The following is an 88,690-nucleotide window of genomic DNA, read 5'->3' as shown; positions in this document are numbered from 1 at the left end:
GGGAAATTCCTTCGCTTTGCCACCATGGATCACTTCCCCTGGATGACGAAACATCCAGCGTCCAGGTGTCGGAATCTCGGGGGTCACTCCAAACGGCATGAGCGCTTTCAGCCACACCCAGGCCCCTGGGTCTCCCGATCGTACGAAGGACCGGAACCAACCCGCCAGCAAGGTAAGGAGCGTTTTCAGCGTTGACGCTCCAAGGTGAGGGCGGCGGCGATTGACGTCATTCGATTCGGGCTGCACCGGGATCTGCGGAAGATGCGCCACGACTTCAGCCGTGCAATGCCGCGCTCGACCGGTGCCCGTGCCGCCGACAGCACACTGTTGACGGTCTGTCGGGTGGGTGTGAGGTCTCGGCCGGGCGGGCGTCTGCGGGCTGTCGTCACCCATGGGCCGGCGCCCATGTAGGCACGGTCGGCGAGGACCGGGACGCCCTGCCCGTGCACGGCTCACTGGAGGACGCGCCACCGGTGGTCGGGGTCAGCCAGAGCAGGCCGGCACGGGAGACACCTCGTACATGTACTTACGAGCACATCAGAATCCGAGATGTCTGCTCCAGAGCGGCCCTGGACTGCATTTGACACCCAGAATGCCCGGATTTGCCGCACGGGCGGCAGACAGAAACGACAATACCTACACCCTAGATTCGACCCGGATTCGACCCGGAGGGTTTATTCAGTGAGTAAACATTGCATCTGACCTGCGGAAATGCGGAGCGGCAGACGAGCCGGGCCGTACGCCGGGTTCTGTGTCCGGGAGGACCTCACGGTCCTCCCGGCGACGGCCATCCATCTAGGACCGGTGTTGCCACCGGCCTCGTGCGGTCTACCCGCGGACTCGGGCGGGCAGCCCTCGAACGTCCGCGCAGGAGCGCCTCGTATCCCAGAGGCGTTCCCTTTTGACCTTGCTCCGGGTGGGGTTTACCTAGCTGCCCAGGTCGCCCTGGGCACTGGTGGTCTCTTACACCACCGTTTCACCCTTACCCGGTGCCGAAGCACCGGGCGGTCTGTTTTCTGTGGCACTGTCCCGCGGGTCACCCCGGGTGGCCGTTAGCCATCACCCTGCCCTGTGGAGCCCGGACGTTCCTCGGGGAGTTCCCACTAGGGGCACTCCACGCGGCCGTCCGCCCGGCTCGTCTGCCGTGTCGACCATGGTACCGGGCGGGCGCCACCCCTCCGACCTACGCCCGATCCCCCCGACCCCGACCTCGATCCCGGCGTCGCCGTAGCCAGCACCGACCCCGCCAGAATCAGCGTGAAGGCCACCCCTGTCCCCACCGTCAGCCTCTCCCCCAGGAACAACGCCCCCGCCGCCACCGCCACCGCCGGGTTGACGTACGTGATCACCGTCGACCGAGTCGGGCCGACCTCCTTGATCAGCTCCAGGAAGGCCACGAACGCCACCGCCGTGCAGATCACTCCCAGGCCCGCGAGGGACGCCAGGACCTCGGGGGACGGGACCGAAGAGGGCAACGTCAGCGCCGCCGCCGGGGCGTACACCAGCGCCGCCAACGCCAGGCACGGCGCCGTCAGTTGCAGGGTCGGGACGTCCTTCAGGTAGCGGGCCGCGATCAGCGGAGCCGTCGCGTAGCCCAGTACCGTCAGCAGTACCTCCGCCAGTGAGCGCGCGTCGCCGCCCGTCAGGTGCGGGACCGTGAGGACCGTGACCCCGGCGAGGCCCAGGGCGAGGCCCACCGTCCGGCGGGCGCCCAGTTGTTCGGCCGAGCCGAAGAACCTCGCCATCAGCACGCCGACTATCGGTACGCCCGCGATCAGCAGCCCGGCGGTCGAGCTGGACAGGTGGCGTTCCGCGTCCGTGAGCGTGAACCACGGGCCGATGATCTCTATGCACGCGAAGGCCAGCATCGGGCGCCAGTGCGTCCGGACCGTGCGGGTCAGGCCGCCTTGTCGCAGGGCGAAGGGCAGCAGGAGTACGGCGCCCAGGGCACAGCGCGTGAAGACGACCACGGACGGGGAGAGCGGGGCGTCCACCGCCACTTTGATCATCAGGTAGGGGATACCCCACACCACTCCCATCAGGGAGAACAGGAACCAGCCGCGTGCAGTCATACGGCGAGTCTGTGCCGCCCCCTCATCCGGCGTCTTGAACGCTGTTGCGGTACGCCGCCGGCGTCACCCCCAGCACCCGCCGGAACCAGCGCGTCAGATGCGCCTGGTCCGCGAAGCCCACCTGCGCCGCCACCTCGGCGGGACGCCCGCCCGCCTCCAGCAGCCCGCGCGCCCGCGTCACCCGGTACTGGGCGAGCCAGGCGTACGGCGGTATCCCCATCGTCGTACGGAAGGCGCGGAGGAGCTGGTAGCGGGACAGGCCGAGGTCCGCGGCCAGGGACGAGAGGGACGGTGGGGTCAGCAACTCGTCCGCCAGGCGGTCCCGTACCGCGTGGGCCACCCAGGCCGCGCCCGGGATCTCGTCCGGCGCCGGGCGGGATGTCGAGTGGCGGCGGGCCAGTGCCGTGAGTAGCCACGGGAGGCGGGACTCCGCCTCCAACTGGTCCGGGCAGGCGCTGAGTTCGGTGTGCGCGATGCGCAGCGCTACGGCGAGTTCGGCGTCGTCGAGGAGGGGTTCGCGGAAGTGCGGGAGGCCGCCGCCGAGGATGCCTTCCGTCAGCAGTGCCGGGGCGGCGTAGAGGGCTCGGTAGGCGTAGCCGTCGGTGGTGCTGCCCGGGCCGCCGGTGTGCATCTCGCCGGGGGCGAGTACGACGATGGAGCCAGGGCCCGTGCGGATGTGGCCGCCTCGGTAGTCGATGAGTTCCGCGCCGCCGACGCAGACGCCGATCGTGAACTCGGCGTGGGCGTGCGGGGCGTAGACGTGCCGGTCGAAGCGGGCGGTCAGGAGGTCGAGGGGCGGGCCGCAGCGGCCCAGTCTCGCCCTCGTCCACAGTGCCTGCTCACGTGTGCTCACCGGCCGCACCACCTTTCCTCCCCAGGGTGCAACGCTCCGGGGCCGCGTGTCATGCCGGGGTGAGCGCCCGCTCCAGGATGTCGAAGGCCGCGTCCATCCGGGCCTGGTGGTCCTCGGCCGGCCCGTCCCCGCGTTCGCCCGCGAGCAGGCGGCGCGCGGTGGTGACGTAGACCGAGCGGTACGCGGCGACGATCAGGGCCGCCGCCAGGGCGGGGTCGGGGGTGTCCGGGGCGGTCTCGGCGAGGGCGTCGGACAGGGCGGTCTCGATCTCCTCCAGGCCTTCTCGGGCCCGCGCGCGCAGGGCCGGCGAGTCGATCACGACCTGCCAGAAGTCCGGGAAGGCGTCGTTGGGGCCGGCCAACGGGTGCTGCTGGTCGCGGAGTTCGAGTGAGAGGCGGCGCAGCGCGGCGAGCGGGGTCTCGCCGGGGGCGCGGTGGCGTACCGCCCCGCTGAGCACCTCGACCGCTTCCGGGATGCGGTCGAGGAACAGGTCCTCCTTGCGCGGGAAGTAGTTGAAGACGGTCATCGTCGACACCTCGGCGGCGCGCGCGACCTCCGCCACCGACACCCCGTCGAAGCCGCGCGCCTTGAACAGGCCCGTGGCCACGTTCGAGATCCGCTGCCGGGTCGCCCGCTTCTTGCGCTCTCTCAGGGAGAGCTCGGCCGTGCCCTCGCTATCAGTCATGAGAATAGTGTAGCGAACATAATTTTTTAGTGACTACACTTCTAGCATGGGCACTGATTCGAGCATGGACACTGAAACGAACTACGACGTCGTCGTCTCCGGAGCCGGGCCCGTCGGGCTGCTCCTGGCCGCCGAACTGACCCTCGGCGGAGCCCGCGTGCTGGTCGTGGAGCGGCTGGCCGAGGTGAACGAGACGATCAAGGCGGGCGGTATCAACTCCACCACCGCCGTCGCCCTCTACCGGCGAGGCCTGCTGCCCGCGCTGACCCAGGTGCACGAGGAGGCGATGAACCGCTTCAAGGAGTTCACGCGGGCGCGCGGCGGCAGCGAGGGCGACACCCCCGTTCCGCCGCCGAGGTTCGCCGGACACTTCTCCGGGATCATGCTGCGGGCCGATCTGCTCGACGAGTCGGACCCCGCCTTCGCGGACCTCGGCCCGGTCGAGCGCGTCGGGCTCGTCCCGCAGGCCCCGCTGGAGCGGCTGCTCGGCCGGCACGCCGACCGGCTCGGCGTCGAGGTGCGCAGGCAGGTCGAGTTGGCCGGCTTCGACACCGACGAGGAGGGGGTGACCGTACAACTCGCCCCAACCGACGGCTCCGCGCCGCACACCGTCCACGCCGGCTGGCTGGTCGGCTGTGACGGTGGCCGCAGCCTCGTGCGCAAGCTCGCCGGGTTCCGATTCCCGGGCACCGCACCGGAGATCACCGGCTACCAGGCGATCGCCGACATGACCGGGACCGAGCCGCTGCGCGGCGGCTGGAACACCACCGACGTGGGGACGTACGCGTACGGTCCGATGCCGGGACGGATACTCACCGTCGAGTTCGACGGACCGCCCGCCGACCGCGAATCCCCTGTCACCGCCGAGGAGTTGCAGGCCAGTGTGCGCCGGGTGACCGGCGTCGACGTCACCGTGCGCGAGGTGCGCTCCTCGACCCGGTTCACCGACAACTGCCGTCAGGCGGACACCTATCGCTCGGGCCGGGTACTCCTCGCGGGCGACGCGGCGCATGTGCACTCGCCGTTCGGCGGGCAGGGCCTCAACCTCGGTGTCGGGGACGCGATGAACCTCGGCTGGAAGCTCGCCCTGGTGGTGAGCGGCCGGGCGCCGGTGGAACTGCTGGACACCTACACGGCGGAACGGCATCCGATCGGCGCCTGGGTGCTGGACTGGACGCGCGCCCAGATCGCGGTGATGCGCCCCGAGCCGCACTCCCGCGCCCTGCGCGAGGTGGTCACCGACCTCGCGGGGACGGTCGACGGCACGACGTATCTCGTCAAGAAGATCTCCGGTGTCTGGCAGCGCTACGACCTCCCCGGCGACCACCCCCTGACCGGCCGCAGCGCCCCCGACCTCGAACTCGCCGACGGCACCCACCTCGCCGACCACCTCCACACCGGCCGCGCCCTCCTCCTCGACCTCGCCGACGACCCCAAACTCCGCTCCCGCGCGGACGGTTACGAGGGTCTGGTGGACGTCCTCACCACCACCTGCCCCCAACGGCCGGAACTCGCCGGGCTGTTGGTGCGGCCCGACGGGTTCACCGCCTGGGCGGCGGACACGGACGGCGCCGAGGGCGATCCCTCGGACGCGCTGCGGCTCTGGTTCGGCGCGCCGGTCGGTGCTTGACCCTGCCGTAACGTCAGCGTTTCTACTGGTCCCATGCGGATCGGAGAACTCGCCGAGACCGTCGGCGTCACCACGCGGACCGTCCGGCACTACCACCACCTGGGCCTGCTGCCGGAACCAGAGCGGCGCTCCAACGGCTATCGCGACTACGGTCTGCGGCACGCCGTCGTCCTCGCCCGGATCCGGCGGCTCACCGAGCTGGGTCTGGGGCTGACCGAGGTACGGGACGTGCTCGCGGACGACGCGGGCCGGGACCTCGTCGAGGTGCTCACCGAGCTCGACGAGGACCTTGCCCGGCTGGAGTCGGCGATCCGGGAGCGCCGGGCCCGGCTGCGCACCCTGCTGGACTCGGGGGAACTGCCCGCCGAAGGGCCCGTCTCCCCCGAACTGACGGCGGTGTTCAGCCAGTTGACCCACACTTCGACGCTCCCGGCCGACTCGCCCATGGCCGCGAAGGACCGCGAGATGCTCGCCCTGCTCGACACCGTGGCGACCCCGGCCGACCGGGCGCGGATCATGGAGCTGGTGGGCAGCGCCGTCGCGACACCGGACGCGGTCGCCCGGGCGCACGAGGCGTACGCGCTGCTCGACGCGCTCGCCGACACCGAGCACCCCGTCGACCCCGCCGACCCGCGCGTGGACGAGGCGGCCCGCGCTCTCGCCGTCTGCGTTCCGGCCACGCTGCTTCCCCAGGGGAGCCCGGTCGATCAGGACAGCGGATTCCTGCGTGCCTTCTACGCGGACTTCGCACCGGCGCAGGCGGAGGCGATCCGCCGGGCGCTGCTTATCGCCACCCGGGGGCCGGCATGAGAACCGTGTCCGTGCTCCTGCGGCACGAGCTGCGACTGATGGAGAGCCTGGTGCTGTGGATCACCCGCCGGACCCAAGGGACGGGCGGCGGGCGGGCGTTCGGTTATGCGCGGGGGCAGGGGGTCGTCATGGCCGGGTTCCTGTTCGTGTGCGTGGTCGAGACGCTCGGCATGTCCGTGCTGCTGCGGGACTGGCCGCTGACGCACGGGGTGGTGCTCGCCCTGGACATCTACACGGTCGTGTTCGTCGTCGGCATGCACGCGGCCTCCGTGGTCCGCCCGCACGTCCTGGAGGCGGGCTCGCTCCGGGTCCGCCGGGGTGTCCACGTCGATGTGCGCATACCGCTGGCTCAAGTCGCCTCCGTACGGCGGGAGTTGCGCATGACCCACCGGACGACCGACGGCGAACTGAACCTCCCCGTCGGCTCGCAGACCACCGTCACACTCCAACTCACCGAGCCCATGACCCACTTCACCTTCCTCGGACGCCAACGGGAGGTGGGCACCGTCCGCTTCCACACCGACGACGCCGACACCCTCGTAGCGGCGGTCAAGCAGGCGCGAACCGTACCTTCGACATCCCCGGGTCCGCCTGTGTGAGCCGGACCCGCAGCCGCTCTCCCAGCGGCAGCGGAGTCGTACCGCCTTCGAGTCGGGCGACGACGGCCGGAGCATCCAACTGCACCTTTCCTACGGTGGGTTGACGCTCCTCCACGTCGACCACATAGCCGACGAAGAGGTCGCCCACGCGGTCCTTCAGGAGGGCCGCCTCGACGATGTCGACGCACTCGCGCTCGACGGTGCCCGCGAGGCGGGTGCCGTCGGCCATCTCCTTGGGGAGGGCGTCGAGGCCGGCCAGGACCCAGGCGGGCGGGGAGTCGGGGGCGAGACAGAGTTCGGAGGCGTAGCGGTCGACGAGGCGTCGTAGCGGGGCCGTGCAGTGGGTGTAGGGGGCGGCGACGGCCGCGTGGGTGGTGAGGGGCGGGAGGTCGCCGTCGCGGAAGACCGTGTAGCCCGCGCCGCGCAGCAGGGTCGTGCACTCCTGGAGGAAGGCCGCGTGGTGCGGGAGGTGCGGGTCGAGGGAGCGGATGAGCGCGGCGTACGACATGTGGTGCGGCCAGTCGATGTGCAGGGCCTGCGCGGTGCGGTGCAGGCGGCCGACGGCGCCGTCGGGGGCGGCGGGCAGGGTGCGCAGGACGCCCGTGCCGTGCGTGAGCATCAGGTCGGCCGCGGCCATGCCGGTGAGGAGGGAGATCTGGGCGTTCCAGCCGTCGGCGGGGAGCGGGGCGCGGTAGGCGAGTTCGTAGGTGTGGTCGTGCTCGACGATCTCCTGTTCGGGCACGTTGAGGGAGATGCCGCCGCGCTCGACCTCCAGGCGTTCGCGGGCCTCGCCGATGTCCTTGAGCAGCGCGAGCGGCTCCTCGGCGGTGCCCGTGTCGATCCGGCGCTGCGCGGTCGCATAGTCGAGCTTGGCCCGGCTGCGGACAAGGGCCCGGCGGACGTCCACGGCGGACGTACGGCCGTCCGCGTCCAGGTCGATCGTCCACAGCACCGCCGGCCGGGTCACGTCCGGCAGCAGACTCGCCGCGCCCTCGCTCAGCAGGGGCGGGTGCAGCGGGGTCTTCTCGTCGGGAAAGTAGAGGGTGGTCACGCGGCGGTGGGCCTCCGCGTCCAGCGCCCCGCCGGGGACGACGAAGGCGGCGACATCGGCGATGGCGTACCGGACCCTGAAACCGGAGCCTCTGCGGGAGAGGTGCATCGCCTGGTCCAGGTCCATGGACGTGGGCGGGTCGATGGTGAAGAAGGGGATGTCGGTCGCGTCCTCGGCGGCCGGCATCGGGGCCTTCGCCGCCGCTTCCGCCTCCGCCAGTACCTCCGGCGGGAAGGTCCCGGGTACGCCGAGTTCGGCGCGCAGTGCGGTGAGGGCGGCGCGGAGCGGGGCTGCGGGGGTGCCGGTCACCCGGATGCGGCGGCGGGGCATGACACGAGCGTAGGCACAATCCGCCGGGCCGCACCCTTTACGCTGGCGCAGCACCCACCGTAAGGAGAAACCCACCGTGCTCGTCCTGCTGCCGCCCTCCGAGGGCAAGGCCTCCTCCGGCCGCGGTGCCCCGCTCAAGCCGGAGTCCCTGTCCCTGCCGGGACTCACCGAGGCCCGCGCGGCCGTACTCGACGAACTCGTCGACCTGTGCGCGGCCGACGAGGACAAGGCGCGCGAGGTGCTCGGGCTGAGCGAGGGGCTCAGGGGCGAGATCGCGAAGAACCTCGACCTGCGGACCGCCGGCGCGCGGCCCGCCGGGGAGATCTACACGGGGGTCCTCTACGACGCCCTCGACCTGGCCTCCCTCGAACCTGCCGCGAAGAAGCGGGCCGCGCGCTCGCTGCTCGTGTTCTCCGGGTTGTGGGGCGCGGTGCGGGTGACGGACCGGATTCCGTCGTACCGCTGCTCGATGGGCGTACGGCTACCCGGGCTCGGGGCGCTGGGCGCGCACTGGCGGGCGCCGATGGCGGCGGTGCTGCCCGAGGTCGCGGGGAGCGGGTTGGTACTCGACCTGCGGTCCTCGGCGTACGCGGCGGCGTGGAAGCCGAAGGGCGAGGTCGCGGGGCGGACGGCGACCGTACGGGTGCTGCACGCGCCGACCCGGAAGGTCGTCAGCCACTTCAACAAGGCGACGAAGGGGCGGATCGTGCGGAGTCTGCTGGCCGCGTCGGCGGCGCCCGGGACGCCGGCGGAGCTGGTGGAGGCGTTGCGGGGGCTGGGGTACGAGGTGGAGGCGGTGGCGCCGGGGCGTGCGGGGCAGGCCTGGTCGCTGGATGTGCTGGTGGACGAGATTCACTGAGCGCGTCAGCTTTCAGCGGGGGCGGGCGGGCATTGCCACGGTGACGTTGAAGCGTTGGCGTTGCAGTGTGTGCAATGACCTTTGCGTGGGCTGCATCGGCTCGGCAGGATGAGGGCATGGCTTCCTCCTCGCTGCTCGGTCTCGCTCCCGTTCTGCCTGTCGTCGTCATCGAGGACGCCGCCGACGCCGTGCCGCTCGCGCGGGCGCTGGTCGCCGGGGGGCTGCCGGCGATCGAGGTGACGTTGCGGACTCCGGTCGCGCTGGAGGCGTTGCGGGCGATCGCGGGTGAGGTGCCGGGGGCCGTGGTCGGGGCGGGGACCGTGCTGACTCCGGGGCAGGTGAAGGAGTGTGTGGGCGCGGGGGCTCGTTTTCTGGTCAGTCCCGGGTGGACGGAGCTGCTGCTGGAGGCGATGCAGGGGGCCGGGGTGCCGTTTCTGCCGGGGGTGTCGACCGCGTCCGAGGTCGTCGCGCTGCTCGAACGCGGGGTGCGGGAGATGAAGTTCTTCCCGGCTCAGGCGGCGGGCGGTACGGCGTATCTCGCCTCGCTGGCGGGGCCGTTGCCGCAGGCGCGGTTCTGTCCGACCGGTGGGATAGGGGTCAACTCCGCGCCGGAATACCTGGCGTTGCCCAACGTCGGCTGTGTGGGCGGGAGTTGGATGATCCCGGCGGACGCGGTGGCCGCGCGCGACTGGGGGCGGATCGAGGCGCTGGCCCGCGAGGCGGCGGCGCTCAGCGCAGGTGGGACGTGTCGTTGAACAGCCGTACGCTCGCGTTGCCGTCGGCGTAGTACGCCACCGCGGAGAGGGAGGCCACCGAGAGTTCCATGCGGAACAGGGACTCCGGCGGGGCGCCCAGGGCGAGTTGGACGAACGTCTTGATCGGGGTGACGTGGGTGACGAGCAGGACGGTGCGGCCCGCGTAGGCCGCGATCAGCTTGTCTCGGGTGGCGGCGATACGGGTCGCCGTCTCCGCGAAGCTCTCGCCGCCGCCGGTGGGCCCGGCCGTGGGGTCGGCCAGCCAGGTGGTCAGGTCGTCGGGGTAGCGCTCGCGGACCTCTCCGAAGGTGAGGCCCTCCCAGGCGCCGAAGTCCGTTTCGCGCAGGCCCTCTTCGATCGTGACGTCGAGTCCGAGGCGGTTCGCCACGGCCGCCGCGGTTTCCCTGGTGCGGGTGAGGGGGGACGCGAGGATGTGCTGGATGGTGCCTCGGGCTGCCAACGCGGTTGCCGCGCGCTCGGCTTGGTCCTGGCCGACGTTGGAGAGGGAGGGGTTGGTGCCGCCGCTGCCGGAGAAGCGTTTCTGGGGGGTGAGGGGGGTTTCGCCGTGGCGCAGGAGGACGAAGGTGGCGGGGGCGGTCATGTCCGCGGGGGCCCAGCCTGGGGTGGGGGTGGCTACGTTGCGGGCTGCGCGGGTATCTGCGATGGCTTTGGCGGTAGTCACAGTGCGGGTCCGTGGGGGCTGGTCGCGCCCGCGCGGCGGAGCCGCATGTGTCACAGCCCCGCGCCCCTTAAAGACCTCAGCTGAACCTGTACTCCATTGTTCGCCCCTCTTCCCCGCGTCCATCGCCTCGTTCGCCAAGCGGTCCGCGTGTTTGTTCTGCTCTCTCGGGATCCACTCGTACGTCACCTGGTCCGCCGGGAACACCGTGCCCGCCTCTGCCGCCAAGGGCTTCATGTCGGGGTGTTTGATCTTCCAGCGGCCCGACATCTGTTCCACGACCAGCTTGGAGTCCATGCGGACGTGGATGTGGGCGGACGGGTCCAGGGTGTGGGCGGCGCGGAGGCCGGCCACCAGGCCCCGGTACTCGGCGACGTTGTTCGTGGCGACGCCGATGTACTCGGCCGCCTCCGCCAGCGTCTCCCCCGTCGTCCCGTCGATGACCACGCTGCCGTAGCCCGCGGGACCCGGGTTGCCCCGGGAACCGCCGTCGGCCTCGACGATGAACTCCCGCACGCCCCGTACTCCTTACAGACCCGAGTCCGACGTGCGCACCAGGATGCGGCGGCAGTTCTCGCAGCGGACCACCGTGTCGGGGGCCGCCGCGCGGACCTCGTTGAAGTCGGTGATGGCGAGCTCCTGGCGGCAGCCCTGGCAGGTGCGCTGGTACAGCTTGGCCGCGCCGATGCCGCCCTGCTGCTGGCGGAGCTTGTCGTAGAGCTTGAGGAGGTCCGCGGGGATCGTGGCCGAGATGACCTCGCGCTCCTTCTCGGCGGTGGCCTCCTCCGCGTCGAGGGTCTCGAAGGCCGCGTCGCGGCGGGCGGTCGCGTCGTCGATCCTGCCCTGCACGGAACCGACCCGCTCGGTCAGTTCGGCGGTGCGCTCCTGCGCGGACTCACGGCGCTCCATGACCTCCAGGACGATGTCCTCCAGGTCGCCCTGGCGCTTGGCGAGGGAGACGATCTCGCGCTGGAGGTTCTCCAGGTCCTTGGGGGACGTGACGGCACCGGAGTCGAGGCGCTGCTGGTCGCGGGTGGCGCGCTGGCGCACCTGGTCGACGTCCTGCTCGGCCTTGGTCTGCTCGCGGGCGCAGTCGCTCTCCTCGGTCTGCACGGCCACGAGCAGGTCGCGCAGCTGGGTGAGGTCCTTGGTCAGCGAGTCGATCTCGGCGTGCTCGGGCAGGGAGTTGCGCTTGTGCGCGAGCTGCTGGAGGCGTACGTCGAGGGCCTGGACGTCGAGAAGTCGGATCTGGTCGGCGGGCGCGGCGTTCAGTTGGGGGCTCCCATGGGGTCAGAAGAAGAAGGGGGGCGCGAAGCGCTCGTTGGAAGGGCGGTGGTGGGCGACGGGTGGGCGGACGCCGCGTGGGCGGTCCAGGGGTCGGTGACCGTCTTGGAGACGTGGACCCTGAGGTCCCATCCCTCGCGGTCGGAGATCTCGTCGAGCTGGGCGGCGGCCAGCTCGCACCAGGGCCACTCGGTGGCCCAGTGCGCCGCGTCGAGCAGCGCGAGAGGCTTCTGTGGGGTGTGGGCGCGGGCCTCCGACACCGGGTGGTGGCGGAGGTCCGCCGTCAGGAAGGCGTCCACGCCTGCCGCGCGTACGGCGTCGAAGAGGCTGTCGCCGGAGCCGCCGCTGACCGCGACCCGGTGGACCAGGGCGTCGGGGTCGCCCGCGACGCGGATGCCCTGCGCCGTGGCGGGCAGGCGCTCGGCGGCGCGGGCGGCGAGTTCGCGGACGGTCAGCGGGTGCTCCAGCTCGCAGATCCGGCCCAGGCCCCTGCGGCCGTCCGGATCGGTCGGGTCCGGCACGAGCGGTCCTACGACCCTGAGGTCCAGCGCGCCCGCGAGGGCGTCGGAGACTCCCGGGTCGGCGCGGTCGGCGTTGGTGTGGGCGACGTGCAGCGCGATGTCGTGCTTGATCAGGGTGTGCACCACGCGGCCCTTGAAGGTGGAGGCCGCGACCGTGGTCGTACCGCGCAGATAGAGGGGGTGGTGGGTGACCAGCAGGTCGGCGCCCAGCTTCACGGCCTCGTCGACGATCTCCTGTACGGGGTCGACGGCGAACAGCACGCGGGTGACGTCCTGTTCCGGGTCGCCCACGACGGTGCCGACCGCGTCCCATGACTCGGCCCGCTCGGCGGGCCACAGGTTCTCCAGCGCGGCGACGACTTCGGACAGGCGGGGTACGGACTGACGGGGCACGGGGAAAGGCTACCTGGCCGGGCTGAGGGGCTGAACCGCTGAAGCGGTCGTATGAGGGCCTACGGCCCCGTTCAGCACACCCGCCCCGGTTTCCTCAGGCGAATCGTTACTTGGCCACCCTTATGTGTGATCCGGATGCTCATCGGTCCCACGTCCGTACGTACGAAAACTAGTTTCGTCGCCGGAGGTGACCGAACCATGACGGCCTGTGCGATCGAGCCCACAGCGGCGGACGAGGACGTGGACGGGGACGAGTGCGGGGGGACGCGGACCGATGACACCACGTGTGTGATCACCGCGGACGGGGCGTACGCGGCCCGCCTCGCGCCGGCCGGCGACTGCCTGTTCCCGGAGCGGTGGACGCTGGACGGCCCCGAGCCGTACGCCGTGCCGCTGCCCGGCAACCAGCCGGAGGAGCCCGGCAGCGAGGTGCAGCCGATGGGCGACGGGCGGGTGCTCATCCGGCGGCTGGTGGACGGGCGGCACGCGTTCTCGCTGCTGTATCCGACCGGCCCGGGCACGGGTGAGCTGCCGCTCGGCGCGATCGAGTGCCCGGACCCGGACACCCGGCTGCGGCTGCTGCCCCCGGCGCCGGGGGGCGAGAAGGCGTACGCCCTCGCCGTGGGCCGGCGGTCCACCGCCGTGTGGCTGGTGGCGGGCGGGGCGTTCGGTCCCGAGCATCTCGCGATGGTCCCGGGGCGCTGTTCGGGCGGGGTCTGGCTGGACCGGGCAGGGCGGATGCTGGCCCTGGACCGCGAGGTCGGCGGGCGGACCAAGGCGATCGTGGTGGATCTGGAGCGGGACGGGGAGGTGTCGCCGCTGCTCCAGATCGCGGCGGACAGCGACGACCGGCTGCTCGCGGCCGACCCGGACAGCGGGCTGCTGCTGATCCGCTCGGACGCGCCCTCGCCGGGGCGGGGGGACCGGCTGGGCTGGGGGGTGATCGGCTCCACGCTGCCGGTGCGGTTCCCGGAGTGCCTGCGGGTGCCGGACTGCACGGTGACGCCGTTCGCGATCCAGCCGGGGCAGGTGCTGATGCCGGAGAACTGCGGGGTGGCGCTGCGTATCGACGGCCCGGCCGGCACCTGGTTCGCCGTGTGGCGGCCCGCCGAGCGGCAGCTGCTCCAACTCCCGGCGCCCGAGGGCTGGTTGGCGGGCGCCGGGCTGTGGACCGAGGACGGGGTGCTGCGACTGCCGTACGCCACACGGGATGTGCCGTGCGGTGTGGCGCGGTTGGCGGTGCCCAGGGGGGCGGGGGGAACGGGGGACGCGGGGAGCCCGGGGGTGGGGGCCCCCGCGGCTGTGGGGGGAACGGGGGAAACGGGGGAGACACGCCCGGGGGATCCGGTGGGGGACGGGACGGTGGGCGCGCCTGGGGAGGCGCCGTCGCAACCGTCCGAACCGGATCCCCCGGTGCCGGTCGCACCGCGTCCGGTGCCCCTGCGGGAGGCGCCGCTCGAAGGCCGGGTGGCGGTCGGGTAACAAAGTGGTGCGACTCGGTAACGAAGTCGTTCCGGACGGCGGTCCGCCGCGCGTCACCCCGGGAACGGCTGGATAAGATCGCCGAGCTGTATGAAGGATCATGTTGCAACGGGGTGAACTTTCCGATGAACGACACAAGCACCGCGCAGACCATGTCTGCCGACACACACGAGACCTCCGGTCACGGCAAGCACCGGGGCCCGGTCTCGGCGCAGGACGGCGACTCCGCCGCCCACGGCCGTCACCGCAAACCGTCCGAGCAGTCCGAGTACGCGACTGTCTGACGGTACGTCAGTACCACACGGCCCCGCTCGTCTCCGGACGGGCGGGGCCGTTGCGTTTCCCACTCCCGCCGGACTCCTGCCTACTCCCCGCCGGGCTCCCGCTTGAGCCCGAGCACCTCGGCCGCCGCGAACGTCTCGCCGCCCGGCCGCCGCGCGTAGTGCGGAGTGAGTACGGCGTCCAGCTCGTCGTAGCTGAAGGTGTCCTGCTTGCTGTCGAACTTGGCCTGGACGTGCGGGCGTTCGACGATCGCGACCATGCCGCCGTGGACGACGAGCAGCTGTCCGTTGATCCGTTCGGCGGCGGGTGAGGCCAAGTAGCCGACGAGCGGGGCGACATGCTCGGGGGCGAGCGGGTCGAGGCCGTCGTCGGGCTCCTGGAAACCGGCGAAGACGTCCTCGGTCATCCGGGTGCGGGCGCGCGGGCAGATGGCGTTCGCGGTCACGCCGTACTTGGCGAGGGCGAGGGCCGTGGAGGTGGTCAGGCCGACGATTCCGCCTTTCGCCGCCGCGTAGTTGGGCTGCCCGGCCGAGCCCGCGAGGTACGCCTCGGACGAGGTGTTCACGATCCGCCCGTACACCGGCGCGCCGGTCGCCTTGGACCGCTCGCGCCAGTGCCTGGCCGCGAAGTGGGTCGTGTTGAAGTGGCCCTTGAGGTGGACGCGGATCACCGCGTCCCACTCCCCCTCCGTCATGGAGAAGACCATGCGGTCGCGCAGGATGCCCGCGTTGTTGACGAGGATGTCGAGCCTGCCGAACTGCTCGATCGCCAACTCGACCAGTTCACCGGCCTGTTGGAAGTCGGCCACGTCCCCGGTGTGGGCGACGGCCCGGCCGCCCGCCTCGCGGATGTCGGCGGCGACCTGTTCGGCGGGGCCCGCGGAGGCCTCGCCCGAGCCGTCCCGGCCCGGCTGCCCGTAGTCGTTGACGACGACGGCCGCGCCGAGCCGGGCGAGTTCCAGCGCCTCGGCCCGGCCCAGGCCGCGGCCGGCGCCGGTGACGATCGCGGCAAGTCCCTCAAGTGGCGACGACATCAAGGTCCTTTCGGTGGAAGAGGGGCCTTCAGATCTCGATGCACGTACGCAGGGCCGTCCCCTGGCGCATCTGGTCCAGGGCCTCGTTGATGTCGGCCAGCGGCACGCGGTGGGTGATCAGGCCCTCCAGGTCGACGCGGCCCGCCCGCCACAGGGCGATCGTGCGCTCGTAGGAACGCAGGACGTCTCCGCCGCCGTACATCGAGGGCAGGATGCGCTTCTCGTCGAAGAACAGCTCGAACATGCTGAGTTGGAGGTAGTCGTCCAGGGCGCCCGCGCCGACGACGACGAGGGTGCCGCCGCGGCGGGTGTTCTCGTAGGCGGTGCGGGCGGTGGCGGAGCGGCCGACGACCTCGAAGACGTAGTCGAAGCCCTCGCCGCCGGTCACCTCCTGCTTGGCGGCGGGCAGCTCGTCCGGTGAGATCGCCCTGGTGGCACCGAACGTGAGGGCGGACTCGCGGCGGGAGGCGACCGGGTCGACGGCGACGATCTCGGCGGCGCCCTTGAGGCGGGCACCCTGGATCGCGGAGATGCCGACGCCCCCGCAGCCGATCACGGCGACCGACGAACCGGCTTCCACGTCGGCGGTGTTGAGGGCGGCGCCGAGTCCGGTGGTGACCCCGCAGCCGATGAGGGCGGCGATGTCGAAGGGCACGTCGTCGGGGATCGGTACCGCGCAGCCCGCGTCGACGACGACCTCCTCGGCGAAGGTGCCGGTGCCGGCGAAGCCGAAGACATCGCCGCTCGGGCGCTTGAAGTTGGGGGTGCCCGCGTTCATGAAGCCGGCCAGGCACAGCTGGGTCTGGCCGCGCTTGCAGGCGGGACACGCGCCACAGGCCGGCAGCCAGCAGACGACGACCCGGTCGCCGGGCTTCAAGTGGCTCACGCCCTCGCCGACTTCGAGGATCTCACCCGCGCCCTCGTGGCCGGGCACGAACGGCGCCGGCTGTGGCAGTACACCGGCCATCGCGGACAGGTCCGAGTGGCACAGCCCCGTGGCGCGCACCCGGATCCTGACCCGGCCGGGTCCGAAGCCCGTCGTCTCGACGTCGTCGAGGACTTCCAGTTTGTCCTGGCCTATCTCGTGCAGTACGGCTGCGCGCATGGGGCGCTCCCCTCAAGTCCGGCCTGGTGCAGGTGTGTTCAGCGGTCCGGGATGTTCGGCGGTCAGGAGTGTTCGACGATCGTGTCCGCGAGGACGGGTGCGTCGTCCCGTTCCACGGCGCTCACCGCGACCCGCACCTCGGCGCCGCCCCGCCGCCACATGCGGATGCGCAGCGTCTCGCCGGGGAAGACGACTCCGGCGAACCGTGTGTCGTAGGCGCGGACCCGGGTCACATCGCCGCCGAGCAGGGTGTCGACGACCGCCTTGAGCGTCATGCCGTAGGTGCACAGCCCGTGCAGGATGGGCCGGTCGAACCCGGCGAGCTTGGCGAACTCGGGGTCGGCGTGCAGCGGGTTCCAGTCGCCGGAGAGTCGGTAGAGGAGGGCCTGGTCCTCGCGGACGGCACGCTCAACCACCTTGTCGGGCTCACCTGTTGGGGGTTCGGGGCGGGTGGAGGGGCCGCGGTCGCCGCCCCAGCCGCCCTCTCCCCGTACGAAGATCTGCGCGTCGTTGGTCCACAACGGGCCGTCGGCGTCGGCGACTTCGGTGCGCATGACGAGGACGGCCGCCTTGCCCTTGTCGTAGACGGCGGCGATATTGCCGGTGGTGGTCGCGGTGCCCTGGGCCGGGATGGGGCGGTGCAGGCGCAGGGACTGGCCGCCGTGCAGGACGCGGGCGAGGTCGACCTCGATGCCGGGCATGGACAGGCCGCTGATCACGCCGGGTGAGCCGTTGCCCGCGACGGTGGCGAAGCTCGGCAGGACGTGCAGCCGGGACTCCAGGGTGTAGCGCAGCTCGTCGGGGTCGGTCGCGGGGGTGCCCGCGCCGAGGCCGAGGTGGTAGAGCTGGACGTCCTTGGTGTTCCAGGAGATCTCGCCGGTCCGGGGTTCGGCCGCGAGGGCCAGGGCTGCGTCGATGGGCATGGGGCTCCTGATCGCCGGTGGTCGAAGACCTCGGTGCGGCCGTCCGCACCGTCGGCCGCACCGAGGTCGTCACGGGCCGACCTAGAACGCGTTCCAGTCCGGCGACCCTTGTATAGCCGAGCGCCCGGCAGTTGTGAAGGCTCCTGACACTGTGTCAGGTCGGCGTGCCGCCGCCGAGGACCGGTGACATTTGTCCTGCCCGAGTCCGTACATGCGCATCTGCCGGACGGGGGGCGCGGATCCGTAGCGTCGTAGCCATGACACAGACAGGTAGGGCGGCGGGTGGGACGGCGAGTGGGACGTCCGGCCGGACAGAGCGTGCCGGGTCGCGTGCCGTGTCCTTCGCGGGGGCGGTCAAGACCTTCGGCGCGGTGCGGGCCGTGGACGGGGTGGACCTGGAGATCGGGCGCGGGGAGACGGTCGCGCTGCTCGGCCGCAACGGCGCGGGCAAGTCGACGGCGATCTCGCTGCTGCTCGGGCTGAACACGCCCGACGCCGGCACGGTCGAACTGTTCGGCGGGGCACCCGAGTCGGCCGTACGCGACGGCCTGGTCGGAGCGATGTTGCAGGAGGCGCGGGCGGTGCCCCGGGTCACCGTCGGCGAGCTGGTCGCCTTCGTCGCCCGGCGCTATCCGGCGCCGATGCCCGTCGCGCGGGCGCTGGAGCTGGCCGGTATCGGTGAGCTGGCCGGGCGGCGGGTGGACCGGCTGTCGGGCGGGCAGACACAGCGGGTGCGGTTCGCCGTGGCGATGGCGGGGAACCCGTCGCTGATCGTCCTCGACGAGCCGACCGCCGCCCTGGACGTGGAGGCGCGGCACGCGTTCTGGCAGTCGATGCGGGCGTACGCGCGGCGCGGTCGCACCGTCCTGTTCTCCACCCACTACCTGGAGGAGGCCGACGCGCACGCCGACCGCATCGTCGTCATCGACCGCGGCCGGATCGTCGCCGACGGCACCGGCGAGCAGCTCAAGCGGGCGGCCGGCGGCAGCCTCGTCTCCTTCAACCTGGCGGGCCGCGCCACCGAGGGCCTGGACCGGCTGCCCGGCGTACGCACCCTCGAAGTGCGCGGCGACCGCGCCCTGTTGCGCACCGACGACTCGGACGCGACCGTACGCGCACTGGCGGACCTGGACGCGATCCGCGGCCTGGAGGTCACGCCGGCGTCCCTCGACGACGCGTTCCTCGCCCTGACGGCGCACGAGTTGGAGGCGGTGTGATGCGCGACCGTCCGCGGCCCGCAGCGCGCCGGACCACACGCGACCCCGGCTCGGTGACCGGCGGCACGGCCACGGTCCGCCGCCTCGAAGCCACCCCGGCACCCCCGGCACCCCGGCACCCCGGCACCCCTGAAGGAGACGGAGACCGTCCGATGATCGACTACCTGCGCCTCGAAGTACGCCGGACCCTGCGCGACATCGGCTTCGTGATCGGCGGGATCGCGATGCCGGTGATGATGTATCTGCTGTTCACCAATCTCGGCGGTGACGACAGCGGCTACAGGGCCACGGCGATGGTCGGTATGGCCGCCTACGGCGCGGTCGGCTCCGCGCTCAACACCGGTGGCGGGGTCGCCGAGGACCGGGCGATCGGCTGGCTGCGGCAACTGCGCGTGACGCCGATGACCCCGCGCCAGGTCGTCCTCGGCCGGGCGCTGACCGGCTCGGTGACCGTACTGCCCGCGATCGTCGCGGTGCTCGCGGCGGGCGGTCTCGTCAACGGCGTACGGCTGGCCGCCTGGCAGTGGGCGCTGATCGCGCTGCTGCTGTGGCTCGGCTCGATCCCCTTCACCCTGCTCGGCCTCGCCAACGGCTACGGGCTCACCTCCCAGACCACCGGCGTCGCGAACATGGCCTGCAACCTGGGGCTCGCGGTGATCGGCGGGCTGTGGTTCCCGATCAGCCTGTTCCCGGGCTGGCTGCGCGCGATCTCCGCCTACACCCCGACCAACCGCTTCGCCGAACTCGGCACGTCCGTCGCCGCCGGGCACGCCCCCGCACTCGGCGCCCTCGCGGTGCTGACGGCCTGGCTGCTCGCGTTCGGTTCGTACGCTGTGCTGGCGTACCGCCGGACCGGGCGGACCGTGTGACCGGGGAAGCGAGCGAGATGTCCTGGATGCGAGGGATCACCTGCCAGGTACGCGCCTGGCGGGCGGCACGGGCCCGGTGGCGGGCCGACATGGCGGAGTTCAAGGTCGCGCAGAAGGAGGCGCGCCGCAAGGGCGAGTGGCCGGAGAACCCGGGCCCGCCGCCGACCGGCTTCTCCCTGCTGCCGTGGCTGCTGATGGGACTGGGTTCCTTCTCCAACCTCCTCCAGGGCAAGACCCCCAACCCCTGGATCGGTGGCCTGGGCCTGCTGGCCTTCAACTCCCTCTACATCTACGTCGTGTTCCGCTCGTTCGTGAAGGAGAAGCGCACGGCGGTCTCGACCCTGGTGGCACTGGGCCTGATGGGCGCGGTCACCTGCGGACTCGCCCTCGGCTACGGCGGCAGCTGGCTGTACTTCTTCCCGCTGCTCGGCCTCGCCACGGGCGCCGTCGTGCGGGGCCCGCGGCTCGGCCAGGTCGGCCTCGCCCTGACGGCACTCTCCGCGGCGGTCTCCGTGTACCGGGCGGGCTGGGACGCGCTCAACGTCGCCTACGGCACGTTCCTGTCGACGATGGTGACCGCCGCGATCCTCTCCCTCTCCGAGGCCGTGCGCGAACTGCGCGCCGCCCGCGAGGAGTTGGCCCGCCGAGCCGTCGCGGAGGAACGCATGCGCTTCTCCCGCGACCTGCACGACCTGCTCGGCCACACCCTCTCGGTGATCGTGGTGAAGTCGGAGGCGGCCCGGCGCCTCGCACCCCGTGACATGGAGGCCGCACTCGGCCAGATCACCGACATCGAGGCCGTCGGCCGGCAGGCGCTCACCGAGATCCGCGAGGCCGTCACCGGCTACCGCGAGGGCAGCCTCGCCACCGAACTGGACCGCGCCCGCTCCGCCCTGTCCGCCGCCGACATCGACCCGCTGGTCCGCCGGTCGGGCCCGCCCCTGACCCCGCAGAACGAGGCCCTGCTGGGCTGGGTGGTCCGCGAGGCGGTGACCAACGTCGTACGGCACAGCGGCGCGACCCACTGCGAGATCACCTTCGACGGCGTCCTGGACCGCGTCCGCCTGACCGTGGCGGACGACGGCCCCGGGGACGGAGGAGCGGCGGCGACCGGCCCCGCAGAGGGCATCGGCGGCACCGGCCTGAAGGGCCTGACCGAACGCCTCGCGGCGGCGGGCGGCTCCCTACGGGCCGGCCCGTCGCCACGCGGCGGCTTCACAGTCACCGCCGAACTCCCGGTGGAGCAGGCGGACTTGCCCCCTTCCGAGACTTCAGAGATGGCTACGGCTCCGGCTACGGCGCCCAGGGAGCCGTGACCACCCAACTCACGTCGTCCGTCCACGAGGTGGCACTGTCGAAGGCGTTGGAACCTCCGTCGCTCGCGATGTAGACGTTGCAGTCGTAGTGCCGGAGATATCTGGTCGGGTAGTTGTACGACGCGAACGACGTGCCCGTGCCGCTCTTGCCGGTCGAGGCGCAGAACGTGGCGTCCTGTCTGAACTGCGCGGTCCCGGCCATGGGTTGGCGGTAGAGCTGGTAGTTGTAGTGGCGGAGGAAGTCGCCGGGGTAGTTCCGTGACTCGAAGGAGTAGCAGGAGCTGTCGGCGAGGCCCTTGCGGACGATCCAGGTGGCGTCGCCCTTGTCGAGCGCCGTGCTGCTCGACGTGATGGCCGAGAGGACCGCCGCGTTGTTCTGGTGGCGGATGTAGTCGCCGGTGCAGCACGAGGTGGTCGCGCGCAGCGATATCTCCGACCCGGCCGCCAGCGTGCCGGTCGTGCCGGTGGTGCCGCCGTAGCCGACGGACACGATGTCGGCCTGTACGGAGTCGTCGGCGGTGTCCGTCGGGATGCCCGCGGTCATGACGCCCTCGAAGAACGAGCCGATGGAGCCGTTGCTGTTGTCCCCGCCGGTGCCGAGGACGATCGCGCCCTCCTGGTGCATGGGCGAGTAACCACTGGTGGTGGGTTCACCCCCGGAATAGGTGGTCGTGAGACTCCCCGACTGCGCGTTTCCGTATTTCAGCGCGAAATGGTCCTGACCGTTGTTTTTCAGCAAAGCGGTGACGAACGGCATCGCTCCAGTACCGGTGTTCGCCGTGTTCTTGCTGTACCCGGAGTCCGACTGGAACAGCCCGTTCTCCAGGTCGGCCTGCACCCAGGGACCGCCGCCGTAGCAGGGCGAGAACCAGCACTCGGTACCGAAGTTGATCGCGTCCATGTGACCGTTGCCGGTGTCCGTGTTGTTGGTCTCGGCGTTGCCGTAGTCGAAGCAGCAGCTGCCGTTGACGTGGGTGCCCGAGGTCACCATGTACATCCCCTCGGCGGCGCCGTTCGTGGCCACGCCCGAGGTGGAGTTGTCGCGGTAGCCCATGCCGGCCGAGATCTCCAGGCCGTACACCTGGTGCCCGCCGACGGTCACCGGCAGCGCGTCCGCGGGCGCCCCGACATCGGCCGCGCCGGCACCGCCCGCGCCCTCGATCGTGAGGTCGTTGTGGCGCGCCGACTGGTCGTAGATCTTGGTGATGACGCACGTCGTACCGGAACAGAACGAGTCCTGCGCCGCCGCGTTGGCGTATCCCCCGGCCGCCAGCAGGCCGATGTTCGCGGTGGCGCTGTCGGAGGCGCGCCGCACCTGGTACAGCGAGCCGTTGTACGACGAGTAGAGCGCCCGGACGAGACTGTGCGCGGCGACGCAGGGCGTCCCGGCGGTGGCGTAGATGTCGCACGGGAGCGAGGTGGCGGCCGACGCCTGCGGAACGCCGACGGCCAGGGCGACGACGGTCACGAGCGCGGAGAGCGCGGCCAGGGTGGCGTTTCTCAGCCGGCGCGGCCGGGTGCGGAGGAACCTCAAGAACACGGTGCACCTCTTTTTCTGGTCCTGGTGGGGCGATGCGGGTGGGGCGGTGCGGGTGGCCGGCATCCGAAGGAGCGAACTGGTCGATATGCCGGACGCCGTTCGATCGAAATGCCGAACCCATTCGCGATCGAAATGTCGAACTGTCGAAAGTTTTCCGAAAACTGCTCTGCTCCGGAAATTCCAGGGTGCCGGCGGAATGCCGAGGCGATTGTTTGCCCGCAGCCGGAGACCGTCAAGACTCGCGGACGCGAACAATGAAGAGTTTTTGACGACCGCCCCGGGCCTTACCCTTGCCCCGTGGATGAGATGCCCCGGGACCACCGGCCCGCCAAGTCCGTCAGAGTGCTGCTCGCCGAGGACCAGGGCATGATGCGCGGCGCCCTCGCCCTGCTGCTCGGCATGGAACCGGATCTGGAGGTCGTCGCCCAGGTCGGGACGGGTGACACGATCGTGGACGCCGCCCTGATCCACCGCCCCGACGTCGCCCTCCTCGACATCGAACTCCCCGGCATGAGCGGCCTGGACGCCGCCGCCGAACTCCGCGAACAGGCCCCGGACTGCCGGGTGTTGATCCTCACCACCTTCGGCCGCCCCGGTTATCTGCGCCGGGCGATGGAGGCGGGCGCGGCGGGCTTCCTGGTGAAGGACGGCCCCGTGGAGGACCTGGCCGCCGCGATCCGCCGTGTCCTCACCGGCGAGACGGTCATCGACCCGGCGCTGGCCGCCGCCGCGTTGAGCGCGGGCCCGAACCCCCTGACCGCCCGCGAGTGCGACGTCCTCAACGCCTCGGTGGACGGCGCGACGGTCTCCGACATCGCCACGAAGCTCCACCTCTCCGAGTCGACCGTCCGCAACTACCTCTCCTCGGCGATCGGCAAGACGGGCACCCGCAACCGCATGGAGGCGATGCGGGAGGCCCGGCAGCAGGGGTGGCTGTAGCGCGCCCGGCCCTACGCTTTCGGGGCTCGGCGGAACAGCGCCGTCCAGAGGAAGTCCTCCCCGAAGCACGGTGATTCGGCCGGTTCGTCACGCATCCGGCGCAGCTCGACCTCCTCCAGGTCCCCGAAAATCCACCGCAACTCCTCGGCCGTGTAGGCCAGTCCACCCTGCAGACCGGAGCCGCCGTAGAGCTCGGCGTCGGGCAACTCCGAGCCCATCCCGCCCGCCGCGAAACAGGTGAGCGCGAAGTGACCGCCGGGGGCGAGGACTTGGTCCAGCAGGGCGAAGTAGCTGATGCGCCGGTGCGGGGGCAGGTGGTGGAAGCAGCCGGAGTCGTAGACGAGGTCGTAGGGGCCGGGGAGTTCGGTGGCGGTCAGGGCGAATACGTCACCGCAGTGAAAGCGGACCTGGGGGCCCTCCCCCTCCCCTCCCCCCACCCCCCTCTCCCGTGCCCGCTCCTCCGCCCACGCGACAGCGGCCGGCGACAGATCCACCCCGTCCACCTCAAAGCCCCGCGCGGCCAGTTGAAGAGCGTTGCGCCCCGGACCACACCCCAGATCCCGGGCACGGCCACCCCCGGGTATCAGCCCCCGGTCGAGACACCCGACCAGACTCTCGTCCGGCTTCGCCACGAAGAACGGCACCGCCCTGTCCCGATCGGCATAGAACCTGTCCCACCAGGAGGCACCCCGAGAACTCCAACGATCGGCCTCCGGCGCGAACATCCCGTCCAGAAGCCGAAGCACGTCGTCGACCGTGCGGATGTCACGTCCGTGCCGGTTCCAGTCCATCTGGTCCCCCTCTCCGAAGAGTCGACCGTAGGAGCGGACGGACCGAAGGCCCAGGTCAGCATGGATCCGTGATGTCCTCGCACATGCCGCCAACATCCTTGTACGAGGCGGAAGTCGATACCGGAAGCCCGCCATACCGGAGGCAGGGTGAAACACTGCAGGCACCCCACCCGAAGACCACCAGGACACCAGTCCCGGCCACGCAGACCACACTTTTCGACAATCGAGGCCAGCGTCAGACCGTAGCCCGAGCCGCCGGGGCCGCCCGACCGACGACCACCCGACGACCAGTCCTCAGCCCACAGCCTGGGCCTTGATGAGCGGCACGTCCTGCGGGAACTACCGGAATCCGAGGTCGTCATACTGCCCGTACGCCGATCAGTCCGGTAACGCGGACGTCGTGAAAAAGTTCGCTTACCACCCGAGTCACGTGAAATGGTTCAAGGCCCTTAAGCAGTGGTACGCCCGGACCGTTGCCGCTAAGCGGCTGCCTTCTGTCGAGCCAGCTCCCGCGCTCGCTCGTTCAACTCCCGCACCCTCGGGTTGCTTGCGTACGGCCGGATGCGTCGCCTCATGATCTGGAAGTGTTCGTCAGCGCGGGCCGACGAGAGTTGTTCGTAGTCGTCGAGGAATTCCCCCCACGTGGCACACGCGGCTTCAAGGTGGCCGATCTCAAGTTGCCGTTGCGCGAGTAGGCCGTTCGCATGAGCGTTGCCCTGCTTCTCCACCGAGGGCCGTGCCCGGTTCGATGCCTTCATGGCTTCGATCGATCCGGGAATGTCCCCCAGGGCGTACAGCACACTCGACACGTGGAACTCGTAGGCCGCCCGGTCATAACCGCCCACGGCGTCACGGCGGTTGTCTGCTTGAGAGAGTGCGGCCTCGGTCTCTCGTAGCCGCATGTGGGCTTGGCGCCGGTCGCCCACCAGGGCGGCGCCGTGCGCCTGCTGTCCCCGAAGGAAGGCCTGCAGCCTCGGGCCGGCCTGCGGGGCGGCTTCGGCTGCCGAGTCGGCAAGTTCGAGGGCCTTGTTCGCGTGCTTCAGGTTGGCGGCCTGAAGGGCCATGCCTCGCAGTGTGCGGCAGTAGGTGACTTCGTCGCCGCCCGCTTTGGCCAGGCCGAGGGCCTGGCGATAATACCGCTGTCCCAGCCCGTGGGCCTTCTCGTACATGGCCATCCATCCCGTGAGGTACACAAGATCGGATGCGGCGGCCCGCATGTCGTTCTTGACGTCCTCGGTTCCGTCTGCCCGGAGGTAGGAGGAGACCGAATTGACGATGAAGGCTGCGGCCATCGGGCGGGCGTGCGCGCCGCCCAACTCGTCGAGGATGTCGGCGATCTTGTCCGTCATGCTGCGGACCACCGCCACGTCTCCGGGGCCGATCTTGACGGTTCGGCCTGCGGCCTGGTGCTCCAGCCGGTCCAGTGTCTCGTCGGCCTCGTTGGCCTCGTCGAAGCGCGGTACCGCGAGCGTTGCCGAGTAGAGCGCGGTCGTGAGAACCGCTCGGCGCGATGGGTCCATGTCTGCCCTTCCGGTATCGACCAGACCCTCAATAGAAATCAATGCGTGTTCAGGCGCAACGTCCAATCCGGACACGATCGGTGAAGCCCCAAGTCCCGCTTCCTCGTGGGTGATTGAACGCCCGATGCGTCGCGCGAGAGCTTCGACGACGGCCGGCCGGACAGGTTTCCGGGGCATCGCCCCGTTCAGCCAGTGCTTCACCGCCGACTCGTCGTAGCTGAGCAGTAGACCACGCTCGGCGCCAACGCGGTTGACGTGCAAGGCCAGTTGCTTGTACGTCCACCTGGCTTCTTCGAGAAGGCGGGCAAGACCCTCGTTCGGCTCTCGGTTCGGCACGACACCACTCCCCGCGAAGTCCGATATTCAAGTCGTTCAAGTTCTTGGGCTTCTCCAACGGTACCGCTGAGCGCGCTCGCTTGGTTGCTTAGAGCGACACATCAGCGAGAGGTGAACGGATGCAAGCCGAGCAGCACCAGGAACAGGGAGCGCGGTACGCAGGCCCTGTCGTGATCACAGTCGCGCAGGGTGAATGGCGCGGCTTCGCGCACCACGCCCCCGACTGGTGGCCGAGAAAGTGGACGACGCCGAGTCGTTCTGTGGTCGAGCGGGTTGACCAGGGTCTTCGGAAGTTGCTGGCAGCATGACCGCGCCAGGAACCCGTTTCAACGGCCCCCGTGGTGCTGACGTCCGGGCTTGAACCTGTCGCGGTTGAGGGGTGCGACGTCTGCGGCGCCCTGGTCGTGCAGCGCGAGGCGGCCCGAAAGGTCGCGAACGCGGCGAAGGTCAAGAGCTTGAACGACGAGATCGCGGGTCACCCACACGTGGACGATCCGGAGAACGGAGCGCAGGCGTGACCGCCCCGAGCGTTGTGACGCCCAAGCGGCAACCTCCGAAGGGCCGGGCGGGACGAAGCCCGCTCGCTCCGGCGCGCGCCCCGACTCTCCTGTACATCCTGAACGAGATGGGCAACCTATGCGGCACGTGCGCGGGGTGGCGCCCAATCTGGTGCCCTCACTGTTGCGGCTTCGCGGGGTGCGCCGGTTGCGCCTACCTGAACAAGGTTCCGTGTCCCACGTGCGCGGGTGGCCGTGTGGAGCCGATCAGGTGGTGAATCGGTTCTGGCGAGTCGTACGGCCCTATGGATGGGTCGCCTTCGTCCTGGCGGTGGCCGCTCTCTCCGCATCGGTCATCGCCCTGGCCGCCACCGGCGGCCTTTGAGCCCCCGCCCCGGCAGGTTCGAGAACCCTTGGACAGGTCGCCTGCCGGGGCGGGTTCCACCCCCACAACAAGGAAGGGGTAAGCCCAGTATGACTGTCACGCTCGAAGCCCCGAACGGTACGATCTACCGCGACCCTCGGGAGCTGCTGAACGCGGTTGCTCCGTACGTGACCGAGAAGACGTACAACATCTTCGAGGCCCCCGGAGCGCAGGGAATCGACCTGTGGGAGCGGGAGGTTCGCCTTCTGCTCCGTGACGCCGTGGCGGTGCGCAGCCTCGCGGAACGCGTCCTCGGACAGGCCGTGGCCTACCTGATCACGGCCATGGAGAACCCCGGGGTCGACATCGGACCGGGGTACACGGTCGACATCGGCATCCATCAGATCATTCTTGACTCGCCCGTCTACTTCGCGTTCTGCCAGTTGTACAACGGCGGTGCGTACAAGCATCACGCCCCGCTCGTCGAGCGCCGGCGCGACGGCACGGTCATGCGCACGGCCGACGTGATCGCGCAGCACGGCTTCGAGGTCGACGCCGAGCTGTGGGAGGTCGACGCGGCGGATTGCGGACCGTGCGACGACAAGGTCCCGGACAGCCACTGACCAACCCGATAGGGTGCCCCGCCTCTGCTGCTCACCCGAGGGGCGGGGCACCCGCCCGTTCAACTCACCGTGAAGGAAAGCCCGTTGACCGCAGAGCACAACTTCGACGACGAGCGCGCCGTATGGGACACCTACGCGGCGTCGGCATGGAAGGGCGTCGCCGATTCGGAACCGGTGTTCCGTTGGACGCAGTACAAGGATCACGGACCGGGGTCCGAACTCCTCAGCGAACCGGAAACCGCGCTCGAAATTGGGTGCGGCACCGGTCGCGCACTCGCCTTCCTTGCTCAGGAGGGCGTCAAGGTCCGCGGACTCGACATGTCTCCGGTGATGGTGGCGAAGACGTCCGAGCGGTGGGGGTCACTCGGGGCCGAGTTCGTCTGTGGCGAAGTGCTCGACTTCCTGAAGCGCGATGCTCGTACCTATGACGCCGTGTACTCGATCTTCGGGGCCGTATGGTTCAGCGACCCCAAGAAGCTCTTCCCTCTGGTCCGCCAACGGCTGAACCCTGGGGGCGTCTTCGCCTTCTCGCAACCGCCGGCCATCCCCGGAGCGTATGGCCCGCAAGGCATGTACAAGGGCGGCTTCGCCGGACCGGCAACGTACACCTATCGATACAGCTACACATCCGCAATGTGGAGAAGTCACCTACTCTCGGCGGGCTTCGTCGAAGCCGTCTCGCGCGTCCATGAGGCCCCTGAGCGCGGTCACATCGGAACTTTGATCGTTCGCGCCGTGGCCCCTTAGGGCGCAGCCGATCCTTGTAAAGAGACAGGTAGCCTGCCCGGCACCGGGGACCCCGCCTCGGTGCATCAGTGGAAGGGACGAACCGAGTTGCAGCCCATGGCGAGAGCGAGTGAGCTGTTGGCCGAGCACGAGGTCGAACTGCTGGTCCGTGCGCTCCTGGAATGGGGTGGCCCCGCACACTGCAGCGATCAACTCGCCGTCGGTATGGGGTTCGCCGGTGAGCGGGATTTGCTCGACCAGTGCCAGAGACTCCGGAAGGCGCTGGGCGAAGGCACCCCGCTCGGGGCAGCGGACTGGGCGCGGATACTGCTGGCCACAGAGATCGTCTTCGTCAGTGACCTCGCCGGCTCGGGCGTCGAATGGCAGACCACCACCGGGCGCGACGACGAGACGACGATCAGGACGCTGCGGGTGATTCAGCGGAAGCTGGCCCGGACCGTCAGCCCCTTTTACGGGAAGCGTCCGAGCGAGTAGCCGAGGACAATGTGCTGCCGACCGCTCCCCGGACCTGCCGAAGGAACGGCCGGACAGCTCCTACTCCATCACCTTCACCGAATCGAACTTCGCCCCCTCCGCCCCCACGCACACGAACCAGTTGTCCGGAGAGCCGGCCGCCGGGCGGATCGTCGCCTCGTCGCTGTTGACGTCGGCGCCCGCGGCCACCCTGTGGGCCTCGGTGGACGTGCCGTCCTTCCAGGTGCAGAGGACCGTCTGTGCGGTCTTGGCGACCTGGCCGACCACCAGGCGCTGGGGGCCGTCGGTCTTCTTCGGGTCCAGGGAGGACGCGCCCGACTTGAGGTCCGTGCCCGCCATGGTGTCCTGGGGGGAGGCCGAGTCACCCATCAGGAGAGTCGGGGCTCCGCTCCCGTACGAATGCCGTACGAAGTACGTGATCTTGCCGACCAGTGCGGACGCCTTGTCCTTGTCCCAGGGCTCCTCGCCGCGGTTGGACATGGCGTTCAGCTGGGCCTGGGCCTCGGCCTCGGTGCGGGGGGCACCCCACACGTCGACCGTGACGTACCACGTCTCGCCCTTCTCGGTGCCTGCCCCGAGCATCGTCTCCTGCGGCGCGTACACATGCCGCTCCTCCGGCGTCGACGGCGGGGTCGACTGCCGTGTCACCGCCGGTGACACCTCACCCCCGTCCCCGCCACCCAGCCCGGCCAGCGCGAGGCCGCCCGACGTGCCGACGACCACCAGTGCCGTCGCCGTCGCGAGCGCCCAGCGGCGGGCCCGGCGTCGGCGGCCACCGCGGATCACCGCCTGGTAGGGGGCTATGCCGATCTCGACCTCGTCCGCGGCGTCGGCCAGCAGGAGGGCGATGTCTGTTTCCGTCATGGTGTGGTTCGTCTCCCGGTCCGCGCTCATCACTTCCGCCCTCCCTGCGTCACCATCTCGGCGAGTCCCGGTATGGCGCGGAGTTTCGCGATCCCCTTGGCCGCGTTGCTCTTCACCGTGCCGACCGAACAGCCCATCGCCTGGGCCGTCTGTGTCTCGGTCAGGTCCTCCCAGTACCGCAGCACCACCGCTTCCCGCTGCCTCGCGGGCAGTTGGGCCAGTGCCTTCAGCAGCGCGCTGCGGTCCTCGGCCTGGGCGATGCGGTCACCGGTGTCGGCGACCTCGCGCACCAGGCCCGAGTCGTCCTTGGGCGCCAGGAACTCCTTGAGCCGTCTGCGGTGTTTGCGTGCGTGCGCGTTGATCATCACGCGCCGTACGTACGCCTCCGGATCGTCGGCCAAGCCGACCTTGCGCCAGGCCACGAAGGTCTGTTCCAGCGTCGACTGGACCAGGTCCTCCGCGGCGTGCTGCTCCCCCGTGAGAAGAAATGCCGTCCGCATCAACCGCGGCCAGCGGCCGATGACAAAGCTCTGGAACTCGTCATCGCGAGTCTCCCGAGCCTCCTTGCGATCCCCCATGGGCACCTCCTAGATGTCTAAAGGAGTCCATGAGCCGCCCGGACCGTTGCCTCATCCCGCGGAACTCGTCGAAATTCCCCGGGGCCGCCACGGCAGCCACACCACCATCAGCACCACCCCGCCGAGCAGCACCCCCGCCCCCGTACGGAAGGCCAGCGCGTACCCGTCCGTCAGCGCTTCCGCCAGCGCCTCCGGCACACCGGCGTCGCGCCCCGCCGTACTGATCGAACCGGCCGCGCCGGCCGTCCCGGCCACACCCATCGCGCTCGCCGTACGCGCCGCCGCGATCGTCGACATCACGGCGAGACCCAGCGAACCGCCCATCGTGCGCGAGGTGTTGACCAGCCCGGAGACCAGTCCGGCCTCCCCGGGCGCGGCCCCGGACGTGGCGAGCGCGGCGAGCGGGGTGGCGGTCAGGCCCGCGCCCAGCATCATCAGGATGCCGGGGAACATGATCTCCGTCAGATAGTCCCCCCGCGCGGTCATCAGCGACTGCCAGCCGAAGCCGACCGCCGCGATCAGCGTCCCCAGCACGGCCACGTTGCGCGCGCCGAGCACCGGCATGAAACGGGGGGCCGACTTGGAGCCGACGAGGACGGCCAGGGAGCTCGGCACCAGCGCGAGTCCCGCCTCCAGCGGGGTGTAGCCGAGGACGTTCTGCGCGTACAGGGTCATGAAGAACCACATGCAGAACATCGCGGAGCCGCACAGGAACATCGCCGCGTTCGCCGACGACACCGCCCGTGCCCGGAACAGTCCCAGCGGCATCAGCGGAGCCGCCGTACGTGCCTCGACGACGAGGAAGAGGGCGATCAGCGCGAGTCCGGCGGCCAGGGGCCACAGGGTGGCCGCGGCCGTCCATCCCTTGGCCTCGGTCTGCGAGATGCCGTACGCCAGCACGCCGAGGCCCGCCGTGACCAGGACGGCGCCGGGCAGGTCGAGCCGTCGCCCGTCGCCCGCGCGGCTCTCGGGGAGCCGGCGCAGGGAGCCGAGGAGGACCACCGCGCCGACGGGCACGTTGATCAGCAGCACCCAGCGCCAGGACAGGGTGTCCACCAGCACTCCGCCGACGAGTCCGCCCGCGGCCCCGCCGCCGGCGCCGACCGCCGTCCAGGTGGCGATGGCCCGGGCGCGGGCCGCGCCCTCCGGCACCGCCGAGGTGACGAGCGTCAGCGTCGAGGGCGCCAGCACCGCGGCGCCCAGCCCCTGGACGGCACGGGCGAGGAGCAGTTGCCAGCCGTCCTGGGCGAGCCCGCCGCACAGCGAGGCCAGCGTGAACAGCGCGAGCCCGACGAGGAACATCCGCTTGCGGCCGTAGAGGTCGCCGGCCCGGCCGCCGAGGAGCATGAACCCGGCGAAGGCGATGGCGTACGCGTTGACCACCCATTGCAGCCCGGACGCGCTCATCCCCAGGTCGGCCCGTATCGACGGCAACGCCACGTTGACGACGGAGACGTCGAGCACGACCAGGAACTGCCCGGCGCAGGCGAGCCCGACGACCAGCCAGGCGGGCGGTGCCGAGCCCCGACGGGACGGGCGGGATATTCGGGAGACATCAGCGGCTCGGGGCATGGTCGTCATGCTCTCAACCGGCCCGCGCTCCCCGCATCGGCATTTCGCCCCGGCCGCACCCCCGCCGCAGGACCTACGCCGCCCGCAGCAACGTCACCACCGCGGCCCCGCCCAGTCCGATGTTGTGCGCGAGACCCACCTCGGCCCCCGCCACCTGCCGCTCCCCCGCCGTCCCCCTCAACTGCCATACCAGCTCGGCGACTTGGGCGATCCCGGTGGCCCCCAGCGGATGTCCCTTGGAGATCAGCCCGCCGGACGGGTTCACCACCCACCGCCCGCCGTAGGTCGTCCCCCCGGACTCGACGAGCTTCCCCGACTCCCCGGGCTCGCACATGCCGAGCGCCTCGTACGTCAGCAGTTCGTTGATCGAGAAGCAGTCGTGCAGTTCTACGACGTCCACGTCCTCGATGCCGAGTCCGGACCGTTCGTAGACCTGGCGGGCGGCGGCCCGGGACATGGGCCGGCCGACGACGTCGATGCAGGAGCCGGAGGCGAAGGAGTCCTCGGTGTCGGTGGTCATGGCCTGGGCGACGATCTCGACGAGCGGGCGGGACGCCGGCCCGTGGGCGTCCGCGAACCGCTCCGAGACCACGACCGCCGCCGCCGCGCCGTCCGAGGTCGGTGAGCACTGGAGTTTCGTCAGCGGGTGGTGGACGACGCGGGCCGCGAGGATGTCGTCGACGTCGTACACGTCCTGGAACTGGGCGTACGGGTTGTGGGCGGAGTGCCGGTGGTTCTTGGCGGCGACGGCGGCGAGCTGTGCCTCGGTCGTGCCGTACTTCTCCATGTGTTCGCGGGCCGCGTCGCCGAAGATCTGGGCGGTGGGCGGAGTCATCTCGAAGCCGTGCCGGGCGGCCATGACGCCGTAGTGCCGGGCGACGGGGGAGGTCGCGAAGTCCCCTCCGTCGGTGCCGCCACCGAGCGCGCCGCGCTTCATCCTCTCGAAGCCCAGCGCGAGTACGCAGTCGGCCGCGCCACCCTCGACGAGTTGCCGGGCCAGCATCAGGGCGGTCGAGCCCGTGGCGCAGTTGTTGTTGACGTTGTAGACGGGGATGCCGGTGAGACCCAGTTCATAGGCGGCGCGCTGGCCGGCGGTCGAGGGCTGGAAGCAGTAGCCAATGGGAACCTGTTCCACCTCGCCGTAGGAGATCCCGGCGTCCGCGAGGGCGGCGTTGCCGGCCTCCCGCACCATGTCCCAGTACTGCCACTCCCGGCTCTCGGGCTTCTCGAACTTCGTCATCCCGACGCCGGCTACATAGGCCTTCATGGCGGGCGAGATTAGAACACGTTCCACTGAATGACCAGAGCTGACGGAAGGTCAGATATTCATGGGACGGTCAAGGATTCGTTAGTACGCCGAAGCATCGGAATAGTTGCCCATGCATACGAGGTTTACCGTGCACTTATCCCGCACGGATCAACCGGTTCCACCCGCTCTCTTCAGGCCTGGAGGCCTTACTCCATGACGCACACGTCGACCGACCAGCCCGCACGGAGGCCGTCCGGCGCCGTCGTGCCGGTGCTCGCCTTCGCGGGCATCGTTGTCGCGGTGATGCAGACCCTGCTCGTCCCGGTCATCAAGGACCTGCCGCAGCTGCTGAGCACCGAGCCCAGCAACGCCACCTGGGTCCTGACCTCGACGCTCCTGTCCGGAGCCGTCGCCACGCCGATCATGGGCCGCCTCGGCGACCTCTTCGGCAAGCGGCGGATGCTGATCACCAGCCTGGCCGTGATGGTCGTGGGCGCGATGGTCAGCGCCCTCACCAGTGATCTCCTCACGATGATCGCGGGCCGTGCGCTCCAGGGCTTCGCGATGGGCGCGATACCCCTGGGCATCGGCCTGATGCGCGACATGCTGCCCCGCGAGAAGCTCGGCTCGGCCATGGCCCTGATGAGCTCCTCCATCGGCGTCGGCGGCGGCCTCGCGCTCCCGCTCGCGGCCCTGGTCGCCCAGCACGCCGACTGGCACGCCCTCTTCTACGGCGCCGCCGGCCTCGGTGTCCTCGCCATCGTCCTCACCCTCCTCGTCGTACCGGAGTCCCCGATGCGCGCCGAGGGCACCTTCGACGTGCTCGGCGCGATCGGCCTCTCCGCCGGTCTCGTCCTCTTCCTCCTCCCCATCACCAAGGGCAGCGACTGGGGCTGGACCTCCGGCACCACGCTCGGCCTGTTCGCCGCGGCGGCCGTCGTCCTGCTCCTGTGGGGCGTGATGGAGCTGCGCCTGAAGGCCCCGCTGGTGGACCTGCGCACCACGGCCCGCCCGGCGGTCCTCTTCACCAACCTCGCCTCGATCATGGTCGGCGTCTCCTTCTACGTCGTCTCCCTCGTCCTGCCCCAGCTCCTCCAGCTGCCCAAGGCCACGGGCTACGGTCTCGGGCAGTCGATGGTCACCGCCGGTCTGCTGGTGGCGCCGCTCGGCCTGACGATGATGTTCACCGCGCCTGTCTACGCCCGTCTCTCCGCGAAGTACGGCCCGAAGGTCACCCTGATCCTCGGCATGCTGATCATCGGCATCGGCTACGGCGCGGGGCTCGGTCTGATGAGCGCGGCCTGGCAGAGTCTCGTCATCGCGGTCGTGCTGGGTGCGGGTATCGGTCTCGCGTACTCGTCGCTGCCCGCGCTGATCGTGGGGGCGGTGCCGGCGTCCGAGACCGGGGCGGCGAACGGGCTCAACACCCTGATGCGGTCCATCGGTACGTCGGTCTCCAGCGCGGTGATCGGGATGGTGCTGGCGAACACCGCGAACCATGTGAACGGGGTCGCGATTCCTACGATGCACGGGTTCCGGGTGTCGTTCCTGATCGCCACGGGTGCGGTTGCCGTCGGCCTGTTGATGGCGCTGTTCCTTCCGAAGCCGAACCGTGCGCCGCGGTTGAACTTCAGCAGCGAGGAGGAGGCGAACCTTGAGCGGGCCGAGGAGGTTCTGCGGGGGTTCCGGGGGCGTGTTCTGGGCGCCGACGGTTCGCCTGTTGCCCGGGCGAAGGTCACGTTGATCGATCGGCGGGGGCGGCAGGCGGGGGCGACGTTGTCCTCGGAGGACGGGAGTTACGTTCTCGCTGTGCCTTCGCAGGGGGCGTATGTGTTGGCTGCGCGGGCGGCTGGGCATGGGCCGCTTGCCTCGTCTGCGACGCATGCGGGGGACTCCGTCGCGGTTGAACTGGATCTTTCGTTGCCCGGTGAGACTGTCAGCGCGTAGTCGGTTTCGTTGTTTTCTGCGGGTGCGTGGGGGCTGGTCGCGCCCACGCGGCGGAGCCGCAAATCGACACAGCCCCGCGCCCCTAAAGGACGACGTAGCCTGGCCGCGTTTGCATACTCGCTCCGTACCGAAGGGACCGCCCCATGTCTCCGGCGCCCAAGCCTGAAATCCTTGCCGCGTTCGAGGCCGCCAAAGGGTTCATGCCGGTCGGCGAAGGGCTCGCCCTGTACTCCGCCGCCGTAGAAGCCGGAGGCCTCGGGCTGCCGTTGCTGGAAGTGGGGACGTACTGCGGGCGCTCCACGCTCCTCCTCGCCGATGCCGCCCGCGCCGCCGGTGTCACGGCTCTCACTCTCGATCATCATCGGGGCAGTGAGGAGCAGCAGCCGGGGTGGGAGTACCACGACCCGGAGACCGTCGACCCGGAGATCGGGCTGATGGACACGTTGCCCACGTTCCGGCGCACTCTGCACAGGGCCGGGCTGGAGGAGCACGTGGTGGCCCTCGTCGGGCGGTCGCCGCAGGTCGCCCGGATCTGGGGCAGCCCGCTCGGCCTCGTCTTCATCGACGGGGGTCACACCGACGAGCACGCGAACGGTGACTACGAGGGCTGGGCGCCCCATGTCGCCGAGGGCGGGCTGCTCGTCATCCATGACGTGTTCCCGGTCGTCGAGGACGAGTTCACCGGCCAGGCGCCCTACCGCGTGTATCTACGGGCCCTGGAGTCCGGCGCGTTCACGGAGGTGTCGGCGACGGACTCCTTGCGTGTCCTGCGGCGCACGGGTGCCGGCGTCTGACGTCAACTCGGCAGTCCGGCAAGCCAGTCCGTGAGGTGCTGGTTGACCTCCGCGGGCCGCTCCTGCTGGATCCAGTGCCCGCAGCCCTCCAGGATGTGCGAGCCGCGCAGACCGGGCAGGGTCGCCGGGTACGCGGCGATCGCGTCGGCGAGCCAGGTGGTGGAGGCGTCCAGGGCGCCGCCGAGGAACAGGGACGGCTGGGTGACGGGTGCTCCGTCGAAGGGGGCCAGGTCCTCCCAGTCGCGGTCCATGTTCCGGTAGCGGTTCAGGGCGCCGGTCAGGCCCGTGCGCTCGAACTCCCCCGCGTAGACGTCGAGTTCGTCCTCGTTCAGCCAGGCGGGCAGCCCGGCCGCCGTCGGGAAGCGCTCGCGCAGTGTGCCGTCGGCGCGGCTCACGAAGTGCGGGTCGGGGGTGCCGGGTGCGGGCATGGTGCCGGCGGAGAAGGCGGCGTAGAAACCGGCGAGCCAGCCGCGGACGTCCGGTTCTATCTCGGCCTCGGCGCGGCCCGGCCGCTGGAAGTAGGAGACGTAGAACTCCTCGTCCCCGCCCATCCCCGTGAGGATCTCGCCGGGGCGCGGGCCGCCGCGCGGGGCGTAGGGGACGCTCAGCAGTCCTACGGCGCGGAAGACGTCCGGCCTGAGGAGGGCCGAGTTGGCGGCGATGCCCGCGCCCCAGTCGTGCCCGACGATCACCGCGGACCGCTCCCCGAGCGCGTGCACCACCGCCACGGCGTCCTCGACGAGGTCGAGCATCCGGTACGCCGACACGTCCTCGGGCCTCGACGAGCGGCCGTAACCGCGCACGTCGACCGCCACCGCGCGGTGTCCGGCGGCGGCCAGTGCCGGGAGCTGGTGACGCCACGAGTACCAGGACTCGGGGAAGCCGTGGACCAGGAGGACCAGGGGTCCGGTGCCCTGTTCCACCAGGTGGATACGGCCGGCGGGGCCGGGAACGAGCCGATGCGTGACGTCCTTGACCATGGTCATGAGTCCTCCGTGACGGGGGCTGGTCCCACGATCCTGTGCCCCGGCCCGGCGCGCCCACGACTCTTGTTGCCGCTTCAGCAAACCGGGGTCGAGCGACGGCTAGGGTGGCTTGCGTGTCGTACGTAGGTCCGGACTTCGATTCCCCGCAGCCCCGCCGTCCCCGCCGAGGGCCCCTGACCGTGGCGCTGGCCGCGCTGGTCCCGGGGGCGCTGATCGGGTGGTTCGTGTATGAGGCGGTGGGTGGTCCGGGGGGCGGGTCGGGTACCGCCGCGGCCCATACCTCGTCTTCTACGTCCGCCGCGCCGTCCGGCGCGTCCGCGTCCCCGACGGCCACCGCGTCTAACGACGACAAGCCGCCGAACCCCACTCCCCTCAAGGGCAAGGTCGTCGTCATCGACCCGGGGCACAACATCACCAACTTCCAGCACAGCGCCGAGATCAACCGCAAGGTGGACATCGGCACGAACTGGAAGGAGTGCGACACGACGGGGACGTCGACCAACGCGGGTTATTCGGAAGCCCAGTTCACGATGGACGTGTCCCATCGGCTGAAGGCGCTGCTGGAGAAGCAGGGCGCCACGGTGAAGTTGACGCACGACGGTGACTCCCCGGCCTGGGGGCCGTGTGTCGACCAGCGCGCCAGGTTCGGCAACGCGGCGCACGCGGACGCCGCGATCTCCATCCACGCGGACGGCGCACCGGCCGGCGACCGCGGCTTCCACGTGATCCTGCCGGCGTCCGTCCACGCCGGTGCCGCCGACACCCGTGCCATCGTCGCCCCCTCCGGCGCCCTCGGGCGGAGCATCGAGCGCAACTACCTTCACGCGACGGGCGAACAGCCCTCCAATTACGTCGGCGACGGCACCGGTCTCGTCACACGTAAGGACCTGGGCGGTCTCAATCTGTCAACGGTTCCCAAGGTGTTCATCGAGTGCGGCAACATGCGCGATAGCAATGACGCTGCACTGCTGACGAATAGCGCCTGGCGACAGAAGGCGGCGCAGGGGATCTCTGAGGGAATCGTGAGTTTCCTGCGCGGGTAAGGATCAGTGGGCTGATCCGGGCGGACACCCTGACGGGGTGGACGATAGGGTCTACCGACGACGAGACGACCTACGAAGGACCTGAAGTGAATATCCGCTCCCTCACACGAGGCGACGGCGTGGTGATCGGAGCAGCGGTATTGCTCTTCATCGCGTCGTTTCTCAGCTTCTACACCGCCAACGGTTTCAGTAACGCTCCGACCGCCTGGGACTATCTCGGCGACGGCCTTGGCCTCTACCTGGGCGGGGTCATCGGTGCGGCCCTGATCGTCGTCAATCGCGCGCTGCCACAGCCGCGCAAGATCGTGGGACTGGAGCTGGGCCAGGCAGGCGTCGCGTTCTCGGTCCTGGTGCTCTGGGCCCTGTTCTGGACCCTCGTGGATGTTCCGGACGGCGTCAGCGCCGGTGCCGGTCTGATCCTCGGCTTCATCGCGGCCCTCGTCCTGGCCGGCGGCGCCATCGCCACCCCTCTCGTCCCCGCCCTCCAGGCCGCCCTGGTCCCGGCCCCCAAGCCGGTCGCCCCGCAGCCCTACGGCGCGCAGCCGCCCGGTGGTTACGGCTACCCCGGCGCTGGTGCCGGTGCGCCGCAGCAGCCCTCGTACGGCACGCCGCCGCAGCAGGCGCAGGCCGGGCAGCCGTTCGGGCAGCCCGCTCCCGCACCGGCTCCGGCCGGGGACTTCTCGCCGTTCTGGTTCGCCGTGCCGGTGGCCCGCCCGCTGTTCGCGGAGGACGGTTCGCCGACGCCGATCGCCGAACTCGCGCCGGGTACCTGGTACTTGGCCGTGGAGCAGCGCGGTCCGGCGCTCGTCGCGCAGACGCAGGACGGCCGTCGTGGCGTACTGCAGGACACCTCGGGGATCCAGCGCGGCTGAGCCCCCACAGCGTCCACCACGGCCCCTCGCCCTTCCGGGCGGGGGGCCGTTGTCGTACAGTCGCAGCCGTCCGTCCATTGACTGACGGTACGTCAGTTTCGTGACTGTGGAGGCGATATGCGGCTCGGTCTCGCACTCGGGTACTGGGGGCGCGGGCCCTCCGCCGGCCATGTGCCGCTGGCCCAGGAGGCGGAGCGGCTCGGGTACGACTCCGTGTGGACGGCCGAGTCGTGGGGGTCCGACGCCTTCACCCCGCTGACCTGGATCGCCGCGCAGACCTCAAGGATCAAGCTGGGTACGGCCGTTGCGCAGATGGCGGCGCGGTCGCCGACGACCACCGCGATGCACGCGCTCACCCTCGACCATCTCTCCGGCGGGCGGGTGCTGCTCGGGCTCGGACTGTCGGGGCCCCAGGTGGTGGAGGGGTGGTACGGGCGGCCGTTCCCCAAGTCGCCGCTGACCGCGACCCGGGAGTACGTCGAGGTCGTACGGCAGGTGGTGCGGCGGGAGGCGCCGGTCGAGGTGGACGGGCGGTTCCACGCGCATCCGTACCGGGGTGCGGACGGTACCGGGCTCGGCAAGGCGCTCAAGTCCATCACCCACCCGCTCCGTTCGGACCTGCCCGTGCTGCTGGGCGCCGAGGGACCGAAGAACGTGGCGCAGACGGCGGCGATCGCGGACGGCTGGCTGCCGTTGTACTGGTCGCCGAGCCGGCCCGAGGTGTACGGCACGACGGCTTTCCGCGAGAACTTCCTCGTCGCGCCCATGGCGCAGGTGAAGGTGTGCGACGACGTCGCCGAGGGTCTTCTCCCGGTGAAGATGATGCTCGGCTTCTACATCGGCGGGATGGGGCACGCCGCCCGTAACTTCCACGCCGATCTGATGGCACGCATGGGGTACGAGGAAGAGGCCCGGCGGATACAGGAGTTGTTCCTCGCGGGCCGCCGGGAGGAGGCCGTACTCGCCGTGCCGGACGCGTTCGCCGACGAGATCTCGCTCATCGGGCCGCGTGAACGGATCGCGGAGCGGCTGGAGTTGTGGCGCAAGGGCCCGGTGACGGACCTGCTGGCCCTTGCGCCCGACCCGCACACGCTGCGGGTGCTGGCGGAGCTCAACTCCTAGCCGCGGAGATCAACTCCTGGACACCGAAGGGCTCTTACCCTCCGGCGAGCTGCCCGGCCGACGGCACCTTGTCGGTCACCTCGGCACCCGCGCTCTTCCCGGCGTCCTTCACCTTGTTGATGATGTCGTCGAAGGAACTCGCCGTGGCGTCGGTCGAGTCGCCCTTGCGGAGCTTGGACGGCAGGTCCTTGAGGGAGTCGATGCCGGCGCTGAGCGGGGCGACCGCCTTGGCGAGTGTCGGGTCGCCCTTGGCGTTCTTGGTGGCCGCCTTGAGCCGGTTGTACGCGAAGACGCCCGCGAGGCCCGCCTTGACCAGCGCGAACCTGCGTCCGCTCGCGCCCTTCTTGAACTTGCCCGCCTTCCAGGGCTTCACGATCCACTGGTAGGTGGCACCGGCGGCGAGGCCCGCGTTCGCGACGAAGCGGGTCTTGGCGAACTTCTGCCGTTCGGCGGAGGTGCTGGGGCTCGGGGTGGCGGCGGCCACGACGGCCGCGGTGTTCTGCGTGGCGTCGTCGGTCGCGCTGCCGCAGGCGGTGGCACCGGCGAGCAGGGCGCAGCACAGGGTGAGCGCCACGAAGAGGCGCCGTATCGGTACGGGCACGGGGTCCTCCGGGGTTTTCTCCCCGAGTGGGTGTCCTTACCCCGGCAGCGTTACCCGGCCGGGGAGGTTGCGCCACTTGGGGGACGCCGTTCGGGTTCCCCTATGACGCCGTCTGCGGGTCCGTTGCGGCTGGTCGCGCAGTTCCCCGCGCCCCTAAAAGAAGGCAGCGGGCCCGTGTTTTTAGGGGCGCGGCGAACTGCGCGACCAGCCCCCACCGGGCCGCGCCTAACAACAATCCGGATCCAGCCCCAGAGGCAAACGCTCCGCACCGAACACCGCACAGGTCGCGTCATGCCCCCCGAGCGCCGCCACCGCGAGCAGCAACGACCCCGCCGTCCACGTGGTCAACTCCCGCGGCCACACCGCATCGTCGTCGAAGACATACCCCGTCCAGTACAGCCCGGTCTCCGCATCACGCAGATGCTGGATGGACTGGAGAATCTCCAGGGCGCGGTCGGACTCCCCCAACACCCACAGCGCAAGGGCGAGTTCGGCGGACTCACCCCCCGTCACCCACGGGTTGGGGACGACGCAGCGCACCCCGAGTCCGGGTACGACGAAGCGGCTCCAGCCCTCCTCCACCCGGGACTTGGCCTCCGTACCGGTCAACGCGCCGCCCAGGACCGGGTAGTACCAGTCCATCGAGTAGCGGTCCTTGTCCAGGAACCGTTCCGGATGGCGGCGGATCGCGTGCCGCAGCGCGCCGACCGCCAACTCCCAGTCCGGCTGCGGCTCTTCACGCTGTTCGGCGATCGCGAGCGCGCAGCGCAGCGCCTGGTGGACCGAGGAGGAGCCGGTGAGGAGCGCGTCCGGCGTGTCCGTGCCGTCGTCCTCCCGCTTCCAGCCGATCTGCCCGCCCGGCTGCTGAAGCCGCAGCACGAACTCGACGGCCGCGAAGACCGTGGGCCACAAGCGGTCCAGGAACGTGTCGTCGCCGGTCGCGAGGTAGTGGTGCCACACGCCTACGGCTATGTAGGCGACGAAGTTGGTCTCGCGCCCCCGGTCGGTCACCTCGTGCGCGTCGCCGTCGGCGTAGGCCGCGTACCAGGACCCGTCCTCGTTCTGGTGCCGGGCGAGCCACCTGTACGCCCGCTCGGCGGCCTCGTGTTCGCCCGCCGCGTCGAGCGCCATCGCAGCCTCGGTGTGGTCCCACGGGTCGAGGTGATGGCCCCGGAACCACGGGATCGCCCCGTCCTCCCGCTGCACGGCGAGGATGCCGGCGACGGTCGCGGCGGCCTGCTCGGCGGTGAGGACCCCGGGCAGGACGAGGTGTTCTGTCCGGGGGGTGGTCACTTGGTGGCCGCCTCGGCGAGGCCGGGCAGGTGCGGCTTGGTCGCGTAGGCCACGAAGCTCTTGCCGATCAGCGGGTTCAGCGCCTGTTCGGCGACCCGGGTGGCGAGGGGTTTCTTCATGATGTCCCAGACCAGGAGCTTGTGGTACGCCTGCACCGGCAGCGCCTTGTCGTTGTCCACGCCGAACGCGCACTTCAGCCACCAGTACGGCGAGTGCAGCCCGTGCGCGTGATGGGTGCCGTACGGCTGGAGGCCCGCCTCGCGGATCTTCGCGAGGAGTTCGTCCGCCTTGTAGATGCGGATGTGGCCGCCCTCGACCTCGTGGTAGGCGTCGGACAGGGCCCAGCAGATCTTCTCGGGGCCGTAGCGCGGGACGGTGATGGCGATCCGGCCGCCGGGCTTCAGCACGCGGACCATCTCGGCGAGTACGCCCTTGTCGTCCGGGATGTGCTCCATGACCTCGGAGATGATCACGACGTCGAACGACTCGTCGGGGAAGGGGAGTTGGAGCGCGTCGCCCTCCATCGCGGTGGCGGTGGCGCCGGCCGGGGCCTCGCCGGCCTCCTTCATCGCCGCGAACCACTTGGCGACCTCGCGGATCTCCTCGGCGTTCTGGTCGAGGGCGACGACCTGTGCCCCTCGCCGGTAGCACTCGAACGCGTGCCGCCCGGCACCGCACCCGAGGTCCAGGACACGGTCGCCAGGGGCGAGCGGGAACCGGGAGAAGTCGACGGTCAGCACGTGGCCCTGCTTTCGGGATAGACACCGGTAACACTGGTCGGAGAGGGCGAGGGGGACGTCGTACGGCCGGGGATCGCCTCGCGGTAGCGGGCCACCGTGCCCTCGGCGGCCTTCGCCCAGGTGAAGCGGGCCAGTACGCGTTGCCGGCCCGCCGCACCGAGGCGGGCCCGGAGTGCCGGGTCGGCCAGGAGGCGGCTCAGGGCGGTCGCCAGCGCGCCCGGGTCCCCGGGCGGTACCGCGAGGCAGGTCTCGCCGTCACGCCCCGCGACCTCCGGGATCGCCCCGCCCGTCGTCGCGACGAGGGGCGTGCCCGTGGCCATCGCCTCCGCCGCCGGGAGCGAGAAGCCCTCGTACAGCGAGGGCACGCAGGCGACCTCCGCGGAGCGGACCAGGTCGACGAGTTCGGCGTCCGAGATGCCCTTCACGAACTCGACGGCGCCTTCGAGGCCGTAGCGCTCGACGGACTGGGCGACCGGGCCCTCGGTCGGGCGTTTGCCCACGACGATCAGGTGGGCTTCGGGGTGTTCGGTGCGGACCTTGGCGAGGGCCTCGACGAGGAAGACGAGGCCCTTGAGGGGGACGTCCGCGCTGGACGTGGTGACTATCCGGCCCGGTACCTGCGGTATCGCGGGGTCCGGGGAGAACAGGTCGGTGTCGGCGCCGATGTGGACGACGTGGATGCGGTCGTCGCGGACGCCGAGGTGGTCGATGATCTCCTGGCGGGAGGTGCCGGAGACGGTGAGGACGGAGGGGAGGCGGCGGGCGACGCGCTTCTGCATCCGGGTGAAGGCGTACCAGCGGCGCTTGGACATCCGCTGCCGCCGGTTCTCGGCCGCGTCCAGCTCCAACTGCCGGTCCACGGTGATGGGGTGATGGATCGTCGTCACCAGCGGGGCGCCGACGTCCCCCAACAACCCGTACCCGAGCGTCTGGTTGTCGTGCACGACGTCGAACTCGCCGCGCCGGGCGCGGAGATGGCGGCGGGCGCGGAGCGAGAACGTGAGGGGCTCGGGGAAGCCGCCGGTCCACATCGTGCCGACTTCGAGCGCGTCGATCCAGTCCCGGTACTCGTCGCGCTTCGGGGTGCGGAAGGGGTCCGGGGAGCGGTAGAGGTCGAGCGAGGGCAGCTCGGTCAGGGAGATGCCGGGGCAGCCCTCGTCGAGCACCGGGTACGGCTGCGAGCCGATGACCTCGACGCGGTGGCCGAGGCGGGCCAGCTCGCGGGAGAGGTGACGGACGTAGACGCCCTGTCCCCCGCAGAACGGGTTCCCTTTATAGGTGAGGAGTGCGATACGGAGCGGTCGCTCGCCGTCGGCGGCGGGATCCTCCTGGGGACCCGCCTGACTGGCCTCAGCGGTCACTCTGAGCCCCCTTCTGCCTGCACTGTCCCGCGAGATTACGCCGGGACGCTAATCTAGAACAAGTTTCAGACTTGATCGTCCAGGAGGTTCTGAATCTACCGGCCGGTACGGGCGCTGTGAGAAGTGGATCAGGTGATTCACACCACGGCCGACGCCCTGCCATGATCGGTCCGATCACCCGCCCTCACCGACAGTCACGGAACGGGAGCCATGCCAGCGCAAGCCAAGCCCGAAGCCACCGTGCGGACCTCGCCGCCCCTCACCGAGCGGCAGGAGGCCCGTCGGCGCCGCATCCTGCACGCGAGCGCGCAGCTGGCGAGCCGGGGCGGTTTCGACGCGGTGCAGATGCGGGAGGTCGCGGAGTCCTCGCAGGTCGCGCTCGGCACGCTGTACCGGTACTTCCCGTCCAAGGTGCATCTGCTGGTGGCCACGATGCAGGACCAGCTGGAGCACATGCACGGCACGCTCCGCAAGAAGCCGCCGGGCGGCGAGAGCGCGGCCGAGCGGGTCGCCGAGACCCTGATGCGGGCGTTCCGCGCCCTCCAGCGCGAGCCGCATCTCGCCGACGCGATGGTCCGCGCCCTGACCTTCGCGGACCGCAGCGTCTCCCCCGAGGTCGACCAGGTCTCCCGGCAGACCACGGTGATCATCCTGGACGCGATGGGCCTGGAGAACCCGACGCCCGCGCAGCTCTCCGCCGTCCGCGTGATCGAGCACACCTGGCACTCGGCCCTGATCACCTGGCTCTCGGGCCGCGCGTCCATCGCCCAGGTGAAGATCGACATCGAGACGGTGTGCCGGCTGATCGACCTGACGGAACCGGGCGCCGAGGCCCCGGGCAACAAGGCTTAGCCGACCGGCTCCAGGCCGCTCCAGCTCCGGCCGATCACGGTCTCCCCCGCCCACCGTTCCAGCAGCCGCCGGGCATCCTCCTCGGGGGCGGCCAGCGAGACCTGCTGGGCGCCGGCGTTCACGACGCGCTTCTGCTCGTGCGTGCCCTCGCTGCAGCAGGCGCACAGCACGCGCACGCTGCTCGCGGGCTCGGCGCCGAAGCCGTGCTCGGTGAAGAGGGCGAGCAGCGCCTCCAGGTCGTCGGCTTCGGCGGCACTCACCGTCACTTCCAGCGTGGGCAGTTCGGACGCCACGAAGAGCAACAGCTCGTCGAAGACGGGGACTTCGACCCCGTCGTAGATCCGCTGCCCGGTGGGCTCGCCGTCGTGCACGACGATCTCGCCGTAGCGACGACCGCCTGTGACGGGCACGTTGACCACCTTTCCCCGGGTGGGGCACAGCCGCTCGATCCACACGACCTCCCGCTGTCCGCCGGTGTCCAGCCGCACGCACGCCGGGCCGAACCGTGTCTCGATCGGCCCCTCCCCGTCCGGGAGTTCGATGCCGAACCCGGCCCAGGCGTCCCGTGCCGTCGCCCAGTCGCCCTGGATGGTGGCCGCGATGCCGAGGTTCCAGTACGCCGGGTCGCCCTTGCCGCGCGGGGCGCGAGCGGCTGCCTCGCGCCCCAACTCGTAGGCCTTCGCCCAGTTCCGCAGGAACTTGTGGGCGAGCGCGGCGTCGTACCACCAGGCCTCGCTCGCCTTCTCGTCCGGGAAGTGCGCGAGCAGCTGCTCGTAGAGGTCGGCGGAGCGCAGCCACTCCTCGGCCTCCCATGCCGTTCGCGCCTGCTGGAGCAGCCTTCTGGCCTCGGACTTCTTCACGCGCTCCCACCCCGGTCGATCATCTGCCTGCTACGACCGCTGGAGCGTAAGCCCCCTACTCCTCCGGCGGAAACACCGGCTCCCCGCTCCCCAGCAGTGTGATCATGATGGCCTCCACCGGGCACCCTTCCGCCGCCGCGAGGATCTTCTCGTTGGCGTCCGTCTCCGGTTCGGCCGGGTGGGACTGCATGGCCGAGTCGAGGCGGAAGCGGTCGGGGGCCTGGTGGACGCACTGGGCCGAGCCGATGCAGACGGAGCGGTCGACCTCTACCTGCCAGCGGTCGCCCATCGCCGGGTCACCCCTCCCAGCCGGCCGGCAGGTGGATCATCTTGTGTTCGAGGAACTCGGAGTACCCCTCGGGCCCGAACTCCCGCCCCAGACCGCTGTTCTTGTAGCCGCCGAAGGGGCCGAGCATGTCGAGGCTGAAGGTGTTGACGTTGTAGGTGCCGGTGCGGACCTGGCGGGCGATGTCGATGCCGTGGGCCACGTCGGCGGTCCACACGCTGCCGCTGAGGCCGTAGTCGGAGTCGTTCGCGATCTTCACGGCGTCCGTCTCGTCGCCGTACGGGAGGAGGCAGATGACCGGGCCGAAGATCTCCTCGCGGGCGATGCGCATGGAGTTGTCGACGTCTCCGAAGAGGGTCGGTTCGACGTACCAGCCGTGGTCCAGGCCGGGTGGACGGCCGCCGCCCGTAAGGATCTTGGCGCCCTCCTCCTGGCCGATGCGGATGTAGTCGAGGTTGCGCTGCTGCTGGCGCTTGGCGACCAACGGGCCCACCTGGGTGGCCGGGTCGAGCGGGTCGCCGACCACCAGCGCGCTCGCCGCCGCGGCGAACGCGTCCGCGAACTCGTCGTAGCGCGAGCGCGGTACGAGGATGCGGGTCTGGGCGACGCACGCCTGGCCGTTGTTCATCCAGGCCGCCGAGACGATGCCGGGCACGGAGGTCGTGATGTCCGCGTCGGGCAGGACGATCGCCGCCGACTTGCCGCCCAACTCCAGTGTCACGCGGGTGAGATGACGGGCGGCGACCTCCATCACGCGCTTGCCGGCCGCGACCGAGCCGGTGAAGGAGACCTTGTCGATGCCGGGGTGTCCGACGAGGTACTCGCTGACCTCGCGGTCGGCGGGGAGGATCGACAGGACGCCGTCCGGCAGCCCTGCCTCCTTCGCGATCTCGCCCAACAGGTAGGCGTCCAGGGGGGTTTCGGGCGACGGCTTCAGGATCACCGTGCAGCCGGTGAGCAGCGCGGGCGCGAGCTTGGCGGCGGCCACGAACTGCGGGACGTTCCACGGGACGACGGCCGCGACCACCCCGACCGGCTCCCGGCGGACGAGGATCCTGCCGAGGACCCCGTCCCGCTGCTCCTCGTACGTGAAGCCCTTGGCGACGGTGATCGCCGCGTCCCACACCATCATCGCGCCGAGGGCCTGCCCGAGGATGCTCCAGGAGTACGGCGACCCGTTCTCGGAGGAGATGACACGCCCTATCTCCTCGTACCGTACGGCGATCGCGTCCTTGATGCGGGTGACGACCGCGAGCCGTTCGTCGAGTGTCATGCGCGGCCAGGGTCCCTCGTCGAAGGCCTGGCGGGCCACGGCGACCGCGCGGTCCACGTCCTCCCGCGACGCGTGCGGGACGCGTCCGATGACCTCCTCGGTGTGCGGGGAGATCACCTCGATGACGTCCTTGCCCAGGGGGTCGGTCAACTCCCCGCCGATGAACAGCTGTCGGTGTTCCACGAGCTCGGTCATGGCCGATTGCCTCCCCGGTACCGCTGTCTGACGATCCATCAGATACGAAGACTGAATACCAGTTCCGGTCGATGGAGTCCACGTATAGTGGCCGGAAGGCGGCGATTGGGGAGTCCATGGCTCAGGTCCACGACCACGGCGGCGGCGTGCGCTCGATCGAAGTGCCCATCCCCGACAACCCACTTGGCACGACCCTCGTGTACGTCGTCGACACCGACCGCGGTCCGGTCCTGGTCGACACGGGCTGGGACGACCCGACTTCGTGGGACACCCTCGTCGAGGGGCTGGACGCCTGCGGTACGCCGGTCGGCGAGGTGCACGGTGTGGTCATCACCCACCACCACCCCGACCACCACGGCCTGTCGGGGCGGGTGCGCGAGGCGTCCGGGGCGTGGCTCGCGATGCACGCGGCGGACACGGCGATCGTACGGCGGGCCCGCTCCACGGAACCGGGCCGCTGGCTGACGTACATGACCGCGAAGCTCGCGGCGGCCGGGGCCCCGGAGGAACACCTCGCACCCTTGCGTGCGGCCCGCCCGCGCAGCGTGCCGGGTCTCGCGCCCGCGCTGCCCGACCGCGAGATCGTCCCCGGCGAACTCCTCGACCTGGCCGGGCGCCGGCTGCGCGCGATCTGGACGCCGGGCCACACCCCCGGACACGTCTGCCTGCACCTGGAGGAACAGCACCCGGCCCAACTCCCGGGCCACGGACGCCTGTTCTCCGGCGACCACCTGCTCCCCGAGATCACCCCGCACATCGGCCTGTACGAGGACCCGGACGACACCACGATCGCCGACCCCCTTGGCGACTACCTCGACTCCCTGGAGCGCATCGGCCGCCTCGCCCCGGCCGAGGTGCTCCCGGCCCACCAGCACACCTTCACCGACGCGACCGGCCGCGTAGGGGAGTTGCTCGCCCACCACGAGGACCGCCTCACCGGCCTCCTCAGCCTCCTCTCGGAGCCGCTCACCGCCTGGCAGGTCGCCGAGCGGATGGAGTGGAACCGCCCCTGGTCCCAAATCCCCTACCAGTCAAGGAACATCGCGGTCTCCGAGGCCGAGGCCCATCTGCGGCGACTGGTGAAACTGGGCCAGGCGGAGTCGGTGACGGGGAGCGAGCCGGTGACGTACGTGGCGGTGTAATTCGGTCGTGGAGGAAGGGGCGCGGCTGGTACCAACGACCCCATGGACCTGGACCCTTTGCAACGCCTTCTCGCCGAACGCGCCTGTGAGCGCGCCGTCCTGGACTTCGTCCGCCGCCTCGATCTCGGTGAACCATCCTCCGTCGCCGAGCTGTTCACCGAGGACGGCACCTGGGAGTGGCCCGACGGCGAGAGGCTGATCGAGGGGCGGGAGGCGCTGCGGAAGTACTTCGGGTCGCGTCCCGCCGACCGGCTCTCGCGCCGCCTGATGTCGAACGTCCTCGTCACCCTCACCTCACCCGACGCGGCGATCTCGACGGCGTACTTCACGACGTACCGGATCGACGGCTATCACGGCGGCCAGGTGCCCCCCGGTCCCCCGGTCCAGGTCGGTCACTACGAGGACACCTTCCGCGAGGTGGACGGGAGTTGGCTGATCGCCGGCCGCACCCTGTTCCTGCCGTTCGGTGGTCCCACTCCGCGTCACCGACCGTCAGCGCGCCCCGTCGCATACGCGATGCCCTCGTCGTACGACATCGCCAGGCCCGCCCGGTATCCCGTCTCGTACACGGTGTCGCCGAGGTGTTCGCGGACGCGGAGTTCGCAGGTGCGGCGGGTGGCGATGAGGTCGGGGGAGTCCAGCTGGGCGCGGCCGGTGAGTTCCCAGAGGCGGGTGCCGATGCCGAGGAGGCGGGCGGCGCGGTGGGCGTCGCCGCCGGCGACGACGGCGGTGGCCAGGAGGTCGAGGGACATGGCCGCGCCGGCCGTGTTGTGCAGCAGGGCGTGACCGGCGATCGAGGTGCGGGCGCCGAGTATCGCGGCCGGTATGTCGCCGCGCCCCAGGTCGGCCTCGGCGATGAGGTAGTCGGCGTAGGCGCCGGCCCAGCACTCGCCCTGTCTCCGGCTGGCCGTGCGCACCTCGTCGGCGACCGCGCGGGCGCGCTCGTACTCGCCGCGCAGGACGTGCGCGAGGGAGAGCGCGAGCCGGACCTGGAGCTGGGCGGCGCCGAACGCGTCGTCCTGGACGGTGAGTCGGGGTGCGGCGGCGAGGACGTCGATCGCCTCGGCCAGCCGGCCGGTGAGCGCGAGCTGGCCGCCCCGGAGGTAGACGGCGGCGACCTGCGCGACCGGTGAGCCCTGTTCGCGGGCCGCGTCGGCGCAGCGCAGCGCCCAGTTGGCGGCGGCCTCCTGGTCGCCCTGGAGGATGGCGACCGCGCCGCGCGACCACAGGGCGAGGGTACGGCCGTGGCCGGGCGGCGGGTCGGCGGCGAGGGCCTGGTCGAGGCAGTGCTGGGCCTCGCGGAGGTAGCCGCAGTGCCGCCACAGGAACCCGACATGGCCCGCCATCTCCACGGCCGCCCCGCGGTCCGGCTCGGCCAGCGCGCTCTCGACCGCCGCTCGGAAGTTGGCGTGTTCGGTCAGGACACGCTCGCACCAGGCGACCTGCCGCCCGGTGTTCCACTCGGCGCAGCCCTGGTGCGCGAGGCGCGCGTAGTGCTCGCGGTGGCGTCGCCGTACGGCGCGGTCCTCACCGAGGGCGTACAGCCAGTCGGTGCCGTACTCGCGGACCGTGTCGAGCATCCGGTAGCGGGCCGAGATGACGGGGTCGGGCAGGACGAGGGACTGGGCGACGAGCCGGTCGAGGAGCCCGGCGATCCGTTCCGGGGCCAACGGACCGCCCGCGCACACCTGTTGGGCGGTCTCCGCGCAGAAGCCGCCGGTGAAGACGGAGAGGCGGGCCCACAGCAGGCGTTCGAGGGGGGCACAGAGTTCGTGGCTCCAGCCGATGGCGGTGCGCAGGGTCCGGTGGCGTGGCGGGCCTTCGCCGGTGTCGGAGACGAGCAGGTCGAGGGGCGAGGGCAGGCGGGCGTCGAGCCGGGTGTGGAGTTCGTCGAGGGTGAGGTCGGCGAGGCGGGCGGCGGCGAGTTCCAGGGCGAGGGGGATGCCGTCGAGACGGCGGCAGACGGCGGCGGCCGTGGCGCGGTCGGCCTCGGCCACGGGGCGTCCGGCGGCTGCGGCGCGCTCGGTGAACAGGGCGACGGCGTCACCGACTTCGGCGAGGTCGCCGGTACGGCTGTCCACGGGCAGTGGTTCGAGGTGGAGGACGTCCTCGCCGGGCAGGGCGAGCCGTTCCCGGCTGGTGAGGAGGATGCGCAGGTCGGGCAGGCGGGCCAGCAGGGCGGCGGCCAGCTTCGCGCAGTCGGCGAGGAGGTGCTCGCAGGAGTCGAGAATGAGCAACAGCCGTCTGCCGTCCGCCCATTCGGTGATGACGTCGATCACCGGACGGGTCGACTGGTCGGCGAGCCGGAGGGTCTCCATGACGGCGAGGTCGACGAGCCCTTCGGTGTGCAGGGGCGAGAGCTCCGTCAGCCAGACACCGTCGGGGTAGGCGTCCCGGACCCGCGCCGCCGCGCGCAGGGCGAGCCGGGTCTTGCCGACCCCGCCGACGCCGACGACGCTCACCAGCCGGGCCCGGCCGACACCCGGGTCCAGCGCGGCGCGGAGCCGGGCGAGTTCGGCGCGCCGCCCGACGAAACTGCGTGTCTCGGGCGGCAGATTCCCGAGGTTCCCGGGGTTCGGGTGAGTCGTGTCCGGCACGGGGCCCAGTGTGTCCGTAGATCACCGGCTCCACGCGCGGGTCCCGGAAGCAGGTCCACGGCTGCCCGGAAAAGTCGCGATGTCACCGACATCGCAGTCCTTTTCGATCACTCGCGGGCCGGGTTCGACGTGTCGCGATCGAGAGCTGGTCAACTCCCCATTGCGGCGGGTGCGGAGAGCGGAATTCCGCCATCGTCGTCGCGTGAACGCGATGGATGGGGGACACCGCTTGCTCGTCGCACCGGTCGGTTGTCTGCTGGCGGCCACGCCGGGGCTGCTGATCGGCCGGGTGCAGCCGATCCTGCCGCTGCTGGCGATCGGCCCGCTGATGGCCGCGACCTTCCTGGGCACCCGCCGTACGGTCCTGGTCTGCTGCTGGACGGTGCTGCTCGCGCTGGCGGCGGGCCTCGGCGCGGGGACCCGGCTGAGTGCCGGGTTCGCCGCCTGCTGGGGCGGGCTGCTGCTGGGCTGCGCGTGCAGCGTGTACGCGGCGTGGCAGCGCGCCCGGCTGCGGGAACGGCTCGCGGAGACACGGGAGGTGGCCCGGATCACCCAGGAGACGATCCTGCGGCCCGTCTCCCGCACCCTCTCCGGCACGCATGTCAGCACCCGCTACCACTGCGCGAGCCGTGAGTCGTCGGTCGGCGGCGATCTGTACGACCTCGCGGTGACGCCGTACGGACTGCGGGTCCTGGTCGGGGACGCGCGCGGGCACGGGCTCGACGCGCTGCGGACGGCGGCCGACACGATCACCGTGTTCCGTGAACTCGCCTATACCGCACCGGACTTGGTGACCCTGGCGAGGGCACTGGACGCCCGCCTCTCCCCCGGCCTGGGCGCCGAGGACTTCGTGACGGCGGTGCTCGCGGAGTTCGGGCCCGGTGAGGTGCGACTCGTCAACTGCGGTCATCCGGCGCCCCTGCGCTCCGGTCAGCGGCTGGAACTCCTCGAACCCCGGGTGCCCTCACCGCCGTTGGGCCTGCACCCGGACCCGCGCCAGTACCGGGTCCGGCTCCAGCCCGGCGACCGCCTCCTGCTCTACACGGACGGCCTGACCGAGGCCCGCGCCCCCGACGGCACCCCGTTCGCGCTCCTCACCGAGTCCGCGACGGCCCTCAGCGAACCGATGCCGGACGCGGCGCTGCATGCCCTGTACGAACGGCTGCTCGCCCACACCGGCGGCCCGCCCACCGACGACCTGGCACTCGTCCTGTGCCAGCCGACGGGGGTGACGGCGCGGGTGCGGGTCTAGGCTTGCCAGGTTCAGCCCAGCTTGAGCAGGAGTTCGGCCAGCTCACCCGGCACGGTGATCATGCAGTCGTGGCCTGCCTCCAGTTCCCACACCTGTGCCGGGGTGCCGTTGGGCTGGGTCGCGGGGACCGGACGCCGTTCGAAGCCCTCGGGCTCGCTGCCCACGCAGTGGATGTGCGTCCGGGGGATCGCGTTCGCGGCGGGGTTGTCGAGCCGGACCGGCTGCTGGAGGCAGAGCACCGACTGGTCCGAGAGCGTGGCGCGCAGCCAGGCGATGTCCGCCGGGTCGGTGACCCCGAACAGGCCGCCGGGCGGCGGGAGTTCGGGCAGCGGCGGAACCCGCCAGCCGCTGCCCGACCGCACGGCGAGGTCGATGAGGACCTGGGTCACGGGCAGGACGTCGGCCGCGCTCTCCCCGTCCTCCGGGACCATGGCGTCGAGGTAGAGGAGCTGGGCGATGCGGTCCGGGACCCGGTTGGCGGCGGACGAGACGACCAGCCCGCCGTAGCTGTGCCCCACAAGGACCACCTCGGTGAGGTCCTCCTCGGTGATCAGCCCGACGACGTCGTCGACTTGGGTGTCGAGCCCCACCTCGGGGCCGAGCAGGTGCGCCTTGTCGCCGTGGCCGGTCAGCGACGGCGCGAGCACCCGGTGCCCGGCCGCGGTCAGCAGCGGGACGACCCGCTCCCAGCACTGCCCGCTGTGCCAGGCACCGTGAACCAGTAGATATGTGGACATGGCGGTAACTCCTCGTCGTGGTCGCTGTGATGGCCGGCGTCGCCGATCAGCACGACATCGGCCGGCCACCGGTGACGCTGCCGTCCGGCCCCCGCCCCAGCCAGGGCCCCCGCGACCCTGGGGGTGACAGGACCAGGCACGCGTGCGGCGCGCGATCTACAGTGCGGAGATGGCCGACGAACCGAACCCGCTGGGCGAGTACGTGCGCGCCCGCCGCGAACTCGTCACCCCCGAACGGGCCGGTATCCCCGTCTTCGGAGTACGGCGGGTACCGGGTCTGCGCCGGGAAGAGGTCGCGATGCTCGCCGGCATCAGCGCCGACTACTACCTGCGCCTGGAACAGGGCCGCGACCGCAACCCCTCCGTGCAGGTCCTGGAATCCATCGCCCGCGTCCTGCTGCTCGACGACGACGCGACGGCCCACCTGCTGCGCCTGGGCGCCGACAGCCCCCGCCGCCACCGCTCCCGTACTCTCCCCCGTCCCCGGAAGGAGGCCGTCCCCGGGGGCATCACCCAGCTCGTCGCCTCACTCCCGTTCCCCGCGCTGGTCGAGGGCCGCTACTTCGACGTCCTCGTCGCCAACACCCTGGCGACCGCGCTGTCCCCGCGTTTCGCGGCGGGCGCGAACCGCCTCCGTTCCCTGTTCCTCGACCCGGCCGAGCAGGCGCTCTACCCGTACTGGGAGAGCGCCGCCGGGGGCATGGTCGCCGGCTTCCGCGAGTCCGTCGGCACGGACACGGACGACCCCCGTTTCATCGAGCTGGTCGGTGAACTCTCCCTGGCCAGCCCCCTGTTCAGCCGCCTCTGGGCCCGCCACGACGTCCAGGCGTGCGAAGCGGCCCCGAAGCACATCGCCCACCCCCAGGTCGGCGGCCTCCAACTGAACCGCGAACGACTGAGCATCGACGGCACACCGGGCCAGACCCTCGTCATCTACCACCCGGACCCGGGCACGGACGCGGCGGAGAAGCTGGCGATCCTCGCGTCCGCGACACAGCCCCAGACACAGCCCCGGACACAGAAACCGGCGGATGCCGGCAGCGGCTCCCGTCGTTGAAGTCCCCGGAGATCTCAGGGGACTTGGACACCGCGACGCCGCACACCCCGGAGAAGGAGAGGGCGACATCGGGCTTCGACGGCCCCTTCCCCCTCCTCCCTCCCCCGGGAAACGGCTCAGCCTTCGTCCAGTACCGTCCGGATCACATGCCGGGCGTTCCGCGCCATCGCCGGGTTCGTGCTCCGGTAGTACGGCAGGGCGATCAGCGCCTGCGAGAGTGTCCGCCCCCGGCCGCGGATCCAGGTCGCCTCATCCACGGCCGGCGCCTCGCGGAAGACCTCCCGCGCATCGGCCGGCAGCGGATTCCACGCCGGGAACAGATCGCACGCCGGGTCACCCACCCCCGTACACCCGAAGTCGATCACCGAGACCAGCCTGCCGCCGGCGACCAGCAGGTTCCCCGGCATCAGATCGGCGTGCAGCCACACCGGCGGCCCGTCCCCGTCCGGGGCCCGCAGTGCCTCCTCCCCTACGGCGGTCACGGCATCGCAGTCGATGCCCTCCTCCGGGATCGCGCGCAGTTTGCTGATCGCGGCCCGGGTCTCCGCGTCGAGCGAGGCGACCGGACCGCCCCGGTATGCCGTCGGCGCGGCCGGCAGGGTGACGCTCCGCATCGCCGACACGAACGCGGCCAGATCCTCCGCCGGCCCCGCCCACCGGGGGAACCGCCCGGCGACCAACCGCCGTACGAGACGGTCGTCAAACGCCTTTCCGGCCCGCACCCTGGCCACAGTCGGCGGGCCGCGTTCGAGACGCCGGTCACGTTCGACGGGACCGCTGAGTGAGGGGGCGTGCGCCAACCGTCACACAGGTGGTGAAGCACCCCACATGACCCAGGTCACCAACGATGGGGAGTAGTAGAACATTTCGATGACATGTACGCGTCTTTCATCCCACTGACCTGGGGTTTGAGAGCTACGTCACATAGTTCACTATTCACCCACATGCGACCACAACTAGTAAAAGGGGTCTTTGCGGACGCGGAGCGAGAGTGCTTCTCTGGAGCAGTCGCACGGCGCCGACGAGCCCTCACGGGCCTCGGCGCCGACGCATTGCCACCGCCGCGCACCGCGTGACACCGGCAGGCGTACGACGTCTCTGTCCCCTAAGAAACAGGTTCTCCGTGTCCGTCTCCCGCATCGTCGCTCGCATCGCCTCCCCGAAGAAGGCCCTGACCGCCGCCGCTCTGGCCGCCGCCACCACCGGTCTCGTGCTGACCTCGGCTCCCGCCCAGGCCGCGACGACCTCCGCCTCCTCCGCCCAGGCGATCGCGCACAAGATGATCCCGAGCGCCGCGCAGTACACCGCGTTCAGCAAGATCGTCGAGCACGAGAGCGGCTGGAACGTCACCGCCACGAACTCCTCCTCCGGCGCCTACGGCCTGGTCCAGGCCCTCCCGGGCTCGAAGATGGCCTCGGCCGGCTCCGACTGGAAGACCAACCCCGCCACGCAGATCAAGTGGGGTCTGGACTACATGAACTCCCGCTACGGCAGCCCCGCCGCGGCCTGGAGCTTCTGGCAGTCCAACGGCTGGTACTGATCACCGGCCCCCACACACGCACACGCGGCGGCGGTCCCCGACACTCCGGGGGCCGCCGCTACATTGCGTTCATGGACCAGAACACGGACCAGAACGCGGACCAGAACCCGGGCCACGACACACCGTCCCCGTCCTACGACCGTGAGGCGCGCGGGGTGCGGCTGGTGGTCGTGCTGCTGGGGCTGACCGTGGTCAGCGGGCTCATCGACGCCGTCAGCTATCTGGGCCTCGGGCATGTCTTCACCGCGAACATGACCGGCAACGTGGTCGTCCTCGGCTTCGCCGCCGCCGGGGCGCCCGGCTTCTCCGTACCGCACACCCTCACCTCCCTCGGCGCCTTTCTCGTGGGCGCGGTGGCCGGGGGCCGGATCGCGGTACGGATGGACGCCGGTTCGCGCCGCACCTGGGCCCGGGTGAGTCTCGGCGCGGAGGCGGTGCTGGTGGGCGTGGCCGCCGTGATCGCCTTCGCGGCACCGGGCGACAGCGCGACCACATACCCCTTGATCGCCCTCACCGCCTTCGCGATGGGCCTGCGCAACGCGACGGTCCGCAAGTTGAAGGTCTCCCACTTCTCGACCACCACGGTCCTGACGATGACCCTGACCGGCCTGGTCGCCGACTCGGTCGCGGGCGACACCTCGGGTCCCGGTGCGCTGCGCCGCGTCCTGGCGGTCGTCGCGATGGTCGCGGGCGCGTTCCTCGGCGCCTGGCTCACTCTGCATCACGGGCTGCGCTACCCGCTCCTGCTCGCGGCCCTGGCCGCCGGGGTGTTCGCCGTGACGGCATCCGGACAGGAGTAGCCCAAAGGCTGGTCAAGAAGGCAGAATTCGTGCGTCTGAGTCCCACGATCAAGAGGATCGATCACACATGATCACGCTCACGAAGGAAGACGGTCCGGCGGATCTGGACGGAGTGACCCATCTGGAGATCGGGGCGTCCTGGGACCCCACCGTCGGCAGCAGCGGCGGCATCATCGGGAAGCTGCGCCAGAAGGCCGGTACGGACCTCGATCTCATCGCCATCGCGATGCAGGGCCAGGACCCGGTACGGCTCGCGGGGCTCGACTCCGTGGACCCGCTGGGCAACGGCTCGCTGGTGCACAGCGGCGACAACCAGACCGGCAAGGGCGAGGGCGACGACGAGACGGTGACCGTCGACCTCGCGCGGATACCCGGCAACATCACGTCGATCGTCTTCGTCGCCGCCGCCTACAAGAAGGGCAGTTCCTTCCAGAAGGCACGGAACATCGCCTTCAAGGTGTACGACGCGACGGGCGGCAGCACCCAGCAGGTCGCCGAGATCTGGCCCAACCTGCTCAGCGACCACAACGGCTGCGCGGTCGCCAAGGCGATCCGGGACGGCGCCAGTTGGAAGCTCCAGGTCATCAACGAGACCGGGAAGATCAAGCAGGGGGACGAGCGGGAGCTCATGAAGTTCGCGGTACGGAAGTAGCGGTACGGAAGTAAGCGCCCCTCCTGGGGAATTGAGCAGGAGACGGGCCGGCGGCGCCGGGATGCCGCCGGCCCGAGTTCTCAACCCGCCGTCACCTGAAGCTCCTTGACCCCGTTGATCCATGCGGAGCGCAGCCGCCGGGGGTCACCCGTCAGGGTCAGGTTCGGCATCGTGTCCGCGATCGCGTTGAAGATCAGGTCGATTTCGAGCACGGCCAGGGACTTGCCGAGGCAGTAGTGCGGTCCCCCGCCGCCGAAGCCCAGATGCGGATTCGGATCGCGCGTCACGTCGAAGACGTCCGGGTTCTCGAAGACTTCGGGGTCGTGGTTGGCGGAGGCGTAGAAGATGCCGACCCGGTCGCCCTTCCGGATCGACTTGCCGCCGAGTTCGGTGTCCTGGGTCGCCGTGCGCTGGAAGGCGTTGACCGGGGTGGCCCAGCGGACGATCTCCTCGGCGGCGGTCGACGGGCGCTCCCGCTTGTACAGCTCCCACTGGTCGGGGTGGGTCAGGAAGGCGTGCATGCCGTGGGTGATGGCGTTGCGGGTCGTCTCGTTGCCGGCCACCGAGAGCATCAGCACGAAGAAGCCGAACTCGTCGGAGTTCAGGTTGCCCTCGTCCTCGGCGGCGACCAGGGTGCTGACGATGTCGTGGGCCGGGCACCGCTTGCGCTCGGCGGCCATCGCCATGGCGTAGGCGATGAGTTCGGCGGCGGACTCGGCGCCGACCTGCTCCGTGATGGCGTACTCGGGATCGTCGTACGCGATCATCTTGTTGGACCACTCGAAGATCTTGACGCGGTCGTCCTGCGGGATTCCGATGAGTTCGGCGATGGCCTGGAGGGGCAGTTCGCAGGCGACCTCGGTGACGAAGTCGAAGGGGCCGGAGTGGGTGCGGGCGTTCGCCACGATCGACTGGGCGCGGTCGCGCAGGCGTTCCTCAAGGGCGCGGATCGCCCGTGGGGTGAAGCCGCGTTGGACGATCTGGCGGACGCGGGTGTGCTCGGGCGGGTCCATGTTGAGCAGGATCAGCCGCTGGGCGTCGATCGAGTCGCGGTTCATGTGCTCGTTGAAGCGGATGATCGCCGTGTTGAGGGTCGAGGAGTAGATCTCCGGGTGGGTGGAGACGTACCGGACGTCGGCGTGCCGGGTGACGGCCCAGTAGCCCTCGTCCTGGAACCCCGCGATGTTGGCGGGCTGCGGTATCCAGCGCACCGGTTCGGCCGCGCGCAGTTCGGCGAACTCCGGTAGCGGGACGCGGTGGTGGAGCAGGTCCGGGTCGGTGAAGTCGAACCCGTCGGGGAGAGCTGGACAGGGCATGAGTGACTCCGGCTGAGTACCGATGACTTCTGACGGTCCATCAGGAACGTGGAATGCCCGTGAAGGTAATAACGGGTTCTACAAGTCGCAAGAGGCACGGCAAGTCGAATTCCCTGCACACCCCTTGCGGTTGTGGACGGCCTGTCAGCAGACTGCACACAGAACTAGAACGCGTACTAGTTCTGCGTGGCGGGTGGCCGGGACGCCCGCGCCGCGCGGTGGACGAGGAGAGGACGTGTCCCATGGTCGCGGAACCCGTCATCGTGGAAGCCGTACGCACCCCCATCGGCAAGCGCGGCAGCGCGCTCGCCAACCTGCATCCCGCCTACCTGCTGGGCGAGACCTACCGTGAACTCCTCGGCCGCACCGGCATCCACGCCGACTGCGTCGAGCAGGTCGTCGGCGGCACGGTGACCCACGCCGGCGAACAGTCCATGAACCCCGCGCGCACGGCCTGGCTGGCCATGGGCCTGCCGTACGAGACGGCGGCGACGACCGTCGACTGTCAGTGCGGCTCCTCGCAGCAGGCCTCGCACATGACCGCCAACATGATCGCGGCGGGCGTCATCGACGTGGGGATCAGCTGCGGTGTCGAGGCGATGTCGCGGGTGCCGCTGGGGTCGGGATCGAAGCACGGGCCGGGGAAGCCGTTCCCGGACGAGTGGAACGTGGACCTGCCCAACCAGTTCGAGGCGGCCGAACGCATCGCCCGCAACCGGGGGTTGACCCGGGAGAACGTCGACTCGCTCGGCCTGATCTCGCAGGAGCGGGCGGCGATCGCCTGGTCCGAGGAGCGCTTCAAGAAGGAGACGTTCGCCGTCCAGGTACCGACGACGGAGGACGAACAACGCGCGGGCCACGGCATGTGGCGGCTGGTCGACCGTGACGAGGGCCTGCGCGACACGTCGATGGAGGCGCTGGCACGGCTGAAGCCGGTCATGCCGACCGCCATCCACACGGCGGGCAACTCCTCGCAGATCAGCGACGGCGCGTCGGCGATCATGTGGGCGTCGAAGCGGATGGCGCGGGCGCTCAAACTCCGCCCCCGGGCGAGGATCGTGGCCCAGGCGCTGGTCGGCGCCGACCCGCACTACCACCTCGACGGCCCGGTCGACGCGACGCGAGCCGTGCTCGGCAAGGCGGGCATGACGCTCAAGGACATCGACATCGTCGAGATCAACGAGGCGTTCGCGTCGGTGGTGTTGAGCTGGACGCAGGTCTTCGGACAGGACCTGGAGAAGATCAACGTGAACGGCGGTGCGATCGCGCTGGGCCATCCGGTCGGGGCGACGGGCGCACGGCTGATCACCACCGCGCTGCACGAACTGGAGCGCGCCGACAAGGAGTTCGCGCTGATCACGATGTGCGCGGGCGGGGCGCTGGCGACGGGGACGATCATCCAGCGGCTGTAGCCGCCCAGTTGGCGGGGTGCAGGTGCTCCCCGGCGCAGGCGCGGAAGGCCGCGAGGAGTCGGCGGTCCTCCTCGCCTGCGCGGGTGGCCAGGACGACGGGGACCGGGGCCACGCCCTCGATCGGGACCGTCGTCAGGTCGAGCCGCAGGCCCTTTCTGACAGCACCCGCCGGGACGATCGCCACCGCCTCGCCCGCCGCGATGACTTCGAGTTTGTCCTCCAGTTCCCTGACGAACGGGCCGTCGGGCGCGGGCCGGCCGTCCGGGCGGGGGTCGACGCGCCAGAACGCGTTGAACTCCTCGTCGGGGAAGCGGGGGACGGGCTCGTCGGCGATGTCGTCGAGGGTGACGTACTCCTTGCCGGCCAGCCGGTGGCCGACCGGCATCAGCAGCATCCGGGGCTCCTCGCAGAGGACGCTCACGCTCAACCCCCCGGTGGCGAACGGGAGTCGGCCCACCACCACGTCCACCCGGTGCTCCAGCAGGGCGGACGGCAGCTCGCCCCAGCCGAGGAAGCGGCTGTGCACGTCGGCCTCCGGGTGGCGGGCGCGCAGGGCACGCACCGCCGGAGTGATGATGAGCCCGGTCATGAACCCGATGACGACCCGACTCGGCTGCCCGACCGCCCGCACCACGGCCGCCGCCTCCGCCGCCGACCGCAACAGCTCCCGGGCCCGGGGCAGAAAGGCCGCCCCCGCCTCGGTCAGCCGGGTGCCCTGAGTGGTCCGGTCGAAGAGCCGCACCCCCAACTCGCCCTCAAGCCGCCGGACATGACGGCTCAGCGACGGCTGCGCGAGATGCAGGGCGGCTGCCGCCCTGCCGAAGTGCAGTTCCTCGGCGACGACGGTGAAACAGCGCACCAGACGCAGGTCCAGGTCAGTCATACATCGACTGTACGTCCGTAGGAGCTGGGGTGATACCGGAACTGAATCACGTCTTCCGGAGTCGGTCTTGGACGGGCAGGCCCGGGCGGGCGCAGGCTGGAAGCACACCACTTCCCGACCCACCTGGGGTGATTTCGTCATGCGTGTTTTCGTCACCGGCGCGACCGGATTCGTGGGCAGCGCGGTCGTCCGCGAACTGCTCGACTCCGGACACCAGGTCCTGGGCCTGGCCCGCTCCGACACCTCGGCGGAACGGCTGGCCGCGACCGGGGCGAAGGTCCACCGGGGTTCCCTGGAGGACCTCGACGCCCTCCGCGCGGGCGCGTCCGCCGCCGACGGTGTGATCCACACCGGTTTCATCCACGACTTCTCGAACTACGCCGCGTGCGTCGCGATCGACCTGAGCGCGGTCAGGACCCTCGTCGAGACCCTCGCCGGCTCGGACCGCCCCCTCGTCATCAGCTCCGTGATGAGCCACGGCCGGACCGAGGACGACGTACCCGACCCCGCCGACCGCCCCGACCTGACCCGCCTCCCGGCCGAGGTGACCACCCTCGCGGCGGCGGCACGGGGTGTCCGTTCCTCGGTCGTACGGCTGCCGCAGGTGCACGGCGAGGGCGATCACGCCTTCGTCCCCGGCATCATCGCCATCGCCCGCGCCAAGGGCGTCTCCGCCTACCCCGGCGACGGCACGAACGGCTGGGCCGCCGTCCACCGTTACGACGCCGCGCGACTGTTCCGGCTGGCCCTGGAGAACGCCCCGGCGGGCACGGTCCTGCACGCGATCGACGACGAGGGCGTACCCGTACGGGAGATCGCCGAGGTCATCGGCAAACGGCTGGACCTACCGGTGAAGAGCATGCCGGTCGAGGAGGCCGGGGCCCACTTCGGCTGGCTGGGCCGCTTCTACTCGTCCGACCTGGTGGGCACGAGCACACTGACCCGGGAGCGGTTCGGATGGACACCGACGCGGATCGGACTGCTCGCGGACCTCGACCAGGACTACTACTTCAACCAGCCGTCGTAGCGGTCCAGTTGACGAAGGTGGTGAAGGCGGCGGGGCCGAGGGTGAGGATCGGCCCCGCCGGGGTCTTGGAGTCGCGGACGGCGAGAGTGGTGGTGGGGGTGGTGGGGCAGGGGGTTTCGGCGATCTCTATGCACTGGCCGCCCTGGTCACTGCTGTAGCTGGACTTCCGCCACTGAGTCCCCGTCGGCATCGCGTTGTTCCCCATATCGTTCCTCCATCACGCGCCGGATCAGCTCCGCCGAGTCCCTGAGGGAGAGGGCGGCGGCCTGGAGATGATCGTAACGGAGCGAACAGTCCATGACAGTGTCCGGGTTGGCGCTCGGATGCCCGCTTCCGTAGCCCTCGGTGTAGACGATGGGCGGATCGCTCGGGAAGCGATAGAGGTCGTACGAGCCCGTCAGTCCCGCGTGTGCTCCCGTCGAGAACGGGAGGATCTGGATGTTGACCCGGGGATTGTTCTCGTGGGCCAACATGCGGGCCAGTTGGTTCCTCATGGTCTTCCGGCCGCCGATCTCCAGATACAGCGCGGCTTCGCTCAGGATCACCCAGAAGACCGGCGGATTCTCCTTCTCGAGGATGCGCTGACGAGCAACTCGTACGGCGGTCCGATCGTCCAGGTTGCTCTGGTCCAACGTGCCGAGCACAGCACGCGCGTACTCGTCGGTCTGAAGGAGACCGTGGATCATCTGCGCCTCGAAGGAGCAGATCTCGAGGGCCCGTGCCTCCAACTCGCCCACCTGCCGGAACCACGCGGGGAGTTGACTGCGCAGCACAAGGTCAAGCAACCGGGACAACAACCCACCCGTACCCAGCGCAGCGTCAACCGCGTCGCTGAACGCCTGCGTCGGCAGCTTCCTGGCCGTTTCGATCTGGCCGATCAGTGACCCGGTGTAGTTGATGATCTCCCCGAGCTGCCGTTGGGTGAGACCGGCCGCCTCCCGGTAGCGGCGCAGCTCGAAGCCGTAGTAGTCGAGCGGTGACGCCCCCGGATCAAGGGTGTTGATGTGCACGCGAAGCCCCCTGTCTCCCAACTCAGTCCACTCTGCCCACCCGCGAACGGGTTGTATTCGTACCGTTGCCGAGGGTAGCGGTGAGACATCACTCTCGTAGTGTGAACGAACCAATTCCCCCGCCCCTGCTGGCCGTTCCCCACCGCCGGCAGTACGTCATGCACCTCACCGTGGGTGAACACTCGGCCCGGCACATCCGCCGTATCGTCCGCTCGTTCCTCCTGGAGTGGGGCGTCCCGGAGCTGTCCGACGCCGTCGAACTGGCCGTGACGGAGCTGGTCGCCAATGTCGTACGGCATGTTCCGGACCGGCGGTGCGGACTGCTGTTGCTGTGCCAGACGAAGGGCGTACGGGTGGAGGTGAGTGACAGCTCCTCCGAACTCCCGGACCTGCACGCCGAGTTCGACGCCGAGTCGGAGAACGGGCGCGGGCTGGTGATTCTCGACGCGGTGACGGACAAGTGGGGGGTGAGACGGACGGCCGGGGGTGGGAAGACGGTGTGGTTCGAGTGCTAGCACCGGCACGCTTTTGAGACGTTGCACGGCGGCCGGACCCTTCGACGTCCCCCCGGTTTCAGAATGTCCCGATCAAAACCTGGCGAAGACCCTAAGTACGGGGCAAAGAAAACCTCTACCGTCACGGGCGACGCACGAGAAAGCCGGGTGACAAACCGTAGATTTCCGTATCACTCGCCCATCTGGCGGGATCGGATCGCACCTGCCCGGATCCGAAAAACGGACGCTGTTCCTCCTCGGCGAGGAGGGAAATCATTCGTCGTGCGGCATGTTCATGACCGGCTGAGTGTCGCGGTGCCACGAAGTTCGTTTCGGGCCTAGGGGGCTGCGTCATGGACATCCGTCGATTCAAAGCGCTCAGAGCCGTGGTGGTGCTGGCCCTGCTTGCGGGTCTCAACGCCGCGATCCCGGGTGCGGCGGTCGCCGCGCCCGCCGTGAGTGGAGGATTCTCTGCGGGGGCGAAGCCGACGCCCGTCAGGGCGCAGCACGCGATGACGGTGTCGCAACGGCACGCCGAAATCGCCCAGGATCGTGCGAACGGTACGCGTGCCGCGTCGTCGGTCGTGCCCCACCACGGCTCACGGCCCACTCGCTCCGCAGTGCGCGCGAACGTCAGCAAAGTACGGAAGTCCGTCTCGGCGCACGGCGCCGCCGCGACAGCCGCCGTGCACAGGGACGCGGCTGCCGCCACCAGCGTCTGGGGCGTGCCGGACAACGTGGTGATGGCGGGGTCGGGCGGTGATCCGAGGTCCTGGGCCAACCTGGAAGTCTCACCGGGTTCTTTCAACATGGGTGTGGTGGTTCCGGGGGAGACACTCACGCTGGGCGCGGACATCTGGAACTCGGTCGACGACTACGACTCGACGAGCAACACCTATCTCAATGTGACAGCGCAGGTGCATGTCACCTGGGAGCTCTCCGGCTGCGGCGCGAACATCACTCTCGACGACGGCCAAGTCGTCACCGCACCCTCCGACTTCACGCAGCTCAACACCAGCAACGGCGGCCCCACGCCGACTGCGCCCCGGGTGTACGAGACATATACGGTGCCGCAGGACTGCGTCGCGGACGGGACCCACCTCGTCAGCCTGAACGTGGTCGGCACCGTGACGGACGCAGGCGGTACTGCCGGCGGTACCGCCGTCAACGCCTACACCTTCCCCTCCCTTCAGGCCGCCCAGACCTACGGTGGCCGCTGCGGCGGCACGGCCTCCGGTGCCGCCCGGCCCCAGGCCCTGGACTGCGACCCGGTGAACTCGGCGACCGGCGCCTTCGCCGAGGCGTTCACCGACGCGACCGTGGCCGCCCCCGGCGTGCCGTTCACGCTGTCGCGCAACTACTCGTCCAACGACACGACTTCGGGCGCCCTGGGCACCGGCTGGACCCTGCCCTGGGAGACCTCTCTCACGGTGGCCGCGAACGGTGACGTCACGGTCCGCGACGAGAACGGCGCCACCTTCACCTACACCAAGACCTCCACCGGCACCTTCACCGCGCCCGTCCTCGCCCGCTCGACCCTGGCGGCGGTCTCCGGCGGCGGCTACACACTGACCACGCTGGACGGCCAGGCGCTGACGTTCAGTTCGGCGGGGCTGCTCACCAGCAGGAAGGACCGTTCGGGTCAGGGCCTCGCATTCGCCTACTCCGGCGGGCAGTTGAGCACCGTGACGGACTCCGCGGGGCGCGCGGTGAGCCTGTCGTACAGCGGCGGCACCCTCAGCCGGGTCACGCTGGCGGACGGCCGGCACGTCGACTACGCCTACTCCGCAGGCCGGTTGACGACGGTCACGGGTCTCAACGGCGGCACCACCACCTACACCTACGACACCGGCGGCAGGCTCTCGAAGATCAACGACCCGCTCGGTCACGACGTGGTGAGCAACGACTACGACTCCTCCGGGCGCGTCCTCACACAGACGGACGCCACGGGCGCGGCCACCACGTTCGTGTACCGGACCGGGGAGACGGACATCACCGCCCCGGACGGGGGCGTGTGGAGCGACCTGTACGCCGGCGGTCTGCTGACGGCCCGTTACGACCCGTTCGGCAACCGGACGTACTACGGCTATGACGGCTACGGCAACCGCACCTCCGTCCTCGACCCGCTCGGCGACCACACCACCTACACCTACGACGCCACGGGCCACCGGCTCACCCATGTCACACCGACCGCGACGGAGCGGTGGACCTACACGTCCGGCGACGTCGCCACCTACACCGACGGGCGCTCGGACAAGACAACCTACGGCTACGACACCTCCGGCCGCCTGACGTCGATCACGGACCCCGCCGGCGGGGTGACGAACCTGACGTACACGGCGGCGGGACTGGTCTCCTCGGCTACGACCCCACGCGGCAAGAAGACGTCGTACGGCTACGACACGACCGGGAATCTCACCTCCGTCACCACACCACTGAGCGAGCAGACCACCTACACCTACGACACTGCGGGCAGGCGCCTGACCAGTGCCGACCCGCTCGGCCACACCACCACCTACACCTACGACACGGCGGATGACGTCACCTCCGTCACCGACCCGCGCGGCAAGAAGACGGCGTACGCCTACGACACGGCGCACAACCTGTCCTCCGTGACCGACCCTCTCGGCGCGGTCACGACCTACGCCTACGATGCCGCGAACCGTCCGACGTCCGTCAAGAACGCGGACGGCAAGAGCACCACCCGGGCCTACACCACGACCGGTCTGGTCGCCTCCGTCACGGATCCGCTGAGCGCCACGACGAGTTACGGCTACGACAAGGCCGGCCGTCTGCTCAGCACGGTCACCCCGCGCGGCAACGTCTCAGGCGCCAACAAAGCCTCGTACACGTGGAGTTACGGCTACGACAGCGTAGGCGACCGGCTCACCGTCACCGACCCGACCGGTGCGACCACCGCGACCGCCTACGACGCCGGCCAACGCCCCGTCAAGGTCACCGACCCGCTCGGCAGGGCGACCACGTATGCCTACGACGCCGACGACAACACCACCCGGGTCACCAACCCGCTGAGCGCGGGCATCAGTTGGACCTACGACACGACCAACCGGGTCACGCAGATCACCGACGGGCGCTACGACTCCACCGGTTACGCCTATGACGCCGACCACGATCTGACCTCCGTCACCTCGCCGTCGGGCGAGAAGACGACCTACACGGTCGACGACGACGGCCGCCGGGTCACCGCCACCGACGCCCGAGGCAACGTCTCCGGCGCCAACGCGACCGCCTACACCTGGAGTTACGGCTACGACCAGGCCGGCCACCCTGTCACCGTCACCGACCCGACCGGCGCCGCCACCCACCGCTCCTACGACGCGGACGGCAACATCGCCTCCACGACCGACGGCCGCGGCGACACCACCGCCTACGCCTACGACGCGGACGACAACCTCACCACCGTCACGGCACCCGACACCGGGGTGAGCGCGTTCACCTACGACGCCTTCGGCGACATCACCGGCCGCACCGACGCGAACGGCCACGCGACGGCGTACACATACGACGCCGACCACCGCCTCACCAAGACCACCGATCCCCTCGGCCGCGCCGACACCTACGCCTACGACGCCGACGGCGACCCGACCACCACGACCAACGCTCGCGGCCAGACCATCACCACCGCCTACGACGGCCGCAGTCTGCCGACCGGTGTGACCTACAGCGACGACACCGCCGCGATCTCCTACACCCACGACGCGGCCGGCGAGGTCACCGGCATCACCGACGCCACGGGCAGCCGCAGCGCCACCTACGACACCGCGGGCCGCCTGCTCACCCTCTCCGCCCCCGGCAGCAGCACGCCGTTCACCTACACCTACGACGCCGACAACGACGTGACGGCCCGTACCTACCCCGACGGCAACCAGGCCACCTTCACCTACAACTCCGACGACGAGGTCACCGCCCAGACCGCCAACTCGGCCACCACCACCTACGGGTACGACGCCGCCGGGAACCTCACCACCACCACGCTCCCGACCGCCAACGGCTATACGGAGAGCCGCACGTACGACGGCGCGGGCCGACTGGCGACCATCGCCTCGGCCAACTCCACCAGCACTCTGGCGAGTTGGTCCACCACCAGAGACGCGAACGGCTCTCCGTCGACGGTGACCTCCCTCCGCGCCGGCACCGCACAGCCGCCGACCAGCTACAGCTACGACACCAACGGCCGCCTGCTGGCCGAGTGCACCGCTCCTTCCGGCTCCACCGGCTGCCCCACCGGCTCCTCGAAGACCACCTACACCTACGACAAGGTCGGCAACCGGACCACCAAGGCGACCGGCACCGCGAGCACGGGCTACACCTACGACGCCGCCGACGAACTCACCAAAGCCGTCACCGGCTCGACCACGACCGCCTACACCTACGACGCCGACGGCAACCAGACCTCTTCGGGCACCACGACCTACAAGTACAACGCGGCGAGCCGGCTGTCCGGCGCCACCGTCGGCTCCACCACGTACGCCTACACCTACGACGCGGCCGGCAACCGGACCACCACCAAGACCAACGGCACGCTCTCCCGCACCACCTACTGGGACGTCAACAACCCCCTGCCCCAGGTCGCGGACGAGACCAACGGCTCCGGCACCCTGATCGGCGACTACCGCTACGACCCCCTGGGAGAGCCCCAGGCCCTGCGCACCAGCGGCGGCAGCTTCTACGACCATCACGACCTGTCCGGCTCCATCACCGATCTCACCAGCTCGGCCGGAGTCGACCAGACCAAGTACAGCTACGACGCGTACGGCAACACCACGGCCACCGCCCTGGTGACCGGCGCACCGGCCAACCCCTTCGCCTACACCGGCCAGTACCAGGACCCGGCCGGCACCGCCCTCGGCTACCAACTGCGGGCCCGCACCTACGATCCCAGCACCGGCCGCTTCACCAGCACCGACCCCGCACCACGCTCCGTCGCCGACCCCGCCTCGTCCTCGTACGCCTACACCGACGACAACCCGACCACCCTCACCGACCCCTCCGGCGCCTGCCCGCTGTGCGTGAGCGCGGCGGTCGGCGGCATCGTCGGCGGAGTTCTCGGCGGCGTCAGCTACTCCCTGAGCCACCCCCACGACTTCAGCTGGAGCGGCCTCGGCAAAGCCGCCGGCACGGGCGCGCTGTACGGCTTCGGCGCTGGACTGCTCATGCCCGCGGCCGGAGCCGGAGCCGTAGACCTCCTCGGCCTAGAAGAAGGCAGCACCGCCGCCACGGTCACCTCAGCAGCCGTCCGCGCGACAGTGGGCGCAGGTGCCTTCGTCGCTGCATTGTGCGGGCCGACCACCCCCTGGGACCTGCTGCGCAGCGCCATGGGCGGAGTCGGTACGGGAATCGACGCATCCCACGGATTCATGCAGAAATACAGCACATGGCTGGGCACAGCCGGCATCGTGCTGGGCGTCGCTTCCATGATCACCCCACTGGGGTGGGTCGCCGACGCGGCGCTAGTCGCCGGCTTCGTGCTGGGCGGGGCCACTACCGCAGATGCGTGTTTCTCTCAACAGTGGGGTAGCTGTACCGCGGGATCAATGAGCCTTGGAATGGCCGGGATTGGATATGGGGCAAGCAGAATGGCTGCTTCAATGCTGCGCGACGCCGTAGGGGCCCCCATATTCACGCGAATGGCTCTGAAGTTCGGGGCACTGGTGAGCCGCGTATTGGCCGGAGTCGCCAACGTGAATTCGGTCGGCTGGGCAGTGATTGGAACTGTCACGGGAGGGGATCTGAGTGACGATAGGCGTGAGGAAGACTAGATCATGAAAAGATCCGATGCACCGCTCTCCGTGAGAACTCTCGATGAAGTGAAGCGGATACCCTGGCGAGCCAGAAAGCGCCTGCGCAGAGTACAGAAGAGCAGCAGGACGGGGGTTCTGCTGATCGCTGAGATCAGAGAGCCAATCCGAAGTTTTACCGACAGAGCGGGTGTCGTTTCCATCCGCGAGAACGGCCTGGAGATTTGTTCTCGGAACCGTTCCACCAAAGCGCCGAAATTCGTCGAACTTGCACCTGGTCTTCATGACATGGAATTTATGGTAATTCGCCCAAGGGAAAGCAGGACCAGCTCGTTCCGGAGAGCTGTGGAGCTGCGGGAGGGTGACGTCTTGGTCGCACTGTGCGATCCGGTGCAACCGAACACCTTCTACCGGAAGAGCCCAACTGTGGACTCCTGGTTTGTCGGGATCCTTTCGCCACCAGAGAAACGCTGACGAGACAGCCTGCAGAGACAAGGAGGATCTGGCCAAGCGCTAGGGCAGGCGCATGGCGTCGGTGGCGGTCAGGACCCGGCCCCCCGCACCGCTGCGGCGCGGGCGAGACCTTCCTCGACCGGTAATTGCGCGAAGTCACCCATCCTGGTGACTCCCCTGCCCTCACTGAACGTTTCCCCCAGGTTTCGCGTCTCCGTTCACATGGTCCCCGCCGAACACCGCACCCTGGTCCGGCCAGCGAACACGGCCGCGCAGCGGAACCAACGCTTCCGTAACTTCTGTGCCCGCCACCGCTTGCCCCTCCTCGCGACGCTCCCCACGCTCCCCCTGTACGCGGTCTGGTGGGCATTCCTCGCCACCGGTGGCGGTGATCTCGCCGCCCAGGACGCGTGGGCCAACTTCGCGGCGCGGCACGGGGGATCGGCGTACAACCTGTTCTGGTACGGCGGGATGCACACCGCCAACTACAGCCTGATCTCCCCGTACTTGATGGCCGCGGTGGGCGTCCGCACGGTGACCGTCGTGTCGGGGCTCGCGGCCTCCTGGCTGGCGGCGGTCCTTGTCACCCGCACCGGCATCCGCCGCCCCCTCGGCCCAGCCCTCCTCACGTCGCTCGCGCTCTGGTGCAACGTCGCCTCGGGCCGCACCACCTTCGCACTCGGCATCGCCCTCGGCCTCGGCGCCTGCGTGCTGCTCACCCGCGAACGGCGGCTCGTCCTGGGCGCGGCCTACGCGGGCCTCGCCACCATGGCGAGCCCGGTGGCCGGGCTGTTCCTGGCCGTCGTAGGCGCCGCGTTCCTCGTCGTACGGGACTGGCGGCGGGCGGCCGGGCTGATGGCGCCGCCCGCGCTCGTCGTCGGCGCGACGACCCTCTTCTTCCCGTTCACCGGCGAGCAGTTGATGCCCCCGGGCCGCACCTGGCCACCGGTCGTCCTCGGTCTCGCCATCGCCGCGTTGGCCCCGAGCGGGTGGCGGATCGCCCGGTGGAGCGGGGTGGTGTACGCGGCCGGGACCGTCGTCACGTACCTCGTCCCGTCCCCCGTCGGCACGAACGTGGAACGCTTCGCGGAACTGTTCGCCCCGGCCGTCCTGCTCGCCGTACTCCTGACCGCGCCCCAACTCCGGTGTCTTGGCCGCAACTTGCTGATGGCCGCGCTCGCCTTCTCCATCCTCTGGGTCGGGCAGAAGACCGTCGACGATCTGGAGGTCTCCACCGTCGTGCCGGCCTGGGCCACCGACACGCAGCCCGTCGTCCACACCCTGGAAGGCCTCGGTTCCGGGCGCACCCGCGTCGAGGCCGTCCCGGCCCGCGACCACCGCGAGGCCGCCGAACTCGCCCCGCACATCAACCTCGCCCGCGGCTGGAACCGTCAGCTCGACATGGAACGCGCCCGCCTCTTCTACGACGGCACGTTCTCCGCGACCACCTACCGGGCCTGGCTCGACCACTGGGCCGTCGGCTTCGTCGTCCTGCCGGAAGCCACCCCGGACGGCTACGCCAAGGACGAGGCGACCCTTGTCCGTTACCGGCGGCCCAACTGGCTGCAACCCGTCTGGCGCGACGCCCATTGGCGGGTCTACCAGGTGCGTGACGCCGTACCCCTGGTGTCGCGACCGGGGACAGTGGTCCGGACGACGAGCGCCGAGATCGTCGTGCGCGTCTCCCGGCCCGGGGCGGTCACCGTCCGCGTCGCGTACTCGCCGTGGCTGCGCGCCGACGGCGCCTGCCTCGCCAAGGAAGGGGACTTCACCCGGCTGACGGTGCCCACAGCGGGCGAGTACCGCATCAGCTCCGAATACGACCGCTCGTCGCCGGCTCCAACTCGGTGTTGATCTGCACCGGTCTGGTCAGCGACCGTGCCCGCGCCCCCTGCAAGAGATACGACAGCCCGAAGCCCGCCGCCACGACCGCCGCCCCGCCCGCCGCGTCCAGCACCCAGTGGTTGCCGGTCGCGACGATCGCGGAGACGGTGAAGAACGGGTGCAGGAGGCCCAGGGCCTTCATCCACCACTTCGGGGCGATGATCGCGATGACCACGCCGCACCACAGGGACCAGCCGAAGTGCAGGGACGGCATCGCCGCGTACTGGTTGGTGAGGGCGGTGAGGGAGCCGTAGTCCGGCTTGGAGAAGTCCTGGACTCCGTGGACCGTGTCGATGATGCCGAGGCCGGGGAGCAAGCGGGGCGGGGCCAGCGGGTAGAGCCAGAAGCCGACCAGGGCGAGGAGCGTGGCGAAGCCGAGGGAGGCGCGGGCCCAGCGGTAGTCGACCGGGCGGCGCCAGTACAGGACGGCCATGACGGTCAGCGGGACCACGAAGTGGAAGGACTCGTAGTAGAAGTTGAAGAAGTCCTTGAGGAACTCGACCTTCACGACCCAGTGGTTGACCGCGTGCTCGATGTCGATGTGCAGGAAGCGCTCGATGGAGAGGATCTCGTGGCCGTGGTGTTCCGCCGTGGCCCGGCCGCTCGCGTCGGTGCCGCCCGCAGCGAGGCGGACCTGCTGGTAGGCGGCGTAGGTGACACGGATCAGGAGGAGTTCGAGGAGGAGGCTCGGGCGGGTCAGGACCCGGCGCAGGTGCGGGAGCAGCGGGACGTGCTTCCAGCGGGTCGGGACCGGCTCGGCGTACTCCGTGGGGACCGGGCGGCGGTAGTGCTCCGACGTGCGGGACAGGAACGGGACCGCGGTCGCGGCGGCGAGGGCCGCGAGCAGGACGACGTTGTCACGCAGCGGGTACATGGCCGGCACGTTCGGCAGCATCATCTTCGCGGGCAGCGTGACGACGAGGACCACCGCGACCGGCCACACATACCGGTCCGAGGCCCGCTTGCCGACCCGGCCGACCACCGCGAGCAGCACCCACAGCAGCTGGTGCTGCCAGGTCGTCGGCGACACGGCGATCGCCGCGCAGCCGGTGACCGCGACCGCGAGGAGCAGCTGCCCGTCGCGCGCGTACCGCACGGCCCGGCGCAGGCCCAGGTACGTGACGGCCGCGCCGAGCGCGAGGAACACGCCGATCTCCAGCGGGCCGGTGAGACCGAGCCGCAGCAGCGCGCCGTGCAGGGACTGGTTGCCGAGGCCGTCCGCCGCGCCGCCGAGACCGGCACCGGCCATGTGGTGCACCCAGTAGGTGTACGAGTCGTGCGGCATCGCCGCCGCGGCGATCGCCGCGCTCGCGGCGAACGTCAGCGCGGAGGAGACGGCGGCCCGGCGCCGGCCGGTGAACCACAGCAGCGGCGCGAACAGCAGCACCGTCGGCTGGAGCGCGGCGGCGAGACCGATCAGCACACCGCTGGCCCGCTCGCCGCGCACGGTGAAGCAGCCGAGCAGCACGAGCAGGACCGGGATGATGCTGGTCTGGCCGAGCCAGAGCGTGTTGCGCACCGGCAGCGACAGCATGAGCAGGCTGATCGCGACGGGCGCGGCGAGCAGCGAGGCACGGCGGGTGACAGGCTGCGGAAGGGCCCGGGAGACGACCAGGCCGAGCGCGACGACGAGCAGCAGCGTGCCGAAGGTCCAGCCCCAGCCGAGGGTCTGTTCGGCGGCCCGGGTGAGCGGTTTGAGGACGAGCCCGCCGAAGGGGGTGCCGGTGAACCGCGTCGAGTCGTACAGCGAGCCCTTCACATGCAGCACGCCGTTCGGTCCGACCCAGGTCTCCAGGTCCGTCAGCCGTTCCCCCTGCGGGGTGCTGAGGACCACGGCCATCTGCCGTACGGCGAGGACCGCGGCGACCAGCCACAGGCTCAGGCGCGCCACGCGCAGCCGTGCTCTGGCCGTCTGGGCGGCACTCGGCCCGAAGGCTCCCGCAGCTCCCGCGGCTCCCGCCGGTCGCCCGCTGTGCTCCACGTTCGCCACGCCTCGTAGGCCTCCCGCCCCGCTCGTCCCACGCGTCGCACGCGTGGCTGTTCCTTCTGCGAACCCTATGAGGTTCGCACCCCTCGCGGGAGAGACGCAGGCAACCCCCTCTTCACCTGACGGCCGCCCTCCTTTTGTCCGGATGACGATAGTCGGCCCCCGGTTGCCTGGTCACAGCGAATATCCGCGCGCGGGCAGCGCGGAAACCCGGAGACTGGAAGCCGGAACACGACCGGAACCACGAAAGGCACGGGCACATGAGCGAGTCGCAGCTCTGGGACGACGTCGACGACTACTTCATCAGCCATCTCGCCCCCGAGGACGAGGTCCTCACGGCGGCTCTGCGCGACAGCGAGGCCGCCGGACTCCCGCAGATCGCCGTGTCCGCCGCCGAGGGCAAGCTGCTCCACCTCCTGGCCACGATCCAGGGCGCCACCCGCGTCCTGGAGATCGGCACCCTCGGCGGCTACAGCACGATCTGGCTGGCCCGCGCCCTGCCCGCCGACGGCCGGCTGGTCTCCCTGGAGTACAGCCCCCTGCACGCCGAGGTCGCCACCCGCAACATCGCCCGCGCGGGCCTCGACAAGGTCGTGGAGGTACGGGTGGGCGCGGCCCTGGAGTCGCTGGCCGAGCTGGCCGACGAGCACCCGGCCCCCTTCGACCTGGTCTTCGTCGACGCCGACAAGAGCAACAACCCGCACTACGTCGAGTGGGCCCTCAAGCTCACCCGCCCCGGCAGCCTGATCATCGTCGACAACGTGGTCCGCGGCGGCCGGGTCGCCGACGCGGACAACACATCACCGGACGTCCAGGGCACACGTACCGCGATCGAGCTGATCGGCTCGCACGCGCGCCTGTCGGGCACGGCGATCCAGACGGTGGGCAGGAAGGGCTACGACGGCTTCGCGCTGGCGCGGGTCCTCGGCTAGACCTTCTCGCTACGGGCTCTCAACTCTCGTGATAGAAGCCGACGTTGACGCTGCGCGGCCCGGTGCGGTCCTGGATGACGATCTCGCCGCTGCCGCCCCGGGGCAACGACACGCTCCCGCCGTAGGCGACGGTCTGGGCGTACTCGCCGACGATCAGCCGTACTTCGGAGGACGGGTCGGGCTGGGAGCCGCGCAGCCAGCTCACCTGCCAGACGCCCTCGGGTCCGCACAGGAACTCCAGATGGACCCGCGAGATGAACAGCCAGTCGTCCGGTGTCACCAGCCGGCACACCGTCTCGTCGCGGCCCACCCGCAGCACCGCGCCCGGGTCGCTGGGCGACTCGGCCATCAGCATGCCGGCGGTCGCCCCCGCGTCCGTCCCGGAGACCGAGGCCATGGTGAGTTCGAGCACGTGCGCTCCCCCTTGAAGTGTCCTTACACAGCCGCCGCATGATAAATCGCCCGGCCGCGCCGCGTCCGGCGTACCGCACTCCCGTACCGCGCACGGAGGCCGAGTACGCCCATGTCACGGCGTACTCGGCCCCTTCGGAGCGGATCACACGGAAGTGCCGGGTCGGATACGTCACATGTGGAGAAGCCGGTCCGTCAGTTCGCGGTAGTCCCGCAGCGCCAGGCGGAGTTGCTCGGTGTCGCCCGCGCTCTTGGACTCCCAGGAGCCGTGCAGGGCGGTGCGGCGCTTGGTGACGGCCTCCGTGAAGCGGGCGGCGACCTCTTCGAGTACGTGGTCGGCCTCCTCGACGGCGGAGCGGGGCTCGTCGACGAACCCGGTGACCGCGTGCTGCATCCGCAGGGTGAACTTGTCACTCTCGTCGTGCGGCAGGAGGCCGCCGTTCCCGGAGCCGTCCGAGCCGTTCGAGCTGTACCGCTTGTCGGTGGCGACACCGGCGCCGGGCGAGGAGGGAGGCGGCTCGGGGGCGTGCACGGGGCGTGCCGACCGCTGGTCACCGCGGGATGTCTCCTCGCGCTCAGTCGTCGCCCTGTCGGCCTCGCGCTGGGTCGTCGCCGAGGTCACGGGGGTCACCGGGATCACGGGGGTCACCTTCGTGGCGTCCCGCTGATCGGCGGCCTTCGCGGGGTCCTGCTGCCCGGGAATCCTGGCCGGGTCCCGCCGGTCGGTCCCCATGGCGTTGTCGCGCTGCTCGGTGCCTGTGCCGGTCTCCCGGCGGTCGGTGCCCGTGGCGTTGTCGCGGCGGTCGGTACCCATACCGCTCTCGCGCCGCTCGGTGCCCGTGCCGGTCTCCCGGCGCTGGGCGGCGCCCGTGTCAGTGCCCCTGTCGGCGCTCGTGTCGGTGCCCGTGTCGGTGCCCGTGTCGGTGCCCCTGCGGTCGTCGCTCGTGTCGCCGTTCGGTCGTGTCACATCAGTCATGCGGCTCAACTCCCCTTCACTGCTTGCCTGTTGAATGAGCCCAGCGCGTGGCGTCCGGTGCGCCCGCGGTCGCCGCCGTTGTCCGTGCTCACCAGGTCGTCGAAGAGGGCGCGGGCTTCGAGCATGGCCTCGCGCATCTCCTCGGTACCGGCCTGGCTCTCCGCTGTGCCGTTCGTGCGCGCGGTGACGACGCGGTGCACGCGCCGGTAGCCGTGGACGTGGTCCGCGTGGTGCACGGACAGCGCGTCGTACTGCTTCTCGTATTCGGTGACATCGGGGAAGCCCCGGGCGCCGGCCACCTCGCCGAGCAGCTGGTCGACGTCGGCCACGGCCTCGCGGGGCGAGTCGACGAACCGCTCCTGGGCGGCGGCCCAGCGGGCCTGGTACCGCTCACGGGCCGCGGGCTCCAGCGGCTGCTCCCGCAGCGAACCGTGTTCCTGGACGCGCTCGCCGAGCTCCCGCTCGGCGGCCTTCGCGTCGCCGTCGTGCCGGGCCACGGTCCGCTCGTACTCGGGCCCGAAGCGGCGCTTCAGTCCCGAGCCGCCGGTCGCGCCTCGGGCACGCAGCGCCAGGGCGGTCGCGGCGGCGACCACGCCGACCACGATCACGATCAGAACGATGATCACGCCTGTGGACATGAGTGCCTTCCGGGTTCTTGGTCAACCGGCTCTCGTAGTCGGTCGGTTCCTGTACCGGGTTGCCTCAAAGGCCCTCTTCAAACGACGGCCGCGGCTCCGGGGATTTCGTGGCGCCGGTGTGTCGATTCGGCCCCGGCTCGATCGACGCACAGGTGCAAGGGGTCACCGAACGGAAGTCATGTGAAGGCGGAGGTTGTCATGGGTGAGGTCATCGCGCGGCTTGCCATGTCGCTGGACGGGTACATCGCGGGGCCGGAGTCGGGGCGGGAGCATCCGCTCGGGATCGGCGGGGAGCGGTTGCACTCGTGGGTGTTCGGGCTGCGGTCCTTCCGGCGGATGCAGGGGATGGCGGGCGGGCCGGGTGGACCCGACGACGATCTGCTTGCCTGGGGGTCCCCCCACGCCCTTAAGGCAGTGGGGGAGGATCAAGCGGCCGGGCGCGGTGGTCATGGGCCACGGCATGTTCATCACCGGAGAGATCCCGTGGGGCGACGAACCTCCCTTCCACGCCCCGGTGTTCGTCGTCACCCACCACCCGCGCGAGCCGGTGGTGAAGAAGGGCGGCACGACCTACCACTTCGTCACCGAAGGCCCGGCGCACGCACTGGAGTCGGCCCGCGAGGCCGCCGGCGGCAAGGACGTCTCCCTCGCGGGCGGCGCCGACCTGGTCCAACAGTTCGTCCGCGCCGGGTGGTTGGACGAACTCCTCCTGCACGTCGTACCGGTACTCGCGTGCGGCGGACGGCGCCTGTTCGACAACGTGGGCGACCAGCACGTCGAGTGGAGGAAGACGCAGGTCCTGGACTCGCCGGAGGTCACACATATTCGGTTGCGTCGCCTCCCCACCCCCTCCTGACAATGCCCGCATGACCTGGACGATCGCCCCGGAACCCTTCGACTCCCCCGTCGCCGCCACCCTCTGGCGGGCGTACTACACGGAGGTCAGCGACCGCTACTACCTCCTCCACGAGGGCCACCGCACGGAACCCGCCGAACTGGAACAGGAGATCGCCGCCCGCACCGGCTCCGAACTCGCCCCACCCGGCGGGCAGTTGCTGGTCGCGTGGCACGAGGGCGCAGCAGCCGGCTCGGCGGGCATACGCCTCCTCGATCCGACGACCGCCGAACTGACAAGGGTCTTCGTCCACGAGGAGCTGCGCGGCCGGGGCGCCGCCCCGAGGCTCGTCACGGCTGCCGAGGAGGCAGCCCGCGGGCTGGGAGCCAAGGCGATGATCCTGGACACCCGGCACGACCTGGTGGAGGCGCGTTCCCTGTACGCGCGGCTCGGCTACGAGGAGACCGACCGGCACAACGACGACAAGTACGCCGAGCACTGGTTCCGTAAGGCCCTGCTCAACTGACCGCTGTCGCCGTCCCGTTGTGCGGCTGTTCCCGGTCCGACCCGCACAGCTCCCCGTTCAGCTCCTTCACCAGCCGAATGAGATCGGTGGGCCGGTCCGGCCCCCACCAGTCCCCCAGCGCCTCCGCGAGCGACTCCTCGCGGGCCTGTGCCAACCGTTCGGCCATCTCCCGCCCCTCGTCGGTCAGTTGCAGGTCCAGCCCTTCCCGCACCGCCAGCCGCCGCCCCTCGATCTGGCGAACCGCGGCGAGGATGACAGGCAACGGCACGCTGCTGCGTTCGGCGAGGACACCCGGTTCCGCCCAGCCGTCCCGCTTGATGCGCAGCAGCAGCCAACTCGCCGCCGGCTGAAGGTCGTAGCCCGCCTTGGCGGTGATGGTCTTGTAGATCTCGCGGCGGCCCTCCCGGGTGCCGAGCACGGACAGCGCGCGGCACACCTCGTCGTAGGAGGAGCGTTGGACGGGGTTGCTGGCGAGGGTCTCCGTGACGTCGGGTGCCGTGACCGAGCCGCGCAGCTTGTCCTCCTTGAGGAACCAGGCCAGGACGAATCCGGCGAGGGCGACGGGAGCGGCGTAGAGGAAGACGTCGGTGATGGAGGAGGCGTAGGCGTGGAGGGCCTCCGGGCGTACGGCGGGCGGGAGTTGGGAGATGCCGCGCGGGTCCGACTCCAGGCCGTCCGGGGTGACGCCGGCCGGGAGCGTGGTGCCCTGGAGGGCGTCCGTGAGCTTGTCGCCCAGTCTGCTCGCGAAGATCGTGCCGAAGATGGCGACGCCGAACGACGCGCCGATGGACCGGAAGAAGGTCGCGCCGGAGGTGGCGACGCCGAGGTCCTCGTAGGAGACGGCGTTCTGCACGATGAGCACCAACACCTGCATGACCAGGCCGAGTCCGAGCCCGAAGACGAAGAAGTAGGCGCTCATCTCGCCGGTGGAGCTGTTCTCGTCGAGCTGGTGCAGGAGGAGCAGGCCGAGGGCGGTGACGCCCGTGCCGGCGATGGGGAACACCTTCCAGCGGCCGGTGCGGCTGACGATCTGGCCGGAGGCGGTGGACGAGATCAGCATGCCGAACACCATCGGCAGCATGTGGACGCCGGACATGGTCGGCGAGATGCCCTGGACGACCTGGAGGAAGGTCGGCAGATAGGTCATCGCGCCGAACATCGCGAAGCCGACGACGAAGCTGATGACGGCGGCGAGGGTGAAAGTGCGGACGCGGAAGAGTTTGAGCGGGAGGACGGGTTCGGCGGCCCGGCGTTCCACGGTCACGAACGCTCCGATCAGGATCACACCGACCACCGCCAGCCCGATGATCTGCGGCGAGCCCCAGCCCCAGGTCGTGCCGCCCAGCGAGGCGACCAGGACCAGGCAGGTCGCGACGGCGGCGATGAGGAAGGTGCCGAGGTAGTCGATGACGTGCCGGGTCGACTTGCGCGGGATGTGCAGGGCGGTCGCGATGACGGCGAGGGCGACGACGCCGACGGGGAGGTTGACGTAGAAGACCCAGCGCCAGCTCAGATGCTCGGTGAACAGCCCGCCGAGGAGCGGCCCGAGGACACTCGTCGCACCGAAGACCGCGCCGAACAGGCCCTGGTAGCGCCCGCGTTCACGTGGTGGGACGACATCGCCGACGATCGCCATCGACAGCACGATCAGCCCGCCGCCGCCCAGGCCCTGGAGGGCCCGGAAGCCGATCAACTGGGGCATGTTCTGCGCCGCACCGCACAGCGCCGACCCGACGAGGAAGATCACGATCGCGATCTGGAACAGCTTCTTCCGCCCGTACTGGTCGCCCAGCTTGCCCCACAGCGGGGTCGCGGCGGTCGACGCGAGCAGATACGCGGTGACGACCCACGACAGGTGTTCCAGGCCGCCGAGATCGCTGACGATCGTCGGCAGCGCGGTCGACACGATGGTCTGGTCGAGGGCCGCGAGCAGCAGCCCGAGGAGCAGCGCCCCGATGGAGACGAGGACGTTGCCGGGCACGTGCTCCTGGGCGGCGCTGCCCCGCCGCGGGGGTTTCTCCGGTGGCTGCGCGTCGTGCACATTCCCAGGCATACCGTGCGCATCGCCGGCCATGAAGACCTCCCGAGGCTCTCGTTACACATCCATGGTGATCGGTGTGTCCCGTTACGGCCTGTCGAGTCCGAATGGAAGCCCGCATTCCGGGGGTCGGAGGAGACGGCGTGAAGGAGATCCGCATAACCTCTGGAGTTCCACGGGGAGGGACGAACACGTGAACGAGGCGAAGGGCCACATATGCCCGCAGTGCGGGGCGCCCCGGGCGGCCGACGGCTCCCCGTCGTGCGGCTGCACCCAACGGGCGTCGGACGCGCTGCGCGACGCGCGCACGGCCGAGGCGGCAGCGGCGGAGGACTTCGACCCGCTGCGGATCAGGCCGTACGTGGAACTCGACGGGAACCCTCAGGAACAGCCCGCCCTCGGGGTGAGCGCGGCGCCCGAGGCCGATGCGGGTGAGACCGTGCGGCTGTCGGCGGTCGAGGAGACGATGCCGCTGCGCGCGGTGACACCCCCGCCCGCCGCCCCGAACACGGCCGACCTGAGCCTGTTCGAGACCGGCGGGAACCTTCCGGAAGCGCCCACGCACCCCGATCCCCCGCGCCGCCACCGCCGTACCGTGCTCCTCGCCGTCGCGGGGGCCGTGGTCGCGGTGACCGCGGCGGCCGGTTTCGCGAGCGGCCTGTTCTCGTACGAGACGCCGTCGCGGGACGAGGCGGCCCCGCAGGACGTACGGGCGAGCGTCCCGACCGTGTCGAGGAGCGCGGCGCCGGTGTCGCCGTCCAGGAGCGGTTCCACGTCCGTGGAGCCGACGTCGGCGTCCCCGACCCCGTCGCTCAGCACGAGCCCGTCACCGTCGACGTCGCCGACCCCGTCCGTGACACCGTCGAAGTCGGCGAACGCCGGCCCGACCCCGACACCCACCGCCAGCGCCTCGACCGCCGCCGCCGGCCGCCAGGGCGCCGGCAGCCCCGCCCCGGTCCTGCAACGCGGCGACGAAGGCCCCGAGGTCACCGAACTCCAGCTCCGCCTGGCCCAGTTGAACCTCTACACCGGCCCCCACAACGGCGTCTTCGACAAGCAGGTGCAGGCTTCGGTGCGCACGTACCAACTTGCGCGCGGTATCCAGTCCGACGAGCTGGGGGTCTACGGGGCGGCGACCCGGGCCCGCCTGGAGTCGGAGACGACCGAGCCGTGACGGTGCGGTCGCGGAGGGGTCGGGCCCGGAAGGCACCGGGCGTCTCACCGCCGTAGCCAAACCGCCGCCGGCAGCCAACGGGCGTTGGCCGGCGCCGCTGATCAACACCCCTAGGCCAACCCTCTGTTGGCCTGGCACCCGTGCCCAACACCCGTAGGCCAACCCCCGGTTGGCCAGGCACCCGTGCCCAACACCCCTAGGCCAACCCCCAGTTGGCCAGGCACCCGTGCCCAACACCCGCAGGCCAACCCCCAGTTGGCCAGGCACCCGCGCCCAACACCCGTAGACCAACCCCCAGTTGGCCAGGCACCCGCGCCCAACACGCCTACCCGGCCTACCCCACGTGCAGCCGGATCTCCCCGCCCGCCACGGTCTCGACCCGTACCTCCCGCAGATCCCGTACCACCACGTCCGCCCGGTGGAACCCGGCCTGCGGCCCGACCCCCACCACGCGCATCCCGGCCGCGCGCCCCGCCGCGATCCCGGCCCCGGAGTCCTCGAAGACCACGCAGTCCGCGGGCGCGATACCCAGTTCGGCGGCGCCCTTGAGGAAACCCTCGGGGTCGGGCTTGCTGGCGCCGACGGACTCGGCGGTGACGCGGACCTCGGGGAGTTCAAGACCGGCGGCGGCCATCCGCGCGGTGGACAGCGCGACGTCCGCCGAGGTGACGAGCGCGTGCGGCAGTCCCCGTAGCGAGGCGAGGAACTCGGGCGCGCCCGGGATCGGGACGACGCCCTCGACGTCGGCGGTCTCCTCGGCGAGCATGCGGGCGTTCTCGGCGTGGTTCTGCTCCATGGGCCGGCTGGGCAGCAGCAGCGCCATGGACGCGTACCCCTGCCGGCCGTGCACGACCTTCATGACCTCGTCCGCGTCCAGCCCGTGCCGGCCGGACCAGCGCCGCCAGATCCGCTCGACGACGGCGTGCGAGTCGACGAGGGTGCCGTCCATGTCCAGCAGGAGGGCGCGGGCGGTGAGCACAGCGGTGGCCGTCATCGGCAAGCTCCAAGACGCGGGGGAGGAACAAGGTGACCCCGTCCGCCGGTCAGGGAAAACGGACGGGAGTCACTTTGTTTCTCTACGGTACAAAACGGGGCCGCCATCGCGCCACCACCCCCGGAAACAGTTCACCCACCGTTCAGCCGGCGCGTCCGCTCAGCCCGCCACGGCCTCCCACAGGCTCCACGCCCCCAGTGCCAGCATCAGCACCGCCGCGATCCGCGTGATCAGCCGCAGCGGCACCCGCTTCATCAGGGCCTTTCCGCCCACGATGCCCAGCCCGGCGACCGCCCACAGCGCGAGCACCGCACCGAGGCCGACGGAGAGCGGATCGTCGTAGCGGGCCGCGAGGTTCGCCGTCATGATCTGGGTCAGGTCTCCGAACTCGGCGACCAGGATGAGCATGAAACCGGCGCCGGAGACCTTCCAGAAGGACTGGTCCCCGGGCCCCCGCACCTCCTCCTCGTCGTCGTCCTTCTTGAAGAGGAGCACCGCGGCCCCGCCCAGGAAGAGCACACCGGTCACCGCGGCGACGAGCTGCCGCGGCAGCAGCGTCAGTACGCTGCCCGCCGCCACCGCGAGCACGACATGCAGCAGGAACGCGGCGGCGACACCGGCGAAGACGTACGAGGCGCGGTAGCGGGTGCCGAGGACGAGCCCGGCGAGCGCGGTCTTGTCGGGGAGTTCGGCAAGGAAGACGACGCCGAAGACGAGCGCCGTCACACTGATGCTGATCAAGGTTCCTCAATCGGTCGGGCGCCGCCCCACCGAGAGTGCGAAAACCGCCTGCGGACACCTCGGCACGGCAGCGCACACGAATGGTGCACTGCGTTGCCGAAGGTCTCGCTGGCCGATCTCCAAGAGATCGTCCTCCGGGCGCCGGCTCAGACGAGCTGAGCAGTATGTCGACGGTCCCGGCGAAGAGCTACTCCCCTTCTGCGTCATTCATAGTACGTGACCGCCAAAGCATTGCCTTGTCATGCACACGTCACTAACTTCTTACCGAACGCACACCCTGACGCAACACGGCACCGCGAGCATTTCCTCGCTCGCACTCCAAAACCCCCACACCACAAGGGAGTTCGCATGCCGAAATTCTACGCGCGTCGACGGCTGAGCATACTCGCGGCTCTTACCGGATTCATAGCCTCCGTCGCGCTTTTCAACGGCCCGACCGCCTCCGCCGCCCTCCCCACCCCCGTCAGCGCCGCCACCGCCCGCACCTACCTCGCCTCGCTCACCGTGGCCACCGAGGTCCGTACCGGCTACGACCGTGACCTGTTCCCCACCTGGATCACGATCAGCGGCACCTGCAACACCCGTGAGTACGTCCTCAAGCGCGACGGTACGAACGTCGTCACCAACTCCGCCTGCACCGCGACCAGCGGCAGCTGGTACTCGGTCTACGACGGCGCCACCTGGACCGCCGCCTCCGACCTGGACATCGACCACCTCGTCCCGCTCGCCGAGGCATGGGACTCCGGCGCCCGCAACTGGACCACCGCCCAGCGCCAGGCCTTCGCCAACGACATCACCCGGCCGCAGCTGATCGCCGTCACGGACAACGTCAACCAGTCCAAGAGCGACCAGGACCCGGCCGAGTGGATGCCCCCGCTCACCTCGTACGCCTGCACGTACGTCCGCGCCTGGGTCCAGGTGAAGTACTACTACGACCTCTCGGTCGACACGGCCGAGAAGGCCAAGCTGACCTCGGTCCTCAGCGGCTGCTGATCCTCTTTCGACAGCCCGGAAACCTAGTCGCTGACCTCCGTCGTTCCGTACCGTACGGGGCGACGGAGGAGAGTGATCAAACGTGGCCGGACTGAGTCTTGGACCACTGCTTCGCTACGCCGACGGCTCGTCCGCGACCGTATGGGTCGAGGCGAGCCGTCCGTGCGCCGCCGAGGTGCGCTGCGCGGACGGCGCCGGCGGCGCGACCCGCACCTTCCAAGTGGCGGGCCACCACTACGCGTTGGTGCCGGTGGAGGGCCTCACGCCCGGGACGTCGACGCCGTACGAGGTGTTCCTGGACGGCACGCGCGTGTGGCCGCTGCCCGACTCGTCGTTCCCGCCGTCCGCGATCCACACCCCGGACGCCGACGGAACCGTCCGCGTCGCGTTCGGCTCCTGCCGCTGGGCCGCGCCGCCCGCCGACGACCACGATCCGGTGGGCCCGGACGCCCTGGACACGCTGGCCTCGCGCATCGCCCGCGATCCGGAGGCCCAACGGCCGGACGTACTCCTCCTGTTGGGCGACCAGGTGTACGCCGACGAGGTCTCCGACGCGACCCGCCGCTGGCTGTCCGCCCGCCGCGATCTGCGCGAACCGCCCGGCAGCGAGGTCGCGGACTACGAGGAGTACACGCGCCTCTACTACGAGTCCTGGCTCGATCCCGAGATCCGCTGGCTCCTCTCCACCGTGCCGAGTTGCATGATCTTCGACGACCACGACGTCATCGACGACTGGAACACCAGCGCCGCCTGGCTGGCCGACATGCGGGCCACCCCGTGGTGGCGCGAGCGGCTGCTGAGCGGGCTGATGTCGTACTGGGTGCATCAGCACCTGGGGAACCTCTCCCCCGCCGAACTCGCCGCCGATCCCCTCTACTCGGCGGTCCGCGCCGCCCCCGACGGCACCGACGGGCTCCGCGCCTTCGCCTGCCGCGCCGACGCCGACCCGGCCTCCGTCCGCTGGAGCTACCGGCGCGACTTCGGCCGCGTACGGCTGCTGATGGTGGACAGCAGGGCGGCCCGCGTCCTCGACGAGCAACACCGCGCGATGCTCGACCCCGGCGAGGCCGAGTGGCTGCGCACCCAGGCCCTGACGGACCCCGCGTCCTACGACCACCTCCTCATCGGCACCTCGCTCCCCTGGCTGCTGCCCCACCTCGTCCACGACGCCGAGTCCTGGGACGCGGCCCTGTGCCGCGGTGAACGGGGCGCCCGCTGGGCCGACTTCGGGGAGAGACTGCGCCGCGCCGCCGACCTGGAGCACTGGGCGGCGTTCCCGGCGTCCTTCGAGCAACTGGCGGACCTGATCGCCGAGGTGGGCACGGGCGCCGACGCGCCGGCATCGGTACTCGTCCTGTCGGGAGACGTCCATCACGCGTACATCGCGGAGCCCAAGTGGCGGACAGGAGCGCCGAGTTCCCGCGTCCTCCAGCTCACCTGCTCCCCCGTCCACAACTCCATCCCCCCGTACATCCGCGTCGGCTTCCGCTTCGCCTGGAGCGCCGTCGCGCGCGGCCTGGGCCGCCGCCTCGCCCGGCACGGCCGCTGCCCCCGCCCCTCGGTCAAGTGGCGCAGGACGGGCGGCCCTTGGTTCGGAAACCAGATCATGACCTTTACGCTGCGCGGCCGTTCGGCGAAGCTGCGCCTGGAACAGGCGCGGGCGGACGGAACCCTGAAGACGGTGGAGGAGTCCCCCCTCACACCCCCGTGACCTCGCTGCGGGCATGATGATGCGGACCGTCCGCTTCCGGTGGGCGATCCGCTCCATCGCGCCCCACACGCCCGGGAGTCACCCCTTTGTCTGCAGCGAACGCGTTCGACGGCGAACCGGCACACGTCTCCGTCGCCGTGGTCGGCGCCGGTCCGCGCGGCACCAGCGTCCTGGAGCGCCTCTGCGCCTCCGCGCCGGAACTCCTCCCGCCCGGCACCCGGCTCACCGTCCACGTCGTCGACCCGGCACCCCCGGGCCCCGGCCGCGTCTGGCGCTCCACACAGTCGCCCGAGCTGCTGATGAACACCGTGGCCTCCCAGGTCACCCTCTTCACCGACGCCGGCGTCGACTGCTCGGGCCCGATCCGCCCAGGACCCAGCCTGCACGAGTGGGCACCCGCCGAACTGGGCCCGGACGACTACCCCACCCGCGCCCACTACGGCCGCTATCTGGAGTGGGTGTTCGCCCGCACGGTCCGCGAGGCGCCCGACACCGTCCAGGTCGCGACACACCGGGCCCGCGCCGTACGCCTCGACGACACGGCCGACGGCCACCAGACCCTCACCCTGGACAACGGCCGTACCCTGTCCGCCCTTTCGGCCGTGGTCCTGGCACAGGGCCACCTCCCGACGGCCGGAGACACCGCCCAGCGCCGCCTCTCCTCGTACGCCGACCAGTACGGCCTGTGCCATCTCCCGCCCGCCAACCCGGCCGACGTCGACCTGACCGTCGTACGCCCCGGCGAACCAGTGCTGTTGCGCGGCCTGGGCCTCAACTTCTTCGACCACACAGCCCTGTTGACGACGGGCCGGGGAGGCCGCTTCGTCGACACCAGGCACGGTCTCCGCTACCTGCCCTCCGGCAACGAGCCCCGCCTGTACGCCGGTTCGCGCCGAGGCATCCCGTACCAGGCCCGCGGCGACAACGCGAAGGGCCCGCACGGCCGCCACACTCCCCGCGTCCTCACCCCAGAGGCGATATCGGCCTTCCGCAAGCGCGCGGACTCGGGCGAGCCGCCCGAATTCCTGGCGGAGATATGGCCGTTGGTGGCGAAGGAGGTCGAGACGGTCTACTACACCGCTCTGCTACGCCCCTCCCGGCGCCCGGAGTTCCCAGACTTCACGGACTTCACCGAGCGCTTCCTCGCCGTCCCGCACCGCGATCCCCAAGAGGCGCTGATACTCGACGAGTTCGGGATCCCGGGCGCCGCCCGCTGGAGCTGGGACCGGCTGTCCCGCCCGTACACGGAACGCGATCTCGCCCACCCGGCGGCATGGCGGAACTGGCTGCTGTCGCATCTGCGCGAGGACGCCGAACAGGCCGCGCTCGGCAATGTGGACGGACCGCTGAAGGCGGCCCTGGACGTGCTGCGCGACCTGCGCAACGAACTCCGGCTGGTCGTCGACCACGGCGGCCTCGCCGGTGCCTCCCGCCGCGACCACCTGGACCGCTGGTACACCCCGCTCAACGCGTTCCTTTCCATCGGCCCGCCCCGGCGCCGTATCGAGGAGCTGGCCGCGCTGGTGGAGGCGGGCGCGGTGGAGGTGCTCGGGCCGCGGCTGGAGGTGCGGGAGGCGGACGGCGCCTGGGTGGCGCGCTCCCCCGAGGTACCGGGCTCGGCGGTACGCGTGACCACCCTCGTCGAAGCACGCCTCCCCGAACCGGACCTGCGCCGCACCGCCGACGAACTGCTCGGCCGACTCCTGAAGACGGGCCGGTGCCGGCCGCACACGGTGGACGGTTACGAGACGGGCGGGCTCGATGTGACCCCGCGCCCGTACCGCCTGATAGACCGTCAAGGACTGGCCCACGCGCGGCGGTTCGCGTTCGGGGTGCCCACGGAGGGCGTGCACTGGGTGACCGCGGCGGGCGCCCGCCCCGGCGTGGACTCGGTCACGCTGTCGGACGCCGACGCGGTGGCGAGAGCGGTTCTCCGCGCTGCTGCGGCGACGACGGCGGAGCGGACGCCGGCCGTCGGCCGCTCCTGGACGTATCCGCAGGTCAGGGAGCCCAGCCGAACGGCACGGTGAAGCAGGCGGCGCGGACGCGGCTGCCCGGCATCTCGTGGATCACGACGGAGGACGCCTCGCCCTGCCGGAAGCCCCAGTCGTGCTGGGCGCTCACCTCGGCGGCACCGGTGTCGTCGGCCGTGAAGTCGAGCCAGACCTCGTTGTCGGCGGTGATGTCGGCCGGGTCCGTGGACGGCTTGTGCTGGAAGTGCGCGCCCGCGGCGGCCGGGTCGGTGCCGCACGGCTTCTGGTGCACATGGACGGCGTACGCGTGCCCCGGCACCATCCCGTCGACCCGCAGCTTCACGGTCGTGGCGCCACTGACCGCCGTGTGCTGTCCGACCTGGATCCACGCGGCGGCCGGGACCACCTTCGTGTCGTACGTGACCGCCGCCGACGGCACGAGGGCGCCGACCGGCGCGAACTTGGCGTCCGTCCGCATCCAGTACCCGTCAGGGGCGCCGGCGCCTCCCGCGGCACCCGCACCACCCGTCCCGCTCGCCAGCAGTGCCGCGACGACGGCGCCCGCGCATATGCCTGCCACCATGATGTGTACCGTTCCTCACGTTCGGGTGTACTCAGAGCCCCTTTACGTTGCTACGGGATGCGAGCCCGCCCCGCCCCTCGGGACGGGGCAGCCGGGTGAACGCACTGTGCGGATCACACGCGCCCCCCGTGAATCTCCTGTCACCGCCCAGGCGTACGCTGTATGGCTGTCACTGGCCGTCCTTGCCGCGGCCCACGGGGGAGTTCACGGGGAGCCGCGTTGTTCGAGAGTGTGGGGTCGCTGACCGGCAGCCCATGGATCTACGCCATGATCGCCCTGTCCGTGCTCCTTGATGTGTTCCTGCCCGTGCTGCCGAGCGGTGTCCTGGTCATCACGGCGGCCACGGCGGCGGCAGCGGGCACCGGCGCGGCGGCCGACGCCGTTCCCGTCCCGCACGAGGTCCCCAGCATCCTGGCCCTGATCGCGTCCGCCGCCACCGCGTCCGTACTGGGCGACCTGGTGGCGTACCGGCTGGCCTGGCGCGGCGGCGAACGCCTGGACCGCGCCATCTCCCGCTCCCGCCGCCTCACCACCGCGCAGGAACGTCTCGGCCAGGCCCTGGCCCGCGGCGGCGGCACCCTGGTCATCCTGGCCCGCTTCGCCCCCGCCGGCCGCTCGGTAGTCTCCCTCGGCGCCGGCGCCGCCCACCGCCGAGCCCGCGACTTCCTCCCCTGGTCGGCCCTGGCGGGCCTGTCCTGGGCGGCGTACAGCGTGGCCCTGGGCTACTTCGGCGCCCAGTGGCTGGGCACGAGCTGGCTGGCGACGGGGGTGTCACTGGCGGCGCTGTTCGGGGCGGGGGCGGGGGCGGCGTACGTGATGCGAAGGCAGCCGGGGGTAACCGTGGAGGCTTCGGCGCCTTAGGGGCGGTGTTGGGGCGGTGTGGGGGCGGGGCGCCGTGGGTGGCCGGACGCCGTGCGTGGCGGGGCGCCGTGCGTGGCCGGACGCCATGCGTGGCCGGACGCCATGCGTGGCCGGACGCCATGCGTGGCCGGACGCCATGCGTGGCCGGACGCCATGCGTGGCCGGACGCCATGCGTGGCCGGACGCCATGCGTGGCCGGACGCCATGCGTGGCCGGACGCCATGCGTGGCCGGCG

Annotated in this window: 79 protein-coding genes, 1 other RNA gene and 4 pseudogenes; 41 read left to right on the top strand and 43 right to left on the bottom strand. The window is 70.6% G+C overall.

What is annotated here, in order from left to right; all coding sequences use genetic code 11:
- The 6 genes and pseudogenes from ACIQBL_RS41330 to ACIQBL_RS41305 form a co-directional block, all read right to left on the bottom strand.
- Window positions 1–270: hypothetical protein (locus tag ACIQBL_RS41330; protein ID WP_401952215.1), on the bottom strand; the 270-nt coding region annotated here is incomplete at its 3' end.
- Window positions 186–440, bottom strand: a pseudogene (locus ACIQBL_RS41325) (transposase family protein); the annotation flags it as partial. The pseudogene ACIQBL_RS41325 and the gene ACIQBL_RS41330, both read right to left, overlap by 85 nt.
- Window positions 441–722: 282 nt before the next feature.
- Window positions 723–1,138: RNase P RNA component class A (gene rnpB / locus ACIQBL_RS41320), an RNA gene on the bottom strand.
- Between the two features lie 151 nt (window positions 1,139–1,289).
- Window positions 1,290–2,072, bottom strand: a pseudogene (locus ACIQBL_RS41315) (DMT family transporter); the annotation flags it as partial.
- Between the two features lie 22 nt (window positions 2,073–2,094).
- Entirely contained in the window at window positions 2,095–2,925 is an 831-nt protein-coding gene (locus tag ACIQBL_RS41310) for a helix-turn-helix domain-containing protein (RefSeq protein ID WP_401952175.1), read from the bottom strand.
- 49 nt (window positions 2,926–2,974) lie between these two features.
- Window positions 2,975–3,610 carry a TetR/AcrR family transcriptional regulator gene (locus ACIQBL_RS41305; protein ID WP_401952172.1) on the bottom strand — a complete coding sequence of 212 codons (636 nt, stop codon included), beginning with the start codon at window positions 3,608–3,610 and terminating at the stop codon, window positions 2,975–2,977.
- Window positions 3,611–3,674: 64 nt separating this feature from the next.
- On the opposite strand from ACIQBL_RS41305, the gene ACIQBL_RS41300 reads away from it, so the two are divergent.
- From ACIQBL_RS41300 to ACIQBL_RS41290, 3 genes are read left to right on the top strand one after another with little or no spacing between them, the layout of a single operon-like run.
- Window positions 3,675–5,240 (top strand): FAD-dependent monooxygenase, encoded by a 1,566-nt coding sequence (locus ACIQBL_RS41300; protein WP_401952169.1) that lies wholly within the window; start codon window positions 3,675–3,677, stop codon window positions 5,238–5,240.
- A gap of 33 nt (window positions 5,241–5,273) precedes the next feature.
- Window positions 5,274–6,050, top strand: coding sequence for a MerR family transcriptional regulator (locus ACIQBL_RS41295; RefSeq protein ID WP_401952167.1), 777 nt, complete (start codon window positions 5,274–5,276; stop codon window positions 6,048–6,050).
- On the top strand, window positions 6,047–6,649 hold the full coding sequence (locus ACIQBL_RS41290; RefSeq protein ID WP_401952165.1) for a hypothetical protein: 603 nt from the start codon (window positions 6,047–6,049) through the stop codon (window positions 6,647–6,649). The genes ACIQBL_RS41295 and ACIQBL_RS41290 overlap by 4 nt, the downstream gene beginning before the upstream one ends.
- Here the strand turns inward: ACIQBL_RS41290 and ACIQBL_RS41285 are convergent.
- Complete coding sequence (locus tag ACIQBL_RS41285) at window positions 6,600–8,030, bottom strand: RNB domain-containing ribonuclease (protein WP_401952163.1); 1,431 nt, start codon at window positions 8,028–8,030, stop codon at window positions 6,600–6,602. The genes ACIQBL_RS41290 and ACIQBL_RS41285 overlap by 50 nt on opposite strands.
- A gap of 76 nt (window positions 8,031–8,106) precedes the next feature.
- Here ACIQBL_RS41285 and yaaA point away from each other — a divergent pair, with 76 nt between their 5' ends.
- Together yaaA and eda are read left to right on the top strand one after the other, a co-directional pair.
- Window positions 8,107–8,889, top strand: coding sequence for a peroxide stress protein YaaA (gene yaaA / locus ACIQBL_RS41280; protein WP_401952161.1), 783 nt, complete (start codon window positions 8,107–8,109; stop codon window positions 8,887–8,889).
- A gap of 116 nt (window positions 8,890–9,005) precedes the next feature.
- Complete coding sequence (gene eda / locus ACIQBL_RS41275) at window positions 9,006–9,644, top strand: bifunctional 4-hydroxy-2-oxoglutarate aldolase/2-dehydro-3-deoxy-phosphogluconate aldolase (protein WP_401952160.1); 639 nt, start codon at window positions 9,006–9,008, stop codon at window positions 9,642–9,644.
- Here eda and ACIQBL_RS41270 read toward each other — a convergent pair.
- The 3 genes from ACIQBL_RS41270 to ACIQBL_RS41260 are packed head-to-tail and all read right to left on the bottom strand — an operon-like array spanning window position 9,619 to window position 12,521.
- The gene (locus ACIQBL_RS41270; protein ID WP_401952158.1) at window positions 9,619–10,839 is read right to left on the bottom strand and encodes a bifunctional RNase H/acid phosphatase; all 1,221 of its coding nucleotides are present in this window, start codon (window positions 10,837–10,839) and stop codon (window positions 9,619–9,621) included. The two genes, eda and ACIQBL_RS41270, sit on opposite strands and share 26 nt — an antisense overlap.
- A 12-nt stretch (window positions 10,840–10,851) precedes the next feature.
- Window positions 10,852–11,595 carry a zinc ribbon domain-containing protein gene (locus tag ACIQBL_RS41265; RefSeq protein ID WP_401952210.1) on the bottom strand — a complete coding sequence of 248 codons (744 nt, stop codon included), beginning with the start codon at window positions 11,593–11,595 and terminating at the stop codon, window positions 10,852–10,854.
- Entirely contained in the window at window positions 11,592–12,521 is a 930-nt protein-coding gene (locus ACIQBL_RS41260) for a Nif3-like dinuclear metal center hexameric protein (RefSeq protein WP_401952155.1), read from the bottom strand. Before ACIQBL_RS41260 ends, ACIQBL_RS41265 begins: the two co-directional genes overlap by 4 nt.
- Before the next feature lie 198 nt (window positions 12,522–12,719).
- Between ACIQBL_RS41260 and ACIQBL_RS41255 the strand changes: the two genes are divergently transcribed.
- Window positions 12,720–14,003 (top strand): hypothetical protein, encoded by a 1,284-nt coding sequence (locus ACIQBL_RS41255; RefSeq protein ID WP_401952152.1) that lies wholly within the window; start codon window positions 12,720–12,722, stop codon window positions 14,001–14,003.
- A 125-nt stretch (window positions 14,004–14,128) separates the two neighbouring features.
- The gene (locus tag ACIQBL_RS41250) at window positions 14,129–14,287 is read left to right on the top strand and encodes a hypothetical protein (RefSeq protein WP_401952150.1); all 159 of its coding nucleotides are present in this window, start codon (window positions 14,129–14,131) and stop codon (window positions 14,285–14,287) included.
- An 80-nt stretch (window positions 14,288–14,367) separates the two neighbouring features.
- Here the strand turns inward: ACIQBL_RS41250 and ACIQBL_RS41245 are convergent, their stop codons facing one another.
- From ACIQBL_RS41245 to ACIQBL_RS41235, 3 genes are all read right to left on the bottom strand, one after another.
- Window positions 14,368–15,318: a 3-oxoacyl-ACP reductase gene (locus tag ACIQBL_RS41245; protein ID WP_401952148.1), complete on the bottom strand. Its 951-nt coding sequence runs from the start codon at window positions 15,316–15,318 to the stop codon at window positions 14,368–14,370.
- 28 nt (window positions 15,319–15,346) lie between these two features.
- Window positions 15,347–16,423 (bottom strand): Zn-dependent alcohol dehydrogenase, encoded by a 1,077-nt coding sequence (locus ACIQBL_RS41240; RefSeq protein ID WP_401952145.1) that lies wholly within the window; start codon window positions 16,421–16,423, stop codon window positions 15,347–15,349.
- A gap of 62 nt (window positions 16,424–16,485) precedes the next feature.
- Complete coding sequence (locus tag ACIQBL_RS41235) at window positions 16,486–17,346, bottom strand: MaoC/PaaZ C-terminal domain-containing protein (protein ID WP_401952142.1); 861 nt, start codon at window positions 17,344–17,346, stop codon at window positions 16,486–16,488.
- Between the two features lie 335 nt (window positions 17,347–17,681).
- Between ACIQBL_RS41235 and ACIQBL_RS41230 the strand changes: the two genes are divergently transcribed.
- The 3 genes from ACIQBL_RS41230 (at window position 17,682) to ACIQBL_RS41220 (ending at window position 20,748) form a co-directional block, all read left to right on the top strand.
- Window positions 17,682–18,563 (top strand): ABC transporter ATP-binding protein, encoded by an 882-nt coding sequence (locus tag ACIQBL_RS41230; protein ID WP_401952207.1) that lies wholly within the window; start codon window positions 17,682–17,684, stop codon window positions 18,561–18,563.
- A gap of 152 nt (window positions 18,564–18,715) precedes the next feature.
- On the top strand, window positions 18,716–19,432 hold the full coding sequence (locus ACIQBL_RS41225) for an ABC transporter permease (RefSeq protein WP_401952204.1): 717 nt from the start codon (window positions 18,716–18,718) through the stop codon (window positions 19,430–19,432).
- Between the two features lie 17 nt (window positions 19,433–19,449).
- Window positions 19,450–20,748 (top strand): sensor histidine kinase, encoded by a 1,299-nt coding sequence (locus tag ACIQBL_RS41220; protein ID WP_401952140.1) that lies wholly within the window; start codon window positions 19,450–19,452, stop codon window positions 20,746–20,748.
- Here the strand turns inward: ACIQBL_RS41220 and ACIQBL_RS41215 are convergent.
- Window positions 20,726–22,288 (bottom strand): alpha-L-arabinofuranosidase B, encoded by a 1,563-nt coding sequence (locus tag ACIQBL_RS41215; protein ID WP_401952137.1) that lies wholly within the window; start codon window positions 22,286–22,288, stop codon window positions 20,726–20,728. The two genes, ACIQBL_RS41220 and ACIQBL_RS41215, sit on opposite strands and share 23 nt — an antisense overlap.
- Before the next feature lie 306 nt (window positions 22,289–22,594).
- Between ACIQBL_RS41215 and ACIQBL_RS41210 the strand changes: the two genes are divergently transcribed.
- Window positions 22,595–23,227, top strand: coding sequence for a response regulator (locus ACIQBL_RS41210; protein WP_401952201.1), 633 nt, complete (start codon window positions 22,595–22,597; stop codon window positions 23,225–23,227).
- Between the two features lie 11 nt (window positions 23,228–23,238).
- Here ACIQBL_RS41210 and ACIQBL_RS41205 read toward each other — a convergent pair whose 3' ends face one another.
- Both ACIQBL_RS41205 and ACIQBL_RS41200 read right to left on the bottom strand, forming a co-directional pair.
- Window positions 23,239–24,018: a class I SAM-dependent methyltransferase gene (locus ACIQBL_RS41205; RefSeq protein ID WP_401952136.1), complete on the bottom strand. Its 780-nt coding sequence runs from the start codon at window positions 24,016–24,018 to the stop codon at window positions 23,239–23,241.
- 479 nt (window positions 24,019–24,497) lie between these two features.
- Window positions 24,498–25,874 (bottom strand): hypothetical protein, encoded by a 1,377-nt coding sequence (locus ACIQBL_RS41200; RefSeq protein ID WP_401952133.1) that lies wholly within the window; start codon window positions 25,872–25,874, stop codon window positions 24,498–24,500.
- Window positions 25,875–26,212: 338 nt separating this feature from the next.
- Here ACIQBL_RS41200 and ACIQBL_RS41195 point away from each other — a divergent pair, with 338 nt between their 5' ends.
- The 4 genes from ACIQBL_RS41195 (at window position 26,213) to ACIQBL_RS41180 (ending at window position 28,579) form a co-directional block, all read left to right on the top strand.
- Window positions 26,213–26,392, top strand: a complete 180-nt coding sequence (locus ACIQBL_RS41195; RefSeq protein WP_401952131.1) for a hypothetical protein — start codon at window positions 26,213–26,215, stop codon at window positions 26,390–26,392.
- 453 nt (window positions 26,393–26,845) lie between these two features.
- A complete protein-coding gene (locus ACIQBL_RS41190) occupies window positions 26,846–27,358 on the top strand; it encodes a hypothetical protein (RefSeq protein ID WP_401952128.1) in 513 nt (170 codons plus the stop codon).
- Window positions 27,359–27,442: 84 nt separating this feature from the next.
- Window positions 27,443–28,105 carry a class I SAM-dependent methyltransferase gene (locus ACIQBL_RS41185; protein ID WP_401952125.1) on the top strand — a complete coding sequence of 221 codons (663 nt, stop codon included), beginning with the start codon at window positions 27,443–27,445 and terminating at the stop codon, window positions 28,103–28,105.
- Between the two features lie 96 nt (window positions 28,106–28,201).
- Window positions 28,202–28,579 (top strand): hypothetical protein, encoded by a 378-nt coding sequence (locus tag ACIQBL_RS41180; protein ID WP_401952122.1) that lies wholly within the window; start codon window positions 28,202–28,204, stop codon window positions 28,577–28,579.
- 60 nt (window positions 28,580–28,639) lie between these two features.
- On the opposite strand, the gene ACIQBL_RS41175 is transcribed toward ACIQBL_RS41180, so the two are convergent.
- From ACIQBL_RS41175 to ACIQBL_RS41160, 4 genes are all read right to left on the bottom strand, one after another.
- On the bottom strand, window positions 28,640–29,473 hold the full coding sequence (locus ACIQBL_RS41175; RefSeq protein ID WP_401952119.1) for a hypothetical protein: 834 nt from the start codon (window positions 29,471–29,473) through the stop codon (window positions 28,640–28,642).
- Window positions 29,473–30,021, bottom strand: a complete 549-nt coding sequence (locus ACIQBL_RS41170) for a SigE family RNA polymerase sigma factor (RefSeq protein WP_401952116.1) — start codon at window positions 30,019–30,021, stop codon at window positions 29,473–29,475. Before ACIQBL_RS41170 ends, ACIQBL_RS41175 begins: the two co-directional genes overlap by 1 nt.
- Window positions 30,022–30,072: 51 nt before the next feature.
- The gene (locus ACIQBL_RS41165) at window positions 30,073–31,602 is read right to left on the bottom strand and encodes an MFS transporter (RefSeq protein WP_401952113.1); all 1,530 of its coding nucleotides are present in this window, start codon (window positions 31,600–31,602) and stop codon (window positions 30,073–30,075) included.
- 64 nt (window positions 31,603–31,666) lie between these two features.
- The gene (locus tag ACIQBL_RS41160) at window positions 31,667–32,860 is read right to left on the bottom strand and encodes a lipid-transfer protein (RefSeq protein WP_401952110.1); all 1,194 of its coding nucleotides are present in this window, start codon (window positions 32,858–32,860) and stop codon (window positions 31,667–31,669) included.
- A gap of 195 nt (window positions 32,861–33,055) precedes the next feature.
- Here ACIQBL_RS41160 and ACIQBL_RS41155 point away from each other — a divergent pair, with 195 nt between their 5' ends.
- On the top strand, window positions 33,056–34,789 hold the full coding sequence (locus ACIQBL_RS41155) for an MFS transporter (RefSeq protein ID WP_401952108.1): 1,734 nt from the start codon (window positions 33,056–33,058) through the stop codon (window positions 34,787–34,789).
- A gap of 143 nt (window positions 34,790–34,932) precedes the next feature.
- On the top strand, window positions 34,933–35,583 hold the full coding sequence (locus ACIQBL_RS41150; protein WP_401952105.1) for a class I SAM-dependent methyltransferase: 651 nt from the start codon (window positions 34,933–34,935) through the stop codon (window positions 35,581–35,583).
- Between the two features lie 2 nt (window positions 35,584–35,585).
- Here ACIQBL_RS41150 and ACIQBL_RS41145 read toward each other — a convergent pair whose 3' ends face one another.
- Complete coding sequence (locus ACIQBL_RS41145) at window positions 35,586–36,569, bottom strand: alpha/beta fold hydrolase (protein WP_401952103.1); 984 nt, start codon at window positions 36,567–36,569, stop codon at window positions 35,586–35,588.
- Between the two features lie 113 nt (window positions 36,570–36,682).
- On the opposite strand from ACIQBL_RS41145, the gene ACIQBL_RS41140 reads away from it, so the two are divergent.
- The 3 genes from ACIQBL_RS41140 (at window position 36,683) to ACIQBL_RS41130 (ending at window position 39,606) form a co-directional block, all read left to right on the top strand.
- Complete coding sequence (locus ACIQBL_RS41140; RefSeq protein ID WP_401952100.1) at window positions 36,683–37,612, top strand: N-acetylmuramoyl-L-alanine amidase; 930 nt, start codon at window positions 36,683–36,685, stop codon at window positions 37,610–37,612.
- An 86-nt stretch (window positions 37,613–37,698) separates the two neighbouring features.
- The gene (locus ACIQBL_RS41135) at window positions 37,699–38,484 is read left to right on the top strand and encodes a DUF5336 domain-containing protein (protein WP_401952097.1); all 786 of its coding nucleotides are present in this window, start codon (window positions 37,699–37,701) and stop codon (window positions 38,482–38,484) included.
- Window positions 38,485–38,601: 117 nt separating this feature from the next.
- Window positions 38,602–39,606, top strand: a complete 1,005-nt coding sequence (locus ACIQBL_RS41130; protein WP_401952094.1) for an LLM class F420-dependent oxidoreductase — start codon at window positions 38,602–38,604, stop codon at window positions 39,604–39,606.
- A 34-nt stretch (window positions 39,607–39,640) separates the two neighbouring features.
- Here ACIQBL_RS41130 and ACIQBL_RS41125 read toward each other — a convergent pair whose 3' ends face one another.
- The 4 genes from ACIQBL_RS41125 to ACIQBL_RS41110 all read right to left on the bottom strand — a co-directional run bounded on the left by ACIQBL_RS41125 (window position 39,641) and on the right by ACIQBL_RS41110 (window position 43,601).
- Complete coding sequence (locus tag ACIQBL_RS41125) at window positions 39,641–40,207, bottom strand: hypothetical protein (RefSeq protein WP_401952092.1); 567 nt, start codon at window positions 40,205–40,207, stop codon at window positions 39,641–39,643.
- A 225-nt stretch (window positions 40,208–40,432) separates the two neighbouring features.
- Entirely contained in the window at window positions 40,433–41,500 is a 1,068-nt protein-coding gene (locus tag ACIQBL_RS41120; protein ID WP_401952090.1) for a prenyltransferase, read from the bottom strand.
- Window positions 41,497–42,240 (bottom strand): class I SAM-dependent methyltransferase, encoded by a 744-nt coding sequence (locus ACIQBL_RS41115; RefSeq protein ID WP_401952087.1) that lies wholly within the window; start codon window positions 42,238–42,240, stop codon window positions 41,497–41,499. The genes ACIQBL_RS41120 and ACIQBL_RS41115 overlap by 4 nt, the downstream gene beginning before the upstream one ends.
- Window positions 42,234–43,601 (bottom strand): glycosyltransferase family 4 protein, encoded by a 1,368-nt coding sequence (locus ACIQBL_RS41110; RefSeq protein ID WP_401952084.1) that lies wholly within the window; start codon window positions 43,599–43,601, stop codon window positions 42,234–42,236. The genes ACIQBL_RS41115 and ACIQBL_RS41110 overlap by 7 nt, the downstream gene beginning before the upstream one ends.
- Before the next feature lie 210 nt (window positions 43,602–43,811).
- Between ACIQBL_RS41110 and ACIQBL_RS41105 the strand changes: the two genes are divergently transcribed.
- Window positions 43,812–44,453 (top strand): TetR family transcriptional regulator, encoded by a 642-nt coding sequence (locus ACIQBL_RS41105; RefSeq protein ID WP_401952081.1) that lies wholly within the window; start codon window positions 43,812–43,814, stop codon window positions 44,451–44,453.
- Here ACIQBL_RS41105 and ACIQBL_RS41100 read toward each other — a convergent pair.
- Genes ACIQBL_RS41100 through ACIQBL_RS41090 form a run of 3 tightly spaced genes read right to left on the bottom strand, consistent with a single transcriptional unit; the run spans window position 44,450 to window position 47,067 of the window.
- Window positions 44,450–45,313 carry a tetratricopeptide repeat protein gene (locus tag ACIQBL_RS41100; protein WP_401952079.1) on the bottom strand — a complete coding sequence of 288 codons (864 nt, stop codon included), beginning with the start codon at window positions 45,311–45,313 and terminating at the stop codon, window positions 44,450–44,452. The genes ACIQBL_RS41105 and ACIQBL_RS41100 overlap by 4 nt on opposite strands.
- A gap of 55 nt (window positions 45,314–45,368) precedes the next feature.
- Complete coding sequence (locus tag ACIQBL_RS41095; RefSeq protein WP_401952076.1) at window positions 45,369–45,602, bottom strand: ferredoxin; 234 nt, start codon at window positions 45,600–45,602, stop codon at window positions 45,369–45,371.
- Between the two features lie 7 nt (window positions 45,603–45,609).
- Window positions 45,610–47,067, bottom strand: coding sequence for an aldehyde dehydrogenase (locus tag ACIQBL_RS41090; RefSeq protein ID WP_401952074.1), 1,458 nt, complete (start codon window positions 47,065–47,067; stop codon window positions 45,610–45,612).
- Window positions 47,068–47,183: 116 nt separating this feature from the next.
- Between ACIQBL_RS41090 and ACIQBL_RS41085 the strand changes: the two genes are divergently transcribed.
- Window positions 47,184–48,209 (top strand): MBL fold metallo-hydrolase, encoded by a 1,026-nt coding sequence (locus ACIQBL_RS41085; protein ID WP_401952071.1) that lies wholly within the window; start codon window positions 47,184–47,186, stop codon window positions 48,207–48,209.
- Window positions 48,210–48,251: 42 nt separating this feature from the next.
- A pseudogene (locus tag ACIQBL_RS41080) lies at window positions 48,252–48,695 on the top strand (nuclear transport factor 2 family protein); the annotation flags it as partial.
- Here the strand turns inward: ACIQBL_RS41080 and ACIQBL_RS41075 are convergent.
- On the bottom strand, window positions 48,692–50,806 hold the full coding sequence (locus ACIQBL_RS41075) for an ATP-binding protein (RefSeq protein WP_401952068.1): 2,115 nt from the start codon (window positions 50,804–50,806) through the stop codon (window positions 48,692–48,694). The pseudogene ACIQBL_RS41080 and the gene ACIQBL_RS41075 overlap by 4 nt on opposite strands.
- Before the next feature lie 211 nt (window positions 50,807–51,017).
- On the opposite strand from ACIQBL_RS41075, the gene ACIQBL_RS41070 reads away from it, so the two are divergent.
- Window positions 51,018–52,058: a PP2C family protein-serine/threonine phosphatase gene (locus tag ACIQBL_RS41070; RefSeq protein WP_401952199.1), complete on the top strand. Its 1,041-nt coding sequence runs from the start codon at window positions 51,018–51,020 to the stop codon at window positions 52,056–52,058.
- Between the two features lie 11 nt (window positions 52,059–52,069).
- On the opposite strand, the gene ACIQBL_RS41065 is transcribed toward ACIQBL_RS41070, so the two are convergent.
- Window positions 52,070–52,795 (bottom strand): alpha/beta fold hydrolase, encoded by a 726-nt coding sequence (locus ACIQBL_RS41065; protein ID WP_401952065.1) that lies wholly within the window; start codon window positions 52,793–52,795, stop codon window positions 52,070–52,072.
- 169 nt (window positions 52,796–52,964) lie between these two features.
- Between ACIQBL_RS41065 and ACIQBL_RS41060 the strand changes: the two genes are divergently transcribed.
- A complete protein-coding gene (locus ACIQBL_RS41060; protein ID WP_401952063.1) occupies window positions 52,965–53,852 on the top strand; it encodes a helix-turn-helix domain-containing protein in 888 nt (295 codons plus the stop codon).
- 116 nt (window positions 53,853–53,968) lie between these two features.
- Here the strand turns inward: ACIQBL_RS41060 and ACIQBL_RS41055 are convergent.
- Window positions 53,969–54,496, bottom strand: a pseudogene (locus ACIQBL_RS41055) (phosphotransferase); the annotation flags it as partial.
- Window positions 54,497–54,975: 479 nt separating this feature from the next.
- Between ACIQBL_RS41055 and ACIQBL_RS41050 the strand changes: the two are divergent.
- The 3 genes from ACIQBL_RS41050 (at window position 54,976) to ACIQBL_RS41040 (ending at window position 56,844) form a co-directional block, all read left to right on the top strand.
- The gene (locus ACIQBL_RS41050; protein WP_401952060.1) at window positions 54,976–55,392 is read left to right on the top strand and encodes a transglycosylase SLT domain-containing protein; all 417 of its coding nucleotides are present in this window, start codon (window positions 54,976–54,978) and stop codon (window positions 55,390–55,392) included.
- 71 nt (window positions 55,393–55,463) lie between these two features.
- Window positions 55,464–56,192 carry a YoaK family protein gene (locus ACIQBL_RS41045; protein ID WP_401952058.1) on the top strand — a complete coding sequence of 243 codons (729 nt, stop codon included), beginning with the start codon at window positions 55,464–55,466 and terminating at the stop codon, window positions 56,190–56,192.
- A gap of 67 nt (window positions 56,193–56,259) precedes the next feature.
- Window positions 56,260–56,844: a TerD family protein gene (locus tag ACIQBL_RS41040; protein WP_401952055.1), complete on the top strand. Its 585-nt coding sequence runs from the start codon at window positions 56,260–56,262 to the stop codon at window positions 56,842–56,844.
- An 80-nt stretch (window positions 56,845–56,924) separates the two neighbouring features.
- Here ACIQBL_RS41040 and ACIQBL_RS41035 read toward each other — a convergent pair whose 3' ends face one another.
- The gene (locus ACIQBL_RS41035; RefSeq protein WP_401952052.1) at window positions 56,925–58,160 is read right to left on the bottom strand and encodes a cytochrome P450; all 1,236 of its coding nucleotides are present in this window, start codon (window positions 58,158–58,160) and stop codon (window positions 56,925–56,927) included.
- Between the two features lie 242 nt (window positions 58,161–58,402).
- On the opposite strand from ACIQBL_RS41035, the gene ACIQBL_RS41030 reads away from it, so the two are divergent.
- Window positions 58,403–59,572, top strand: a complete 1,170-nt coding sequence (locus tag ACIQBL_RS41030) for a steroid 3-ketoacyl-CoA thiolase (RefSeq protein WP_401952049.1) — start codon at window positions 58,403–58,405, stop codon at window positions 59,570–59,572.
- Here the strand turns inward: ACIQBL_RS41030 and ACIQBL_RS41025 are convergent.
- Window positions 59,556–60,455 carry a LysR family transcriptional regulator gene (locus tag ACIQBL_RS41025; protein ID WP_401952046.1) on the bottom strand — a complete coding sequence of 300 codons (900 nt, stop codon included), beginning with the start codon at window positions 60,453–60,455 and terminating at the stop codon, window positions 59,556–59,558. The genes ACIQBL_RS41030 and ACIQBL_RS41025 overlap by 17 nt on opposite strands.
- A 139-nt stretch (window positions 60,456–60,594) precedes the next feature.
- Between ACIQBL_RS41025 and ACIQBL_RS41020 the strand changes: the two genes are divergently transcribed.
- On the top strand, window positions 60,595–61,482 hold the full coding sequence (locus ACIQBL_RS41020; RefSeq protein WP_401952043.1) for an SDR family oxidoreductase: 888 nt from the start codon (window positions 60,595–60,597) through the stop codon (window positions 61,480–61,482).
- Here the strand turns inward: ACIQBL_RS41020 and ACIQBL_RS41015 are convergent.
- Together ACIQBL_RS41015 and ACIQBL_RS41010 are read right to left on the bottom strand one after the other, a co-directional pair.
- On the bottom strand, window positions 61,466–61,672 hold the full coding sequence (locus ACIQBL_RS41015) for a DUF397 domain-containing protein (RefSeq protein WP_401952040.1): 207 nt from the start codon (window positions 61,670–61,672) through the stop codon (window positions 61,466–61,468). The genes ACIQBL_RS41020 and ACIQBL_RS41015 overlap by 17 nt on opposite strands.
- Entirely contained in the window at window positions 61,629–62,492 is an 864-nt protein-coding gene (locus ACIQBL_RS41010; RefSeq protein WP_401952038.1) for a helix-turn-helix domain-containing protein, read from the bottom strand. Before ACIQBL_RS41010 ends, ACIQBL_RS41015 begins: the two co-directional genes overlap by 44 nt.
- 101 nt (window positions 62,493–62,593) lie before the next feature.
- On the opposite strand from ACIQBL_RS41010, the gene ACIQBL_RS41005 reads away from it, so the two are divergent.
- The 3 genes from ACIQBL_RS41005 (at window position 62,594) to ACIQBL_RS40995 (ending at window position 71,052) form a co-directional block, all read left to right on the top strand.
- The gene (locus ACIQBL_RS41005) at window positions 62,594–63,007 is read left to right on the top strand and encodes an ATP-binding protein (protein WP_401952035.1); all 414 of its coding nucleotides are present in this window, start codon (window positions 62,594–62,596) and stop codon (window positions 63,005–63,007) included.
- A gap of 332 nt (window positions 63,008–63,339) precedes the next feature.
- Window positions 63,340–68,766 (top strand): DUF6531 domain-containing protein, encoded by a 5,427-nt coding sequence (locus ACIQBL_RS41000; RefSeq protein ID WP_401952033.1) that lies wholly within the window; start codon window positions 63,340–63,342, stop codon window positions 68,764–68,766.
- A 654-nt stretch (window positions 68,767–69,420) separates the two neighbouring features.
- Entirely contained in the window at window positions 69,421–71,052 is a 1,632-nt protein-coding gene (locus ACIQBL_RS40995) for a hypothetical protein (RefSeq protein ID WP_401952030.1), read from the top strand.
- On the opposite strand, the gene ACIQBL_RS40990 is transcribed toward ACIQBL_RS40995, so the two are convergent.
- A complete protein-coding gene (locus ACIQBL_RS40990) occupies window positions 71,006–73,072 on the bottom strand; it encodes a phosphatase PAP2 family protein (RefSeq protein ID WP_401952027.1) in 2,067 nt (688 codons plus the stop codon). The two genes, ACIQBL_RS40995 and ACIQBL_RS40990, sit on opposite strands and share 47 nt — an antisense overlap.
- Window positions 73,073–73,329: 257 nt before the next feature.
- Here ACIQBL_RS40990 and ACIQBL_RS40985 point away from each other — a divergent pair, with 257 nt between their 5' ends.
- On the top strand, window positions 73,330–74,001 hold the full coding sequence (locus tag ACIQBL_RS40985; protein WP_401952025.1) for an O-methyltransferase: 672 nt from the start codon (window positions 73,330–73,332) through the stop codon (window positions 73,999–74,001).
- Between the two features lie 19 nt (window positions 74,002–74,020).
- Here ACIQBL_RS40985 and ACIQBL_RS40980 read toward each other — a convergent pair whose 3' ends face one another.
- The 3 genes from ACIQBL_RS40980 to ACIQBL_RS40970 all read right to left on the bottom strand — a co-directional run bounded on the left by ACIQBL_RS40980 (window position 74,021) and on the right by ACIQBL_RS40970 (window position 76,026).
- Window positions 74,021–74,413: a hypothetical protein gene (locus tag ACIQBL_RS40980; protein WP_401952022.1), complete on the bottom strand. Its 393-nt coding sequence runs from the start codon at window positions 74,411–74,413 to the stop codon at window positions 74,021–74,023.
- Window positions 74,414–74,584: 171 nt separating this feature from the next.
- On the bottom strand, window positions 74,585–75,388 hold the full coding sequence (locus ACIQBL_RS40975) for a hypothetical protein (protein ID WP_401952020.1): 804 nt from the start codon (window positions 75,386–75,388) through the stop codon (window positions 74,585–74,587).
- Window positions 75,389–75,393: 5 nt separating this feature from the next.
- A complete protein-coding gene (locus ACIQBL_RS40970) occupies window positions 75,394–76,026 on the bottom strand; it encodes a hypothetical protein (protein ID WP_401952017.1) in 633 nt (210 codons plus the stop codon).
- 460 nt (window positions 76,027–76,486) lie between these two features.
- Here ACIQBL_RS40970 and ACIQBL_RS40965 point away from each other — a divergent pair, with 460 nt between their 5' ends.
- Together ACIQBL_RS40965 and ACIQBL_RS40960 are read left to right on the top strand one after the other, a co-directional pair.
- Window positions 76,487–76,882, top strand: coding sequence for a dihydrofolate reductase family protein (locus tag ACIQBL_RS40965; protein ID WP_401952014.1), 396 nt, complete (start codon window positions 76,487–76,489; stop codon window positions 76,880–76,882).
- A 10-nt stretch (window positions 76,883–76,892) separates the two neighbouring features.
- Complete coding sequence (locus ACIQBL_RS40960) at window positions 76,893–77,387, top strand: GNAT family N-acetyltransferase (RefSeq protein ID WP_401952011.1); 495 nt, start codon at window positions 76,893–76,895, stop codon at window positions 77,385–77,387.
- On the opposite strand, the gene ACIQBL_RS40955 is transcribed toward ACIQBL_RS40960, so the two are convergent.
- On the bottom strand, window positions 77,380–79,461 hold the full coding sequence (locus tag ACIQBL_RS40955) for a DHA2 family efflux MFS transporter permease subunit (RefSeq protein WP_401952009.1): 2,082 nt from the start codon (window positions 79,459–79,461) through the stop codon (window positions 77,380–77,382). The two genes, ACIQBL_RS40960 and ACIQBL_RS40955, sit on opposite strands and share 8 nt — an antisense overlap.
- A 157-nt stretch (window positions 79,462–79,618) precedes the next feature.
- Between ACIQBL_RS40955 and ACIQBL_RS40950 the strand changes: the two genes are divergently transcribed.
- Window positions 79,619–80,599 carry a peptidoglycan-binding protein gene (locus tag ACIQBL_RS40950; RefSeq protein ID WP_401952007.1) on the top strand — a complete coding sequence of 327 codons (981 nt, stop codon included), beginning with the start codon at window positions 79,619–79,621 and terminating at the stop codon, window positions 80,597–80,599.
- 334 nt (window positions 80,600–80,933) lie between these two features.
- Here the strand turns inward: ACIQBL_RS40950 and ACIQBL_RS40945 are convergent, their stop codons facing one another.
- Window positions 80,934–81,593, bottom strand: coding sequence for an HAD-IA family hydrolase (locus ACIQBL_RS40945; protein ID WP_401952004.1), 660 nt, complete (start codon window positions 81,591–81,593; stop codon window positions 80,934–80,936).
- Window positions 81,594–81,752: 159 nt separating this feature from the next.
- Window positions 81,753–82,334 carry a TMEM165/GDT1 family protein gene (locus ACIQBL_RS40940; RefSeq protein WP_401952001.1) on the bottom strand — a complete coding sequence of 194 codons (582 nt, stop codon included), beginning with the start codon at window positions 82,332–82,334 and terminating at the stop codon, window positions 81,753–81,755.
- A gap of 348 nt (window positions 82,335–82,682) precedes the next feature.
- Here ACIQBL_RS40940 and ACIQBL_RS40935 point away from each other — a divergent pair, with 348 nt between their 5' ends.
- From ACIQBL_RS40935 to ACIQBL_RS40925, 3 genes are all read left to right on the top strand, one after another.
- A complete protein-coding gene (locus ACIQBL_RS40935; RefSeq protein WP_401951998.1) occupies window positions 82,683–83,327 on the top strand; it encodes an HNH endonuclease family protein in 645 nt (214 codons plus the stop codon).
- A gap of 82 nt (window positions 83,328–83,409) precedes the next feature.
- Complete coding sequence (locus ACIQBL_RS40930; RefSeq protein ID WP_401951996.1) at window positions 83,410–85,038, top strand: alkaline phosphatase D family protein; 1,629 nt, start codon at window positions 83,410–83,412, stop codon at window positions 85,036–85,038.
- An 86-nt stretch (window positions 85,039–85,124) separates the two neighbouring features.
- On the top strand, window positions 85,125–87,068 hold the full coding sequence (locus ACIQBL_RS40925; RefSeq protein WP_401951993.1) for an FAD/NAD(P)-binding protein: 1,944 nt from the start codon (window positions 85,125–85,127) through the stop codon (window positions 87,066–87,068).
- On the opposite strand, the gene ACIQBL_RS40920 is transcribed toward ACIQBL_RS40925, so the two are convergent.
- Window positions 87,040–87,594 carry a superoxide dismutase family protein gene (locus ACIQBL_RS40920; protein WP_401951990.1) on the bottom strand — a complete coding sequence of 185 codons (555 nt, stop codon included), beginning with the start codon at window positions 87,592–87,594 and terminating at the stop codon, window positions 87,040–87,042. The two genes, ACIQBL_RS40925 and ACIQBL_RS40920, sit on opposite strands and share 29 nt — an antisense overlap.
- A gap of 219 nt (window positions 87,595–87,813) precedes the next feature.
- On the opposite strand from ACIQBL_RS40920, the gene ACIQBL_RS40915 reads away from it, so the two are divergent.
- Window positions 87,814–88,455: a DedA family protein gene (locus ACIQBL_RS40915; protein WP_401951988.1), complete on the top strand. Its 642-nt coding sequence runs from the start codon at window positions 87,814–87,816 to the stop codon at window positions 88,453–88,455.
- Window positions 88,456–88,690 lie beyond the last annotated feature (235 nt).

Source organism: Streptomyces sp. NPDC088350, assembly GCF_044753545.1.
In the GTDB taxonomy this organism is placed as follows: domain Bacteria; phylum Actinomycetota; class Actinomycetes; order Streptomycetales; family Streptomycetaceae; genus Streptomyces.
Note: the sequence above shows the minus strand (reverse complement) of the source record. Positions and strands in the feature narration are given on the sequence as shown.

Bases quoted from the DNA above. Each gene is read 5' to 3' on its own strand.
- ACIQBL_RS41305 (WP_401952172.1), bottom strand. From the start codon at position 3,610: ATGACTGATAGCGAGGGCACGGCCGAGCTCTCCCTGAGAGAGCGCAAG.
- ACIQBL_RS41300 (WP_401952169.1), top strand. From the start codon at position 3,675: ATGGACACTGAAACGAACTACGACGTCGTCGTCTCCGGAGCCGGGCCC.
- ACIQBL_RS41295 (WP_401952167.1), top strand. From the start codon at position 5,274: ATGCGGATCGGAGAACTCGCCGAGACCGTCGGCGTCACCACGCGGACC.
- ACIQBL_RS41290 (WP_401952165.1), top strand. From the start codon at position 6,047: ATGAGAACCGTGTCCGTGCTCCTGCGGCACGAGCTGCGACTGATGGAG.
- ACIQBL_RS41285 (WP_401952163.1), bottom strand. From the start codon at position 8,030: ATGCCCCGCCGCCGCATCCGGGTGACCGGCACCCCCGCAGCCCCGCTC.
- eda (WP_401952160.1), top strand. From the start codon at position 9,006: ATGGCTTCCTCCTCGCTGCTCGGTCTCGCTCCCGTTCTGCCTGTCGTC.
- ACIQBL_RS41255 (WP_401952152.1), top strand. From the start codon at position 12,720: ATGACGGCCTGTGCGATCGAGCCCACAGCGGCGGACGAGGACGTGGAC.
- ACIQBL_RS41250 (WP_401952150.1), top strand. From the start codon at position 14,129: ATGAACGACACAAGCACCGCGCAGACCATGTCTGCCGACACACACGAG.
- ACIQBL_RS41245 (WP_401952148.1), bottom strand. From the start codon at position 15,318: ATGTCGTCGCCACTTGAGGGACTTGCCGCGATCGTCACCGGCGCCGGC.
- ACIQBL_RS41240 (WP_401952145.1), bottom strand. From the start codon at position 16,423: ATGCGCGCAGCCGTACTGCACGAGATAGGCCAGGACAAACTGGAAGTC.
- ACIQBL_RS41235 (WP_401952142.1), bottom strand. From the start codon at position 17,346: ATGCCCATCGACGCAGCCCTGGCCCTCGCGGCCGAACCCCGGACCGGC.
- ACIQBL_RS41225 (WP_401952204.1), top strand. From the start codon at position 18,716: ATGATCGACTACCTGCGCCTCGAAGTACGCCGGACCCTGCGCGACATC.
- ACIQBL_RS41220 (WP_401952140.1), top strand. From the start codon at position 19,450: ATGTCCTGGATGCGAGGGATCACCTGCCAGGTACGCGCCTGGCGGGCG.
- ACIQBL_RS41210 (WP_401952201.1), top strand. From the start codon at position 22,595: ATGCCCCGGGACCACCGGCCCGCCAAGTCCGTCAGAGTGCTGCTCGCC.
- ACIQBL_RS41205 (WP_401952136.1), bottom strand. From the start codon at position 24,018: ATGGACTGGAACCGGCACGGACGTGACATCCGCACGGTCGACGACGTG.
- ACIQBL_RS41190 (WP_401952128.1), top strand. From the start codon at position 26,846: ATGACTGTCACGCTCGAAGCCCCGAACGGTACGATCTACCGCGACCCT.
- ACIQBL_RS41180 (WP_401952122.1), top strand. From the start codon at position 28,202: ATGGCGAGAGCGAGTGAGCTGTTGGCCGAGCACGAGGTCGAACTGCTG.
- ACIQBL_RS41175 (WP_401952119.1), bottom strand. From the start codon at position 29,473: ATGAGCGCGGACCGGGAGACGAACCACACCATGACGGAAACAGACATC.
- ACIQBL_RS41170 (WP_401952116.1), bottom strand. From the start codon at position 30,021: ATGGGGGATCGCAAGGAGGCTCGGGAGACTCGCGATGACGAGTTCCAG.
- ACIQBL_RS41165 (WP_401952113.1), bottom strand. From the start codon at position 31,602: ATGACGACCATGCCCCGAGCCGCTGATGTCTCCCGAATATCCCGCCCG.
- ACIQBL_RS41160 (WP_401952110.1), bottom strand. From the start codon at position 32,860: ATGAAGGCCTATGTAGCCGGCGTCGGGATGACGAAGTTCGAGAAGCCC.
- ACIQBL_RS41155 (WP_401952108.1), top strand. From the start codon at position 33,056: ATGACGCACACGTCGACCGACCAGCCCGCACGGAGGCCGTCCGGCGCC.
- ACIQBL_RS41150 (WP_401952105.1), top strand. From the start codon at position 34,933: ATGTCTCCGGCGCCCAAGCCTGAAATCCTTGCCGCGTTCGAGGCCGCC.
- ACIQBL_RS41145 (WP_401952103.1), bottom strand. From the start codon at position 36,569: ATGACCATGGTCAAGGACGTCACGCATCGGCTCGTTCCCGGCCCCGCC.
- ACIQBL_RS41130 (WP_401952094.1), top strand. From the start codon at position 38,602: ATGCGGCTCGGTCTCGCACTCGGGTACTGGGGGCGCGGGCCCTCCGCC.
- ACIQBL_RS41105 (WP_401952081.1), top strand. From the start codon at position 43,812: ATGCCAGCGCAAGCCAAGCCCGAAGCCACCGTGCGGACCTCGCCGCCC.
- ACIQBL_RS41095 (WP_401952076.1), bottom strand. From the start codon at position 45,602: ATGGGCGACCGCTGGCAGGTAGAGGTCGACCGCTCCGTCTGCATCGGC.
- ACIQBL_RS41090 (WP_401952074.1), bottom strand. From the start codon at position 47,067: ATGACCGAGCTCGTGGAACACCGACAGCTGTTCATCGGCGGGGAGTTG.
- ACIQBL_RS41085 (WP_401952071.1), top strand. From the start codon at position 47,184: ATGGCTCAGGTCCACGACCACGGCGGCGGCGTGCGCTCGATCGAAGTG.
- ACIQBL_RS41070 (WP_401952199.1), top strand. From the start codon at position 51,018: ATGGATGGGGGACACCGCTTGCTCGTCGCACCGGTCGGTTGTCTGCTG.
- ACIQBL_RS41065 (WP_401952065.1), bottom strand. From the start codon at position 52,795: ATGTCCACATATCTACTGGTTCACGGTGCCTGGCACAGCGGGCAGTGC.
- ACIQBL_RS41060 (WP_401952063.1), top strand. From the start codon at position 52,965: ATGGCCGACGAACCGAACCCGCTGGGCGAGTACGTGCGCGCCCGCCGC.
- ACIQBL_RS41045 (WP_401952058.1), top strand. From the start codon at position 55,464: ATGGACCAGAACACGGACCAGAACGCGGACCAGAACCCGGGCCACGAC.
- ACIQBL_RS41040 (WP_401952055.1), top strand. From the start codon at position 56,260: ATGATCACGCTCACGAAGGAAGACGGTCCGGCGGATCTGGACGGAGTG.
- ACIQBL_RS41035 (WP_401952052.1), bottom strand. From the start codon at position 58,160: ATGCCCTGTCCAGCTCTCCCCGACGGGTTCGACTTCACCGACCCGGAC.
- ACIQBL_RS41030 (WP_401952049.1), top strand. From the start codon at position 58,403: ATGGTCGCGGAACCCGTCATCGTGGAAGCCGTACGCACCCCCATCGGC.
- ACIQBL_RS41025 (WP_401952046.1), bottom strand. From the start codon at position 60,455: ATGACTGACCTGGACCTGCGTCTGGTGCGCTGTTTCACCGTCGTCGCC.
- ACIQBL_RS41020 (WP_401952043.1), top strand. From the start codon at position 60,595: ATGCGTGTTTTCGTCACCGGCGCGACCGGATTCGTGGGCAGCGCGGTC.
- ACIQBL_RS41015 (WP_401952040.1), bottom strand. From the start codon at position 61,672: ATGCCGACGGGGACTCAGTGGCGGAAGTCCAGCTACAGCAGTGACCAG.
- ACIQBL_RS41000 (WP_401952033.1), top strand. From the start codon at position 63,340: ATGGACATCCGTCGATTCAAAGCGCTCAGAGCCGTGGTGGTGCTGGCC.
- ACIQBL_RS40995 (WP_401952030.1), top strand. From the start codon at position 69,421: ATGGTCCCCGCCGAACACCGCACCCTGGTCCGGCCAGCGAACACGGCC.
- ACIQBL_RS40985 (WP_401952025.1), top strand. From the start codon at position 73,330: ATGAGCGAGTCGCAGCTCTGGGACGACGTCGACGACTACTTCATCAGC.
- ACIQBL_RS40975 (WP_401952020.1), bottom strand. From the start codon at position 75,388: ATGACTGATGTGACACGACCGAACGGCGACACGAGCGACGACCGCAGG.
- ACIQBL_RS40970 (WP_401952017.1), bottom strand. From the start codon at position 76,026: ATGTCCACAGGCGTGATCATCGTTCTGATCGTGATCGTGGTCGGCGTG.
- ACIQBL_RS40965 (WP_401952014.1), top strand. From the start codon at position 76,487: ATGTTCATCACCGGAGAGATCCCGTGGGGCGACGAACCTCCCTTCCAC.
- ACIQBL_RS40960 (WP_401952011.1), top strand. From the start codon at position 76,893: ATGACCTGGACGATCGCCCCGGAACCCTTCGACTCCCCCGTCGCCGCC.
- ACIQBL_RS40955 (WP_401952009.1), bottom strand. From the start codon at position 79,461: ATGGCCGGCGATGCGCACGGTATGCCTGGGAATGTGCACGACGCGCAG.
- ACIQBL_RS40945 (WP_401952004.1), bottom strand. From the start codon at position 81,593: ATGACGGCCACCGCTGTGCTCACCGCCCGCGCCCTCCTGCTGGACATG.
- ACIQBL_RS40935 (WP_401951998.1), top strand. From the start codon at position 82,683: ATGCCGAAATTCTACGCGCGTCGACGGCTGAGCATACTCGCGGCTCTT.
- ACIQBL_RS40920 (WP_401951990.1), bottom strand. From the start codon at position 87,594: ATGGTGGCAGGCATATGCGCGGGCGCCGTCGTCGCGGCACTGCTGGCG.